Annotated in this window: 100 protein-coding genes and 2 tRNA genes (2 of these 102 running past the window's edge); 36 read left to right on the top strand and 66 right to left on the bottom strand. The window is 70.5% G+C overall.

Annotation, left to right across the window (positions count from 1 at the left end; translation table 11 throughout):
• Together rsgA and AB5J50_RS33175 are read left to right on the top strand one after the other, a co-directional pair.
• Positions 1-516, top strand: partial view of a ribosome small subunit-dependent GTPase A gene (gene rsgA / locus AB5J50_RS33180; protein WP_369261939.1) — the 3' portion only. The gene continues 495 nt to the left of window position 1, outside the view; only the last 516 of its 1,011 coding nucleotides appear in the window; its start codon lies off the left edge, out of view; the stop codon is at positions 514-516.
• A 168-nt stretch (positions 517-684) separates the two neighbouring features.
• Positions 685-1,008, top strand: coding sequence for a multidrug efflux SMR transporter (locus AB5J50_RS33175; protein ID WP_327431592.1), 324 nt, complete (start codon positions 685-687; stop codon positions 1,006-1,008).
• A 38-nt stretch (positions 1,009-1,046) separates the two neighbouring features.
• On the opposite strand, the gene AB5J50_RS33170 is transcribed toward AB5J50_RS33175, so the two are convergent.
• From AB5J50_RS33170 to AB5J50_RS33160, 3 genes are read right to left on the bottom strand one after another with little or no spacing between them, the layout of a single operon-like run.
• Positions 1,047-2,843 (bottom strand): dipeptide ABC transporter ATP-binding protein, encoded by a 1,797-nt coding sequence (locus AB5J50_RS33170; protein ID WP_369261937.1) that lies wholly within the window; start codon positions 2,841-2,843, stop codon positions 1,047-1,049.
• The gene (locus AB5J50_RS33165; RefSeq protein WP_369261935.1) at positions 2,840-3,754 is read right to left on the bottom strand and encodes an ABC transporter permease; all 915 of its coding nucleotides are present in this window, start codon (positions 3,752-3,754) and stop codon (positions 2,840-2,842) included. Before AB5J50_RS33165 ends, AB5J50_RS33170 begins: the two co-directional genes overlap by 4 nt.
• Positions 3,751-4,737 (bottom strand): ABC transporter permease, encoded by a 987-nt coding sequence (locus AB5J50_RS33160; protein ID WP_369265585.1) that lies wholly within the window; start codon positions 4,735-4,737, stop codon positions 3,751-3,753. Before AB5J50_RS33160 ends, AB5J50_RS33165 begins: the two co-directional genes overlap by 4 nt.
• Positions 4,738-4,898: 161 nt before the next feature.
• On the opposite strand from AB5J50_RS33160, the gene AB5J50_RS33155 reads away from it, so the two are divergent.
• On the top strand, positions 4,899-6,587 hold the full coding sequence (locus AB5J50_RS33155) for an ABC transporter family substrate-binding protein (protein ID WP_369261933.1): 1,689 nt from the start codon (positions 4,899-4,901) through the stop codon (positions 6,585-6,587).
• A 29-nt stretch (positions 6,588-6,616) separates the two neighbouring features.
• Here AB5J50_RS33155 and AB5J50_RS33150 read toward each other — a convergent pair whose 3' ends face one another.
• Entirely contained in the window at positions 6,617-7,228 is a 612-nt protein-coding gene (locus tag AB5J50_RS33150; protein WP_369261932.1) for a TetR/AcrR family transcriptional regulator, read from the bottom strand.
• A gap of 432 nt (positions 7,229-7,660) precedes the next feature.
• Here AB5J50_RS33150 and hisN point away from each other — a divergent pair, with 432 nt between their 5' ends.
• Together hisN and AB5J50_RS33140 are read left to right on the top strand one after the other, a co-directional pair.
• Complete coding sequence (gene hisN, locus AB5J50_RS33145) at positions 7,661-8,461, top strand: histidinol-phosphatase (RefSeq protein WP_327431588.1); 801 nt, start codon at positions 7,661-7,663, stop codon at positions 8,459-8,461.
• A gap of 173 nt (positions 8,462-8,634) precedes the next feature.
• Entirely contained in the window at positions 8,635-9,027 is a 393-nt protein-coding gene (locus AB5J50_RS33140; RefSeq protein WP_327431587.1) for a CBS domain-containing protein, read from the top strand.
• Between the two features lie 97 nt (positions 9,028-9,124).
• Here AB5J50_RS33140 and AB5J50_RS33135 read toward each other — a convergent pair whose 3' ends face one another.
• Positions 9,125-10,594: a catalase gene (locus AB5J50_RS33135; RefSeq protein WP_369261930.1), complete on the bottom strand. Its 1,470-nt coding sequence runs from the start codon at positions 10,592-10,594 to the stop codon at positions 9,125-9,127.
• Between the two features lie 126 nt (positions 10,595-10,720).
• Between AB5J50_RS33135 and AB5J50_RS33130 the strand changes: the two genes are divergently transcribed.
• The gene (locus AB5J50_RS33130) at positions 10,721-11,137 is read left to right on the top strand and encodes a Fur family transcriptional regulator (protein ID WP_327431585.1); all 417 of its coding nucleotides are present in this window, start codon (positions 10,721-10,723) and stop codon (positions 11,135-11,137) included.
• A 123-nt stretch (positions 11,138-11,260) separates the two neighbouring features.
• Here AB5J50_RS33130 and AB5J50_RS33125 read toward each other — a convergent pair.
• The 4 genes from AB5J50_RS33125 to AB5J50_RS33110 all read right to left on the bottom strand — a co-directional run bounded on the left by AB5J50_RS33125 (position 11,261) and on the right by AB5J50_RS33110 (position 16,804).
• Positions 11,261-11,334: transfer RNA gene (locus tag AB5J50_RS33125), tRNA-Met, on the bottom strand.
• A 221-nt stretch (positions 11,335-11,555) separates the two neighbouring features.
• Positions 11,556-13,415, bottom strand: coding sequence for a sel1 repeat family protein (locus AB5J50_RS33120; protein WP_369261929.1), 1,860 nt, complete (start codon positions 13,413-13,415; stop codon positions 11,556-11,558).
• Between the two features lie 295 nt (positions 13,416-13,710).
• Positions 13,711-13,784: transfer RNA gene (locus AB5J50_RS33115), tRNA-Met, on the bottom strand.
• A 44-nt stretch (positions 13,785-13,828) separates the two neighbouring features.
• Positions 13,829-16,804, bottom strand: coding sequence for a UPF0182 family protein (locus tag AB5J50_RS33110; RefSeq protein WP_369265584.1), 2,976 nt, complete (start codon positions 16,802-16,804; stop codon positions 13,829-13,831).
• 163 nt (positions 16,805-16,967) lie between these two features.
• Between AB5J50_RS33110 and AB5J50_RS33105 the strand changes: the two genes are divergently transcribed.
• The gene (locus AB5J50_RS33105; RefSeq protein WP_327431583.1) at positions 16,968-17,510 is read left to right on the top strand and encodes a PPA1309 family protein; all 543 of its coding nucleotides are present in this window, start codon (positions 16,968-16,970) and stop codon (positions 17,508-17,510) included.
• 90 nt (positions 17,511-17,600) lie between these two features.
• Here the strand turns inward: AB5J50_RS33105 and AB5J50_RS33100 are convergent, their stop codons facing one another.
• The 4 genes from AB5J50_RS33100 to AB5J50_RS33085 all read right to left on the bottom strand — a co-directional run bounded on the left by AB5J50_RS33100 (position 17,601) and on the right by AB5J50_RS33085 (position 20,981).
• Positions 17,601-18,698 carry a PDZ domain-containing protein gene (locus AB5J50_RS33100; protein WP_369261927.1) on the bottom strand — a complete coding sequence of 366 codons (1,098 nt, stop codon included), beginning with the start codon at positions 18,696-18,698 and terminating at the stop codon, positions 17,601-17,603.
• 96 nt (positions 18,699-18,794) lie between these two features.
• Positions 18,795-18,980, bottom strand: a complete 186-nt coding sequence (locus tag AB5J50_RS33095) for a hypothetical protein (protein WP_369261925.1) — start codon at positions 18,978-18,980, stop codon at positions 18,795-18,797.
• Between the two features lie 113 nt (positions 18,981-19,093).
• Positions 19,094-19,555 (bottom strand): molybdenum cofactor biosynthesis protein MoaE, encoded by a 462-nt coding sequence (locus AB5J50_RS33090; protein ID WP_327431580.1) that lies wholly within the window; start codon positions 19,553-19,555, stop codon positions 19,094-19,096.
• 313 nt (positions 19,556-19,868) lie between these two features.
• The gene (locus AB5J50_RS33085) at positions 19,869-20,981 is read right to left on the bottom strand and encodes an SDR family oxidoreductase (protein WP_327431579.1); all 1,113 of its coding nucleotides are present in this window, start codon (positions 20,979-20,981) and stop codon (positions 19,869-19,871) included.
• A 191-nt stretch (positions 20,982-21,172) separates the two neighbouring features.
• Between AB5J50_RS33085 and AB5J50_RS33080 the strand changes: the two genes are divergently transcribed.
• Together AB5J50_RS33080 and AB5J50_RS33075 are read left to right on the top strand one after the other, a co-directional pair.
• Positions 21,173-22,609 carry a zinc-dependent metalloprotease gene (locus tag AB5J50_RS33080; RefSeq protein ID WP_327431578.1) on the top strand — a complete coding sequence of 479 codons (1,437 nt, stop codon included), beginning with the start codon at positions 21,173-21,175 and terminating at the stop codon, positions 22,607-22,609.
• Positions 22,606-23,127 (top strand): NUDIX hydrolase, encoded by a 522-nt coding sequence (locus AB5J50_RS33075; RefSeq protein ID WP_369261923.1) that lies wholly within the window; start codon positions 22,606-22,608, stop codon positions 23,125-23,127. The genes AB5J50_RS33080 and AB5J50_RS33075 overlap by 4 nt, the downstream gene beginning before the upstream one ends.
• Before the next feature lie 102 nt (positions 23,128-23,229).
• Here the strand turns inward: AB5J50_RS33075 and AB5J50_RS33070 are convergent, their stop codons facing one another.
• From AB5J50_RS33070 to AB5J50_RS33055, 4 genes are all read right to left on the bottom strand, one after another.
• Positions 23,230-23,985, bottom strand: a complete 756-nt coding sequence (locus AB5J50_RS33070; RefSeq protein WP_369261922.1) for an AIM24 family protein — start codon at positions 23,983-23,985, stop codon at positions 23,230-23,232.
• A gap of 16 nt (positions 23,986-24,001) precedes the next feature.
• Positions 24,002-24,682 carry an AIM24 family protein gene (locus AB5J50_RS33065; protein WP_327431575.1) on the bottom strand — a complete coding sequence of 227 codons (681 nt, stop codon included), beginning with the start codon at positions 24,680-24,682 and terminating at the stop codon, positions 24,002-24,004.
• A gap of 11 nt (positions 24,683-24,693) precedes the next feature.
• Positions 24,694-26,442 carry a TerD family protein gene (locus tag AB5J50_RS33060; RefSeq protein WP_369261920.1) on the bottom strand — a complete coding sequence of 583 codons (1,749 nt, stop codon included), beginning with the start codon at positions 26,440-26,442 and terminating at the stop codon, positions 24,694-24,696.
• A gap of 124 nt (positions 26,443-26,566) precedes the next feature.
• Positions 26,567-27,163, bottom strand: coding sequence for a M48 family metallopeptidase (locus AB5J50_RS33055; protein WP_327431573.1), 597 nt, complete (start codon positions 27,161-27,163; stop codon positions 26,567-26,569).
• Positions 27,164-27,381: 218 nt separating this feature from the next.
• Between AB5J50_RS33055 and AB5J50_RS33050 the strand changes: the two genes are divergently transcribed.
• Together AB5J50_RS33050 and AB5J50_RS33045 are read left to right on the top strand one after the other, a co-directional pair.
• A complete protein-coding gene (locus tag AB5J50_RS33050; RefSeq protein ID WP_369261919.1) occupies positions 27,382-28,599 on the top strand; it encodes a TOMM precursor leader peptide-binding protein in 1,218 nt (405 codons plus the stop codon).
• Positions 28,592-29,956 carry an AarF/ABC1/UbiB kinase family protein gene (locus tag AB5J50_RS33045; RefSeq protein WP_327431571.1) on the top strand — a complete coding sequence of 455 codons (1,365 nt, stop codon included), beginning with the start codon at positions 28,592-28,594 and terminating at the stop codon, positions 29,954-29,956. Before AB5J50_RS33050 ends, AB5J50_RS33045 begins: the two co-directional genes overlap by 8 nt.
• A 6-nt stretch (positions 29,957-29,962) precedes the next feature.
• Here AB5J50_RS33045 and AB5J50_RS33040 read toward each other — a convergent pair whose 3' ends face one another.
• From AB5J50_RS33040 to AB5J50_RS33020, 5 genes are all read right to left on the bottom strand, one after another.
• Positions 29,963-30,187, bottom strand: a complete 225-nt coding sequence (locus AB5J50_RS33040) for a hypothetical protein (RefSeq protein ID WP_369261918.1) — start codon at positions 30,185-30,187, stop codon at positions 29,963-29,965.
• Positions 30,188-30,305: 118 nt separating this feature from the next.
• Positions 30,306-30,629: a hypothetical protein gene (locus tag AB5J50_RS33035; RefSeq protein ID WP_327431569.1), complete on the bottom strand. Its 324-nt coding sequence runs from the start codon at positions 30,627-30,629 to the stop codon at positions 30,306-30,308.
• Positions 30,626-30,994: a WhiB family transcriptional regulator gene (locus AB5J50_RS33030; RefSeq protein ID WP_054228178.1), complete on the bottom strand. Its 369-nt coding sequence runs from the start codon at positions 30,992-30,994 to the stop codon at positions 30,626-30,628. Before AB5J50_RS33030 ends, AB5J50_RS33035 begins: the two co-directional genes overlap by 4 nt.
• Before the next feature lie 175 nt (positions 30,995-31,169).
• On the bottom strand, positions 31,170-31,493 hold the full coding sequence (locus AB5J50_RS33025) for a hypothetical protein (protein ID WP_369261916.1): 324 nt from the start codon (positions 31,491-31,493) through the stop codon (positions 31,170-31,172).
• Positions 31,494-31,656: 163 nt separating this feature from the next.
• Entirely contained in the window at positions 31,657-33,852 is a 2,196-nt protein-coding gene (locus AB5J50_RS33020) for an ATP-dependent DNA helicase UvrD2 (protein WP_369261915.1), read from the bottom strand.
• Positions 33,853-34,046: 194 nt separating this feature from the next.
• Between AB5J50_RS33020 and AB5J50_RS33015 the strand changes: the two genes are divergently transcribed.
• Positions 34,047-34,289: a mycoredoxin gene (locus tag AB5J50_RS33015; protein WP_081219297.1), complete on the top strand. Its 243-nt coding sequence runs from the start codon at positions 34,047-34,049 to the stop codon at positions 34,287-34,289.
• A 5-nt stretch (positions 34,290-34,294) separates the two neighbouring features.
• Here the strand turns inward: AB5J50_RS33015 and nudC are convergent, their stop codons facing one another.
• The 5 genes from nudC to AB5J50_RS32990 all read right to left on the bottom strand — a co-directional run bounded on the left by nudC (position 34,295) and on the right by AB5J50_RS32990 (position 44,677).
• A complete protein-coding gene (nudC, locus tag AB5J50_RS33010) occupies positions 34,295-35,239 on the bottom strand; it encodes an NAD(+) diphosphatase (RefSeq protein WP_369261913.1) in 945 nt (314 codons plus the stop codon).
• Between the two features lie 107 nt (positions 35,240-35,346).
• Positions 35,347-36,759: a dipeptidase gene (locus AB5J50_RS33005; RefSeq protein WP_369261911.1), complete on the bottom strand. Its 1,413-nt coding sequence runs from the start codon at positions 36,757-36,759 to the stop codon at positions 35,347-35,349.
• Positions 36,760-36,769: 10 nt separating this feature from the next.
• Positions 36,770-40,363 carry a UvrD-helicase domain-containing protein gene (locus AB5J50_RS33000; protein ID WP_369261909.1) on the bottom strand — a complete coding sequence of 1,198 codons (3,594 nt, stop codon included), beginning with the start codon at positions 40,361-40,363 and terminating at the stop codon, positions 36,770-36,772.
• 154 nt (positions 40,364-40,517) lie between these two features.
• Positions 40,518-44,009, bottom strand: coding sequence for a UvrD-helicase domain-containing protein (locus AB5J50_RS32995; RefSeq protein ID WP_369261907.1), 3,492 nt, complete (start codon positions 44,007-44,009; stop codon positions 40,518-40,520).
• A gap of 302 nt (positions 44,010-44,311) precedes the next feature.
• Positions 44,312-44,677, bottom strand: coding sequence for an MGMT family protein (locus tag AB5J50_RS32990; RefSeq protein WP_369261905.1), 366 nt, complete (start codon positions 44,675-44,677; stop codon positions 44,312-44,314).
• Between the two features lie 186 nt (positions 44,678-44,863).
• Here AB5J50_RS32990 and AB5J50_RS32985 point away from each other — a divergent pair, with 186 nt between their 5' ends.
• The 3 genes from AB5J50_RS32985 to AB5J50_RS32975 all read left to right on the top strand — a co-directional run bounded on the left by AB5J50_RS32985 (position 44,864) and on the right by AB5J50_RS32975 (position 51,025).
• The gene (locus tag AB5J50_RS32985) at positions 44,864-47,674 is read left to right on the top strand and encodes a lysylphosphatidylglycerol synthase domain-containing protein (RefSeq protein WP_369261903.1); all 2,811 of its coding nucleotides are present in this window, start codon (positions 44,864-44,866) and stop codon (positions 47,672-47,674) included.
• Positions 47,675-47,809: 135 nt separating this feature from the next.
• On the top strand, positions 47,810-49,354 hold the full coding sequence (locus tag AB5J50_RS32980; RefSeq protein ID WP_369261902.1) for an alpha/beta hydrolase: 1,545 nt from the start codon (positions 47,810-47,812) through the stop codon (positions 49,352-49,354).
• 114 nt (positions 49,355-49,468) lie between these two features.
• Complete coding sequence (locus tag AB5J50_RS32975; protein WP_369261901.1) at positions 49,469-51,025, top strand: alpha/beta hydrolase; 1,557 nt, start codon at positions 49,469-49,471, stop codon at positions 51,023-51,025.
• A gap of 110 nt (positions 51,026-51,135) precedes the next feature.
• Here AB5J50_RS32975 and moeZ read toward each other — a convergent pair whose 3' ends face one another.
• The 12 genes from moeZ to AB5J50_RS32915 all read right to left on the bottom strand — a co-directional run bounded on the left by moeZ (position 51,136) and on the right by AB5J50_RS32915 (position 66,394).
• Positions 51,136-52,314, bottom strand: a complete 1,179-nt coding sequence (moeZ, locus tag AB5J50_RS32970; protein ID WP_327431558.1) for an adenylyltransferase/sulfurtransferase MoeZ — start codon at positions 52,312-52,314, stop codon at positions 51,136-51,138.
• A gap of 63 nt (positions 52,315-52,377) precedes the next feature.
• A complete protein-coding gene (locus AB5J50_RS32965; protein WP_369261899.1) occupies positions 52,378-53,127 on the bottom strand; it encodes a spherulation-specific family 4 protein in 750 nt (249 codons plus the stop codon).
• On the bottom strand, positions 53,115-54,074 hold the full coding sequence (locus AB5J50_RS32960) for an NAD-dependent epimerase/dehydratase family protein (RefSeq protein WP_327431556.1): 960 nt from the start codon (positions 54,072-54,074) through the stop codon (positions 53,115-53,117). Before AB5J50_RS32960 ends, AB5J50_RS32965 begins: the two co-directional genes overlap by 13 nt.
• A gap of 441 nt (positions 54,075-54,515) precedes the next feature.
• A complete protein-coding gene (locus tag AB5J50_RS32955; protein ID WP_369265583.1) occupies positions 54,516-55,673 on the bottom strand; it encodes a hypothetical protein in 1,158 nt (385 codons plus the stop codon).
• Between the two features lie 383 nt (positions 55,674-56,056).
• Positions 56,057-57,790 carry a DUF3492 domain-containing protein gene (locus AB5J50_RS32950; RefSeq protein WP_369261897.1) on the bottom strand — a complete coding sequence of 578 codons (1,734 nt, stop codon included), beginning with the start codon at positions 57,788-57,790 and terminating at the stop codon, positions 56,057-56,059.
• 214 nt (positions 57,791-58,004) lie between these two features.
• Positions 58,005-59,624, bottom strand: a complete 1,620-nt coding sequence (locus tag AB5J50_RS32945; protein ID WP_369261896.1) for a dipeptide ABC transporter ATP-binding protein — start codon at positions 59,622-59,624, stop codon at positions 58,005-58,007.
• Entirely contained in the window at positions 59,621-60,691 is a 1,071-nt protein-coding gene (locus AB5J50_RS32940; RefSeq protein ID WP_369261895.1) for an ABC transporter permease, read from the bottom strand. Before AB5J50_RS32940 ends, AB5J50_RS32945 begins: the two co-directional genes overlap by 4 nt.
• Positions 60,688-61,683, bottom strand: a complete 996-nt coding sequence (locus AB5J50_RS32935; protein WP_369261894.1) for an ABC transporter permease — start codon at positions 61,681-61,683, stop codon at positions 60,688-60,690. Before AB5J50_RS32935 ends, AB5J50_RS32940 begins: the two co-directional genes overlap by 4 nt.
• 4 nt (positions 61,684-61,687) lie before the next feature.
• Positions 61,688-63,406 (bottom strand): ABC transporter substrate-binding protein, encoded by a 1,719-nt coding sequence (locus AB5J50_RS32930; RefSeq protein ID WP_369261892.1) that lies wholly within the window; start codon positions 63,404-63,406, stop codon positions 61,688-61,690.
• Between the two features lie 212 nt (positions 63,407-63,618).
• Positions 63,619-63,711 (bottom strand): Ms4533A family Cys-rich leader peptide, encoded by a 93-nt coding sequence (locus AB5J50_RS32925; RefSeq protein ID WP_369261890.1) that lies wholly within the window; start codon positions 63,709-63,711, stop codon positions 63,619-63,621.
• 56 nt (positions 63,712-63,767) lie between these two features.
• Positions 63,768-65,396, bottom strand: a complete 1,629-nt coding sequence (locus tag AB5J50_RS32920; RefSeq protein ID WP_369261888.1) for a DUF3152 domain-containing protein — start codon at positions 65,394-65,396, stop codon at positions 63,768-63,770.
• An 8-nt stretch (positions 65,397-65,404) separates the two neighbouring features.
• Positions 65,405-66,394, bottom strand: a complete 990-nt coding sequence (locus AB5J50_RS32915) for an alpha/beta fold hydrolase (protein ID WP_369261886.1) — start codon at positions 66,392-66,394, stop codon at positions 65,405-65,407.
• Between the two features lie 158 nt (positions 66,395-66,552).
• Between AB5J50_RS32915 and AB5J50_RS32910 the strand changes: the two genes are divergently transcribed.
• From AB5J50_RS32910 to AB5J50_RS32895, 4 genes are all read left to right on the top strand, one after another.
• On the top strand, positions 66,553-66,771 hold the full coding sequence (locus AB5J50_RS32910) for a hypothetical protein (protein WP_369261884.1): 219 nt from the start codon (positions 66,553-66,555) through the stop codon (positions 66,769-66,771).
• A 233-nt stretch (positions 66,772-67,004) separates the two neighbouring features.
• A complete protein-coding gene (locus tag AB5J50_RS32905) occupies positions 67,005-67,646 on the top strand; it encodes a TetR/AcrR family transcriptional regulator (protein ID WP_369261882.1) in 642 nt (213 codons plus the stop codon).
• 234 nt (positions 67,647-67,880) lie between these two features.
• A complete protein-coding gene (locus AB5J50_RS32900; RefSeq protein WP_028801993.1) occupies positions 67,881-68,108 on the top strand; it encodes a DUF3107 domain-containing protein in 228 nt (75 codons plus the stop codon).
• A 221-nt stretch (positions 68,109-68,329) separates the two neighbouring features.
• A complete protein-coding gene (locus AB5J50_RS32895; protein ID WP_327431544.1) occupies positions 68,330-68,599 on the top strand; it encodes a hypothetical protein in 270 nt (89 codons plus the stop codon).
• A 116-nt stretch (positions 68,600-68,715) separates the two neighbouring features.
• On the opposite strand, the gene AB5J50_RS32890 is transcribed toward AB5J50_RS32895, so the two are convergent.
• Entirely contained in the window at positions 68,716-69,486 is a 771-nt protein-coding gene (locus AB5J50_RS32890; protein ID WP_327431543.1) for a ferritin-like fold-containing protein, read from the bottom strand.
• 465 nt (positions 69,487-69,951) lie between these two features.
• Here AB5J50_RS32890 and AB5J50_RS32885 point away from each other — a divergent pair, with 465 nt between their 5' ends.
• Together AB5J50_RS32885 and AB5J50_RS32880 are read left to right on the top strand one after the other, a co-directional pair.
• Complete coding sequence (locus AB5J50_RS32885) at positions 69,952-72,252, top strand: DEAD/DEAH box helicase (RefSeq protein ID WP_369261879.1); 2,301 nt, start codon at positions 69,952-69,954, stop codon at positions 72,250-72,252.
• Positions 72,253-72,665: 413 nt separating this feature from the next.
• A complete protein-coding gene (locus AB5J50_RS32880; RefSeq protein ID WP_369261878.1) occupies positions 72,666-73,535 on the top strand; it encodes an alpha/beta fold hydrolase in 870 nt (289 codons plus the stop codon).
• A gap of 29 nt (positions 73,536-73,564) precedes the next feature.
• On the opposite strand, the gene AB5J50_RS32875 is transcribed toward AB5J50_RS32880, so the two are convergent.
• On the bottom strand, positions 73,565-74,470 hold the full coding sequence (locus tag AB5J50_RS32875) for an NYN domain-containing protein (protein ID WP_369265582.1): 906 nt from the start codon (positions 74,468-74,470) through the stop codon (positions 73,565-73,567).
• Between the two features lie 216 nt (positions 74,471-74,686).
• On the opposite strand from AB5J50_RS32875, the gene AB5J50_RS32870 reads away from it, so the two are divergent.
• On the top strand, positions 74,687-74,839 hold the full coding sequence (locus tag AB5J50_RS32870) for a hypothetical protein (RefSeq protein WP_327431539.1): 153 nt from the start codon (positions 74,687-74,689) through the stop codon (positions 74,837-74,839).
• Positions 74,840-74,972: 133 nt separating this feature from the next.
• On the opposite strand, the gene AB5J50_RS32865 is transcribed toward AB5J50_RS32870, so the two are convergent.
• The 3 genes from AB5J50_RS32865 to AB5J50_RS32855 all read right to left on the bottom strand — a co-directional run bounded on the left by AB5J50_RS32865 (position 74,973) and on the right by AB5J50_RS32855 (position 77,473).
• The gene (locus AB5J50_RS32865; protein ID WP_330307146.1) at positions 74,973-75,578 is read right to left on the bottom strand and encodes a MarC family protein; all 606 of its coding nucleotides are present in this window, start codon (positions 75,576-75,578) and stop codon (positions 74,973-74,975) included.
• 197 nt (positions 75,579-75,775) lie between these two features.
• Entirely contained in the window at positions 75,776-76,642 is an 867-nt protein-coding gene (locus AB5J50_RS32860) for a PHP domain-containing protein (protein ID WP_369261876.1), read from the bottom strand.
• Positions 76,643-76,831: 189 nt separating this feature from the next.
• Positions 76,832-77,473, bottom strand: a complete 642-nt coding sequence (locus AB5J50_RS32855; protein WP_369261874.1) for a DUF6758 family protein — start codon at positions 77,471-77,473, stop codon at positions 76,832-76,834.
• A gap of 162 nt (positions 77,474-77,635) precedes the next feature.
• Between AB5J50_RS32855 and AB5J50_RS32850 the strand changes: the two genes are divergently transcribed.
• Positions 77,636-78,946 (top strand): MFS transporter, encoded by a 1,311-nt coding sequence (locus AB5J50_RS32850; RefSeq protein WP_369261872.1) that lies wholly within the window; start codon positions 77,636-77,638, stop codon positions 78,944-78,946.
• Between the two features lie 29 nt (positions 78,947-78,975).
• Here AB5J50_RS32850 and AB5J50_RS32845 read toward each other — a convergent pair whose 3' ends face one another.
• Positions 78,976-79,560: a suppressor of fused domain protein gene (locus AB5J50_RS32845; RefSeq protein ID WP_369261870.1), complete on the bottom strand. Its 585-nt coding sequence runs from the start codon at positions 79,558-79,560 to the stop codon at positions 78,976-78,978.
• A gap of 563 nt (positions 79,561-80,123) precedes the next feature.
• Here AB5J50_RS32845 and AB5J50_RS32840 point away from each other — a divergent pair.
• Both AB5J50_RS32840 and AB5J50_RS32835 read left to right on the top strand, forming a co-directional pair.
• Positions 80,124-81,239 carry a magnesium and cobalt transport protein CorA gene (locus tag AB5J50_RS32840; protein WP_327431533.1) on the top strand — a complete coding sequence of 372 codons (1,116 nt, stop codon included), beginning with the start codon at positions 80,124-80,126 and terminating at the stop codon, positions 81,237-81,239.
• A 94-nt stretch (positions 81,240-81,333) separates the two neighbouring features.
• Complete coding sequence (locus AB5J50_RS32835) at positions 81,334-81,864, top strand: hypothetical protein (protein WP_369265581.1); 531 nt, start codon at positions 81,334-81,336, stop codon at positions 81,862-81,864.
• Positions 81,865-81,879: 15 nt separating this feature from the next.
• On the opposite strand, the gene AB5J50_RS32830 is transcribed toward AB5J50_RS32835, so the two are convergent.
• Entirely contained in the window at positions 81,880-82,638 is a 759-nt protein-coding gene (locus tag AB5J50_RS32830; protein WP_369261868.1) for a hypothetical protein, read from the bottom strand.
• A 189-nt stretch (positions 82,639-82,827) separates the two neighbouring features.
• Here AB5J50_RS32830 and AB5J50_RS32825 point away from each other — a divergent pair, with 189 nt between their 5' ends.
• From AB5J50_RS32825 to AB5J50_RS32815, 3 genes are read left to right on the top strand one after another with little or no spacing between them, the layout of a single operon-like run.
• A complete protein-coding gene (locus tag AB5J50_RS32825) occupies positions 82,828-84,105 on the top strand; it encodes a CBS domain-containing protein (protein WP_369261867.1) in 1,278 nt (425 codons plus the stop codon).
• Positions 84,095-84,736, top strand: coding sequence for a DUF1003 domain-containing protein (locus AB5J50_RS32820; protein ID WP_369261865.1), 642 nt, complete (start codon positions 84,095-84,097; stop codon positions 84,734-84,736). Before AB5J50_RS32825 ends, AB5J50_RS32820 begins: the two co-directional genes overlap by 11 nt.
• A gap of 44 nt (positions 84,737-84,780) precedes the next feature.
• A complete protein-coding gene (locus AB5J50_RS32815) occupies positions 84,781-85,914 on the top strand; it encodes an Mrp/NBP35 family ATP-binding protein (RefSeq protein WP_369261863.1) in 1,134 nt (377 codons plus the stop codon).
• A 193-nt stretch (positions 85,915-86,107) separates the two neighbouring features.
• Here the strand turns inward: AB5J50_RS32815 and AB5J50_RS32810 are convergent, their stop codons facing one another.
• The 5 genes from AB5J50_RS32810 to sigE form a co-directional block, all read right to left on the bottom strand.
• Positions 86,108-86,764, bottom strand: a complete 657-nt coding sequence (locus tag AB5J50_RS32810) for a hypothetical protein (RefSeq protein ID WP_327431527.1) — start codon at positions 86,762-86,764, stop codon at positions 86,108-86,110.
• A 257-nt stretch (positions 86,765-87,021) separates the two neighbouring features.
• On the bottom strand, positions 87,022-87,480 hold the full coding sequence (locus AB5J50_RS32805; protein ID WP_369261861.1) for a sec-independent translocase: 459 nt from the start codon (positions 87,478-87,480) through the stop codon (positions 87,022-87,024).
• A 192-nt stretch (positions 87,481-87,672) separates the two neighbouring features.
• Entirely contained in the window at positions 87,673-89,430 is a 1,758-nt protein-coding gene (locus AB5J50_RS32800; RefSeq protein WP_369261859.1) for a trypsin-like peptidase domain-containing protein, read from the bottom strand.
• A 138-nt stretch (positions 89,431-89,568) separates the two neighbouring features.
• On the bottom strand, positions 89,569-90,567 hold the full coding sequence (locus AB5J50_RS32795; RefSeq protein WP_369261857.1) for an anti-sigma factor: 999 nt from the start codon (positions 90,565-90,567) through the stop codon (positions 89,569-89,571).
• Positions 90,564-91,262 (bottom strand): RNA polymerase sigma factor SigE, encoded by a 699-nt coding sequence (gene sigE, locus AB5J50_RS32790; protein ID WP_327435203.1) that lies wholly within the window; start codon positions 91,260-91,262, stop codon positions 90,564-90,566. The genes AB5J50_RS32795 and sigE overlap by 4 nt, the downstream gene beginning before the upstream one ends.
• A 238-nt stretch (positions 91,263-91,500) precedes the next feature.
• Between sigE and AB5J50_RS32785 the strand changes: the two genes are divergently transcribed.
• Complete coding sequence (locus AB5J50_RS32785) at positions 91,501-92,199, top strand: O-methyltransferase (RefSeq protein ID WP_327435202.1); 699 nt, start codon at positions 91,501-91,503, stop codon at positions 92,197-92,199.
• 132 nt (positions 92,200-92,331) lie between these two features.
• Here the strand turns inward: AB5J50_RS32785 and AB5J50_RS32780 are convergent, their stop codons facing one another.
• On the bottom strand, positions 92,332-92,499 hold the full coding sequence (locus AB5J50_RS32780) for a DUF3117 domain-containing protein (protein WP_003966491.1): 168 nt from the start codon (positions 92,497-92,499) through the stop codon (positions 92,332-92,334).
• 362 nt (positions 92,500-92,861) lie between these two features.
• Here AB5J50_RS32780 and AB5J50_RS32775 point away from each other — a divergent pair, with 362 nt between their 5' ends.
• A complete protein-coding gene (locus AB5J50_RS32775) occupies positions 92,862-93,665 on the top strand; it encodes an enoyl-CoA hydratase/isomerase family protein (RefSeq protein WP_369261855.1) in 804 nt (267 codons plus the stop codon).
• A gap of 80 nt (positions 93,666-93,745) precedes the next feature.
• Here the strand turns inward: AB5J50_RS32775 and AB5J50_RS32770 are convergent, their stop codons facing one another.
• Positions 93,746-94,324 carry a DNA-3-methyladenine glycosylase I gene (locus tag AB5J50_RS32770; RefSeq protein WP_369261853.1) on the bottom strand — a complete coding sequence of 193 codons (579 nt, stop codon included), beginning with the start codon at positions 94,322-94,324 and terminating at the stop codon, positions 93,746-93,748.
• On the bottom strand, positions 94,321-94,674 hold the full coding sequence (locus tag AB5J50_RS32765) for a DivIVA domain-containing protein (RefSeq protein ID WP_369261851.1): 354 nt from the start codon (positions 94,672-94,674) through the stop codon (positions 94,321-94,323). The genes AB5J50_RS32770 and AB5J50_RS32765 overlap by 4 nt, the downstream gene beginning before the upstream one ends.
• Before the next feature lie 192 nt (positions 94,675-94,866).
• On the opposite strand from AB5J50_RS32765, the gene folP reads away from it, so the two are divergent.
• A complete protein-coding gene (gene folP / locus AB5J50_RS32760; protein WP_369261849.1) occupies positions 94,867-95,727 on the top strand; it encodes a dihydropteroate synthase in 861 nt (286 codons plus the stop codon).
• A gap of 278 nt (positions 95,728-96,005) precedes the next feature.
• Here folP and AB5J50_RS32755 read toward each other — a convergent pair whose 3' ends face one another.
• Both AB5J50_RS32755 and dapE read right to left on the bottom strand, forming a co-directional pair.
• Positions 96,006-96,767, bottom strand: a complete 762-nt coding sequence (locus AB5J50_RS32755) for a TIGR00730 family Rossman fold protein (protein WP_369261848.1) — start codon at positions 96,765-96,767, stop codon at positions 96,006-96,008.
• A gap of 103 nt (positions 96,768-96,870) precedes the next feature.
• Positions 96,871-97,950, bottom strand: a complete 1,080-nt coding sequence (gene dapE / locus AB5J50_RS32750; RefSeq protein WP_369261847.1) for a succinyl-diaminopimelate desuccinylase — start codon at positions 97,948-97,950, stop codon at positions 96,871-96,873.
• A gap of 120 nt (positions 97,951-98,070) precedes the next feature.
• Between dapE and AB5J50_RS32745 the strand changes: the two genes are divergently transcribed.
• Together AB5J50_RS32745 and AB5J50_RS32740 are read left to right on the top strand one after the other, a co-directional pair.
• A complete protein-coding gene (locus AB5J50_RS32745; protein WP_369261845.1) occupies positions 98,071-99,060 on the top strand; it encodes a heavy metal transporter in 990 nt (329 codons plus the stop codon).
• A gap of 342 nt (positions 99,061-99,402) precedes the next feature.
• Complete coding sequence (locus AB5J50_RS32740; RefSeq protein WP_369261843.1) at positions 99,403-99,924, top strand: ATP-binding protein; 522 nt, start codon at positions 99,403-99,405, stop codon at positions 99,922-99,924.
• Positions 99,925-100,091: 167 nt separating this feature from the next.
• Here the strand turns inward: AB5J50_RS32740 and AB5J50_RS32735 are convergent, their stop codons facing one another.
• Both AB5J50_RS32735 and fdxA read right to left on the bottom strand, forming a co-directional pair.
• Positions 100,092-101,186, bottom strand: a complete 1,095-nt coding sequence (locus AB5J50_RS32735) for a bifunctional succinyldiaminopimelate transaminase/glutamate-prephenate aminotransferase (RefSeq protein ID WP_369261842.1) — start codon at positions 101,184-101,186, stop codon at positions 100,092-100,094.
• 114 nt (positions 101,187-101,300) lie between these two features.
• Entirely contained in the window at positions 101,301-101,621 is a 321-nt protein-coding gene (fdxA, locus tag AB5J50_RS32730) for a ferredoxin (protein WP_018089397.1), read from the bottom strand.
• A gap of 141 nt (positions 101,622-101,762) precedes the next feature.
• On the opposite strand from fdxA, the gene AB5J50_RS32725 reads away from it, so the two are divergent.
• Both AB5J50_RS32725 and AB5J50_RS32720 read left to right on the top strand, forming a co-directional pair.
• A complete protein-coding gene (locus tag AB5J50_RS32725; protein ID WP_369261841.1) occupies positions 101,763-102,821 on the top strand; it encodes a GNAT family N-acetyltransferase in 1,059 nt (352 codons plus the stop codon).
• Between the two features lie 17 nt (positions 102,822-102,838).
• Complete coding sequence (locus tag AB5J50_RS32720) at positions 102,839-103,690, top strand: tetratricopeptide repeat protein (RefSeq protein WP_369261840.1); 852 nt, start codon at positions 102,839-102,841, stop codon at positions 103,688-103,690.
• A gap of 284 nt (positions 103,691-103,974) precedes the next feature.
• Here AB5J50_RS32720 and AB5J50_RS32715 read toward each other — a convergent pair whose 3' ends face one another.
• The 8 genes from AB5J50_RS32715 to AB5J50_RS32680 form a co-directional block, all read right to left on the bottom strand.
• Positions 103,975-104,589 (bottom strand): response regulator transcription factor, encoded by a 615-nt coding sequence (locus AB5J50_RS32715; RefSeq protein ID WP_327431513.1) that lies wholly within the window; start codon positions 104,587-104,589, stop codon positions 103,975-103,977.
• Positions 104,586-105,794: a sensor histidine kinase gene (locus AB5J50_RS32710; protein WP_369265580.1), complete on the bottom strand. Its 1,209-nt coding sequence runs from the start codon at positions 105,792-105,794 to the stop codon at positions 104,586-104,588. The genes AB5J50_RS32715 and AB5J50_RS32710 overlap by 4 nt, the downstream gene beginning before the upstream one ends.
• 5 nt (positions 105,795-105,799) lie before the next feature.
• A complete protein-coding gene (locus AB5J50_RS32705; RefSeq protein WP_327431512.1) occupies positions 105,800-106,540 on the bottom strand; it encodes an ABC transporter permease in 741 nt (246 codons plus the stop codon).
• Entirely contained in the window at positions 106,537-107,511 is a 975-nt protein-coding gene (locus tag AB5J50_RS32700) for an ABC transporter ATP-binding protein (protein WP_369261838.1), read from the bottom strand. The genes AB5J50_RS32705 and AB5J50_RS32700 overlap by 4 nt, the downstream gene beginning before the upstream one ends.
• Before the next feature lie 408 nt (positions 107,512-107,919).
• Positions 107,920-110,202: a hypothetical protein gene (locus AB5J50_RS32695; RefSeq protein ID WP_369261836.1), complete on the bottom strand. Its 2,283-nt coding sequence runs from the start codon at positions 110,200-110,202 to the stop codon at positions 107,920-107,922.
• A gap of 160 nt (positions 110,203-110,362) precedes the next feature.
• A complete protein-coding gene (locus AB5J50_RS32690; RefSeq protein ID WP_369265579.1) occupies positions 110,363-110,755 on the bottom strand; it encodes a DUF6113 family protein in 393 nt (130 codons plus the stop codon).
• A gap of 23 nt (positions 110,756-110,778) precedes the next feature.
• Entirely contained in the window at positions 110,779-111,660 is an 882-nt protein-coding gene (mshB, locus tag AB5J50_RS32685; RefSeq protein WP_369261835.1) for an N-acetyl-1-D-myo-inositol-2-amino-2-deoxy-alpha-D-glucopyranoside deacetylase, read from the bottom strand.
• 24 nt (positions 111,661-111,684) lie between these two features.
• Positions 111,685-111,879, bottom strand: a complete 195-nt coding sequence (locus AB5J50_RS32680; protein ID WP_030038342.1) for a hypothetical protein — start codon at positions 111,877-111,879, stop codon at positions 111,685-111,687.
• A gap of 186 nt (positions 111,880-112,065) precedes the next feature.
• Between AB5J50_RS32680 and AB5J50_RS32675 the strand changes: the two genes are divergently transcribed.
• Positions 112,066-113,555, top strand: the 5' portion of a protein-coding gene (locus AB5J50_RS32675) for a prolyl oligopeptidase family serine peptidase (protein WP_369261833.1). 640 nt of this gene lie beyond the right edge of the window; only the first 1,490 of its 2,130 coding nucleotides appear in the window; the start codon lies at positions 112,066-112,068; the stop codon falls past the right edge of the window.

Raw genomic sequence — 113,555 nt, 5'->3', positions numbered from 1 at the left:
GACGAACTCCTGGAGCTGTACGGGGCGTTGGGCGTCCCCTACGTCGTGACCAGCCGCGAGGAGCTGGAGAGCGGCGAAGCGATCGAGCGCGTACGCAAGCAGCTGGACGGCAAGATCACGGCGTTCGTCGGCCACTCGGGTGTGGGCAAGACGACCCTGGTCAACGCGCTCGTGTCCCTGGAGCGGCGGCGCAGCACCGGAGTCGTCAACGCCGTCACCGGACGCGGTCGGCACACCACCACGTCGGCACGCGCGATCCCGCTGCCCGGCGAGTCCGGCTGGGTCATCGACACCCCGGGCGTCCGCTCCTTCGGGCTGCACCACGTGGACCCGTCCCGTGTCATCAAGGCCTTCCCCGACCTCGAACCCGGCACCGAGGGCTGTCCGCGCGCGTGCAGCCACGACGAGCCGGACTGCGCCCTGGACCAGTGGGTGGCGGACGGTCACGCGGACCCGCAGCGGCTGTACTCCCTGCGCAGGCTGCTGGCCACGCGCGAGCGCAAGGAAGGCGACTGATCCCCGCGGGAGGGAGGCGTCCCTTCGCCTCCTGACCTCCGCGTTGTTTGCGTACGCGGCCCGTCGGTAAGTGCTTCTCCGGTCGGTAAATGCATAATCACACCAAGCCGGATCCAAGCCAGAAAAGCCAGACGAAGCAGTCGACGTGCGGACGCGGGAGGTCAAGACATGGCGTGGCTGCTGGTCGTTGTGGCGGGGCTCCTCGAAACCGGCTTCGCCGTCTGCCTGAAGCTCTCGCACGGCTTCACCAGATTCTGGCCGACGGTCGCGTTCTGCGTCTTCGCGCTCGGCAGCTTCGGCCTGCTGACCCTCGCGCTCAGGAAGCTCGACGTCGGCCCGGCGTACGCGGTGTGGACCGGCATCGGCGCGGCGGGCACGGCCATCTACGGCATGATCTTCCTCGGCGACCTGGTCTCGACACTCAAGATCGTCTCGATCAGCTTCGTCATCATCGGAGTCATCGGCCTCCAGTTGTCGGGCTCGGCCCACTAGGGCCTGTCTTTCGGACAAGGCCCTGGCCGGCGAACTCCCTAGATCACCTCCCGTACCCGCGGGAAGTGGCAGGCCGCGCCGTCCCCTTCGAGGACGGGCACATCATGGGCGCACCGCTTGCGCTCCTCCTCGGCGAGTTCGGCGTACAGCGGGCAGCGCGCCCGGAACCGGCACCCCTCGTGCCGCTCGGTCGGGCTCGGCGGGTCCCCGGCCAGCAGGATCCGCGTGCGCTGCCGCTCCCGCTCGCGCTCCGGATCGGGCAGCGGTACGGCGGACAGCAGGGCCTGGGTGTACGGGTGCCGGGGCCGCTCGAAGACCTCCTCGACCGGCCCGGACTCCACGGTCCGCCCGAGGTAGACGACGCTGACCCGGTCCGCGATGTGCCGGACGACGGACAGGTCGTGCGAGACGAAGAGATAGGCGAGCCCCAGTTCCGCCTTCAGCCGGTCCAGCAGTTCAAGGACACCCGCCTGCACGGAGACGTCGAGCGCCGACACGGGCTCGTCGAGCACGAGCAGTTCCGGCTCGACCGACAGCGCCCGCGCGATACCGACCCGCTGGCGCTGACCGCCGGAGAACTCGTGCGGGAAGCGCTCCGCGTGCCCCGGTTCGAGCCCGACCTGGGTGAGCAGTTCGGGCACGCGCCGGGCGACGGTGGCCCGGTCGGCGCCCTGGGTGCGCAGCGGCTCGGCGATGATGTCGCCGACCGGCATGCGCGGGTCGAGGGAGGCCATCGGGTCCTGGAAGACGATCTGCACACGCCTGCGGACCGCCTTCACCTCCTCCTTGGTCAGGTCCCCGATCCGCTGCCCGAACAGCTCGACCGATCCGCCCTCGGGCGCGGCGAGTTCGAGCAGCTCGAACAGGGTCGTCGACTTCCCGGACCCCGACTCCCCGACGAGGGCCAGGGTCTCCCCGCGCCGGATGTCGAGGTCGACGCCGTCGACGGCGTACACACTCCCGACCCGCCGCTTGAACGCGCCGCCCTTGAGCAGGGGGAAGGTCTTGGTGAGCCCGCGCACCTTCAACACGGGCTCACCGGCCGGGACTTCCCCCCGGGGCCGCGCGTCGTCCAGTCGGGGCACGGCGCCGAGGAGCTTGCGCGTGTACGGCCCCTGGGGCCGCCCGAAGACATCGACCGCCGTCCCCGCCTCGACCACCCGCCCCTCGTACATGACCGCCACCCGGTCCGCCATCCCGGCGATCACACCGAGGTCGTGGCTGACCAGCAGCAGCGCGGCGCCGGTCTCCCGCTGGGCGGTGCGCAGCACGTCGAGCACCTGGGCCTGGATGGTGACGTCGAGGGCGGTGGTCGGTTCGTCGGCGAGGATGACGTCCGGCTCGTTGGCCATCGCCATGGCGATCATCGCGCGCTGGCGCATTCCGCCGGAGAACTCGTGCGGGAAGGCCCGCGCCCGGGACGCGGGGATGCCGACGAGGTCGAGCAGTTCGCCCGCGCGTTCCCGGGCACGTTCCCGGGACACGTCCTGATGGGCTCGTACGGCCTCCGCGATCTGCTCGCCGATCCGGTACACGGGCGTGAAGGCGGACAACGGATCCTGGAAGACCATCGAGATCCGCCGTCCCCGGATCCGGGTCAACTCCCGTTCACCGACGCCGATCAGCTCCTGCCCGTCGAGCCGTACGGACCCTCGTACGGCCGCGTTGTCCGGCAGCAGCCCGAGCACGGCGAGCGCGGTGGCGGACTTCCCCGACCCCGACTCGCCCACCAGGCCGAGGACTTCACCCCGCGCCAGCGAGAGGCTCACGTCGCGGACGGCGGGTCTGCCGTCGAAGTCGACGTCGAGACCGGTCACTTCGAGCACCGGGTTCACCGGGACGTCTCCTTCTTCTTCCTGGTGCGCGCCGTCGGATCCAACGCGTCCCGCAACCCGTCCCCCACCAGATTCACCGCCAGTACGAACACGACCAGCAGCCCGGCCGCGTAGAAGAACATCCAGGGGTACGTCACCGCCGCACCGGTCCCCGAGGCGATCAGCGTGCCGAGCGACACGTCGGGGGACTGGACGCCGAACCCGAAGTACGACAGTGCGGTCTCGCTCATCACGGCCCCACCGACGGCGATGGTCGCGTCGATGATGAGGAAGGAGGCGACGTTCGGCAGCACATGCCGCCAGATGATCCGGAACGGCCCGACCCCCATGAACCGTGCCGCGCGCACGAATTCGCGCTCCTTCAGGGACAGCGTCATCGACCGCACCACGCGCGCGGTGATCATCCACCCGAAGACGGCGAGCAGGGCCGCGAGGACGACCCAGCCGCCGCTGGGCATCTGCGGCGAGACGGCCGCGATGATGAGGAACGACGGAAAGACCAGCAGCAAGTCGACGAAGAACATCAGCGCCCGGTCGGTCCAGCCCCCGAAGTACCCGGCACAGGCGCCGACGAGCGAGGCGAGCCCGGTCGAGAAGACCGCCACCAACAGCCCGATCAGCAACGACTTCTGCAGCCCCCGCACGGTCTGCGCGAACACGTCCTGCCCGATCCGGTTGGTCCCCCACCAGTGGTCGGCGCTCGGCCCCGACCGCAGCGCGGTGTAGTCGATGTGGCTGTACGACCACGGGGTGACGTACGGCCCGACGAAGGCCAGCAGGAACAGCAGCACCAGGACGACGGCTCCGGCGAGGGCGCCCCGATTGCGTACGAAGCGGCGCAGGACGACGGTCCCGCGCCCGACCGGACGTACGGCGGCCTCGATCGTCTCCACGACAGGGGTGATCGTCATGACGCCTGCCGGATGCGCGGGTCGAGCGCGGCGTGCAGCACGTCCGCGAGGAAGCCGGACAGCAGCACGGTGACTGCCGCGAAGAGATTGACGGCGACAACCGAGTTGACGTCGTTCTTGCCGATCGAGGAGATGAACCACTCCCCCATGCCGTGCCAGCCGAAGATCGTCTCCGTGAAGATGGCGCCGGTGAAGAGCGCGAGGAAGCCGTACGAGAAGTACGTCGACATGGGGATCAGCGCCGTCCGCAGACCGTGCCTCAGCAGCACCGCCCGACGGCCGAGGCCCTTCGCCCGCGCGGTGCGCAGATAGTCGGAGCCGAGGACGTCGAGCATGGTGTTGCGCTGGTAGCGGCTGTAGCTCGCGATGGCGAAGAGGGCGACGGAGAGGGTGGGCAGCAGCAGGTGCACCGCCCGGTCCTTCAGGACGGCCCCGAACCCACCCGTCAGCCCCGGGCTCTTCTCTCCCGTGAACTTGATCAGATCCGTCCCCGTCGTCTGGTTGAACCAGATCGCCCCGGTCTTGAGCAGAATCGCCAGCAGGAACACGGGAGTCGAGAGCAGCGCGAAGGACGCCAGCGTCACGGCCCGGTCGCTGAAGCGGTACTGGCGCACAGCGGTCCAGGCCCCGATCAGCACACCGGCGACCGTACCGAGCACGCTCCCCGCGAGCAGCAGCCGCAGGCTGACCCCGATGCGCCGCCCGAACTCCGCGTTGACGGACGTGCCGTCGATCGTCTCGCCCAGGTCGCCGCGGACCGCATGCCCCGCCCAGCGCAGGAAGCGGGTGAGCAGCGACTCGTGGTCGTTGACGCCGATCGCGATGAGGTGGTGGTTCACCGCGCTCGGCGAGATGGGCGGCTGCCGGCCCTCGTAGTACGCGCGGGGGTCGAGCGCGAGCGAGGTCAGCAGGTAAGAGAGGCAGATGGCGGCCAGCAGCAAGACGGCGTAATAGCCGAGGCGTTTGGCCAGATAGGCAGGCACATCACGCATCCTTCCGGCCTGCTGTTGCCACAACATGAAGAGAACATGTCAGCAGTCCAGAACCACTCCCACGACTGCCGTAGCCGTTCTACGTTCGGCGCATTCACCTATGACCACCGGCTCCCGCCGGCCACCGAGGACACCCCACAAAGGACACCGACATGCGCAGAACCCCCGCCGCAGCCCTGGTCGCCGCCACCGCGGCCTCCGCGTTGCTGGTGACCGGCTGCGGTTCGTCCGACGACGACAAGCCGCAGGCGCAGAAGAGCGCGGCCCCGGCCGGCAGCCAGCAGATCAACGCCCACCCGCTCAGCGACATCCAGCAGGGCGGCACCCTCAAGCTCGCGATCTCCCAGTACATCGCGGACTTCAACCGCTACACCGCCAACGGCAACCAGGGCGACGCCGCCGAGATCAACGAACTCGTCGAGCCGAACCTCTTCTCCGCCGACGCACAGGGCCAGGTCCACCCCGACGAGAACTTCCTGCTCTCCGCCTCGGTGACCTCCACCAGCCCCCAGGTCGTGGTCTACAAGCTCAACCCCAAGGCCAAGTGGTCCGACGGCAAGTCGCTGAGCTGGCGCGACTTCAGCGCCCTGTGGAAGGCGAGCAACGGCACGAACAAGGAGTACGAGGCCGCCAACACCTCCGGCTACGACCAGATCAGCGCGGTCGGGCAGGGCGCCGACGCCCACCAGGTCAAGGTCACCTTCTCCTCTCCGTACGCCGACTGGAAGCGCCTCTTCGACCCTCTGCTCCCCGCCGCGGGCATCGACACCCCCGCCAAGTTCAACAAGGGCTGGACGGAGAAGATCCCGGTCACGGGCGCAGCCTTCAAGATCTCTTCCTACGACAAAACGGCCCAGACGATCACCGCGGTCCCGGACCCCAACTGGTGGGGCACGAAGCCCAAGCTGGACTCGATCGTCTTCCGCGCGCTGGACTACACGGCCTGGACGGACGCGTACCTCAACAAGGAGATCGACTACGCCTCCGCGATCCTCCCCGAGGACTACAAGCGCCTGGCGAAGGCCGCCGACACGGACATCCGCACCGGCGCCCGCTGGGACGAGGTGCACATCACCCTGAACGGCGCGCGCGGCCCGCTCAAGGACGTCCGGGTCCGCCAGGCGATCCAGCACGCCATCGACCGCAAGTCCATCGCCACCGCCTTCGGCAAGGACCTCCCGGTCCAGCTGAAGACGTACGGCAGCCACTTCTTCATGCCCAACCAGGCCGGCTACCAGGACAACTCCGGTACGTACGGCACATACGACGTCGAGGCGGCGGGCAAGCTCCTCGACGCGGCCGGCTGGAAGCTGAAGGGCGACACACGCGCCAAGGACGGCAAGCAGCTCACCCTCGCCTACACCCTCAGCGCGGGCAGCACCTCCGCCCAGGAGGACCAGGCGGAGCTGGTGCAGGCGCAGCTCGCGGCCGTCGGGATCAAGGTGTCGATCAAGAAGGTGCCGAGCAACGACTACTTCTCGAAGTACGTCACCATCGGCAACTTCGACCTCGCCAGCTTCCGCTGGGTCGACCAGATCTTCCGCTCCGAGGCGTACCCCATCTACCGCGAGACGTCCGGCAAGAACCTGTACGAGAACTACGGCTCGGTCGGCTCACCGGAGATCGACGCCCTGCTGAAGAAGGCGGGCGAGACCACCGACACCACCGAGCAGGCCAAGCTCTACAACGAGGCCGACAAGAAGATCTGGGCCCTCGGCCACTCCATCCCGCTCTACCAGCGGCCGCAGGTCCTCGCCGTCCGCTCGAACCTCGCCAACTACGGCGCGAACGGGCTCGCCGACGAGGACTTCACGAAGGTCGGCTGGCTGAAGAAGAAGTAACCGTCACCCGGCTCAAGAAGAAGTGCCCGCTAGCTCTGGACGCCGAGCCGGTGGGACGGGGTCAACGCGGCCTTCACCAGATCCGTGACCCCGCCCTCACCGGGCGGCGCCGACACACAGGACAAGGCGATACGCACGACAAGCTCGCAGGAGCGGACCAGCTCGGACGTGTCCGCCTTGGAGCCGGAGAGCGTGGCAACGGCCCGGTCCCGCACCAGCGCCACGAAGTCGGAGGGCGAGGGCAACGGCCCGTCGGCCCGTCGCTGCGCGGGCACCGCGGACGACGAGGGCACCGCCGACAACGTCGGCGAGGGCAGCCGCTCACTCCAGCACCCCGTCAGCATCGCCCGCACCAAGACGTTGCTCCGCGCGGCCGACGCGGTCCACTCAGCGGTGGCGACCAGCCGCTCCCGCGCATCCGCATGAGTGGCCAGTGCCCGATCGACCCCCGCGAGATAGGCATCGGCCTCCCGCCGTACAAGGGCACGCGCGAGCCCCTCCTTACTCCCGAACTCGTTGTAGAGCGTCTGACGTGACACTCCGGCCACGGCGGCCACATCGACCATCCGTACGGCAGACCAAGCACGACGCACGAGCGCCGTATATGCGGCGTCCAAGAGGGATTCCCGCGCTGCAGGCATCATCGCCTCCCTGGGGCGAGCGGCTCTGCAGCTCAGATTTGACGCGCGCAGAGGCACTGTCAAGGGTTCGCGGCGGCCCCAAGGGGCGCGAACAACTGCTCGCACGCACCCAATCCGGAACGCGAGCCCCCGACAAGGGACACCCGTGAACGACGAGAAGGGGCCGGGTCGGAGGTGTCCGCCCGCGGCGGCCGGCGCGTCAACACCGTCCCCTTGAAACGCGACCGATTCCGGGCCGGACCGAGGACGGATACCTCCGACCCGGCCCCGCCCCACAACGATCCGCAGGCGAACCCACGACGGCCCGCAGCCGGAAAGGCCGGAAACGGAGAGCAGCAGCCAAAACCCGGAACCGAAACCGGGCGGAACCGAAACCGGGATGATCCCGGGCCCCTGTGGCCCGATCCCAGAACGGGCAGATACGGTTCGCTCATGCCCGACTACCACGATGACCTGCGTCTCGCCCACGTCCTCGCGGACGCCGCCGACGCCGCGACGATGGCCCGGTTCAAGGCACTCGACCTGAAGGTCGAGACCAAGCCGGACATGACGCCGGTGAGCGAGGCGGACAAGGCCGCCGAGGAGCTCATCCGCGGCCAGCTCCAGCGGGCGAGGCCACGGGACGCGATCCTCGGCGAGGAGTACGGCATCGAGGGCACGGGCCCCCGCCGCTGGGTCATCGACCCGATCGACGGCACCAAGAACTACGTACGCGGCGTCCCCGTCTGGGCCACGCTGATCTCCCTGATGGAGGCGGGCGAGGGCGGCTACCAGCCCGTCGTCGGCGTGGTCTCGGCGCCCGCGCTGAGCCGCCGCTGGTGGGCCGCGAAGGGCCACGGCGCGTTCACCGGCCGCAGCCTCTCCTCGGCCTCGCGTCTCCAGGTCTCCAAGGTCTCCCGCATGGCCGACGCGTCCTTCGCGTACTCGTCCCTGTCCGGCTGGGAGGACCAGGGCCGCCTCGACGGCTTCCTCGACCTCACGAAGGCCGTCTGGCGCACCCGCGGATACGGCGACTTCTGGCCGTACATGATGGTCGCCGAGGGCTCGGTGGACATCTGCGCGGAGCCCGAGCTCTCGCTCTGGGACATGGCGGCGACCGCGATCGTGGTGACCGAGGCCGGCGGCTCCTTCACCGGCCTGGACGGCCGCCCGGGCCCGCACAGCGGCAACGCGGCCGCGTCGAACGGCATCCTCCACGACGAACTGCTGGGTTACCTGAACCAGCGGTATTGAGCTGGGGTTCCCGGGGCACCTCCGGGCGCCCCCGAACTCACCGCACGCGCCCCCTTGTTGACCCTCCCTTTAACTGCGACTCTGAGAGTCCCCCCACTTGTGAACTTGTGAATCCGTGCGCAAGCCCACCCCGTGGGCCAAGCCCAGCGGATTCGTAGGAGGTGGCTCCGTCCATGCTCGTCCGCGACGCCATGAGCACGGTGGTCCTCACCATCGGCCCGGCACACACCCTCCGCCAGGCGGCCCGCCTGATGTCCGCACGCCGCGTAGGCGCGGCCGTCGTCCACGACGAGGACTCCAGCGGCCTGGGAATCATCACCGAGCGCGACATCCTCAACTCGCTCGCCCTGGGCCAGAACCCGGACACCGAGACCGCAGGCACCCACACGACCACCGACGTCGTCTTCGCCGCTCCCGCCTGGACCCTGGAGGAGGCCGCGACGGCGATGTCGCACGGCGGCTTCCGCCACCTGATCGTGCTCGACGGCAACGGCCCGGTCGGCATCGTCTCGGTCCGCGACATCATCCGCTGCTGGGCCCCGGTACGGCAGCACGTACCGGCGTAAGCCCTCCGCACACCCACACCCACACCCACACGCAAGCGGGCCGGACCCCGAAAGGGACCCGGCCCGCCACCCACGACAAGCGTTCCAGTGCTGGTTGTCAGCCGCGCAGGGCCTGGACCGCGGCGTCCAGCCGCTTGCCGAAGTCGCCGTCCGCCCGGCGGAAGTTGTCGATCGCGCGCTCGGCGATGTCGTCACGGGAGACCTTGGCGATGAAGCCCGCCAGGTTCTCGATCAGACGCCCCTTCTCGTCCTCGGACATCAGCCGGTAGAGGTTGCCCGCCTGCACGAAGTCGTCGTCCTCGGAGTGGACGGGGGCGGCGATGTCACCGGTGTGTCCAGTGACCGCGACCGGCTGCCACAGCGGCCTGCCCGTCTCGAAGGGACCGCCGAAGCTGTTGGGCTCGTAGTTCTTCGCACCCTTGTGGCGCCCGTCGTACAGGAAGCCGTCACGCGAGTTGGTGCGCGCCTCGATGGCGTGCGGCCGGTTCACCGGCAGATGGTCGGCGTTGATGCCGACGCGGTAGCGGTGGGCGTCGCCATAGGCGAAGAGCCGCCCCTGGAGCATCTTGTCGGGCGAGGGCCCGATACCCGGCACGAAGTGAGCGGGCGAGAAGATGCTCTGCTCGACCTCGGCGAAGACGTTCTCCGGGTTGCGGTTGAGCTCAAGCTTCCCGATCTCGACCGGCGGGTAGTCCTCGTGCGGCCACACCTTGGTGAGGTCGAACGGGTTGAAGCGGTACGTGGCCGCCTCGGCCGCCGGCATGATCTGCACCTGCACGGTCCAGGACGGGAAGTCACCGCGTTCGATGGCCTCGCGCAGGTCACGCTGGTGGGAGTCGGGGTCCTCACCGGCGAGCTTGTTGGCCTCGCCCTGGGTGAGGTTCTTGATGCCCTGGTCGGTCTTGAAGTGGTACTTGACCCAGAAGACCTCGCCGGCCTCATTGTTCCACTGGTACGTGTGCGAGCCGTACCCGTTGAGGTGCCGATACGAGGCAGGAATCCCGCGGTCACCGAAGAGCCAGGTCACCTGATGCGTGGACTCGGGGGACAGCCCCCAGAAATCCCACACGTTGTCGGCTTCCTGCGACCCGGTGTACGGGTCGCGCTTCTGCGTGTGGATGAAGTCGGGGAACTTGATGGCGTCCTTGATGAAGAACACCGGGGTGTTGTTGCCGACGAGGTCATAGTTGCCCTCCTCGGTGTAGAACTTCAGCGCCCAGCCGCGGGGGTCGCGCACGGCGTCGGCGGAGCCGAGGTTGCCGGCGACGGTCGAGAAGCGCAGGAAGGTCTCGGTCTGCTTGCCGACCTCGGAGAGGAACGCGGCACGGGTCCAGTGCGAGACGTCACGGGTCAGCGTGAAGGTGCCGTACGCACCGGCGCCCCGTGCGTGCACGACACGCTCCGGAATGCGCTCACGGTTGAAGTGCGCGAGCTTCTCCAGCAGCAGCTGGTCCTGAACGAGGACGGGCCCGCCGACGCCCGCGGTCTCGCTGTTCTGGTTGTCGGCCACCGGCGCGCCGGCCTCCGTCGTAAGCGGTCCCTGCGTCACGTGCGCCTCCTGCGTCATCCCTGCCCAGTCCTGCCCATCACCCAATATCGAACTCGATCCTACAATGGACAATGTCTAAGTCAAGTAGGCTTCCAAATTCACACCTGTTCGGGATCTGGTCACCTTGCTGTTAGGCTGGTCTGTATGAGTGACCTGTTGGAACGACTGCGCGGACGCGGATGGCGAATGACCGCGCAGCGGCGTGTCGTGGCCGAGGTCCTGGACGGCGATCACGTCCATCTGACGGCCGACGAGGTGCATGCCCGGGCCGTCGCCAAGCTGCCCGAGATCTCCCGGGCGACCGTCTACAACACGCTGGGTGAGCTGGTCTCGCTCGGCGAGGTGCTGGAAGTGGCCACGGACAAGCGCGCCAAGCGCTACGACCCGAACGCACACCGCCCGCACCAGCACCTGGTCTGCGCCCGGTGCGGCGCGATCCGCGACGTCCACCCGAGCGGCAACCCCCTCGCCGACCTCCCGGACTCGGAGCGCTTCGGCTTCACGGTCTCGGACGTCGAGGTGACGTACCGCGGCGTCTGCCCGAACTGCGCGGCGGCATAAAAACTCCACGAAAAGCCCCGGCACCTGAGGGTGCCGGGGCTTTTCGCTACCACCAAAACCACCGAACGCCAACAAACACCGAAGGCCCGGATCCATGATCAGGATCCGGGCCTTCGGTTTCAGTAGCGGGGACAGGATTTGAACCTGCGACCTCTGGGTTATGAGCCCAGCGAGCTACCGAGCTGCTCCACCCCGCGTCGACAAACTGAACACTACGTCAACCGTGTGGACCAGCGCAAATCCCTTAACCGAGCCCCAGACAGGGGCGCGGGGAACTGCGCGACAAGCCCCCACCGACCCGCACCCGACACACAACGGAGCGGGGTCTGGGGCAGAGCCCCAGGAACGGGATGGGACGGGTAGGGGCGGCGGGGGCGAGAAAACCCCGCGCCCGCCCCCACCCACCCCAAAGCCCCCGTCACGCGGACAGCTCCTCCCGCAGAGCGTCCCGCAACCGAGCCGCCCGCTCAGAAACCTCCGCAGGCCCAAGAGAAACGGCCCGGTCAGCCCACCGCTGCCCCTCCGCCAACTCCCCCCGCCGCGCATACACAAGCGCCAGCCGAAGCGCCGCCCGCCCATGCCCCGCATCAGCGGCCCGAGCCCACCACAGCGCCGCCTCAGGCTCACTCCCCTCCCGAGCCAACAGCAGCCCAAGATTGAACGCCCCGTTCCGAGACCCGGCCTCCGCGGCCTCCCGGTACCACCGAGCCGCCTCCACCACATCGCCCCGCGCAGCGGCCAGCATCCCGACCCGCACCTGCGCCCGCCGATGCCCCTGGGACGCCGCCCGCTCGTACCACTCCTCGCACTCGCTCTTCTCCTGCGCCGGCTCCCCCAGCTCATGCGCGGGCGCCGGCGGCCTCCGGGCATCAAGCACCGCCGCAAGCCGGTACGCGGCCTCGGCACTGCCACCCCCCGCCGCACACCGCAGATGCTGCTCAGCCCCCCGCTCGTCCCCCTCCCGCAGCCGCGCGATGGCGACCTGGAGCGCGGCCTCGGTGTGCCCGTCAGCGGCGGCCCGCTCGTACCACCGCAGCGCGGCCGCGTCGTCCTCCTCGGTCCCCCGCCCGGCATGCAGAATCCCGAGATTGAAAGCGGCGTCGACGCTCCCCGCCTCCGCGGCCTTGGAGAACCACGGCTGGGCCCCGGCCGAGTCCCCGACCTGAAGCAGCAGAATGGCCAGCGCGTTCGCCGCCTCCCGGTGCCCCGCGTACGCGGCCCGCCGGTACCACTGCTCGGCCTGCACGGTCCGCCCCTGCTCGGCGCAGAGCAGCCCGAGGTTGTACGCCCCGTTCACATCGCCCGCGTCCATCGCTGCCCGGTACCACCGCTCCGCGGTCTGCGTCTCACCGCGCTCGGCGTGCAGCGCCCCCAGCGCGTTGGCGGCGTTACCGTCACCGTCCTGGGCGGCCCGCAGCCACCACACGGCCGCACTCTCGGTGTCCCCCGCGTCCCGCAGCAGGAATCCGAGCGCACAAGCGGCACGCGCCTCCCCGTCCTTGGCGGACGTGAGATACCAGCGCCCGGCCTCTCTCAGCTCGCCACGCTTCTCCAGAATCGCCCCGAGATGCAGCGCGGCCCGCCGGTGCCCGCGCGCGGCGGCCTGCCGATACCACTGCTCGGCCTCTTCGCCGGCGGCACCGATCACACCGATGACACCGTTGTCGCCGCCGATCTCACCCGCGTCCACGGCCTTGCGATCAAGCGCACGCGCCAGCCGGTAGGCGGCCTCACGGTGCCCGCGCTCGGCGGCGGCCCGCATCCACTGCTCGGCGCCCACGTCACTGCGGTGCTCCAGCAGATCGGCGAGCGCGTACGCGCCGAGGGCGTGCCCCTGCTCGGCGGACTGACGCAGCCAGTACTCGGCTGCGGGCTCGTCGCCGCGCTCGCGGTGGTAGCGCCCGAGCGCGTGCGCGGCGGCCGCGGAGCCCGCGACGGCGGCGATCCGCCACCATCCGGCGGCGTCGTCGGCGTACCCGCGCTGGTGCAGGAGGACACCCAGGTTGTTGGCGGCGGCGCGATCGCCTTCGGCGGTCGCAGCACGCAGCTGAGGCTCGGCTCCGTCGAGATCACCGCGGCGCAGCAGCATGGCGCCGAGGACGCTCATCGCCTCGACGTCGCCGGCTTCGGCGGCGAGCCGCTGGCGTGCTTCCTCGGCAGCCTCGCCGGTTTCGTCCCGGTCGGAAGGCTGCGTGAAATCCGCTGGCCGCGCAAAGTCGGCAGACTGCGCAAACCGCCCTGTATCCAACAGAGTTGCCTTGTCCCCCATAACGTCCATCGTCGCACCACCTGCAACCTGGGTACACCTGGTATACCGCAGCCAGTGAGGTCACTTCAGCGTTTTGTCGACATGCCCACAGAGAGACAAGTCAAACACAGATTTCCCAACTCCCCCCGCATGGCGCAGCACTTCACAAGAGTCGCCAGGTCACCACGGGCGCCTCGGCGAGGCGTTCGCACACCCCGAAAACCCCGGACGCACACCCCGAAGACCCGGACACACATACCGAGGACCCGGGACACACACGCCGAAGGCCCGGATCCATGATCAGGATCCGGGCCTTCGACTTTAGTAGCGGGGACAGGATTTGAACCTGCGACCTCTGGGTTATGAGCCCAGCGAGCTACCGAGCTGCTCCACCCCGCGCCGTTGTGTTGCAACCGTACCACGGCGCGGAGGGGGTCCCTGACTCAGCCGCTGCCGGAGCTCTTGTCGCTGCTCGGGCTGCTACTGGGAGTACTGCTGGGACTACTGCTCTTGTCGCTGCTCTTGCTACCGCCACTGCCACTGCTGTCACTGCTGCCGCTGGTCTTGTCGGCCTTGGCCTGCGCCTCCTCGGCCCGCTTCAGCGCGTCCTCAAGATCCTTCTGTGCGACGCCGTACGCCTTCCAGTCGCCCTTCTTCAGGGCTTCCTGGCCCTGATCGAAGGCCTTCTGGGCGTCGTTCAGCGCCTGTTGGACCGTCGGATTGCTCGACGTGGGCGGATTCGCGGTCCCGTCGCCCGGTGGCTGGGCGGTCGAACCGTCCTCTCCCAAGACCTTGTTGAGCGCCGCGTCGAGCGTGTTCTCGAAGGCGGTCTTGCCTCCGTAGGTCACCAGCACCTTGCGCAGCAGTGGGTACTTGAGCTGATTGCCGCGTACGTAGACGGGCTCCACGTAGAGCAGTCCTCCGTCGAGCGGGATCGTCATCAGATTGCCGTACTCGATGTCCGAGTCGCCGCCCTTGAGGAGTCTGATCGACTCGGCGATGTCCTGTTCGGAGTTGAACTGGCTCTGGACCTGTTTGGGTCCGTCGACGGGTTCACTTGTCGGCAGTTTCAGGATTCTGATCTTGCCGTAATCACTGGTGCCCGCCTCGGCGTTGACCGACATGAAGGCGCTCAGGTTGTCGCGGCCGTTCGGCGTGAACGTCGTCGTCAGCGAGAACGTCTGGGCCTTCTGGTCGGGCATCTTCATGCTCAGGTAGTACGGCGGCACCGCGTTGCCCGACTTGTTGGTCGGGTCGTCCGGGACCTGCCACACCTCGCTGCCGCTGAGGAACGTCTGCGCGTCCTTCACGTGGTAGCGGGTGAGCAACTCGCGCTGGACCTTGAACAGGTCCTGCGGGTACCGCAGATGGTCCATGAGCGACTGCGAGATCGCCGTCTTCGGCTGCACCGTGTGCGGGAACGCCTTCATCCAGGTCTTGAGGACCGGGTCCTTGGTGTCCCACTGGTAGAGCTTGACCTCGCCGGTGTACGCGTCGACGGTCGCCTTCACCGAGTTGCGGATGTAGTTGACCTGGTTCTGCTGGGCCACCACCGCGCGCTGGTTGTTCGTCGCGGTGAGCGAGTCGGCGGTCGTGTCGCCCAGGGTGGTGCGGGAGGCGTACGGGTAGCCGTTGGTCGTGGTGTAGGCGTCGACGATCCACTGGATCTTCCCGTCCACCACGGCCGGGTAGGCGTCGCCGTCGATGGTCAGCCAGGGGGCCACGGCCTCGACGCGGTCCTTGGGGGTGCGGTTGTAGAGGATCCGGGAACCCTCGCCGATCGCGCCCGAGTAGAGGATCTGCGGCTCACCGAACGCCACGGCGTACGCGGCCCGGTTGATCGGGCTGGAGAGGCTGATCCCGCTGTTGCCCTTGTAGCTGGTGGTCTTCTCACCGTTGTCGTCGGAGTAGTCGATCTCCTTCTGGGGACCGCCGACGATCGAGTACTGGGTGGTCTTCTCGCCGTAGTAGACCCGCTGCTCGTACGTCCCGAGGTCGCCGTTGGACGGCAGGTCGGACTCGGTGAAGACGGGCCGGCCGCCGGAGGTCGCCGTGGTGCCCTTGGCGGCGACGACGCCGTATCCGTGGGTGTAGCGGAAGTGGTCGTTGATCCAGTTGTTCTTCGGAATGCCGTTGAGGTTCAGCTCGCGCAGACCGATGACCGTGTCCTGGTCCTTGCCGTCCTTGCTGTACCGGTCGACGTCCAGATTGGTCGGGAACGCGTAGTAGTTCTTCATCTGCTGCAGCTGCTGGAACGTCGGCGAGACGATGTTCGGGTCCAGCAGTCGGATGCTCGCCGTGGTGTCGGCGTCCTCGCGCAGCTTGGTCGTGTCCTTGGTGTCGCTGGTGCCCGCGTACTCCGAGACCTGGGTGCCGTCGATCCCGTACGCCTCGCGGGTCGCCTTGAGGTTCTTCTCGACGTACGGCGCTTCCTTGGCCTGCTCGTTCGGCTGGACCTGGAACTTCTGCACGATCGCCGGGTACAGACCGCCGATGAGGATCGCCGAGAGCACCATCAGGCCGAAGCCGATGACGGGCAGCTGCCAGGTGCGCCGCCACAGGGTGGCGAAGAACAGGAGCGCGCAGATGACGGCGATGCAGAACAGGATCGTCTTGGCGGGCAGATACGCGTGGGCGTCGACGTACCTGAGGCCCGTCCAGTTGCCGGTCGCCTTGAAGTCGCTGGACTTCACCGCGAGTCCGTACCGGTCGAGCCAGTAGGCGACCGCCTTCAGCGCGACGAAGATGCCGAGGAGCACGGAGAGATGACCGGTGGCCGCAGCCGTGGCGCGCGCCCCCGGGCTGGTGATCCGCAGCCCGCCGTACAGGTAGTGCGTGAGCGCGGCGGCGATCAGCGAGAGCACGGCGGCGGCGAAGCCGAAGCCGAGCAGGAAGCGGTACCAGGGCAGGTCGAAGGCGAAGAAGGAGACGTCGAGGTGGAACTGGGGGTCCTTCTGGTGGAAGGGAACCCCGTTCACCCACATCAGCCACGTACGCCACTGGCCCGAGGCTGATGCGCCGGCGATCAGCCCGACCAGGGAGGTGATGGCGAGCAGCAGCCACTTCTTGTAGGGCGCGATGCCCATCCGGTACCGGTCGAGGCTCTGCTGCTCCGTCGACATGGCGCTCAGCGGCGGTCGCAGCCGGTGCGCCAGCCAGATGTTCACGCCGACCGAGGCCGCCATCAGCAGGCCGAAGACGAAGAAGAGTCCGATCTTGGTCCACAGAGTGGTGGTGAAGACGGACGAATAGTGAACCGACCGGTACCAGAGCCAGTCCGTCCAGAACCCGGCGAACATGACGAAGGCCATGGCCAGCACGGCCAGTACGCCCAGCGTCATGAGCAGGGTCCGGACATGCCGGGACGGTCGGCCCACTCTGATCCGTGGCCCCGTCGGGCCTCCGCCGCGGTCCGGCATCTGGAAAGCCAAGGTGCGCACCTCGAAGTCGCTGTTGATCCGTCAGGCCCCCGTGATGGTGGACCGTCCGCAAGGCTCCGTGATCGTGGAGCCTCATCTATGCAACTTACTCACGCTTTACTCGGTTCCCGGTTCCGGGTACTAACGAGGCAGGATTGTGACCATGTCCAACACTCCCATGGCAGCGAGCCCGCTCACCCGGGCCGTACTCGAGATCGACGAGTACGCCTCCGGCCTCGGCTGGGACCAGCCCGCTCGCCTTTTCGCCCTCGTAGACACCGCGCGACTGCGGGCCCAGGAACCCGGCCTCGCGGCCCAGCTCGGCCTGCAGGACGAGCCGGAGACCACCGGTCTCACCCCCATCGAGCAGGACGAGATCCCTGCCGACAAGCCGCTGGACGAGTTCCTCGGCACCATCGCCTGGCCGGACGCCGTGGTCGGCTGCGCGCTCACGGTGGAGCGGCTGATGCTGCCGCCGTCCGCGGAGGCGTCCGTCCCGGCGGGCCTGAGCGGCAAGAAGCTCACGAAGTGGGTCGCCGAGCACCCCGACCGCCAGGAGGTCCGCATGACGGTCGGCGTCCTGCGCGACGGCACCCGCGACTCGGCGCTCCGCCTGCGCGAGAAGGACGCGCCGACGGAGGTGCTCACGGGGTCGAACCTGGTGCCGGGCCTGGCGGAGGCACTGTCGGCGACCTTCGCGGACTGATCTCTCGTACGAGGCTTTCTTCTACGTCGATGGGGGCGCACCCGGTGTCGGGCGCGCCCCCATCGACGTACGGACTCGGAGCCGACGCCGTCAGCCCTTGGTGGTGCACTTCGGGAGGTCGGCCGTCTTGCCCGAGCTGATGTCCTTGAGTGCGCTCATCGCGTCGTCGATGGTGTTGACCTTGACGAGCGTGAGCCCCTCGGGGGTGTCCTTCGCGGCGGCCGCACAGTTGTCCTTGGGCGTCAGGAAGTACTGGGCGCCCTTCTCACGCGCGCCGACCGTCTTCATCTCGATGCCACCGATGGGGCCGACCTTGCCGTCGTCGTCGATGGTGCCGGTGCCGGCCACGAACTTGCCGCCGGTGAGGTTCCCCGGGGTGATCTTGTCCACGATGCCGAGCGCGAACATCAGGCCCGCGCTCGGTCCGCCGACGTCGGCGAGCTTGATGTCGATGGCGAACGGGAACGTGTGGTCGGTCCCGGCCGAGATCCCGACGATCGCCCGATCAGTACCGCTGTCGTCGGACTTGGTCGTCGTGATGGTCACGTCCTTGGTCGCGGTCGCCGTCTTGTTCTCCTTCTCGGCGGCGGCCTGCTCCTTGGCGGGCACGATCGTGAAGACGACCTTGTCGCCCGGCTTGTGCTTGGTGACCAGCTTCGCGACGTCGTCGGGCGCCTTCACCTTCGTACCGTCGACGGCCTTGATGACGTCTCCGGCGTGCAGCCTGCCTTCGGACGGGGAGTCCTTGAGCACGGTGGAGACGATCACCCAGGACTTCACCGGGATGTCCAGCTCCTTCAGAGCGGCCACCTTGGCGCTCTCCTGGGACTGGCTGAACTCCTCGGCGTTCTCCTGCGTCGACTGCTCCTCGGTCTTGCCGTCCGGGTAGAGCGTGTCGTGCGGCACGACCTTGTTGTCGTGCGCGAGCCACCCATAGACCGCCTCGACAAGATTCATGTTGTAGTCGGCGCTGGTGACCCGGACCGTGGTCATGTTCAGGTGCCCGGTGGTCGGATACGTCTTGTGCCCGGTGATCTGCAGCACCGGCTCGCCGTCGTGATCGCCCAGCGTGTTCACCGTGGGGCCCGGTGACATCTCCGAGTAGGGCACTTTGATGAACACTCCCGCGCACAGGAGCGCGATCAGGATCAGAGTGGAGGCGAGCATCGTCGCGGTGCGGCGTGGCATGGAACGACAGTACGGGACGGTGCTGTCAGCGCACCCTCGGGGCCGTCCGTACGGGGTCGGCCGGGGCCGCGCGTACGGGGCCGGGGCACAGGAGCCTCAGACGGCGTCGGAGTGGGACTTCTCTCTCGCCTCGGCCTTCTCCATGGCTTCACGGAAGCGCGTGTAGCCCGCGAGCTCGACGCCGTCTCCCGCCGCCTTGCGATTCCGGCCGGCCCAACTGCCCCACAGTCCGGCACCGATCGCAGCCATAAGCGGAATCAGCAACCAGGCAAGCGCCGCCATGTCGACCTCCCAACCCCATGAGCGACCGCAACTGACTGATCAGCAGATTAACCATCCGCATCGTTAACGCTCACGGCAGGGCCCTGGTTACGCAACCGGAGGCCGGATGGGGCTCAACAAGCGCCGACCCACTCCTCCGTACCATCGGAGAACTTCTGGTGCTTCCAGATGGGCACTTCGTGCTTCAGGTCATCGATGAGCTTGCGACAGGCTTCGAACGCCTCACCCCGATGCGGGCACGACACGGCGACGACGACCGCGAGATCCCCGACGGCCAGCTCACCCACCCGGTGAACAGCGGCCAACGCCCGCACCGGATACTCGGCGACCACCTTCTCGGCGATCCGCCGCATCTCCGCCTCGGCACTGGGATGACACGAATATCCGAGCTCATCGACGTCAGCACCCCCGTCGTGATTCCGCACACTCCCCACAAACAGCGCGGTCCCCCCGGCGGCGTCGTCCCCCACAGCCTTGAAGACCTCGTCCAGCGAGAGCGGCGTCTCACGAATACCGATCAACTTGATCGCGTCCTGCGCCGCCTGCTCACCGGGATGATCGTTCATGGGTGCCATGAACCCATCGTGCCCCACCCCACTGACAACAGGAAATAGACCTTTCCCCCGGCACGGACACATAGACCTTTGGAGCCTCCTACAAGGAGGCCGTTCAGGCTGAAGCGGGGGTCTGGAGGGCGCAGCCCCCAGGAAAGGACGCGGGGGTCTGGAGGGCGCAGCCCCCAGAAAGGGGCGCGGGGAACTGCGCGCCCAGCCCCCACCCACCCGCAGCCGACGAACTGCCCGGTCGGGGTCGAAGGGGCGGAGCCCCTGGGGGATGGGACGGGTAGGGGCGGCGGGGGCGAAACCCCCCGTCCGGCCCCACCCGCACTCAGATCCGCCGCCGAGCCTTCCGAGCCCGCCGAACCACCGCAGCCGCACCCAGCAAAGCCACCGTCGCCCCCGCAGCCCCCGCCGCAGTCGCATCCTTCCGCCCCAGCCGCCGCCCAGCCACCGTATGCCGCCCGGCAACCTCCTCCAGCAGCTCCGCGAGAACCTCCTCATTGGTCCACTGCGGCCGCCACCCGGCGTCATGCAGCCGGCTCCCACTCACCACCCAGGGATACATCGTGTACGCCAGATCCCCGGCAGGCGAAGGAGTGAGCCCAATCCGGTGAAGCCGGGCCGCGGCCCCGAGAGCGACCGCGGACGGCAGCTCCATCCGCCGAATCCCGCTCAGCTCCTCGACCTCCTCCTGCTCCAGCCACCCGTCGCACCCGACGGCCAGCTCCCCCTCCACCTTCTCGACGACGGCGTACTCCAGAGCACTGCACAGATCCTCGACGTGGCAGAACTGCCAGGCGGGCCGGGACCCCGCCACCACCAGCAGCCGAGGCGACTCGAAATACCTGGTCAGAGCGGTATCGGTACCCCCGACGAGCACAGCGGGCCGCACAACGGTGACATTAAGTCCCGGATGAGCCCGCGGCGCGCGCCGCGCCAGCCGCTCGATCTCCAGCAGGTCACCGACCCCCGTGGCCTCGGCCGTCGCCCGCAATTCGGCGTCTTCGGAGAGGGGCAGTTCGTTGTCGGGCAGCGCCCCGTAGACCATGGCCGAGGTGCACAGCACCACCCGATGGACCCCGGCCGCGGCGGCGGCGGTGAGCACGGTCTGGGTCCCCCGGACGTTGTACGCCGTCCGGGCCGCCGCGTCCGTCTCCAGGTCGAGGTCGAGCGCCAGATGCACCACGACATCGGCCCCACGCAGCTTCTCGGCGATCGCAGGGTCCCGCACATCCAGGATGTGCCACGTCGCGTCCGCGCACTCGCCACGCCGCTCGTCGATGGCGATGACCTGCTTGATCTCCTCGCTGGCGGCCAGCCGCTCGGTGAGCAGCGCGCCCACGCCCGACGCGGCGCCGGTGACCGCGACGACGGGCCCGCGCGGGAGCGAGCTGGTTGAGTGGTTTCGCGCTGCGCGAACCTGCGGATCTGGGGAACTCACCGGGCGTCTCCAGCGGTTGTCTTCAGTAACGGACGCGCGTGACGCGTACGTACCAGGTGGCATCCATCCTGCCGCAGGCCAAGAGTCGGCGAAGCATCGAGGCCCGATCGGGCTGTGGTGTCTACGCTGGGTGGTGTTGTCGGGCAGTCGCCGTCGGAACGAACCGGCGGCCTTACCAGCCGAGGAATCCCGTGAGTGACACCCCATTCGGATTCGGCCTTCCGCCGGAGGAGCCGGAGAACGGCGACGAGGGCAAGGAGAAGGACCAGCAGAGCGGTGGTGGTCAGGGACCGTTCGGTTTCGGGCTGCCCGGAGCCGGTGGTCCCGGAGCCGACAATCCGCTCGCAGCCATGTTCGGTTCCATGAACCCCAACGACCTGGGCGCCGCGTTCCAGCAGCTGGGCCAGATGCTCTCGTACGAGGGCGGTCCGGTGAACTGGGACATGGCCAAGCAGATCGCCCGCCAGACGGTCTCCCAGGGCACCCCTGACGGCACCAAGGACGCGAGCGTCGGCCCCGCCGAGCGCACCGCGGTCGAGCAGGCCGTGCGTCTGGCCGACCTGTGGCTGGACGACGCGACGTCTCTGCCGTCCGGTGCCGGCTCCGCCGTGGCGTGGAGCCGCGCGGAGTGGGTCGAGGCGACCCTTCCCGTGTGGAAGGAGCTCGTCGACCCGGTCGCCGAGCGCGTCGGCGCAGCCATGGGCGACGTCCTGCCGGAGGAGATGCAGGCCATGGCGGGCCCGCTCATCGGCATGATGCGCTCCATGGGCGGCGCCATGTTCGGTACGCAGATCGGGCAGGCCGTGGGCGTGCTCGCGGGCGAGGTCGTCGGCTCGACCGACATCGGCCTGCCGCTCGGCCCGGCCGGCAAGGCCGCGCTGCTGCCGCTGAACATCGAGTCGTTCGGCAAGGACCTGGGCGTCCCCCAGGAGGAGGTGCGGCTCTACCTCGCCCTGCGCGAGGCCGCCCACCAGCGCCTCTTCGCCCACGTGCCGTGGCTGCGCTCGCATCTGTTCGGCGCGGTCGAGGGCTACGCGCGCGGGATCAAGGTCGACACCGCGAAGCTGGAGGACGTGGTCGGCCAGTTCGACCCGCAGAACCCGGAGGAGCTGCAGCAGGCACTCCAGCAGGGCATGTTCCAGCCGGAGGACACGCCGGAGCAGAAGGCCGCTCTGGCCCGCCTGGAGACGGCTCTCGCGCTCGTCGAGGGCTGGGTGGACGCGGTGGTTCACGCGGCCGCCAAGCCGCGCCTGTCGTCCGCGGACGCGCTGCGCGAGACGCTGCGCCGCCGCCGTGCCACGGGCGGTCCCGCCGAGCAGACCTTCGCCACGCTGATCGGCCTGGAGCTGCGCCCCCGCCGGCTGCGGGACGCCTCACGCCTGTGGGCCTCGCTGACCGACGCGCGCGGTGTCGACGGCCGTGACGGCCTGTGGGCTCACCCGGACATGCTGCCGACCGCGTCCGACCTGGACGACCCGGACGGCTTCGTGCACCGCGAGCAGCTGGACTTCTCCGAGATCGACAAGATGCTCGGCGAGGCGGCGAGCGGCTCCGGTTCCGCCGAGAAGCCGAACCTCACGAAGGACGACTCCCCCAAGGACGACGACAAGGGCGACGACACCGAGTGAGCCTCCACGACGACGCGGTCCTCGTACTGAAGAACTACGAGGACCAGGAAGAGCTGCGCCAGGTCTACCTGGAACACCTCTCGGAGCACCCCGACGGCACCTGGAAGTCCTGCACGTCCGGGCATGTCACGGCGAGCGCGCTGGTGATCGACCCGGAGCGCGGCCGCGTCCTGCTGACGCTGCACCGCAAGCTCCGGATGTGGCTGCAGATGGGCGGCCACTGCGAGCCGGACGACGCGACGCTGGCCGCGGCGGCCCTGCGCGAGGCGACCGAGGAGTCCGGGATCCCGGGCCTGACACTGCTGCCGGGCGGTCCTGTACGTCTGGACCGGCACGCCATCCCGGCGCCGTGCAACTGGCATCTGGACGTCCAGTACGCCGCGCTGGCCCCGGCCGACGCCGTGGAGGCCATCAGCGACGAGTCCCTCGACCTGCGCTGGTTCGCGTACGACAAGGTGGCGGACGTGGCCGACGACTCGGTCGTACGGCTGCTGGAAGCCACTCGCGCCAGGCTCTGAGCAGGGGCCCGGCTCTGAACGCGTAAGGGGCGACTGCCATCGCGGTCGCCCCTTACACAGGTGCCGGTACTGCCGGGCCCCGTCAGGGGCGCGGGCAGCCTCTCAGCTCCAGACGTTGCCCTGGTTCTGCGCGTGCGCACCCTGCTGGCCCATGCCGTACTGCGCACGCAGCCCCTGGCCGATCACGGCGTTCTGCGGCGGCAGCAGTTCACTGGGCTGGATGAGCGCGAATCCGTTGCCCATGAAGCTCAGCTCCCAGCCCTCACCGGTGTTGCCGCGGCGCCGCCACACCCCGGAGGAGTGCGTCTGGGCCTGCATCTGCACGCGCAGGCTGGTGGACCACGCGACGATCGCGTCGGCGTCGCAGTTGACGTACCGGTCCGGCGTGACCTGCATCAGCAGCGGCATCCCGGAGGTCATCAGCGCGACCTTGCCGCGACCGGTGATGTTGAGCTGGTACTTGCCGGAGCCGGAGATGCCGTACTGACTGTCGACGGCGATGGCCTCGTAGTGCAGCCCGGAGTCCATCGCCAGGACGTAGCTGCTGTCGACGGTGAGACCGTCCTGGTCCACCTCCACGACGTGCACGTGCTGGCCGAGGTTGGCGAGGTAGACCGTCCCCTGCCCGTGACAGCGCATCAGGTCCAGGCCCTCGCCGGTGTACGCACGCGAGCGCTGCTGAGTGGTGTTCTGGTACTCGGCGTCGAACTCGACGAGCCCCTGGTACGCGACCATGGTGCCCTTGCGCGCGAGGATGTCGTCGTGACCCTCCAGGACGACGCGCAGCATCTGCGAGTTCTGCAGGCTGTAGCGCTCCTGGGTCTGCTGCTCGTTGTAGCCGAAAAGCGGGCTCTGCATGGTGTCCTGCTCCCCCTCAGCCCCGGATCCGGAGGCGGTCGGTGCTGTCCTCGCTGGGCTGGACGACGACGATGCCCTGCCCGGAGAACGCCATCTGGTACGCCTCGCCGCTGCCGCGTCCGATCAGCGACTGCGCCTTGAAGCTGCGCTTGCCCTTCACCTTGAGGTTCGGGGACCAGGCGACGAGCGCGTCCGGGTCGACGTACGTCTCGTCCTCACCACCGCCGCAGTCGACGACGATCGGCTTGCCCCGGGAGGTCAGCGCGACCCAGCCCTGGCCGGAGATCTTGGTGTTCCAGAGCCCCTGTCCGGCGAATTTGGCGAGCCCCTTCACCCGCTCGACGCCCCACGTGAGGTGCGCGTCGAAGGCGAGCAGGTTCGTCGCGTTGACGGAAATCGCGTCCCCATTGAGGTTGATGACGACGACGTTCGCCCCGTAGTCGGCGAGGTAGAGCAGGCCGTCACCGGAGCACTTCATGAGGGGCGCGCCCTCGCCGGTGACCCAGTCGCGCGCGATCTGGCGTACGGCGGGCGGGTTGGGCTCGTACTGGACGAACCCTTCGTAGGCGACCATCGACCCCACGCGCGCGAGGAGGTCGTTTCCGGTCTGCATGGCGACCTTCAGCATGTGATTGCCGTGGTTCTCCATGCGGGTGGTGACGGGTGCCGGGGCGAAGCCCGCGAGTGGCTGGTTCATGACGGGCTCCCTCAGACCTCGTACGGCTGGACGACGACAAAACTGCCGGGCGCGGCGCGGAACTGGAGGTTCACGCTCTCACCGGTGTCGCCGGGATAGGCGTTCCGGCGCATCCGCACCTGGCTGGAGACGATCACCTGTGCGGCCGCGGACCAGGCGACGACCGCGTTGCAGTCGGCGAAGGTCGTGGGCGTCACGGGCAGCACGACGGGGGCACCGTGGGTCTTCACGACGATGGTGCCGGTCCCCTGGAACTGCATCGTGAACAGGGCGCCTCCGGGAATGCCGTGTCCCTCGATACGGCGCACCTCGTACTGGAGCGACTCGTCGAAGGCGAGCACGTTCTCCGCGGAGACACAGATCGCGTCGCCCTGGAGCTCGATGGGGTGCACATGGGTGGAGTTCTCGGCGAGGAACACCTGGCCCTGGCCGGTACAGCGCATCAGCTGCATCTCCTGGCCGGTCGAGTTGCCCACGATCCGGCCGGCGAATCCGGCGCCCTTGTAGCTGAAGTCGACCTTGCCCTGGTAGAGCACCATGCTGCCCTGGCGGGCCAGCACGGGCTGACCACCGATGCCGAGGTCGACCCTGATGAGCTTCTTGTTCTGCTGGGTCCACCGCTGGCCGGTGGGCGTCTCCTTGAAGGCCCCCAGCGCGGCGGCCACACCGGCACCGCCCTGCGGGGCGCCCTGGGGAGCACCGTACGGGGAGGGCGCACCGGGCTGGCCGGGGAACTGTCCGGGCGCCTGCCCCGGGACCTGACCGTACTGCGGCTGCTGACCGTAACCGGGGGGCGCGGCCGGGGCCTGCTGGCCATAACCAGGAGGCGCGGGAGGCGCCTGCTGACCGTAACCGGGAGGCGCGGTCGGCGCCTGCTGGCCGTAACCGGGCGGCATCGGAGCCGTCTGGCCGGGAGGCTGCTGGCCGTAGCCCGGCGGCGGACCGGGCTGCCCGGGCGGCTGCGCGTACGGCGCGGGGCCCGGCGGATGCACGGTGCCGCCCGGCGGGGTGTGCAGGGGCGCGATGATGGTCGGCGCGGCGTGCACCGAGGGCGCGGGCGCCGGCGCGACGGGGGGCGTGACTCCTGGGGGCGGCGCGAAGCCCTGCGCGGCGGGCTGCGGCGCGGGGGCCGGAGCGGCCGGGCCGCCGAAAGCGGGCGGCGCGGTGGCCTGGGCCGGCGGGGCGAAGGACGGCGCGGCACCGGCCTGCGGCTGCTGCGCGGCGGGCTGCTCGTCGGCGACCTCGCCGCCGAAGTTCTTCAGCAGCGCCTCGAGGCCGCCGTCGAAGCCCTGTCCCACGGCGGCGAACCGCCAGACGTCCTTCAGGTAGAAGTCGCCCAGCATCACGGCACGTTCCGTGGAGAACTCCGCGCCGCTGAACGAGTACCGGGCCACCTCCTCGCCACCCGCGACGATACGGAGATATCCGGGAGCGATCTGCGACATCTGTCCGGCGCCGTCGATGGTCGCCGTGAACGACAGTTTGTGGATCTGCGCCGGGATGCGGTCGAGCGTGACGCGGAAGGACTCCGTGTCGCCCGACTGGGCCCCGAGGAGCTGGATCGACTCCTCCGGGGTCTTCGGCTGGTTGAAGAAGACGAAGTACTGGTCGTCCGACAGCCGTTCGTCGGCGTCAAGACCGAAGCAACTGATGTCGAAGGTCAGTCCGGGGCCGGTGATCTGCACACCTACGTACAGATCGGTGCCCGCGGTGAGGTCACTGATCTTGGCCTTGTGGCCGCGTTGGAATTCCCTGGCCATGCGTAACGACCGTCCCCCATCCCGATGCGAGTGCGTCGCGTCAGGCTAACGGCAAACCCTGGGAGTGGACGAAGCCGGTACAGACCCGGTACACAATCGCCCTCTCATCGAGGGCGGACCCCCGCTACTCGTCGCGGGCGGCGGGCAGATGGGGCAGTCGGTCGGCGGCGACCACCCCTTCGAGGTAGCCGCGAGCACGCTCGGTACGCGGATACGCCTCGAGCAGCCGCCAGAAGCGCGGCCCGTGTCCAGGCACCAACAGGTGGGCCAGTTCGTGGACGAGGACGTAGTCGACGACGTACTCGGGCATGCCCTGCAACCGGTGCGACAGACGGATGCTGCCCTCGGACGGGGTGCACGAGCCCCAGCGCGTGTTCTGGTTGGTGACCCAGCGCACGGAAGTGGGCCGGGCCCGACCGTCGAAGTACTGGCCCGACAAGCGCTCCGCCCGTTCGGCCAACTCGGCGTCGCCGAGCACCCTTTTGTTCTCCTGGGCGGCCAGTTTGTCGAGCATGACGGTCACCCAGCGCTGCTCCTCCGCCTCGGACATCCGGGCGGGGATGAGCACGACGGTGCGATCGCCCTCGCGGTACGCGGAGACCGTTCTGCGCCGTCGCGCGCTCCTGCGGACCTCGATCGCGCTCGCCCCCGAGCCGCTTGGCGGCGGGCTCGTCGTGCTGCGCTGTGGTTTTCCGGCGCGGTGCAGTGGGTCGGCGGGCACGCCCCGACGTTACCCGCTGCACATGGGGGAAGTCCCGCCCCCGGGACGGTTCGATGCCGATCCGCACTCCGTGCGCTTGATTTGTACGACGAACGGTGCCACCTGTGGACAACTTTCGGCACCGATCGGCCCGGACAGGCATGCTGGCATTCGGTCGGCGGAGCAGGACGCACACCCGCCGACACACGGGGACGTTCTACGGGCTACGGGGGTAGGTCATGCATCCGATGGTGAAGCCCGCGCTGCGGCGCGGCTGGCGGGATCTCAACACCGTGCAGTTCGGGATGGCACCCGCGCACGCCATGGTGCTGGGCCCGATGGACACGGCGACGGGCAGTTTCCTCGACCTGCTCGACGGCACACGCGGGCTGCCGCACCTACGCGAAGAGGGACGCAAGATGGGGCTGCCCGACGGTCATGTCGACGGGCTGGTGGAACGCCTGGCCCGGTCCGGCCTGCTGGACGACTCGACCGGAGGTGGCCCGGCCGCGGACGCCTTGCGCAAGAAGAAGGAGGTCCTGGACCGGCTGCTCCCCGACCTCGCCTCCCTCTCCCTCGTCGCACCCGAACCGGGCGACGCCATCAAACGCCTGGCCGCCCGCCGCTCACTGCGCGTACAGGTGAGGGGCGCGGGCCGGGTGGGAGTGATCCTGGCCTCACTGCTCGCGGGCGCGGGCGTGGGCGAGATCGATGTGCGCGACATCGGCCGCGTCGAGCCGTGGGACGTGGCACCGGGCGGGCTGCCCGCCGACTCCATCGGTGAGCGCCGGGAGGAGGCCGCCCGCCGGGCGGTGCGCCGAGCCGCACCCGAGCGTCCGCCCCGGACATCCTCGAAGGAGAAGAAGGAGAAGGAGGAAGAGAAGGGTGAAGAGACGGGGGCGGTGCGGGGACTGTCGCTGGTGATCCTCACTCCCCGGGACGGTCTCGCCGTCCACGCGCCCGATCCGGCCGCCGCCGAAGCCCTGATCGCCTCGGGGACGCCACATCTCTACGCGGGTGTCGTCGAAGGCACCGGGGTGGTCGGCCCCTTGGTCCTGCCCGGCGACACCGGCTGCGCGGGATGCCTGGACGAGGGACGCGCCGACCGGGATCCGACATGGCCTCGTCTGGTCGCGCAGTGGCGCTCAGGGCAGCAGCGCCGGGTACCGGCGTGCGACCTCACTCTGGCGGCCGGCGTCGCCGGAGTGGCCGCGGGTCACGCACTTGCCTTCCTGGACGGCGAATTGCCCTCCAGCGCGGGGGCACGCTGGGAGGCATCAGTCCCGGGCTTCGACTGGCACGCCAGACCCGTCTGGCCGCATCCAGCATGCCCGTGCGGCACGGCGGAGAAAGGTAAGGGGGAGCGGGCCTCGGAGGACGGCGGGCCGCACGCGACAATGGCGGGGCAACAGCCGTACGCGGCACGGCTGTCTGGGACTTGGAGGGCGCATGTCTGATCTTCCCCGGAAGGCGGTCACCCGTACTGCCAAACTCGCCGCGCTACCGCTCGGCTTCGCCGGACGGGCAACCTGGGGGCTCGGCAAACGGATCGGCGGGAAGTCGGCGGAGATCGTGGGCCGCGAGCTCCAGCAGCGCACGGCGGAGCAGTTGTTCAAGGTGCTGGGCGAGCTCAAGGGCGGCGCCATGAAGTTCGGGCAGGCGATGTCCGTCTTCGAGTCGGCGCTGCCCGAGGAGGTCGCGGGGCCGTATCGTGCGGCGCTGACGAAGCTCCAGGAAGCGGCGCCTCCCATGCCGACGCGCACTGTCCACTCGGTGCTGGAGGAGCGGCTCGGCGAGGACTGGTCCGAGCTGTTCGTGGAGTTCGAGGACAAGCCGTCCGCGGCGGCCTCGATCGGCCAGGTGCACCGGGCGGTGTGGCATGACGGGCGCGAGGTCGCCGTCAAGGTGCAGTACCCCGGGGCGGGCGAGGCCCTGCTGTCCGATCTGACCCAGCTCAGCCGATTCGCCAGACTTCTCGGCCCTCTGATCCCCGGTATGGACATCAAGCCGCTCATCGCGGAACTGCGCGACCGGGTGTCCGAGGAGCTCGACTACGGACTGGAGGCGCAGGCCCAGAAGGCGCATGCGGAGGAGTTCGCGGGCGACCCGGATGTCCTTGTCCCGGCGGTGGTCCACCAGTGCGACCAGGTCCTGGTGACCGAATGGATCGACGGGATACCGCTGTCGGAAGTGATCGCCGACGGAACCCAGGAGCAGCGGGACCGCGCCGGCCAGTTGCTGGCCCGCTTCCTCTTCTCGGGCCCCGCCCGCACCGGCCTGCTCCACGCCGATCCGCACCCGGGCAACTTCCGTCTTCTGCCGGACGAGAAGAACGGCTGGCGTCTGGGCGTCCTGGACTTCGGCACGGTCGACCGGCTGCCCGGCGGTCTGCCCCTGCCGATCGGCGACTCCCTCCGAATGACCCTCGACGGCGAGGCGGAGGCGGTCTACGAGCTGCTCTGCGAGGAGGGCTTCGTCAAGGAGTCGATAGACCTCGAACCGGACGCGGTCCTGGACTACCTCCTGCCGATCATCGAACCGGCCCAGGCCGACGAGTTCACCTTCACCCGCGGCTGGATGCGCAGCCAGGCCGCCCGAGTGGCCGACCCCCGCTCCCCCGCCCACCAACTGGGCAAACGGCTCAACCTGCCCCCGGCCTACCTCCTGATACACCGCGTGACCCTGAGCACCATTGGCGTCCTGTGCCAACTCGGCGCGACGGTCCGCCTGCGCGACGAACTGGAGGAGTGGTTGCCGGGGTTCGTGCCCGACGAGGAGCTGCTGGACGAGGAGGATGCGGCGGCGGAGGCGTGAGCGGGCCTACCACCACGCCGAGTCCAGGCGGCCCTCGATCGCTCTGAGGTTGGTGCGGGCGCAGTTGTCGCAGAAGTAGTTGCGGGTGCCGTTCTCGACGGAACAGGTCCAGGTCAGCTGGGGACCGTCAGCCGGGGTGCCGCAGCGGGCGCACACGATCTGCTGGCCCTCGCCCGCCTCGGGCCGCGGTGCGGTGCCGGTGCTGTCACTGTCCCCGGGAAGACTCGTCACTCGGCGACGATATCGCCGTGATCGGCGGTTCGCCCGGCACAACGCACCGCGGGGGCCGGTCCGTTCGGACCGGCCCCCGCGGGGAATCACTGCCTGCTATTGCTGCGACTGCCGTCGGCTACTGCATGACCGCCATGGCCAGCGCGCGCCGAGCTCGCATCGAGGCGCGCTCGGCCCGGCGCTGCATGCGGCGGGCGGTCGCCAGGCGCACGGCCCGACGTTCCTGCTCAGCCTGGTGCAGTCGCTCGTGCATATGCGCACGAGCCAGGGCTTCTGGGATGAGTTGCATCTCTCGGGTCCTGTTCTGACGCGAGTCGTTCGCGCCGGTGGTGGTGAAGTCTGGGATCGCGGAGCCTGCGGGCTCGCCGGCGGACGGCTTCATCGGGGCCTGCTTCTTGGGGTCGTTCGTCAGGGGGCGGTCGATCGTTCCTCGGGCGTTCATGCCGCAACCGGGTTCTTGCGCGGGCGGCCACGCGGCCGCTTGCGGGCCACGACAACTCCCTGGACGAAGAGCTCGCCACCCCAGACGCCCCAGGGCTCACGCCGCTCCTTGGCTCCGGCGAGGCAGGCCTCGATCAGCGGGCAGGTGCGGCAGAGGGACTTGGCGTACTCGACATCGGCCGGCGACTCGGCGAAGAAGACCTCCGGGTCGTAGGAGCGGCAGGGGACGGGTACGCCGAGGTTCTCGATGGCGTCGTCGAGCGCGGTGAGCGCAGTGAGCGGGATCAAGGTGGAGTCCTCCGTGAGGCCGGGCGGGGGGATCGTTTCGGAAGGCGGTACGGACGGGGCGTGCGCTTCGAGTTGCACGGTTCGTCTTCCTCGTCTGGTCGTGCCGGCCGGGTTGGCCGGTTGGCGGCTGGTACCGGGTTCTTTTCTTGTCCCGAGGCCCCTTCGCTCTGCTGTCCCCGGTCGGGGACAAACAGAAGGGCCGCGGATCCCGGGTGGGGTTCCGCGGCCCTGAAGGCGCCGGCCTGATCGAGAATCAGGCTGGATCACTCCAGGGTTCAGGCCCACGGAAGGCCCACATCGTGTGGTGCTGCTTCGTCTGCTTCAGGGATCCGGCACCGGCTGCCGCAAAGGCATAGGCATGCGCCTCTGCCCCTACTGCCGCTTCCAGTGCCTGGGTCGGTCGCTCATTGCGCTCACGGATGGGAAGACCCGCGAGAGACACGGAGGACGCCGGCCGGACGGCAGGAATGCCGGACAGACCGGTGCCCAGGTTCGAGACGCCGAGCAGGCACGTGGAGACGACCGAGCGATCGGTCATTTTGACGGTGCTGATGGAGCTGGTGTTGATGCTGATCACTGGAATCGCCTCCTCTCGGCGTCTATGGGGACTGGGGTGAACCAGTCCGACGGTTATTAAGTACAGCACGGAACCAGGGCCTTGGAGAAGGCCGCCGCTTCCGTGTTAAGAACCTATGGGGATTGCTGGGGCATGCGCAAACTATTTTTTCGACGAGTTTGTATCAGTCACTTTCGTCGTCGCCTCCAAGCTCTTGACCTGTACAGATGGCCAGAACGTCGGCTCCGAAGCGGTTGAGCTTGCGCACGCCGACCCCGGGGATCCGCGCTAGCTCGCCCTCGTCGTCGGGCACGGTCTCGGCGATCGCCATCAGTGTCTTGTCGGTGAAGACGCAGAACGCGGGCTGCCCGCTGCGCTGCGCCTGCACCGCCCGCCACTCACGCAACCGCTCGTAGAGACCCTCGTCCATGTCGGAGGGGCAGTCCTCACAGCGCATCAGTTTCATCTCGCCGGCGTCGGCGAGGATACGACCGCAGACCCGGCAGCGGGCCGGGGTCCGACTCGTACGCCGTACCGCCGTGCCACCGCTGCTGCCGACACCGCGCTCGACGCCTCCCGTACCGCCGCCGCTGCTCCGTCCCGCGGTGGCGACGGAGCCCGGGCGCAGCCCGTCGAGGAAGCGGCTGGGCCGGCGGTTGGCTCTGCCACCGGGTGAGCGGGACAGCGCCCAGGAGACGAAGAGGTGCTCTCTGGCCCGGGTGACACCGACGTACAGGAGGCGGCGCTCCTCCTCGATCTGTTCGTCGGTCTTTGCGTAGGTGATCGGCATCATGCCCTCGGCGACACCGACCAGGAAGACGACGTCCCACTCCAGCCCCTTGGCGGAGTGGAGGGAGGCGAGGGTGACGCCCTGCACAGTCGGAGCGTGCTGGGCACTGGCCCGCTCGTCGAGCTCCGCGACCAGGTCGCCGAGGGTGGCGCCCGCCTTGGCGGCGGCGAAGTCCTGCGCGAGGGACACGAGGGCGGCCAGCGACTCCCAGCGCTCTCGGACCGCGCCGGAGCCTGCGGGGGGCTGGCTGGTCCACCCTTCGCCGGACAGCACGGCACGGACCTGCGAGGGCAGGTCGACGACGTCGTCCAGCAGCGAGTCGTTGCCCCCGAAGCGGGCGGCTGCGCGCAGGGCGGCGCCCGCCTTGCGCACCTCCGGGCGGTCGAAGAACCGCTCGGCGCCGCGCAGCTGGTAGGGCACTCCGGCGTCGGCGAGGGCCTGTTCGTAGATCTCGGACTGGGAGTTCGTACGGAAGAGGATCGCGATCTCGCCCGCGGGGACGCCGGAGGCGATGAGGTCACGGATGCGTCGGGCGGCGCCCTCGGCCTCGGCGGGCTCGTCCGTGTACTCGGCGTAGACGGGCTCGGGGCCCGGGGCGCGCTGGGAGATCAGCTCCAGGCGGTGCTCGGCGGCGCGGCCGCGGGCCTGGGCGAGCAGGCCGTTGGCGAGGTGGACGACCTGGGGCGAGGAGCGGTAGTCGCGGACGAGCTTGACGACGGTGGCTCCGGGGTGACGGGTGCGGAAGTCGAGAAGGTGGTCGGGAGTTGCACCGGTGAACGAATAGATCGTCTGGCTGGCGTCACCGACGACGCAGAGGCTGTCGCGCTCGCCGAGCCACAGTTCCAGGAGGCGCTGCTGGAGCGGGCTGACGTCCTGGTACTCGTCGACCACGAAGTGCTGGTACTGGGAGCGGACCTGCTCCGCGATGTCGTGACGGTCCTGGAGGATCGCGACCGTCAGCAACAGGACGTCCTCGAAGTCGATGACCGCGCGGTCGCGCTTGAGGTCCTCATACGCCCCGTACAACTGGGCGATCTCGGCCGGGGCGCGGGGGACTTCGCGGCCGGCCTTGGCGGCGGCGGCCGCGTAGTCGGCGGGGATGGTCTGGGTGACCTTGGACCACTCGATCTCCGCCGTGACGTCCCGCAGTTCCCCCCGGTCGAGGCGGATGCGGCAGGCGGCCGCCGCGTCGGCGACGAGCTGGATCTTGCGGTCGACGAGCCGGGGCAGGCTCCCACCGACTGCTTTCGGCCAGAAGTACTGGAGCTGGCGCAGCGCGGCGGAGTGGAAGGTGCGGGCCTGGACGCCGCCGGCGCCGAGCTGGCGGAGGCGGCCTCGCATCTCGCCCGCGGCGCGGTTGGTGAAGGTGACGGCCAGCACACTGGAGGGCTGCAGGACCCCGGCGCGCACCCCGTAGGCGATGCGGTGGGTGATCGCCCGCGTCTTGCCCGTACCGGCGCCGGCCAGCACGCACACCGGACCGTGCAGGGCGGTGGCGACCTCGCGCTGCTCGGGGTCGAGCCCGTCGAGCACCGCGTCGGCCGTGTCCGGAACCTGCGGGAAGAGGGTGGAGTGCGTTGCTGCTGTCACCCCGCCATGCTGCCAGGTCGCCGGAGACGGATGAGCCGGTTGTCCACAGGGAGGCCCTCGTAGTCGTACTAATGCGGCAGGCGTCACGTCCTGCGGGACACCTCGGGATACCCCCTCCGGGAATGGGGGCCAGGTCACATACGTTCCACTGGCAGCGACCACGCACCCCGAAGCCGTGAAGGAGCGCAAACGACATGCAGGGCACTGTGACGATGTACAGCACCACGTGGTGCGGCTACTGCCGCCGGCTGAAGAGCCAGATGGACCGCGAGGGCATCACGTACAACGAGATCAACATCGAGCAGGACCCGCAGTCCGCGGCGTTCGTGGAGAAGGCGAACGGCGGAAACCAGACGGTTCCCACCGTTCTCTTCCCGGACGGTTCGACGCTCACGAACCCTTCGCTGGCTCAGGTGAAGCAGAAGATCGGCGTCTGAGGACGTCAGGCCACTGCCCGCGTCGGCAGGGGCTTGCCGTACCAGAGCTCGATGAGGCGGGCCGCGATCGAGATTCCGTAGGGAGGCAGGACCTCCCCGGACTCGAAGGCGGCCCGCAGGTCTTCTCGGGAGAACCAGCGGGCCTCGTGGATTTCCTCGCCGTCGACGTTGATCTCGGACGAGGTCGCTCGGGCCATGAAGCCCAGCATGAGGCTGGAGGGGAAGGGCCACGGCTGGCTGGCCACGTACTCGACCTCGCCAACCGTGACGCCCGCCTCCTCGAAGACCTCGCGGCGCACGGACTGCTCGATGGACTCGCCGGGCTCGACAAAGCCGGCGAGCGTGGAGAAGCGGCCTTCGGGCCAGTGCACCTGGCGGCCGAGCAGGATGCGGTCCTCGTCGTCCGTGACCGCCATGATCACGGCCGGGTCGGTGCGCGGGTAGTGCTCGGCGCCGCAGGCGGGGCAGCGGCGGATGTGCCCGGCGGCCGCAATGACCGTGCGCTCGCCGCAGCGCGAGCAGAAGCGGTGCAGTCGCTGCCAGTTCTCCAGGGCGACCGCGTGGACCATCAGGCCCGCGTCACGGGGAGACAGCAGCAGTCCTGCCTCGCGCAGACCTGCCGGGCGTGCGGACTGGTCGATGCGGCCGGGAAGCGCGTCCTTCTGAAGTGCGAAATAGCTCACACCATCGTCGTCCGTGCCCAGGAAGTAGCGGTGCGCCTCGGTGAGCGGGGCCTCGAAGGAGGGGGTCATCACGAGCTCGGTGGTGCCGTCCGCCGTCTCGTCGATGAGCACCTGACCGCCGGAGACCACGAAGACACGGGTCGTGGGGTGACTCCAGGCCGCCGCGAGCCAGGCCTCGTCGAGCCGGTGGTGGGCGGCCCGGTCGATGCCGCTCGGGGCGGTGAGCGAGATGGGACGTTCGGCGGTACGGTCGGTCCAGGTGGTCACGGGTGCTTCCAACTCCCCCGGTGGAACGGTTATTTCGGCGGGCGGTTCAGCAGGACGTACGGCAGGGCGGGTGTGCGGGGCGCTCTTCAGCACGTGAATCGGCTTCTTCAGTGTGCCTCGCGCCAGTTCTCGGCCAGATCGCCCCACAGGTAGGCGGTGGTTTCGACGCCCTTCATGAGGAGATCGAGTTCGACCTTCTCGTTGGGGGCGTGCCAGCCGTCGGAGGGGACGGAGATGCCCAGGAAGAGCACCGGGGCGCCGAGGACTTCCTGGAGGTCGGCGGCGGGTCCCGAGCCGCCCTCGCGGGTGAAGCGGATCGACTGCTCGAAGGCGCGGCTCATGGCGCGTGCGACGGACTGCAGAGCCGGGTGGTCCAGGGGTGTGAGACACGGGCGCGTGGCCGCTCCGAACGTGATCTCGTGCCGGATGCCCGCGGGCAGCTGCTCGGCGACCCAGGCGCGTACGGCCTTCTCGATGTGGTCCGGATCCTGGCCGGCGACCAGCCGGAAGGAGAGCTTCACCATGGCCGAGGACGGGATGATCGTCTTGCTGCCAGGGCCCTGGTAGCCACCGCCGATGCCGTTGACCTCGGCGGTCGGACGGGCCCAGATGCGCTCCAGGGTGGTGTGTCCGGCCTCTCCGTGGGTGGCCGTCGACTTGGCCGTGCGCAGCCACCGCTCCTCGTCGAAGGGCAGCTCGGCGAAGAGCTCGCGCTCCCGGTCGGTGAGTTCGGTGATGCCTTCGTAGAAGCCGGGTACGGCCACGCGCGCGTGCTCGTCGTGCAGCGCGGCGACCAGGCGGGCGGCGGCGGTCGCCGGGTTGGGCACGGCGCCGCCGAAGGAGCCGGAGTGGATGTCCTGCTCGGGGCCGTGCAGCTCGATCTCGCACTCGGCGAGGCCGCGCATGCCGGTGCACACCGTGGGGGTGTCCTCGGACCACATGCCGGTGTCGGAGACGATCACGGCGTCGGCGGCGAGCCGCTGCGCTCGCTCTTCGACGAGGTCACGGAAGTGCGGCGAGCCGGACTCCTCCTCGCCCTCGATCAGCAGCTTGAGGTGTACGGCCGGGGCGGTGCGCCCGGTGGCGGCGAGGTGGGCGCGGACCCCGAGTGTGTGAAAGAACACCTGGCCCTTGTCGTCGGCGGCCCCGCGCGCGTAGAGGCGGTTTTCGCGGATCACCGGCTCGAAGGGCTCGGTGTCCCAGCCGTCCTCGCGGGCGGCGGGCTGCACGTCGTGGTGCCCGTAGACGAGGACCGTCGGGGCTTCAGGGTCGTCGGAGGGCCACTCGGCGAAGACGGCCGGCGCGCCCGCGGTCGCCCAGACCTCGGTGGTCGGGAAACCGGTCTCCCGCAGCTTGGCGGCAAGCCAGTCGGCGCTGCGCGCCACGTCCGCGGCGTGGTCGGGCTGAGCCGACACCGAAGGGATGCGCAGCCACTCCGCGAGGTCGTCGAGGAAGGCCGTGCGGTGGTTCTGGATGTATGTGCGGACGGTGCTGACGGCGTTGTCAACGGGCTTGCTCATGCTTATGAGCCTATCCGCCCACAGAGGCGTGTTCGTCCGGCGGTTCCCCCGGAGCCTGTTCCTGTGGGCCCGCTGGGTCTTCGATGAGCAGCCTCTCCAGTGCGGCACGGTCCGGGAGGTGGTCCGGTCGCACGACCTCGCCGCTGCGGACGTACAGGAACGCCGCCTTGACGGACTCCAGGGGCACACCTTGCTGCTCGGCCCAGGCGAGACGGTAGAGCGCGAGCTGGAGGGGGTCGGCGGTGCGTCCGCGGTTGGTCTTCCAGTCGACGATCTCGTACGTCGTCCCGTCGCCCTCGCCTTCCCTGTAGACGGCGTCGATACGGCCGCGTACGACGCGTCCGGCGATGGCGAGCTGGAACGGCGTCTCGACGCGGTGGGGAGTGCGGTGCGCGTACGGAGTGCGCTCGAAGGCGTCCTTGAGGGTCTCCAGGTCTCGCTCGTCGGCGATCTCGGCCTCGCTGCCGGGCAGCTCCTCCGGCTCCAGCATGGGCAGCCGCAGCTCTTCGAAGCGCGACTCCACCCAGGCGTGGAAGCGGGTGCCCTGGCGCGCGGCGGGCTGCGGGGGGCGCGGCATGGGGCGTGCCAGCTCCTGCGCGAAGCCGTCCGGGTCGGCGGCCAGGCGCAGCAGCTGCGACGCGGTGAGCGACGACGGCAGGGGTACGTCCGTGACGCTCGCGCGGGCGCGCAGGAGCTCTCCGGTCAGGGCGTCCAGATCGCGGTCCCAGGAGGCGAGAGTGCGGGCTTCTTCCGGGGTGAGCTCCGCTTCGGCGGGGTGCCGACGTGCGTGCGGGATCGTCGGCCCCGGCAGGTCGCCGTCCGGCTCTCCGGCGAGCGGCACGCGCGCGTGGTGCACCGATACGGGGCGCGTCGGCCGGGCCGTGGTCCACGCGTCCCAGTCGGAAGAGTCGTCGTCGGGGAAGTCCGACGACTCGGCGTGGTCCGCGAAGCCGTCCTCGTGGTCCGGGAAACCGTCCTCGTCGTAGGGCGGTTCGTCGTCCTCCGGGGGAGGTGGCCAATCCGGGTCGTCGAAGGAGGCCGGGCCGTGGGCGGCCCCGGCTCGGCGCCCTTCCGCCCCGGGGTGGGCCTCCTCGTGCGACGCCACCCGCTCCAGGTGCGCGAGTACGGTCTCCGCGGCCGCGCGGCGGCGGGCGAGTGCCGCGTCGTCGAGCGGGAGCGGCCACGCGTGGTCGGCGGCTGCCTCGTGCAGGGCGGGGTTCTCCTCGTCCTCCGCGGGTTCGTCCGCCCAGACCTCGATCTCGCCGTGTCCCGCCGCGCAGTGCTCGTACAGGGCGTGCAGGAAGTCCGAGGGGCCGCGCGGCCGCTTCTGGGAGGGGCCCCACCAGTGGCCGGAGCCGAGCAGCAGCGAGCGGGGGCGGGTGAAGGTGACGTAGCCGAGACGGAGTTCCTCGGTGTGCTGGTGGTCCTTCATGGCCTCGTGGAAGGCCTTGATCCCCTTGGCGTCCCAGGCGTCGATGTCGGGGAGTGTGTCGGCGTCGCCGCGCAGCTCGTGTGGCAGGACCTTGCCCTGGGCGGTCCATTTCTCGCGGCCCTGGCTGCTGGGGAAGGTGCCGTTGACGAGGCCGGGGGCCGCGACGACGTCCCACTCCAGGCCCTTGGACTTGTGCGCGGTCAGGACCTTGACGGTGTTCTCGCCGCCGGGCAGGGCGTTGTCGAGGCCCTTCTCGTACTGCGCGGCGGTGCGCAGGAAGCCGAGGAAGGCCAGCAGGGTCGCCTCGCCGTCGCCCGCGGCGAAGGACGCGGCGATGTCCAGGAAGTTCGACAGGGTCTCGCGTCGGCGGGCGGCCAGGGCGTGCGGGGACGCGGACAGCTCGACCTCCAGGCCTGTGACGGCGAGCACCCGGTGCAGGACGTCCATCAGGGGGTCGGCGAGCGAGCGGCGCAGCTCGCGCAGCTCGGCGGCGAGCCGCGCGAACCGCACCCGTGCGTCCGGCGAGAAGGGCAGCCCGTCGTCGTCCCCTTCGGCCTCGATGGGCAGCTCCAGGAATGTGTCGAGGGCGTCCGCGAGCGATATCGCCTCGGCCGGGTCGACCCCCTCGACGGCTGCGGCGAGCCGGCGGTCCGGGTCGTCGTCGGCTCCCACGCGCGCGTGGGACACGAGAAGGCGGGCACGCCGCCCCAGGAGGGCGAGATCGCGCGGGCCGATCCGCCAGCGCGGGCCGGTGAGCAGCCGGACCAGGGAGGCGTTGGCGCCGGGGTCCTGGAGCACCTCGCAGACGGCGACGAGGTCGGCGACCTCGGGGAGGTGCAGCAGCCCGGAGAGGCCCACCACCTCGACGGGGATGTCGCGGGCGACGAGCGCGCCCTGGATCTCGGCGAAGTCGGTGGCCGTACGGCACAGGACCGCGATCTCGCCGGGCGCCTTTCCGGTGCGTACGAGATGGGCGATGGAGTCGGCGAGCCAGTCGATCTCCTCGGCGTGGGTGCGCAGCAGCGCGCAGCGGACCAGGCCGTCGCGCTCGGCCCCGGGGGCCGGGCGGAGGGCCTCCACGCCCGCGTGCATGGCGCGCAGAGGCTCCGCGAGGCCGTTGGCGAGGTCGAGGAGGCGGCCGCCACTGCGACGGTTCTCGCTGAGCGCCTGGCGGCTCGCGAGGCGGCCGTCGGGGTGCGCGAAGTGCTCGGGGAAGTCGTCGAGGTTGGCGACGGAAGCGCCGCGCCAGCCGTAGATGGCCTGGCAGGGGTCGCCGACCGCGGTCACGGGATGACCGGTGCCGCCGCCGAAGAGTCCGGCGAGCAGGACGCGTTGGGCGACCGAAGTGTCCTGGTACTCGTCCAGCAGGACCACGCGGAACTCGTCCCGCAGGATCTCTCCGACCTCGGGGCGGGTGCGGGCCAGGGTGGCCGAGAGGGCGATCTGGTCGCCGAAATCGAGGAGGTCGCGCTCGCGCTTGGCCGCCCGGTAGCGGCCCACCAGCTCGGCGAGCTCGCGCCGGGCCGCGGCGGCCTCGGGGACCTTGCGCAGATCGGCGTTGGTGAGTCTGGTGCCCTCCAGGGAGCGCAGCAGCTCGGCGTCGTACGCGCGCAGGTCCTCGGGGCGTACGAGGTGTTCGGCGAGCTCGGAGTCGAGCGTGAGGAGGTCGCCGACCAGGTCGGGGAAGGAGCGGGTCAGCGCCGGGTACGGTCCCGGGGCCTCGCGCAGCACGCGTGCGGCGAGCTGGTAGCGGGTGGCGTCGGCGAGCAGACGGGACGTCGGTTCGAGTCCGATACGCAGCCCGTGGTCGGTCAGCAGCCGGCCCGCGAAGGCGTGGTACGTGGAGATGACGGGCTCGCCCGGCGGGTTGTCCGGGTCGATGACATCCGGATCCGTGACGCCCGCCTTGATGAGCGCCTTGCGGACGCGCTCGGCGAGTTCGCCCGCCGCCTTGTTGGTGAACGTCAGGCCGAGGACCTGCTCGGGGGCGACCTGTCCGGTGCCGACCAGCCACACCACGCGTGCCGCCATCACCGTGGTCTTGCCCGAACCGGCTCCGGCCACGATCACCTGCGGGGCGGGCGGTGCGGTGATGCAGGCCGTCTGCTCCGGGGTGAACGGGATGCCGAGGAGCTCCTTGAGCTGCTCGGGATCGGTGATACGGGCGGGCACGTCAGAGAGGCTAGCTGCGCCCACTGACAGTGGGGGCCACATCGGCCGCCGGGGCGAGAGAACCGCTGGTCAGCACACGTGGTGCCGTACATCACTCGCCTCCGTGCCGTCCTCTGGGGACACCCGCTCGGCGACTGGCGCCCTTCGGGACCCGTCACTCGACCACGTGCCGCCCCTCAGGCCGAGCGCTGCACGACGCCCGGAACGCGCAGTGTGTGCAGTGTTGTCCCGCGGTCGGCGAGAATCGTTCGTCGAGGACCTTGCCGGCTGCGGTGGCCAGGAGGTCGCCGACCCACTCGCCCTCCAGCGGTGCCTGGGCCTGCACCTTGGGCAGGGTCTCGCCGCCGTTCTTCTTCGCGGCGCCCTGGCGCAGCTGGACGAGTTCGGCACCGCCCGGCTCGGGGCGTACGCCCTCGAAGGCGTCGTCGACCGCGCCTTCGCGGACGGCGAGCTGGTAGACGGCGAGCTGCGGGTGGTGTGTCACCTCGGCGGCGCTCGGCGCCTGTTTGCCGGTCTTGAAGTCGACCACGTAGGCGCGGCCTTCGGTGTCCGCCTCGACGCGGTCCATGGAGCCGCGGATGCGTACTTCGTAGGAACCCGCTTCGAGGGTCACGTCGAAGTCGTGCTCGCTGGCCACCGGCGTACGTCCGGCGCGGGCTCCACTGGAGTCGACGTGCCACTTCAGGAAGCGTTCGAGCGCCACGCGCGCGTGCTCCTTCTCCTGAGCCGACTTCCAGGGCGCGTCGAAGGCGAGGGCGTTCCACACGGAGTCGAGGCGCTCCATGAGGACGGCGAGGTCGGCGGGGGTGTGTCCGGACGCGACCTCGTCGGCGAGGACGTGCACCACGTTGCCGAAGCCCTGGGCGGCCGTCGCGGGCGCGTCGGCCTTCACCTCGCGGCCCAGGAACCACTGCAGGGCGCAGGTGTTGGCGAGCTGGTCGAGGGCGCTTCCGGAGAGCACGACGGGCTGGTCGCGGTTGCGCAGCGGGACCTTGCTCTCGGTCGGCTCGTACATGCCCCACCAGCGGTACGGGTGCGCGGAGGGGACCAGAGGGCGGCCGTCCTCGTCGGCGAGCGCGGCCAGCCGGGCGAGGCGGCGGGCCGCGGCCTGTCGAAGGGGGTCCGAGACGCGCGGGTCGACGGTCGTGGCGCGCAGCTCGGCGACCAGCGCGGCGACGGACAGGGGGCGGCGTGGACGGCCGGTCACGTCCTTGGGTTCGACACCGAGTTCGGTGAGGAAGCGGGAGGGCTGGTCGCCGTCGTCGGCGGGGGCCTTCACGGCGGTGACGACGAGGCGTTCACGCGCGCGCGTGGCGGCCACGTAGAACAAACGGCGCTCTTCGGAGAGGAGCGCTCCGGGCGTGAGGGGTTCGGCGAGCCCGTCGCGCCCGATGCGGTCCGCCTCCAGCAGGGAGCCGCGGCGGCGCAGATCCGGCCACAGGCCCTCCTGGACGCCCGCGACGACGACAAGGCGCCACTCCAGGCCCTTGGAACGGTGCGCGGTCATCAGGCGTACGGCGTCGGGGCGTACGGCCCTGCGGGTGAGCGTGTCGGCGGCGATGTCCTCCGCCTCGATCTCCTCCAGGAAGTTGAGGGCGCCACGGCCCCCGGTGCGCTCCTCGGCGCGCGCCGCGGTCGCGAACAGCGCGCACACGGCGTCGAGGTCCCGGTCGGCGTTTCGCCCGGCCGCACCACCGCGCCGTGCGGCCCGCTCCAGGCGCTGCGGCCAGGGTGTGCCCTCCCACAGGTCCCAGAGCGCCTCCTCGGCCGTCCCGCCGCCCGCGAGGCGCTCCCGTGCCTTGCGCAGCAGCGCGCCGAGGCGCTGGGCTCCCCGGGCGTACGCCGGGTCGTGCGCGACGAGCCGCTCCGGCTCGGCCAGCGCGCGGGCGAGCAGGTCGTCGGACGGCGGCGGTACGAGATTGCCGGCGGCGCGCTCCTCCTCACGCAGCGCGCGGCCCAGGCGCCGCAGGTCGGCGGCGTCCATGCTCGCGAGGGGCGAGGCGAGGAGGGTGAGCGCGGTTTCGGTGTCGAGCCAGGGCGCGACCTGCGAGTCAGCGTCTTCAGGTACATCGGCGTCTTCGGATACGTCTGCGTCTTCGGGTACGCCTTCGGATACGTCTGCGCCTTCGCGTACGTCTGCGTCGTCACGTACGTCGGTGTCTTCGGATGCGTCTGCGTCGTCACGTACATCGGTGTCTTCAGGGACATCGACAACTACGTCGCTGTCGCCACCGGAGGCCACGTCCGCACCCGACTCTGCCCGCGCCACCGCCCGCAACGCCGTCAGCAGTGGCGCGACCGCGGGCTCGTGGCGCAGCGGCAGATCGTCGCCGTCGATGTCGAGCGGCACCCCAGCCGCGGTGAGCGCCCGTCGGATCGTCGGGATCGTGCGGGAGCCCGCGCGCACCAGGACGGCCATGTCGCCCCAGGGGACGCCGTCCTCCAGGTGGGCGCGGCGCAGAATGTCCGCGATGTTGTCGAGCTCCGTACCGGACGTCGGGTACGTGTAGACCTCGGCGCCGCCCCCGTCCCGTACCGGGGACAGCTCGCGGTGGGCGCGCACCTTCTCCGCCGGGAGGCGGGTCAGCGGCATCCGCTGGGTGAGCAGGCGGGTGGCGGCCAGCAGGGCGGCTCCCGAGCGGCGGGACGTCCTGAGTACCTCGACCGGCGCCCGGCGGCCGTCCGCGCGCGGGAAGGCGTCGGGGAATTCCAGGATGCCGTTCACATCGGCGCCCCGGAAGGCGTAGATCGACTGGTCGGGGTCGCCGAAGGCGACAAGCGTGCGCCCGCCGCCCGCGAGGGCGCGCAGCAGCCGCACCTGTGCGGGATCGGTGTCCTGGTACTCGTCCACGTAGACGGCGTCGTACTGGGCGGCGAGGCGCTCGGCGACGTCGGGGCGCCGGGCGAGGAGCACCGCGCGGTGGACGAGTTCCGCGTAGTCGAGCACTCCTTGCATATCGAGGACGTCGAGGTACTCGGCGAGGAAGGCCGCCGCCGCACCCCAGTCGGGGCGGCCGATGCGCCGGGCGAAGGCATCCAGGGCGTCGGGGCTCAGGCCCAGTTCACGGCTGCGGGCGAGGACCGCGCGAACCTCATCGGCGAAACCGCGGGTGGTCAGGCAGGCGCGCAGTTCGTCGGGCCAGCGCACATGAGCGAGACCGAGCCGCTCCAGGTCGGGCTGGCCTGCGAGCAGCTCGCGCACCGCCACGTCCTGCTCGGGGCCGGACAGCAGCCTCAGCGGCTCGACGAACAGGTCGCTGTCCTGGTGGGCGCGGACCAGGGCGTAGCAGAAGGAGTGGAAGGTGGTGGCCTGGGGCGCGCGGGCGGCCCCTATGCGCAGCGCCATACGGTCGCGCAGTTCGACGGCCGCCCTTCTGCTGAACGTCAGCACCAGGATCCGTTCCGGGTCGCCGTCCCGTGCGATCCGGGCGGCCACGGACTCGACGAGCGTGGTCGTCTTGCCGGTGCCCGGACCTGCGAGAACGAGCAGCGGGCCGCTCCCGTGGTCAACCACCGCGCGCTGCCCTGCGTCCAGACGAGGGGGATCCACCCGGGCCGGCGGCGTACGCACCAGTCGGTACGCGCCGCGGGTCCCCTGGCGCACCTGGGGGTGCGTCAGGCGCCTGGTGGAAGAGGAGGAGCTCACGTGGTTCGCCGGTCCTGGTGGTTGTGCAATCTGTCACTGCCGGCGCGGAGCGCCGACGTGGAGGCATGGTGGTCGGGTGACGGATGGGTGGACCACCGCTTCTGGAGGGCGGTGGCCGCGAGGTGAGGGGGATGCGCGCCGACGACGCTACGCCGGTGAGCTTCGTGGATGGAGGGCTTCCCCTTCTTCCCTCACACCACGTGCGTCCCTCGCTCCACGAACGTACGGCATGTCACGGATGTGCCTCGTTTCCCTCGTACGGGCCACAGGTTCCCCTTCCGCCCGTCCGATGCCGGAAGCTGTCAGGTGTGACCTTCCGCGCGCTCGCCGCCGTCCCATCGCGCCCGTCTCATGTCGACGCGCGGCAGATGCCCCTCGGAGGCTCTGCTCGCCTCCTTCAGAGGCGTGCCCTCGTCGCGGTAGTGAGCCAGCGCCCGCAGTTCGTGGCCGGGGAGCAGCACGCCGTCCGCGCGTATGACACGCCACCACGGAACCGATCCTCCGTAGAGGGCCATCACCCGGCCCACCTGGCGCGGTCCGCCCTCCTCCAGCCATTCGGCGACGTCGCCGTACGTCATGACGTGCCCGCGCGGGATCAGCTCGGCGACCTCAAGGACCCGCTCCGCGTACTCCGGCAGGGCATCCGCCGGAAGGTTCTCCTCGCTCATCCGATCCATCCTGCCCCACCCCACCGACAATGTGACTCGGTGACGACTATGCGTATCCCTCGCCCCGCGGCGACGCTTGGGGCAGACTGTGCGCCCCCGCGTTTGCACCCTGATGCCCCCGTGTGTCGGTGGGGCATGCCACCATCGTGCGGGCGGTGACTGGTGATACGAGACCAAGAAGAGACGATGAGGCAGCAGGGCGTGCACCCCGAAGACGCGGAGAGCACCTCCGAGGCCTCGTCACGCCCGGACACCGGCGGCGTCGACGAGAGAGACGAGAAGAACACAGCCGAGAAGGCGAACGAGTCCGCCTCCAAGACGGCCGAAGAGACCGCTCCTCAGACGTACGAAGAAGAGAAGCAGCAGGTCAAGAAGGACACCGACTGCGCCGACGAAGCCCACACCGACGAGGTCGAGGGCGACGAACCGCTGCTCCCCGCGCGCGTGCACCGTCCGTCCGACCTGATGCGGCTCCTGGTCGGCTTCCTCGCGATCGTCCTGCTCCTCGCCATCGCGGCGTTCGCGCACGGCACCACCTCCGGGCTCGAACAGGACATCAACAAGGGCACGGGCCAGGCACCCGATCTGCTGATCAAGATCGCGGGGCTGGCGTCCAGCATCGCGATCCTTCTGGTGCCCGTTGCCTTCGCTATCGAGCGGCTGATCAAGCGGGACGGGCTGCGCATCGCCGACGGCGTCCTCGCCGCGGTCCTGGCGCACGGGGTGACACTGGCCACGGACCTCTGGGTCGCGAAGGCCGCCCCGGGCTCCATCCAGGAGGCCCTCACCCAGCCCTCGCCGGGTGACATCCACGCCCTCACCGACCCCGTGCACGGCTATCTCGCACCGGTCATCGCGTACATGACGGCCGTCGGCATGTCCCGCAGACCACGCTGGCGCGCGGTGCTCTGGGTGGTGCTGCTCCTCGACGCCTTCTCCATGCTGGTCACCGGCTATACGACACCGTTCTCGATCATCCTGACGGTGCTGATCGGCTGGACCGTCGCGTACGGGACGCTGTACGCGGTCGGCTCGCCGAACGTACGGCCCACCGGACGGACGCTGATGGCGGGCCTGCGGCATGTCGGCTTCCACCCGGTGAGCGCGGCCCGCGAGGAGGCACCGGAGGCCACGGAGAACGGCGACCGCGGCCGGCGCTACTTCGTCACGCTGGAGGACGGCCCGCCGCTGGACGTCACCGTGGTCGACCGCGAGCAGCAGGCACAGGGCTTCTTCTACCGCGTGTGGCGCCGGCTGACGCTGCGCGGCATCACCACGCGCCGCAGCCTCCAGTCGCTGCGCCAGGCTCTGGAGCAGGAGGCGCTCCTCGCGTACGCGGCCATCGCGGCCGGGGCCAACGCGCCCAAACTGATCGCTACCTCGGAGCTCGGCCCGGACGCCGTGATGCTCGTCTACGAGCACACCGGTGGCCACACCCTCGACTCGCTGCCCGACGAGCTCGTCACCGACGATCTGCTGCGCGACACCTGGCACCAGGTGCAGGCACTCCAGTCCCGGCGCATCGCGCACCGCAGACTCGCCGGTGACGCGATTTTGGTGGATCGTTCCGGCACGGTGATCCTCACCGATCTGCGGGGCGGCGAGATCGCGGCCGGTGATCTGCTCCTGCGCATGGACATCGCCCAGATGGTCACCACGCTCGGGCTTCGCGTCGGCGCGGAGCGGGCCGTGGAGTCGGCGGTCGGCGTGCTCGGCCCGGACGCCGTCGCCGACTGTCTGCCGCTGCTTCAGCCGATCGCGCTGACGCGCGCCACGCGCGCGACGCTGCGGAAACTGGCCAGGGAGCGCGCGCACCGCGAGCGCGAGGCGGTCCTGGAGGCCTCCCGGCAGGACAAGCTCGCCCGCGCCGAGGAAGCCAAGAAAGCCACCACTCCCGTACTCGAAAAGCCCGGCAAGAAGGCGGTACGCGCCGAACAGCGGGCCGAGAAGCGGGCGATCGACGAGGCTCTGGACGAGGCGCGCGAGGAGGATCTGCTCACCCAGATCCGCCACCAGGTGCTGCTGATCAGGCCGCAGGCGCCGGTCGAACCGGCCCGCCTGGAGCGCGTCCGGCCGCGCACGCTGATCAGTTTCATCGCCGGCGCGATCGGCGCGTACTTCCTGCTGACGCAGCTCACCCACATCGAGTTCGGGACCCTCTTCGACAACGCCGAGTGGGGCTGGGTCGCCGCGGCCGTGCTGTTCTCGGCGCTGAGCTACTTCGCGGCGGCGATGAGCCTGCTCGGCTTCGTGCCCGAACGGGTGCCGTTCCTGCGGACCGTTGCGGCTCAGGTCGCCGGCTCGTTCGTGAAGATCGTGGCACCCGCCGCGGTCGGTGGTGTCGCCCTCAACACACGCTTCCTGCAGCGCTCCGGGGTGCGGCCGGGGCTCGCGGTGGCGAGCGTCGGCGCGTCGCAGCTGTTCGGGCTCGGCTGCCACATCCTCATGCTGCTCTCGTTCGGCTATCTGACCGGCACCGAGAAGACGCCGTCCCTGTCGCCGTCCCGCACGGTCATCGCGGGTCTGCTGACGGTCGCGGTGCTGGTTCTCGTGATGACGTCGGTGCCGTTCCTGCGCAAATTCGTCGTCACGCGCGTGAGGTCGCTGTTCGCCGGTGTGGTGCCGCGCATGCTCGATGTTCTGCAGCGGCCGCAGAAGCTGGTCACCGGCATCGGCGGAATGCTGCTGTTGACCGCCTGCTTCGTGATGTGCCTGGACGCGTCGATCCGCGCGTTCGGTCACGAGGAGACCACCACGCTCAGCCTCGCCAGCGTCGCCGTCGTCTTCCTCGCCGGTAACGCGCTGGGCTCGGCGGCACCCACCCCCGGAGGCGTCGGCGCGGTCGAGGCGACCCTCACCGTCGGTCTGATCGCCGTCGGCCTCCCCAAGGAGGTCGCCGCGCCCGCGGTGCTGCTGTACCGGCTGCTGACCCTGTGGATTCCTGTGCTGCCGGGGTGGCTGTTCTTCAACCACCTGACGCGCAAGGGCGCGCTCTAGGCAGGCGTACGGGGGCCGGCTCGTACGCCCCTCGGCGCCGGCCTGCGTGGACGGTCCCGTACGCCCCACAGCGGACCCTCACCCGCACGGCTCGCGCCCCGAGCGCCTCGCCCCGCACGCCCGCAGGATGGGGTCATGCCGAACCCTCCCCAGCTGCGCGCCGCTGCCCTGACCGTCACCGCCGTCCTGCTGTCCTCCTTGATGACGGGTTGCAGCGACGGCTCCAAGGACGAGGATCTGACGGCCCAGAAGCTGAACTGGAAGGAGTGCCCGGCGCCGTCCGAGTCCGAGGGCGGAGGCAACGCCCCCTCACCCCTGCCGGGCGGTACGGAGTGGCAGTGCGCCACCTTGAAGGCGCCCCTCGACTGGGCCGAGCCCAAGGGCCACACGATCGGGCTCGCGCTGATCCGGGCGAAGTCGAGCGGCGACCCGAGCAAGCGCATCGGCTCGCTCCTCTTCAACTTCGGCGGCCCGGGCGGCTCGGGCGTCACCACACTGCCCGCCTTCGGCGAGGACTACGCCACCCTGCGCACCCGCTACGACCTGGTGAGCTTCGATCCGCGCGGGGTCGGCCGCAGCGCGGGCGTGAAGTGCGAGGACGACAGTCAGCTCGACAAGTACTTCCAGCAGGACGCCACCCCGGACAACACCGCCGAGCAGCAGAGGCTCCTGACGAACACCAAGACGTTCAACGCGGCCTGCGAGAAGCACTCCGGGAAGGCGCTCCCCCACGTACGCACCATCGACGCGGCCCGCGACATGGATCTGATGCGGCAGGTACTCGGCGACGACAAGCTGCACTACTTCGGCATCTCGTACGGCACCGAACTGGGCGGCGTCTACGCCCACTTGTTCCCCAAGAACGTGGGACGCGCGGTCTTCGACGCGGTCGTCGACCCGACGCAGAACCCCGAGCAGAGCTCACTCGGGCAGGCCAAGGGCTTCCAGCTCGCGCTCGACAACTTCGCCGAGGACTGCACCTCGAAAAAGGACCCGTGCCCGATCGGCGACACCCCGCAGGACGTCAAGGACCGCATCGCCACCCTCCTGAAGGACCTCGACAGCAAGCCGATCCCCGGCGTCTTCCCCCGCGAGCTCACCCAGACCGCCGCGACCAACGGCATCGCGCAGGCCCTGTACTCCAAGGACTTCTGGGAGTACCTGACGGAGGGCCTGCAACAGGCGTACGACGGTGACGGCAGGGTGCTGATGCTGCTCTCGGACTCGATGAACGGGCGCAGCGAGAACGGCCAGTACAGCAACATCACCGCGGCGAACGTCTCCATCAACTGCGCGGACGACAAGCCGCGTTACAGCTCCGACTACGTGGAGTCGAAGCTTCCGGAGTTCCGGGCCGCCTCGCCGACGTTCGGTGACTATCTGGCCTGGGGCATGGTCAGCTGCACCGACTGGGCCGTGGCGGGCGCCGCCGACCACCCGGACGTCGGCGCCGCGGGTGCGGCCCCGATCCTCGTCGTCGGGAACACCGGCGACCCGGCAACCCCGTACGAGGGTGCGAAGAAGATGGTGGACGCGCTGGGCAAGGGAGTCGGCGTCGAGCTGACGTACAAGGGCCAGGGGCACGGGGCGTACGACAGCAAGAACAAGTGCGTGCAAGGCGCCGTGAACGGCTATCTGCTGGAGGGGACCGTACCGTCGGCCGGAACCGTCTGCTCTTAGAAAACTGCAGGTCAAAGAGTTATCCACAGGGCTCGGTGGTCGCTGAGCGCGGACGCCTAATATGGCTTGCATGTGATCCGCGACTTCGGGCGGATCACGGGCGAGGGGGAGCTCATGACACGTTTCGCACGGTGGACGGCCGCGGCCGCCGCCGCGTTGCTGGTGGCGGGCTGCGGCAGCGGCTCGTCGGGGGACGGCAAGAACGACGGGAAGAACAGCGATACGCCGTCGGCCGCCGCGCCGTCTTCCGGCACTGCATCGGGACTGCCCGCCTCACTCACCTCACAGAGGCTCGACTGGGGCCGCTGCAAGGGCACTTCGGACTCCCCCGCGCCAGGCAGCGGCTGGCAGTGCGCGACGCTGAAGGTGCCGCTGGACTACGCGAAGCCGGAAGGCGGGACGATCGGCCTCGCGCTGATCCGCTCGAAGGCGACCGGCGGCCAGAGCAAGCGCATCGGCTCCCTTCTGTTCAACTTCGGCGGCCCCGGTGGCTCGGGCGTCTCCACGATGCCCGCGTACGAGAGTGTCGTCGGCCAGCTGCACGAGCGGTACGACCTGGTGAGCTGGGACCCGCGCGGCGTGGCCGCCAGCGAGGGCGTGCGCTGCCGCAGCGACAAGGCGATCCAGACCGCCGAGTCGGTGGACGCCACACCCGACGACGCGGCTGAGGAAGCGGCCTACTTCAAGGACGCCGCCGACTTCGGCAAGGGCTGTGAGAAGGCCGCGGGGAAGCTGCTGTCACACGTCTCGACGACAGACACGGCCCGCGACATGGACCTGATGCGCCAAGTCCTCGGCGACCGGAAGATGCACTACTTCGGCATCTCGTACGGCACCGAACTCGGCGGGGTGTACGCCCACTTGTTCCCCAAGAACGTGGGACGCCTGGTGCTGGACGCCGTCGTCGACCCGAGCGCCGACACGGTCGGCCACGCCAAGAACCAGACCCTGGGCTTCCAGCGGGCCCTGGACGACTACCTCAAGTCCACGGGCCAGGACCCGAAGCAGGGCTCCCAGAAGATCGTGGACCTGCTGAACCGGATCGACACGAAGCCGCTGCCGACGACCAGCGGGCGCAAGCTCACCCAGACGCTCGCGCTCACCGGCATCGTCCTGCCGCTGTACAGCAAGGAGGGCTGGCCGCGCCTGACCAGCGCCCTCAAGGCGGCCGAGGACGGAGACGGTTCGGAGCTGCTGGATCTCGCCGACGGCTACAACGACCGCAACTCCTCGGGACACTACGGCACGACGACGCATTCGCAACGGGTCATATCGTGCTTGGACGACAAGCAGCGGCCGACGCCCGCGGAGACGAAGAAGCTGCTGCCCGAGTTCGAGAAGATCTCGCCCGTATTCGGGGACTTCATGGGCTGGGACACGGCGGGCTGGTGTCACGACTGGCCGGTGGCCGGTCAGTACGACAACCCGGAGGTCAGCGCCCCGGGAGCCGAACCCGTCCTGGTCGTCGGCAACACCGGGGACCCTGCGACGCCGTACGAGGGCGCCCGCAAGATGGCCGACGAGCTGGGCAAGGGCGTCGGCGTGGAGCTCACCTGGAAGGGCGAGGGCCATGGGGCGTACGGGAGTGGGAGCGACTGCGTCGACTCGACCGTGAACAGCTATCTGCTGGAGGGGACGGTGCCGAAGGACGGCAAGGTCTGCGCGTCGTAGCCCCTGCGGGCCGGCGGCACCTGCCCCGGCCCGCGCGGGTCGCGCCGCGGACAGCGGAAAGGGGCCCGGCACACCGAGTGCCGAGCCCCCTCACCGAAGAAGGCGTACGCCTAGTACACCGGCTTGTCCGGCTCGATCTGGTGGACCCAGCCGATCACGCCGCCGCCGACGTGCACGGCGTCCGAGAAGCCCGCGGACTTCAGGACGGCGAGGACCTCCGCACTGCGGACACCCGTCTTGCAGTGCAGGACGATCTTCTTGTCCTGCGGAAGGGTCTCCAGGGCGGTGCCCATGAGGAACTCGTTCTTCGGGATCAGCTTGGCGCCGGGGATCGAGACGATCTCGTACTCGTTGATCTCGCGGACGTCGATGATCTCGATGTTCTCGCCGTCGTCGATCCACTCCTTGAGCTGCTTGGGAGTGATCGTCGAACCGGCGGCCGCCTCCTGGGCCTCCTCGGACACGACGCCGCAGAAGGCCTCGTAGTCGATGAGCTCGGTGACGGTGGGGTTCTCGCCGCAGACCGCGCAGTTCGGGTCCTTGCGGACCTTGACCTGGCGGTACTGCATCTCCAGGGCGTCGTAGATCATCAGGCGGCCGACGAGCGGCTCACCGATGCCCGCGAGGAGCTTGATCGCCTCGTTGACCTGGATGGAGCCGATGGACGCGCAGAGCACACCCAGGACGCCGCCCTCGGCGCAGGAGGGGACCATGCCCGGCGGCGGGGGCTCCGGGTAGAGGCAGCGGTAGCAGGGGCCGTGCTCGGACCAGAAGACGGAGGCCTGGCCATCGAAGCGGTAGATCGAGCCCCAGACGTACGGCTTGTTCAGCAGCACGGCCGCGTCGTTGACCAGGTATCGGGTCGCGAAGTTGTCCGTGCCGTCGACGATCAGGTCGTACTGGCTGAAGATGTCCATCACGTTCTCGGCCTCGAGCCGCTCTTCGTGAAGGACAACGTTCACGTACGGGTTGATGCCCAGCACGGAGTCGCGCGCCGACGCGGCCTTGGAGCGGCCGATGTCCGCCTGGCTGTGGATGATCTGGCGCTGCAGGTTCGACTCGTCGACCTCGTCGAACTCCACGATGCCGAGCGTGCCCACGCCCGCGGCGGCGAGGTACATCAGCGCCGGCGATCCGAGGCCGCCGGCGCCCACACACAGCACCTTGGCGTTCTTCAGCCGCTTCTGCCCGTCCATGCCCACGTCGGGGATGATCAGGTGGCGGGAGTACCTACGGACCTCGTCTACGGTGAGCTCAGAAGCTGGCTCGACCAGGGGTGGCAGCGACACGGGGACTCCGTTGGTCGGTCAATCACTACAGTTGTTCTCCCCGTAACACTGCCACGCCCTTCTTCATTCCGAGACACCCGTTCCGATCCGCGAGACGATTTCGTCCCAGTACCCGGGCATCGTCGCCCAGGGGTCGGCCCGGCCGCCCTGGTCCGTGCGGTCGGTGAAGTAGATCGTCGAGGCGCCTTGCCAGCGGGCGATGCGCAGCGCCTCCTCCAGATGACCGCGCGGCACACTGTGCACGAAGTGGCAGAAGCGCTCGGGCGGATAGTCGGCGGTCCACTCGGCGACCTGCGACCAGCGGTAGTCGCTCCAGGAGCCGGAGAACGTCACCAACTGGTCGGCGCTCTCGGCATACCCGGGGTAGGGGTGGCCGCCGTGGCCCAGCACGATGTGCGCGTCGTCGAGGAGCGCGCGGAGCGTGGTGGCCGTGCGGCGGACGTCGGGGAGCGCGGCGCGCTCGGTGGGGCAGCGGTCGAGGAGGAATCCGTCGACCCGGTACCAGTCGAGATAGCGGTGGGCGTCGGAGATCAGTTCACCGAAGGCGCGCGCGCCATAGGTGGTGTCCAGGTGCCCAAGGATCCGGACCCCCGCGTTGCGCAGCCGTCCCGCGGCCTCCAGGCAGTGCGGGTCGGGGCGCGTGCCGGGGCCCTTGGCCACGTTCAGGACGACCCAGTGCAAGGGGGTGCCGGGGCGGGTCAGCTCGCCCCACTCCACAGGGGCGACAAGGGGGTGCGCATAACCGGGGATGCCGAACCCGAGGCCTAAGTCGGTGCTCGCGGTGCCCGCTGCGGTGCTGGTCAGATACGGCATGCCGCCTCCATCCAGATGTCGGCGAGGGATTCCTCGAGGTTGATCCGGGGCCGCCAGCCGAGCCGGTCGCGCGCGGTGCGCACATCGGCCTGCTGCCAGCTGCCGCAGCCGTCCGGGTAGGGGTAGGCGACCGGGGCCGCGTGGTCCGGTTCGCCGCGAGGGTGGCCGATGGATGACCTCATGGGTCCGGGCGGGCCGTCGAGTTCGTGCAGGGCACCGCCGTAACCGGCCACGCGGGCGAGGACGGCGGCGGCGTCGCGAAGGCGCACGGCGCGGCCCGAGCCGATGTTGATCACACCTTGTGCGGCGGAGAGCGAGGCGGCGTGGACGGCGCGGGCGACATCGCGGACGTCGATGAAGTCGCGTTGAACGCCGAGTCCGCCGAGTTTGAGTTCGCCGTCGCCGGACTGCATGGCGCGGCGCAGGGCCTCGGCGAGGCGGCCGAGCGGGGATCCGGCGGGGGTGCCGGGACCGGCGGGCGAGAAGACGCGGAGCACGACGGCGTCCAGGCCGGAGCCGAGGACCAGTTCGGTGGCGGCGAGCTTGCTCACGCCGTACGGGCCGCCCGGGCGCGGCACGGCGTCCTCGGCTGTGGAGGAGCCGGGCTGGCTGGGCCCGTACTCGGCGCCGCAGCCGATCTGGACGAGCCGTGCCCCACAGCCGCTGCGGCGCAGGGCCTCGCAGACGGTGGCGACGGCGACGGTGTTGTGCCGGGTCAGTTCGCGGGCGCCGCCGCGGGTGGCGCCCGCGCAGTTGATGACGACTCCGGGGTGTACCGCGTCCAGGAAGCGGGTGAGCGCGCCGGGGCTGCCCGAGGCGAGGTCGAACCGTACGTCGGCGTCGTCGCCCCGGCCGAGCGCGGTGAGCTGCACGGCCGGGTCGGCGAGCAGGCGGTCGGCCACGAAACGGCCGAGGTATCCGTTGGCTCCGATCAGCAGGACCCTCATCGGGCGGCTCCCGGGGCGGACTCTCCGGTTCGGGAGGTGATCATCTGGCGTTCTCCTTCGAGGTGATGCCGTAGGTCGGGAGAGGGCCCGCGGTGTCGGCCCCGCGGGAGTAAGGGGCCCGTGCCCGGGGTGCTGCCCCGGGCACGGGGCGCGGCTCACGGTGGTGGGGGACGCCGTGGGTCGGGTTTCGGGTCGCCGCCCACGGCATCTGAGGCCATGGGTCCGGGACGTCGGGCTGCTCGCCCTGGAGTCGCAGCGGCTTGCCCGGGACCTGAGGCCGTGCGGCCTCAGCTCGATGGCGTGCGGCCCAGGCTTGACGCTGTGCGACCTGGACCGGCCGAGCATGTGGACCACAGCTCGGGCCGTTGGGCGCGCCAAGGCCCGGACCGGTCGGGGAGCCGGCGCTCCGATCGGTCCGTGGGCCGGGGCTCGGTGCGCGGCTCATGTCGCCCCGCAGGGCAGGGCGTGGGCCGAGGCCCGGGTCAGGGTGCGTGTCGAGTGGACGAGGAGGACGAGGGTGGCCGCGCCGCACACCAGGGCCGGTACGGCGCCCGGTCCCCAGGCGTCGACGACGGTCTCGACGGGGGTGGCCAGGAACGAGCAGCCGGGGAGGCGGCCCGCGAAGACCGTGGTGAGGGCGGTCGCCTCGACAGCGCCCGCGACGGCGAGCACGACGGCCGGGGCGTGGGTGAAGCCGCGCGCTGTCAGCAGCCGGGCGAGCAGGAGCAGCGCACCGAGAGCACCGGCTCCTGCGTACGCGGTGGGCTCGCCCAGCGCCGCTCCGCACAGCGCGAGCAGCGCGCCGAGGGCGCACAGGAACAGGCCGAACGCCCCGAGGAGCAGGGGCTGTACGGAAGAGGCGAACTCCTCCAGGCCACGGCTCGCGGTCAGCCGGCGGCTCGCGCGTACCGCGAAGAGGTGGGCGCACCAGGAGGCCGGGGCGCAGGCCAGGGCGAGGGCCAGCAGGGGTGCGGTGGCCAGCGGCCAGGGGCCGTCGGGACCGCCGTCGAGGCCGGCGCTCAGCAGTCCGTCGCCGAGGAGGGCGTACGCGATGAGCCAGCACGTCCACGCGCGCGTGGCGCTCGTGGTGCGGTGGCCGGTGCTCAGCGGGCCACGACGGAGAGCGACACGCAGGCCGAGCGCCACGGCGAGGGCACCGACCGCGGCGACCGCGAGGCGCGGCTGTCCGTCGGTGAGCCGCAGCCCGGCCACGGCCGCCCCGCAGAGGGCGCCCGGCAGCAGAGCGAGCGCCGCCCAGTCGGCGCGCGCGCCGGGGCGCGCCGAGGTCACCGCGCGGGGCGCGGGCTCCCCGTCGCGGGGCACGCGCGCGTACATCTCCTCGGCGAGCGAGAACACGTCCCGGTGCCGGAACCGCGCGGCGGTCCGGTCGGTCACCCCGTGTGCCTCCAGGCCCGCCGCGATCTCCAGCGGGTCCACGGCCCGTTCGCAGAGCTCGCGGTGCCGGTGCATCAGGGCTTTCACGGGGTCCACGGCACCGCGCCGCCCGGTGGCCGTGGCCTTGCGCGCGCCGTCAGCACCTCCCGTGCCACCACCCGCGCCCGCGCCACTTCCGGCGCCCAGGCGGTCCCCGGCACCCAAGCTGCGCGCGCCGCTCCCCGTACCCGGTCCGCCCGCGCCGCTCGTACCACCCACGCCGTCCCCCGCACCCAGGCCACCGTCGCCACTCGTGCCGGCGCGCGCCGCGCTCTCGCGCGCCCCACGGGGTGCGAAGAGCCCCGCACGAGGACCGGCAGAACCTCCGGCTGTCTCGCCAGAGCCGCCGGAGCCGCCCGCGGTCCCGTCGGCGCCGGCTGCCCCTTCCCGCGCGCTCCCCGCCCGTACGTCCGTCTCCCCCGCCCCCGAGACAAGCCACTCCTGCGACTGCTGGTCCCAGGCCCCGGGGCTCGCCGGTGTTCCGGGCCGGTCCAGTTCGCCCAGGTCGTCCAGCCCGTTCAGGCCGCCCGGTGCGCCCGGTTCGCTCATCACGCGCCCTCCCCCGCGGGTACGGGAACCGTCGCCCGTACCGGCGCACCGGCCGCCCAGCGCGGTCGGCCCGAGGCCATGAGGCGGGTCTCGGCCCAGCGGCCGGGCACGTGGGCCTCGGCAGGGACTCCGAAGGGCAACGGCTCGCCCTCGTCGTCCACGACCACCCGCCGTACGGGAGAGTGCGAGACGATCTCCAGGTAAATGCCGTGAAATGCCGCGACGTTCTGCTCGACGGTGAAGAGTTCGAGGGCGCGTGCGCGGCCGGCCGCGCCCAGGCGCTCACGGCGCTCGGGGTCGCGCAGCAGCGACACGCACGCCTCGGCGAGCGCCCGCGGATTGCGTGGCGGCACGACGAGGCCCGTACCGCCGATGACTTCGACGACCGCGCCCACATCCGTGGAGACCGTGGCGCGGCCGCAGAACATGGCCTCGACGAGACTGATGGGGAAGCCCTCGATGACGCTGGACAGGACGATCACCGCTCCGGAGGCGTATGCCTCCGCGAGGCTCGGGACCTCCGGGCCGCCGATCTCCTCGAAGGACACCGGGTTGTCGCCGACCGCGTGCACGCCCTCCGCCTCGTCGGGGAAGAGCTGTGCGGCCAACGCCCTGCAGTGGGAGAGGTAGGTCGCGCCCTCCGGCCCGTCGGCGGGCGCCCCGACGATCCGCAACCGGGCCTTCGGTTCCTCCTTGCGGATCTCCGCGAAGGAGTGCAGCAGCGAGATCAGGTCCTTGGCCGGTTCGATGCGGCCGACCCACACGAGCGTGTCCGGGTCCGCGCACCTGCTGCCCTCCGCGCTCTCCCCCACCTCGGCGAAGCGGGACGCCTCCATGCCGGGGTAGACGGTGCGCAGTTTGGCGCGGTCGGCGCCACAGCGCTCCTGCCAGCGACGGGCGTGTGTGTTGCCGGGCGTGATGAGGGTGGCCGCGCGGTAGACCTCGGCGGCGAGCCTGCCGTGGAACGCGGCGAGCAGCGCCCGTACGGCGGGGGGCTCCCCGACGGAAGCGGAGGCCAGGTAGTGCGCCCGCAGCTGGACCCCGTACTCCGTGACCAGCAGCGGCACCCCGGAGAAGTGCCGGGCGAGGAGGCCGGGCAGCGCCGCCGCGCCGCCGGCCGCGGCGTGGCACAGGTCGACCGAGTCGAGCCCGTCGTCCTCGTACCAGTCGAGTGAGAGGGGGCGCAGGGCTCGTTCGATGTGGGCGGCGACGGCGAGCAGGTCGGGCACGCGCGCCGTGCGCGCGGTGCGGAGTGCGCCGGGCGCGCGACAGGCGCGCTCCAGGGCGCGCACGGCGCCCTCGGACCGCAGTGCGCCGACCAGGCCGCCCTCGTCCCGGGCGAGTTCGGCGAGCCCGTACAGCGCGTTGCCGAAACGGTCCGCCTCAACACCGTCGGAGGCCGCCGAGCCGCCGGCCGTTCCCGAGCCCCCGGTCGCCGCCGGCCCCCCGCACACCGCCGCGGCCAGCTCCCCGTACGCGTCCGCGAACCGTCGGCGCGCCCGCCGCCCGTAGACCACCCCGTCGTCCTCGGCCGTCCACAACGGTGCAGTCCGCACCCGGCTGACCTGCGGCGGCAGCTGGATCCAGCCCTCGTCCTCCTGCCGCTCGCTGCGGCTGAGCGCGTAGATGTCGAACTCATGCTGCCCGAGCCCGCGCACGAGCCGGTCGCACCAGAGCCTGGCGTCACCGCTCACATACGGATAGCCACCCTCCGTCAGCAGTCCGATGCGCACGAGTCCACCCCCGATCTCCCGTCTGGGGAGCCGCCGTTGACCCGGCGGCTCGCAGCGGGACGAACGTATGCGGACATGACGGTGCCGCGACGGACGGTTGTCCATCGCGCCACCAAAAGGGGTGAACGGTCGTAACTTTCCCGTACGGACCGCGTTCCGTCGCGCTAGGGGATCAAGCAGTTACGTTTCGTTAGGCCGAGGCCGACCCTCCCCCTCACGCCGGAGCCAGCTCCCTGCGGGCGGTGCGGCGCCGTGCCGCGACCTCCGGATCGAGTGCCGGTACGGCGGCCAGCAGCTGCTTCGTGTACGGGTCACGCGGGGACTCGTACACCTCGTCGGCGGGCCCGTACTCGACGATCCGCCCGCGCCGCATCACGGCCACCCGGTCGCTGACCTGGCGTACGACCGCGAGATCGTGCGCCACGAACACCAGCGCGAGCCCGAGTTCCCGCTGCAACTCGCCGAGCAGGGCGACCACCTGGGCCTGAGTCGTGACGTCGAGTGCGGAGACCGGCTCGTCGCACACGATGACGCGCGGTTCGGCGGCCAGTGCCCGCGCGATGCCGACGCGCTGGCGCTGCCCTCCGCTGAACTCGTGCGGGTAGCGGTCGTAGTGCGCAGCGTCGAGCCCCACGCGCTCCAGCAACTCCCGCACGCGCCCCCTGATCCGCCCCCCGTCCAGCTCTCCGCGCGCCCGCAACGGGTCGGCGATGGACTCGCCGATGGTGCGACGGGGGTTGAGGGAAGAGACCGGGTCCTGGAAGACCATCTGCACGGAGGGGCTCACACCGGACTGCGCGCGCCCCTCGTACCGGACCGCGCCGGTCGTGGGCTCCAGGAGCCCCACGAGCATCCGGCCCAGCGTCGTCTTCCCGCTGCCGCTCTCCCCCACGATGCCGAGGGTCTCGCCCCGGTGAATGGCCAGCGACACGTCGTCCACGGCCGCGAACCGCCGCTTGCCGCGCCCGAATTCACGCCGCAGATCCACCGCTTCGAGAACGACCTCGTCCGACACGGGTGCGTCACCTTCCGAGCCGCGCGGCGCGTCCACGCGCGGGACCGCACCCAGCAGCTCCTGCGTGTACGTCTCCCGCGGCGCGCCGAGGACGGCCGCGACCGGCCCGTGTTCGACCGCGCGCCCGTGGCGCATGACGAGGATCTCGTCCACGCTCTCGGCGGCGACCCCGACGTCATGTGTGACCAGCAGCAGGCCCATCCCGGTCTCCTCACGCAGGGTGTGCAGGAGGTCGAGGATCTGGGCCTGGACGGTCACGTCGAGGGCGGTGGTCGGCTCGTCGGCGATCAGCAGCTCCGGCTCACAGGCCAGGGCCATGGCGATGAGGGCGCGTTGGCGCATACCGCCGCTGAACTCGTGCGGGCGGGAGCGCGCCCTGCGCGCGGCGTCCGGGATGCCGACACGGTCGAGCACCTCGACGGCACGCGCGCGTGCGGCTCGCCGGGACGCCTTCACATGCACCCGGTACACCTCGGCGATCTGGTCGCCGACCGCGTAGTACGGGTCGAGGGACGACAGCGGATCCTGGAAGACCATGGCGGCCTTCCCGCCGCGCAGCGCCCGCAGTGCGTCGTCGGAGGCCGCCCGCACGTCCACGCCGGCCACACGCACCGCACCACCCACGCGCGCCCCCGTACCCCGGTGCAGCGCCAGCAGGGCGGACGCCACGGTCGACTTGCCCGAGCCGGATTCGCCGACCAGACCGAGTGCGGCGCCCTTCTCCAGGGTGAAGGAGAGCCCGTCGACGGCACGCAGGTCGCCGAACTCGACCAAGAGGTCCCTCACTTCGACCAACGGCGCCGAAGAGGAGTCGCTCATGTCAGTACCACCCTTCGGTCGGCCACCGCGTACAGCACGTCCGCGACGGCGTTGGCAAGGACCACGAAGAAGCCGGTGACCAGGACCATGCCGACGACCACCGGCAGGTCGACGACATTCACCGCGTGCACGAGTTCGCGCCCGATACCGGGCAGTCCGAACATCGTCTCCGTGAGGACGGCGCCGCCGATCGCCGACCCGAAGTCGTTGGCGTTCAGCGCGATGACCGGCGCGACGGCGCCCCGCAGGGCGTGCCGCCCGATGATCGAGCGCTCCCCCACGCCGTACGCGCGGAAGGTGCGCACATGGTCCTCGGCGAGCGTCTCCAGCATGGAGGCCCTCGTCAGGCGGGCGTACTTGGCGGCCTCGATCAACGCGAGGGACAGCCAGGGCAGCAGCAGGTTCCACGCCCACTGCTCGGGGTCCTCGGCGAAGGGCACGTACTGCGGGAACGGCAGCCATTGCAGCTGCCCGCACACAATGATCATCAGCACCAGGCCGATGACGAAGACGGGCGTGGCCGTGCCGGCGAGCGTGATGCCGGTCAGCACCCGCTCGCTGATCCGGCCGCGCCGCCACGCGGACAGCACACCGGTGCCGACGCCGATGACGAGCCACAGCACCATCGCGCCGAACACCAGCGACAGGGTGACCGGCAGCTTCGCCCAGATCAGCTGGGTGACCTGCTGGTCGCTCTGGTACGAGAGGCCGAGGCAGGGTGCGCCGCAGTGCTGCACCGACGTACCCGTCGAGTAGTCCTGGCCGGCGAAGATGCCCTGCAGGAAGTGCCAGTAGCGCAGGTACAGCGGGTCGTCGAGCTTCAGCTGCTCGGTGACCTGGTGCACCTGGGCGGGCGAGCAGCGCGGGCCGCAGGTGATCTGCGCGACGTTGCCGGGGGCGACGTAGAAGACGAGGTAGATGATCACGGAGATCGCGAGCAGGGTGACGACGGCACCGACCAGGCGCCGTACGGCGAAGCCCAGGAACCCGCTGCCACCCAGGGAACCGCTCAACCCCTTCAAGCCGCTCCATGCCTGGGAGCTGCTCAACCCCTTGAAGCCGCTCATGCCTTGGCCTCCCGCTTGCGTCCCGTGCCGACGCGCAGCCGTGAGGCCGCGCGCGGGTCGAGGGCCGTGCGCACTCCGTCCCCGAGGACGGTCAGCGCCAGCACGGTGAGGAACAGCGCACCCGCCGGCAGCAGCAGGTACTGCGGCGCCGCCTGGTACCAGACGTCGGCCGCGGTGAGCATCTGTCCCCAGGACGGGGTGGGCGGCTTCACGCCGACGCCGAGGAAGCTGAGCGCCGCCTCGACGCTGATGTTCGTGGGGACGAGCAGGGCCGCGTACGTGATGACGGGTGCGCCCAGCGCGGGCAGCAGTTCGCGGCGGGCGACCCGCCAGGAGCCCCAGCCACTGAGCCGGGCGGCGGCCACGTAGTCGAGCTCCTTGAGCGTCAACGTGTGGGCGCGCACGATCTTCGCGATCGAGCCCCAGGCCACCAGGCCGATGATGAGCGCGACGAGGACAGGCCGCGGAAAGCTGCTGGGGACGATCGCGAGCAGCGCGAGGGACATGATCATCAACGGCATGGCGATGATGATGTCCGTGACACGGCTCAACAGTTGATCAACCCATCGATTGCCCAGGCCGGCCGCGACACCGACCACGATCCCGATGAAGACCTGCACCAGCGTGGCCGCGAACGCGACTCCGAGGGAGACCCGGGCGCCGTACACGAGCCGGGCGAAGAGGTCGCGGCCCGTCTGCGGTTCGACGCCGAGCCAGTGGTCCCCGCTGATGCCGCCGAGCGAGCCGACCGGCACGCCGCCGCGCGCGGAGTCGACGAGCCCCGGATGGTAGGTGGTCGGATCCTGGCCCTCGATCGCCGTGAACAGCGGTGCGGCGAGCGCGACCAGGACGAGCAGCGCGACGACGCCCGCCGCGACGAGGGCGGCACGCTGCGCACGCAGCCGCCGCCAGAACTGACGAGCCCCCGAGGCCCCCGGCACGGACGCGGTGTCCGAGCCGGGGGCCTGAGAGGCGACGATTGCCTCGCTCACGGTGCTACTTCACCGCGACCTGGGAGATGTCCAGCACGCCGGTCCAGTCGCTGATCACGATGTTCTTGACGGCACTGCCGTACAGGCGCTTGTAGACCGGGTGGAACAGGGGAACGGTCAGGGCCTGCTCGCCGATCTTCTTGTCCAGTGCACCCCAGCGCTTGGCGGCCTCGTCAAGATTGGTCAACTTGTTGATCGCGTCAATCTCGGCATTGACCGACTTGTCATTGAGGAAGCCGGTGTTGAAGTTGGCGCCGTCCTTGACGATCTGCCGTCCGTCGAAGATCGGGGCCAGGAAGGGACCGCCCGAGGGCCAGTCGGCACCCCAGTGGGCGAGGAAGAAGCCCGGCTCGGTCTTGACGCTGTGGATCTTGTCCTTGTAGTCGTTGATCTCCAGGCCCTGGAGCTTGACGGTGATCCCGGCCTTCTTGAGCGCGTCCTGGATCGAGGTCGCGATCTCCGGGCTGGTCTCGAAGTCCTTGTCGTTGGAATGCGTGAGCGTGATGGTGAGCCCGTTCTGGTAACCGGCCTCCTTCAGCAGCTCCTTGGCCTTCTCCGGGTTGCCGGACTTGCCCGCCGGGAAGAGGTCGTACGGCGTGTAGCCGAAGGACTTCTGGTTCGGCAGATAGGTGGTCGCGGCCTCGGCCAGCGAGGACCCGCCGGCCGCGTTGATCACCGACGTACGGTCGATGGCGTACGAGATCGCCTGCCGCACCTTCGGATTGTTGAACGGCTTCACCTTCGGGTTGAAGGCGATGTAGTTGGTGTAGCCGAAGTGTCCGGTGCCGACGCGTGAGGCGAGTTCCTTGTCACCGGAGACCTTGGCGAGTTCGGCAGGCCCCAGGTTGGTGTCCGTCGTCACGGCCGTGGCGTCCGCTCCCTGAGACGCGGACAGCCGCTGGTTGATCACGGACGAGTCCAGACCCGACCGCACGTCGATCTTGTCCGGGTAGGCCTTCCGCTCGGCGTCGGTCGACGAGGACCAGTACGTGTTGCGCTCCAGGGTGAGCCGCTCACCGTCGTTCTCGTTCTTGACGACCTTGTACGGACCCGAGGAGACCGGGTGCTCCTCGTACTTCGTGCCGTTGTCCTTGGCCTTCGGGACGGGCGCGAACTGCGTCTGCGTAGCCAGGTAGGGGAACTCGCCCTCGGGCTTGTTGAGATGGAAGACGATGGTCAGGTCGTCCGGCGTCTCGATCGAGTCGAGGCCCTTCTTGTCCTTGTACGGGCCCTGGTAGTCGGCGCCGCCGATCAGCCAGTCCCTCAAGTAGGGGGCGCCGCCGGAGAGTTCGGCGGCGAAGGAGCGCTCGATGCCGTACTTGATGTCGGCGGAGGTGATCGCGCTGCCGTCCTCGTACTTGAGGCCCTTCTTCAGGGTGTACGTCCACACGGTCGCGTTCTTGCTCGGGCGGCCGGTGTCCGTGGCGAGGTCGGGGACGACCTCGGCGCCGGCGGCCCCGCTCTCGCGGTTGCGCGTGGTGAGCGTACGGAAGACGAGGGAGGGGACGTTGCCGCCGCCGGAGGTGTAGAGGCGCGCCGGGTCGAAGTCCTCCTGCGGGTTGGCGTTGAGGACCGTCAGCGTGCCTCCCTTCCGCGGCTTGGAGTCGCCACCGGCGCCCTTGGCATCGTTGTCCTTCGGCCCGCAGGCGGCGGCACCCGCTGCCACGACCAGGCTGACGGATGCCGCGGCCACGCGGCGCGCTATGAGGGACGGTTGACGCATCGGAAGACGACCTCTCGAATGGTGAGACGGATTGACGCAGAGTGAGACGGAAGAGAGCAGAGCTCGCCCAAGGCGTCAGGCGTCGACATCCGACCGGAGAGAGACCGATGTGATCGGCGGCAGAGACCGGCAGAATCCAGGAGAGATCCGCACGCCGGAACACGGCGAACGGACAACACGGGAGAAAGCGACGCACTCGCCAGGGGCGGGCGTCAGCAACAGTGAATATCGGCCACGCAGAGCGCGGTCACGCCGAACAGCGCCAGCTCAAGAGCGGCGCGGGCGGAGACGTGACGAGGCGACATGCGGAGAAATATGAACGAACTTTCGGCGCATGTCAACGTGACCTGTGGGGCGCCTGTCAACTCCCGGGATACGGCCAGGGGTTGGCCAGGCAGTGGATCCCGTCGTGGTCGAGGAACTTGGTCTGCTGCTGCATGACGGGGGCGAGTTCGCCGTCCTTGTCGCAGGTGACGTGCCCGTATCCGAGACGGTGGCCGACCTCGTGGTTGATCAGCATCTGCCGGTACGCGTGAATCTTGTCACCGTAGGTCTTGGAGCCCTGGGCCCAGCGGTACGCGTTGATCATGACGCGCTCGGTCGACGCCGAGTCGCACGACACGTTGTCCTCCGTCGTGTCGAGCCCCGACTTGGCGCACCAGGTGGCGGTGGTGCCCGGGCTCGCGAGCGTGATCACGAAGTCGGGCTTGCCGGAAGAGATCCGCTCGAAGGTGCGGCCGCCGTTGTGGGCCCAACTCCGGTCGTCGTTCAGGGTCTTCTGCACGGCCTGCGCGAAGAGGGCGCCGTCGAGGCCGAGGCCCTGCTCCACGTCGACGCGATAGGTGTACTTGCGACCCTTGCCCGGCGCCTTGTCGAAGCCGGGGACCGCGCCGAACTTCCCCGACCCCTTGAGCTTCGCGCCGAGCGCGTACTTCTTGCCCATCTTCTGGTCGTACGTCAGTGTCGTCGCGGCCGTCGCACTCGGCGTCCCCGACTGGGTCGGCCGGTTGTCCCCGCGCGAGGCGGAGTCGCCGGTCTCCCGGTCGCTGCCGCCTGCGGACTGCGCACGCACACCGGCGTCCTCCCGCCCAGTGGCGACCTGTCCGGCCACGACGACGGCCAGCACGGTGGTGACGGCGGCCGCCGCGATCCCGGTGAACGCCCGCCCCTTGCCGCCCTTGCCCTTCGCCGGCTCCTCGACCTCCGGCAGCGGCTTCTCGTCGGCCTCCGTGTCCCAGTCGGTGACGGAACCGTAGGGGTCGGCGCGATGCGGTGCGGTGTCGGGGAACGCCGTGTCACGGAGTGCCGTGTCGCGGCGCGCGAAGACGTCGTCGTCCTCATCGAGCTCGAAGGCGTCGACGTAGGACTGCCGGGGCCCCGGCACGGTCTCCTGGCGCTGACGAGGGATCCGGGGCCCGGGAGGCGCACCCGGGGGCGCCCCCTGAGGCACACCACCGGCCCTGAACTCGCCCCAGCCACCGCCCGGTTCACGCTGCTCGGGATGACCACCACGCACACGAGGGACGCCATGGGCGGGAGTCCCGTCGGGGAGACGGGGCACACCATGGGCCGGAGTCCCATCGGCAAAACGGGGCACCCCGTGGGCCGGAGTCCCGTCCGGGAAACGCGGCACCCCGCGCGCGGGAGTGCCATCGGCCATACGCGGGATGCCGTGCGCCGGTGTCCCGTCGGCGAAACGGGGCACCCCGTGCGCGGGAGTCCCGTCCGGGGAACGCGGCACACCATGCGCCGGTGTCCCGTCAGGAAAACGCGGCACCCCCCGAGACGGAGCCCCGCCCACCGGCGGATACGGCCCCAAGGCACCCTGCGGGCCTTGGGATCCCTGGGTGCCCTGGGCGCCCGCGGGCGGAGGCGCCGCGCGACGCGAGCGAGTGGGTTCCGGCGCCGGAGCCGCGCCCGGTGCGGGAACCCTGGGTATCTCCGAGGTGTCGGTCTTGCCGGCCCGCCCCCGACGACTGTGACGTCCCACGCGCCGCCTCAGCTCCCCGCACCGACGGCGGCCGACGAGGTCAACTCGTCGGTGTCCGCGAGGAGTTCACGGAACGCCGTGGCCACCACGTCCGGGTACTCCATCATCGCGACGTGCCCCGCCTCCGGCAGCGACAGCAGCCGGGAGTCACGGAAGGAGCGGGCCGCGCGCTGCGCCATGCGGTAGCCGACGAGCTGGTCGCGGCCGCCGTAGACGAGGAGCGTCGGCGCGAGCACCCGCTCGGCCTGGCGCCACAGTCCGTGCTGGCCGCCCAGCGTGTACGCGTCCACGAGGCCGCGCGACGAGCGCGTCATGGCGTCCCAGAAGTAGGGGAGGGCGAGCCGCCGCTCCAGCTCCTCGACCGCATCGCGGAACGCCTCGGGCGTCACCCTGTTGGGATCGCCGTAACAGAGCGCCATGACCCCGCGGACGCGCTGCTCGGCGCTCCAGTCCTTGGTGAGCCTGGTGAACAGCCGCGCCACGCCGGGCACCGAGAGCAGCGCGGTCGGCCACGCGGTGCGCTGCGCCCGGATCTCCGGCAGCGCGGGCGAGACCAGCGTGAGCGTACGGACCAGATCGGGGCGTACGGCCGCGACGCGTGTCGCGACGGCACCGCCCAGCGAGTTCCCGAAGAGGTGCACGGGTCCGCGCGAGGCCGCGTCGAGATAACGGATGACCGCGCGCGCGTGCCCCGTGACCGAGTAGTTCCCGTCGTCCGGCGGCGGCGAGTCGCCGAAGCCGGGCAGGTCGAGGGCCTCGCTGTCCACGAGCCCGTCGAGCTGCGTCATCAGGGAGGACCAGTTCTGCGAGGAACCGCCCAGGCCGTGCACGTACAACGCGGGCGGCAGTCCGGCACGCGCCGGCGGTCTCGACCGCACCGAAAGTGTGATCCCCGGCAGGCCCACCGATCTCAGCCGCTCCCCCGCCGCGACCCTGACGGCACTGGCCTTCGGCGTGACGGTGGTGGCCAGCGCGGGCGGCAGCTCGGTCGAAGACATGCGGCAATGTTACGAGACGATCACGCAGTGGTTCATGTGTTCGCCGTCACAAGTGGTGACCGGATCGCATAGCGCCTGGAACGCGCGTCTCCTAGGCTTCAGACGAGGGCACTCGTCGTACATCAGGAGCGCACTCGCACCGCTCGGGAAGAGGAGCCATGACACTCGATCCGACAGACCCCGAGACCTTCAACGACCAGTTCCGGGACATCCTCGCCACGGAGGCCCCCGAAGCCGCGGCCGCCGAGCAGGTCACCGAGCCGGACCCCGCCGACGAGGACGATCCGCAGCCCGTCGGCGATCCCTTCAACGCCAACGAGGCGGACCTCGCCGAACAGGCCAGGATCGTACGCATCAACGAGGACGACTACCGGTGATCGACGGGAACGCACACCAGTGACAAACGAGGGCGACTGCCGGTGCCGGGACGCCGCTGACCAGGGCAGTCGGGGCGGTGCCGCGCCCACCTCGCCCCGTTCACAATGGTTTGTACCCCTATCGCCCGCGTCCGGTCCGTGAAATTCTGCGCTCGCACCGCGCACACCAGGGTTACCGAAAAGTACGATGGCCGCGCGGCGCACACCGCATGTGGACAATTTTGGGAGGCGGCGTGACAGCCATCGAGCAGACAGAGGCAGCACGCCCGCGGGGCACTCGCCTGCCGCGCCGTGCCCGACGCAACCAGCTCCTCGGCGCCGCCCAGGAAGTATTCGTTGCGCAGGGGTATCACTCGGCCGCCATGGACGACATCGCCGAGCGCGCGGGCGTCAGCAAGCCGGTTCTCTACCAGCACTTCCCGGGCAAGCTCGACCTGTACCTCGCCCTGCTCGACCAGCACTGCGCGTCCCTGCTCCAGGCGGTGCGCACGGCGCTCGCCTCGACCTCCGACAACAAGCTGCGCGTCCGCGCGACGATGGACGCCTACTTCGCGTACGTCGAGGACGACGGCGGCGCCTTCCGGCTGGTCTTCGAGTCGGACCTGACCAACGAGCCCGCGGTCCGCGAGCGCGTCGACAAGGTGACGCACGAGTGCGCCGAGGCGATCTGCGACGTCATCGCGGAGGACACCGGCCTCTCGCGCGCCGAGTCGATGCTCCTCGCCTCCGGCCTCGGCGGCCTGGCCCAGGTGGTGGCCCGCTCCTGGCTGCACAGCGACCGCAGCGTCCCGCGCGACCAGGCGGTCCAGCTGCTGACCTCGCTGGCCTGGCGGGGCATCGCGGGCTTCCCGCTGCACGGCACGGACAACCACTGACGACGGTACGGATCACCACCACCGACGGCGCGGATCTCCACTGAGGACGGCGCAGATCACCGCGGACGTACGAGGGGCAGGTCACCGGCACATCGCTGACCGCCACTTTGTTCCCACCCACTGTTCGCTCCTGGCGTTCTCGGGCGGAGCGTGTACGTCCCCTCACCGGGCTAATGTGTGCTGCGTACGGCGCGTACGAACGCGCACATGACTGACCGTCGGAGGGACAAAGCCGTGGAGGTCAAGATCGGCGTGCAGCACGCGCCCCGCGAGATCGTTCTGGAGAGCGGTCAGACCCCGGAAGAGGTCGAGCGCGCGGTGTCCGAGGCACTGGCAGGCAAGTCGCAGCTGCTGAGCCTCGTGGACGACCACGGCCGCAAGGTCCTGGTTCCGGCCGACCGCCTGGCGTACGTGGAGCTCGGCGAGCCCACTCAGCGCAAGGTGGGATTCAGCGCGCTGTAGTTCGGCGAGCGGAAGCTCGAAGGGGCCCGGTGACCATGTCACCGGGCCCCTTCGCATGCCTGCCGCCCGGCCTGCCGGACGCCTGCCGCATGCCTGGCCGGATGCCGCGCTCGTACACAGATGGAGTACAGATCGAGCACAGAGGAGGATTGCATTCCGCACGTCACGGGTAAGACCGGCTACGACCGATTTGCACCGGCCGTGCGGGAGGGACCCCCACCATGTTCTTGGAAGCTCTCGGCTCCGCGATGCTCGGTCTCGCGCTCGCGTGGGCGGCGGCGTACCGCCTCCCCCACCGGCTTCCGGCCCGCAATCTGGTCCTGTCGACCGGTGTGGCCGGGGGCCTGTTCGGCGCCTTTCTGACCCACACCGCGCTGGGATCCGGCCACTTCCTGGTGATCATGCTCGGCGCGGCGGCGGTCGCCGCGGCGCTGCTGTCTCTGCTGCTCCGCCCGGCGGAGCGATTTCGCCGCCGCTCGGCGACGGCGTAGCCCGTTCCGCAAGCCCCGTGACTGAGGCGCCCCGTGACTGAGGCGCCCCATAAGGGGCGCGGGGAACGGCGCGATCAGCCCACCACAACCCGCACGTACGAACTCCCCGCGGGAGCTCAGGCCGCCAAGCCCAGCGCAGCCATCCGCTTGGTGTGCGCCTCGGTGATCCGCGAGAACATCCGGCCGACCTCCGCGAGGTCGAAGCCGTCCGCGACGCCGCCCACGAGCATCGTCGACAGGGCATCGCGGTCGGCGACCACGCGCTGCGACTGGGACAGGGCCTCGCCCATCAGACGGCGCGCCCACAGCGCGAGCCGACCGCCCACACGCGGGTCCGCGTCGATCGCGGCGCGCACCTTCTCGATGGCGAAGCCGGCGTGCCCGGTGTCGTCGAGGACCGCGAGGACGAGCCCACGGGTGTCCGAGTCGAGCCGCGCGGCGACCTCGCGGTAGAAGTCACTGGCGATGGAGTCGCCGACATACGCCTTGACGAGCCCCTCCAGCCAGTCCGAGGGGGCCGTCTGCTTGTGGAAGCCGTCGAGCGCGGCGACGAACGGCTCCATCGCCTGCGTCGGCTCCGCGCCGACCGCCGCGAGCCGGTCCCGCAGCCGCTCGAAGTGGTGGAACTCGGCCGACGCCATCTTCGCCAGCTCCGCCTTGTCGCTGAGCGTGGGCGCCAGCTTGGCGTCCTCCGCGAGCCGCTCGAACGCCGCGAGCTCGCCGTACGCGAGCGCTCCGAGCAGGTCCACGACCGCGGCGCGGTACTGGGGGTCCGCGGAAGCCGTGTCCCAGTCCTGGGCGGCGACTCCGGTGGCCGCGGGAGCGGTGTCGTCGGGGGCCTCGGCGGGGGTGTCAGCGGCGTTGTCAGGCGTCGTCATGAAGCGCACAATAGCCCGCTCACCGCAACAGGGAAGTCCCTGGTCAATCAGTGTGACGACCACTACGTGACCAAATCGGCCATCGCATATGCGCGATTCCGGGGTATGGTGGTAATGCGCCCGGCGAGTATTCGACGGGCCGCACGAATGAGGATGCCCGGTCGGTGGCCCGATCGGCTCCGACCCGACAGCCCTCCTCGTCCGTACGGCACATTGCGTACGGACGATACGGAGGGACCCTCAGCGGTACGAGCGCTCGAGCGTCGGCAGTGGTCCCATGCCACCCGGCCCGCTGGTCAAGAGCGGCCGACGTCCCCCCGGCACGGTCCCGACACGACCCCCGCGCTCGCCTCGCACCGCGCACACAGAAGAGGCAGCACCCTGACTACGACTTTCCGCGATCTCGGCATCCTTCCCGAGACGGCCGAGGCCCTTGAGGCCGTCGGCATCATCAGTCCCTTCCCCATCCAGGAGATGACGCTCCCCGTTGCCCTGTCGGGCACCGACGTCATCGGCCAGGCCAAGACCGGCACCGGCAAGACGCTGGGCTTCGGCCTTCCGCTCCTTGAGCGCGTCACCGTTCCCGCGGACGTCGAGGCGGGCCGGGCCAAGCCCGAGCAGCTCACCGACGCCCCGCAGGCCCTCGTCGTCGTCCCGACGCGCGAGCTGTGCACCCAGGTGACGAACGACCTGCTGACCGCGGGCAAGGTCCGCAACGTACGCGTTCTCGCCATTTACGGCGGCCGGGCGTACGAGCCGCAGGTCGAGGCTCTCAAGAAGGGCGTCGACGTCATCGTCGGCACCCCGGGCCGTCTGCTGGACCTCGCGGGCCAGAAGAAGCTCAACCTCAAGCACATCAAGGCACTTGTCCTCGACGAGGCCGACGAGATGCTCGACCTGGGCTTCCTGCCCGACGTCGAGAAGATCATGAACATGCTGCCGGCCCGCCGTCAGACGATGCTGTTCTCGGCGACCATGCCGGGCGCGGTCATCGGTCTCGCGCGCCGCTACATGTCGCAGCCCACGCACATCCGCGCCACCGCGCCGGACGACGAGGGCGTGACGGTCGCCAACACCGCGCAGTTCGTCTACCGCGCGCACAACATGGACAAGCCCGAGATGGTCGCCCGCATACTGCAGGCCGACGGTCGCGGACTGGCCATGGTCTTCTGCCGCACCAAGCGCACGGCGGCCGACCTCGCCGACCAGCTCCAGCAGCGCGGCTTCGCCTCCGGCGCGGTCCACGGCGACCTCGGCCAGGGCGCCCGCGAGCAGGCGCTGCGCGCCTTCCGCAACGGCAAGGTCGACGTCCTCGTCTGCACCGACGTCGCGGCCCGCGGTATCGACGTCGAGGGTGTCACCCACGTCATCAACTACCAGTCCCCCGAGGACGAGAAGACGTACCTGCACCGCATCGGCCGTACGGGCCGCGCGGGCGCCAAGGGCATCGCGATCACCCTCGTCGACTGGGACGACATCCCGCGCTGGCAGCTCATCAACAAGGCGCTGGAACTCAACTTCAACGACCCGCCGGAGACGTACTCCACGTCCCCGCACCTCTTCGAAGAGCTGAGCATTCCCGCCGGCACCAAGGGCGTCCTCCCGCGTTCCGAGCGCACCCGCGCCGGGCTCGCGGCCGAGGAGGTCGAGGACCTCGGCGAGACCGGTGGCCGTGGCGCTCCGCGCGGTCGCGGTGGCCGTTCGTCGGCTCCGTCCGCACCGTCCGCCGAGCGTGAGCGCGAGCGTGAGCGCCCGGCGCGTACGCCGCGTCGCCGCCGCCGTACGCGCAACGGGGCGCCGTTGGACGAGACGTCCGGGTCTCCGGCTCCGGAGGCGACGACCGAGTCCGCCTCCGCCGAGGGCAACGAGACCGTAGAGGCCCGTACGCCGCGGCGTCGTCGCCGTACGCGCACCGGGGCGGCGGACGCTGTCGCGAGCGCGGCGGTCGTCGAGCCGACGGTGACTCCGGTGGCCGAGGCCACGGAAGCCTCCGTGGCGACGGCCGAGGGTGTCACCGACGAGCCGGCCAAGCCGCGTCGTCGCCGGACGCGCAAGGCTGCCGAGGCCGTCGTCGAGACGGTCGAGACGGTGGCTGCCGCCCCCGTGGAGACCGCTGAGGCCGTGGTTGAGGCTCCGGCCAAGCCGCGTCGCCGTACCCGTAAGGCAGCGGAGGCCGTCGTCGAGACGGTTGAGGCTGTCGAGGCCGCTGAGGCTCCGGCCAAGCCGCGTCGTACGCGGGCCAAGGCCACGACCGCCGCCGTTGCCGCTGTGGACACCGCCGAGGCCGTCGAGGCTGAGGCCGCGGAAACCAAGCCTGTACGGCGCCGGACCCGCAAGGCCGTCGCCGCCGCCGAGCCCGCGATTCCCGCTCAGGCCGTCGCCGAGGAGGCCGAGGCCAAGCCGGTGCGTCGTCGCACCCGCAAGGCCGCCGAGGCTGTCGTCGACACGGCTGAGGGTGTCGCTGAGGCTCCGGTCAAGGCGCGGCGTACTCGTAAGGCTGCGGTGGCTGTTGCCGACGTGGCCGAGGAGGCCGCTGAGGCTCCGGTGAAGCCGCGACGTACGCGGGCCAAGGCCGCCGTCGTTGTGGACACCGCCGAGGCCGTCGAGGCTGAGGCCGCGGAAGCCAAGCCTGTACGGCGCCGGACCCGCAAGGCCGTCGCCGCCGCCGAGCCCGCGATTCCCGCTCAGGCCGTCGCCGAGGAGGCCGAGGCCAAGCCGGTGCGTCGTCGCACCCGCAAGGCTGTGGTGGCTGCCGCGGAGCCTGCGGAGAGCTGATCTCCCTGCCTGACCCTGATGGCCCGGTCCCACTTTCCGTGGGGCCGGGCCATTGGTTTTCGCCCCCGCCGCCCCTACCCGTCCCATCCCCAGGGGCTCCGCCCCTTCGACCCCGTTCGGTTGTGTTTCGGCTGCGGGTGGGTGGGGGGCTGGTCGCGCAGTTCCCCGCGCCCCTAAAGACAAAAGACCGGGGGCGGGCAGGGGGCGACGGGGCGCAGCCCCGAGCCGTTAGGGGCGCGGGGCTGCGCGACCAGCCCCCACCCACCCGCACCCGACGAACCACCCCCGTCGTTCAGGGGCGCGGGGAACGGCGCAATCTTTTGGGGGGTCTGGGGGCGAAGCCCCCAGGAACGGGATGGGACGGGTAGGGGCGGCGGGGGCGAGGAAACGCTCCGCCCTATAGCCTCTGGGACATGAGTAGGCCCCCTACCTTCGTCCCGCCCGCCGGAGTCCGTGCCCGTCGGCTGTCGACCGCCCGTGGCGAGTTCGCCGTGCTGGACGCGGAGCCGGAGGGACCGCTGAAGGGCACCGCGTTGTTGCTGCCGGGCTTCACCGGGAGCAAGGAGGACTTCATCGCGCTGCACGAACCGTTGGCGGCGGCGGGGTATCGGACGGTGGCCGTGGACGGACGCGGCCAGTTCGAGACCGAGGGGCCGAAGGACGACGAAGCGGCGTACGCGCAGGAGGAGTTGGCGCGGGACGTGCTGGCACAGGCCGCCGCGGTCGGGGCGCCCGTGCACCTCGTGGGGCACTCCCTCGGCGGCCTGATCTCCCGGGCCGCCGTGCTGATCGACCCGTCGCCCTTCCTCTCACTCACTCTGATGGCCTCGGGCCCCGCCCAGATCTCCAGCACCCAGCAGCAGCGCGTCAAGCTGCTGCGGGACGCGCTCGCCGTGATGAGCATGGCCGAGGTGTGGGACGCGATCCAGGCGATGGAGACGCCGGAGGAGACCGAGACCGGCGGACTCGACTCGGGGCTCGACGACCGCGCCGACCTGCGGCGCCGCTGGCTGGGCAACAGCCCCGCCCAGCTCATCGCCACGGGCCGCCAGCTGTGCACCGAACCCGACCGCGTCGCCGAACTGGCCGCCGTCCCGCTGCCGAAGCACGTGCTCTCCGGCGAGCACGACGACACCTGGCCGGTGGCCCTGCTGGACGAGATGGCCGTACGGCTGGAGGCCCGGCGCACGCTCGTAGCGCAAGCCGAGCACTCTCCCAACACGGATCAGCCGCTGGAGACGGCCCGCGCCTTCGCCGACTTCTGGGACGGCGTGGCCGGCTAAGCGGCTAGGCGACCAGGCAGCTCAGGCGACTAGTACTGCGCCTGCAAGTGATCCCAGAAGCCGTCCCGGAGCGCGCGGCGCAGATCCGCCTGTCCCCGCAGGGAGTACTGGAGCAGCCCCTCGGCCTCGACCAGCAGATCCTGGTCGACCGAGCCGGGGAGGTAGGGGTGCCCGGGCAGCAGTTCCACGAGCGATTCGCGGCCCCGCGCGGCCAGCCACTTCGCGGCGACCTGCGCGCCCACGAAGCGCACGTCCTCCCGTGTGGGCCGGGCCGCGGCCGTCGCGTCGTAGGAGAGGCCGGTCCGCCGTGACACGTACGGCTTGAAGAAGTCGAGGTCGAAGGTCCGCTGGCTGTCGACTTCCCAGAGCAGCGGCTCGGCCTGATTGCGGCCCTCGGGCGCCTCGATGCCCCACAGGTGGACCCGCGCCCCGTACCCCTGCGCCGCCTCGACCGCCGACACCAGGTCCTCGTCGCCGCCGAGCAGCGCGGCGTCGCTGATGGCGCGGTGCCGGGCGAGGGACTCCAGGTCGGAGCGGATGAGTGAATCGACGCCTTTTTGCTGGTTGTTGGCGTTCAGGTTGCCCAACCGGACCTTCACGTCGGGGAGTTCGGCGATCGCCTGCTGTTCCGCGGTGTGGATGCGGCGCCGTGCGCCGTCGTACCAGTAGACGCGCAGCAGCCGGCTGTCCGCGAAGATCGTGCGGGCCCGGTCGATGAGCGCCTCGATGAGGCCTTCGGTGTCCAGGTCGAAGGAGCGGCGGTCCTCCGTCCCGGCGACCAGCCGCCCCGCCGCCGCGTACAGATATCCGGCATCGACGAAGATCGCATGGGTCGAGGGCGTCTTCGCCACCTCGGCGAGCATGCGCTGCAGCAGCTCGTTCGTGCGGTCGATGCGGGCGCCGAGCGCCGCGAGGTCGTCGTTCATCACTTCCATTGTCCCGGCGGTCACGCTGCGAACACAACTGGCCCCGTTCAGTCTCCGCCACATCACTTACCAGTGGGTAATTAGGTTCTCGAAAAATTTCCTTAGCGTAGGGAATGTTTGTAACACGCACCCCGTTGAATACGACGGAAGCGGGGGCACCGACGCCTCACGCAGCCACCACCAGTAGTTCTCCTCAGGAGGATGACCAGACGAAGGGAGAAGCCCATGCGCTTCGAAATCATGCGACTCGACGATGTCGACGGTACGCCCGTGGACAGCACCGTTGTAGACGCCGCCTCCGTCAACGGGATCGTTCAGCAGGCCGCCGCCATCGGGCAGCGACTGTGGATCCGCCCGGCCGACTCGTCCGCCTCATAACACCGCGGACACATCTTCAGACTTCGGACCGACTCTGGCTTTGACTTCCAGAGTCGCACTCCGGATTCATACTTCAGAGCCCCGCACGGCTACGGATGCCGTGCGGGGCTCTGCGTGTGTACATGGGGGCCGGTCAGCTGCTCTGGATCACCTGCGTGACCCCGTTGATGATCTGCTGCACGGCGATCGCGGAGAGCATCATGCCCGCGAGGCGGGTCACCAGCACGACACCGCCGTCCTTGATGACGCGGATGATCAGCAGCGAGTAGCGCATGACCACCCACAGCACGACATGGATGGCGAGGATCGCGGTCCACACCGACACCTGGGTGGCGACCGTGTCGGCCTTCTGCACCGCCAGGATCACGGACACGATCGCGCCCGGGCCCGCGAGCAGCGGCATGCCCAGCGGTACGAGAGCGACGTTGACGTCCTTGGTCTGCTTCGGCTCGTCCGTCTTGCCGGTCAGCAGGTCGAGGGCGATCAGCAGGAGCAGCAGCCCGCCCGCGATCATCAGCGCGGGCACGGAGACATGCAGGTAGTTCAGGATCTGGTGCCCGAGCAGCCCGAAGACGACGATCACGCCACCCGCCACGCAGACGGCCTGGAAGGCCATCCGCTTCTGCACCTTGGCGGGGCGTCCGGCGGTGAGGGCGAGGAAGATCGGGGTGATCCCGGGGGGATCCATGATGACGAAAAGGGTGAGGAACAGGGAGCCGAAGACGGCGACGTCGAACACGGTGAATGGCCTTGCGGAGGGTGGTGAAAGCGGGGGTTACCGCTGTGGGCAGGCGGTCGGCGCGCGCGGCGGGACTGGACGCGGCAGAACGCGGGAGAAGCCGCGGACCATGGTGGAACATGGCGGAACGCGGCGAAACGAACGGCACGCCCCGGATCCGGGACGTGCGCGGCAGAAGTAAGTACGCGGCGGCGGTACTAGGCGCGCGGGGCTCCGCCGGCGCCCGGCACCGGGAACGCCCCGGTGGCCCGCCGGGTGATCTCCCCGTACACCTCGGGGTCCGTCGTGTACTCCCCGAGCACGCATGTCTTGCGGCTGCCGTGGTAGTCGGAGGATCCCGTGGCGAGCAGCCCCAGGTCGGCCGCGAGTCCGCGCAGCCGCGCCCGGGTGGCCGGCTCGTGGTCCATGTGGTCGACCTCGATGCCGTCGAGCCCGGCGGCGGACAGCTCCGCTATCACGGACTCCGGCACGGTCCGGCCCCGCTTGGCGGCGGCCGGGTGCGCGAAGACGGCGACGCCGCCCGCGCCCTTGATCAGCCGGATGGCCTCGAACGGGTCGGTCTCGTGCTTGGGAACGTAGGCGCGGCCGCCGTCGGCCAGCCACTCCTCGGTGAACGCGTCGGAGACGCTGTCCACGACGCCCAGCTCGACCAGCGCGGACGCGACATGCGGCCGCCCCACCGATCCGTCGCCCGCGATGCGCGCCACCTGCTCCCAGGTGATCGGCACGCCGAGTTCCTGGAGCTTGGCGATCATGCCCCGGGCGCGCGGCACGCGGTCGTCCCGCACCAGCTCGCGCTCGGCGAGCAGCGTGGGCTCCTCGGGGTCGAACAGGTAGGCCAGCATGTGCATGCTGATGCCGTCGATACGGCAGGAGAGCTCGGCGCCGGTGACGAGGGTGAGCCCCTCGGGCAGCGCGTCGATCGCCTCGGCGTATCCCCGGGTGGTGTCGTGGTCGGTCAGCGCGACGACGTCCAGACCGGCGGCGGCAGCGTTCCGCACCAGCTCGGCCGGGGTGTCCGTACCGTCGGAAGCGGTGGAGTGGGCGTGCAGATCGATGCGCACTACGCGGACTCCAGGCGGTGACGGTACGGAAGGGGACACCCAAGGATAACGGGAATTCCACGCTCCCCTGTCACACCTGAAATGACCGAGCGCCCCCTACGAACCCCCTACGAGCTCACTGTGAGCGCCCCGCACACACCCAGCACCTCCAGACACCCCACCGCCCACACCGCCCGGCCCAGCGGAGCGCTACGGCTCAAGAATCCGCGGCGACAACGCCCCGCACGGCAGCAGATCCATCTCCGCCCCCGCGTCCCGCAGATCCGTCAGCACCAGCTCGTCGTACATCAGCAGCCCGGACTGCTCGGGCCACACGACCGCCCACAGCCACAGCCCGAGCGCCTCGCCCGCGAAGACGGCGCGGTCGTCGGGGGTGTCGGCGACATGCCAGAGCGGGGTCGGACGGCCGGCCGCGAGGACCTTCGCCTGGGGCGGTTTCTCGACACTCATGTGCGGGCCGGGGTCGGGCCCGTCGAGGCCCGCGTACCGCGCGCCGAGGCCGACGCCGAGCTCTTCGGCGACGAGGATCAGCTCCCCCACGCCACCGAGCGGGCCGGGACCCGAGCAGGCGACGGCGGTCGCGCGCCCGCCGCTGCGGTCGTCACCGGCGAACGTCGCACCGGTGAACAGCCAGCCGACCGGCAGCGGCCACGGCATCCACACCGGTACCCGGGCGTGATGCACGACCACACCGAGGGCCTCGACGCTGGGCGGGATCACGGGCTGCAGTGGATGCACGGTCCCGTGCACATCGCACTGCCAGGAGTCGGCAAAGATGCCGGGAGCCCTGACCCGGCCACCACACTTCGGGCAACTGGGTTCGCCCCTCATAGGGCTCAACGGTCCTCCCCGTCCTTCGCCGCGTCAAGGACGATCACCCGTCCGGCGTGTGCCTGTCACACCTGAGAACTAGATGGCACTTGCATTAATTAGGTCGGCTAACTTATTATGTGCATACAGCAACGATCTCGTCGAGGACTGCGAGGACCACGTATGCGCACCACCCCAGGAGTCAGTACAGGAGGGCCGACCGAAGCCGACCCGTTCGAGGACGGAGCCGCCGGAGCCGGCGGCATCCTGCGTCAGCCGAAGGCCGTCTGGGCAACCGCGGGGGCGTCCGTCGTCGCCTTCATGGGCATCGGGCTCGTCGACCCGATCCTGCCGTCCATCGCCAAGGGCCTGGACGCCACACCGAGCCAGGTCTCGCTGCTCTTCACCTCGTACTTCCTGATCACCGCCGTCGCGATGCTGGTGACCGGCTTCGTCTCCAGCCGCATCGGCGGCAAGAAGACCCTGCTGCTCGGCCTGGCGCTCGTCGTGGTCTTCGCGGGGCTCGCGGGCACCTCCGGCTCGGTCGGCGAACTCGTCGGCTTCCGGGCCGGCTGGGGCCTCGGCAACGCCCTCTTCGTCTCGACCGCCCTCGCGGTCATCGTCGGCGCGGCGGCCGGCGGCAGCGCCGCGGCGATCCTGCTGTACGAGTCGGCGCTCGGCCTCGGCATGGCGTGCGGGCCGCTGCTGGGCGCGCTGCTCGGTGACGCCAGCTGGCGCTACCCGTTCTTCGGCACCGCGTTCCTGATGGCGGTCGGCTTCCTGTGCATCACGGCGTTCCTGAAGGAGCAGCCGAGGCCCGCGAAGAAGACGTCCCTGCTCGACCCGGTCAAGGCGCTCGGCCACGGCGGACTCGCCTCGGCGGCCGTCTCGTCGTTCTTCTACAACTACACGTTCTTCACCGTGCTGGCCTTCACCCCGTTCGTGCTGAACATGACCCCGTACAAGTCGGGTGCCGTGTTCTTCGCGTGGGGTGTGCTGCTGGCGGTCTTCTCGGTGCTCGTGGCCCCGCGTCTGCAAGCGCGGTTCGGCTCGCTCAAGGTGCTCGGCGGTTCGCTGGTGCTGCTCGCCGCCGATGTCCTCGTGCTCGGGTACGGCAGCCACACCACCGCCGTCGTCTGCACGATCCTGTCCGGTGCGTTCATCGGCGTGAACAACACGGTCTACACCGAGCTGGCGCTGGGCGTGTCGGACGCACCGCGCCCGGTGGCGAGCGCCGGCTACAACTTCGTGCGCTGGTTCGCCGCGGCGGCGGCCCCGTACTTCGCGCCGAAGATCGAGGAGTGGAGCAACATCCACATCCCGTTCGTGGTCGCGGCCGTCACTGCGGTGCTCGGCGCCGTGGTGGTCTTCGTACGGCGGAACGCGCTCACCCTCCCCCACTCTCGGCTGCGCTCGAGCGGGGGGACCCCCATCGCCGAGGAGCTTCAGCCCCGGCACGCCACCGAGGACAGTGTCGCCGTGTTCGCCAACTGACCCGTTCAGGCCAGGGTTCTGAGCCCGGCTCAGTCCAGGGGAACGGACTTGCGCAGTGGATCGCGCAGGTCCGTTCCGCCGTTCAGCCAGCGCTCCTGGAGGGCACCCGCGCCGTGCACGCGCTTCCACGCGGCCTCGTTGGGCGTCATCGGGAGCAGCGGCAGGAAACGTACGGGATCGGCGGGGGCGTCCAGCTCCAGGTCCTCCACCAGGCCGCCGGACTCCGCGACCAGGACGGAGGTGAACGGCGCGCCGGGCCACAGGGGTTCGCCCACGTCGAGCGAGGCACCCGAAGACACCACCAGGCCCTCGACCTGCGGGGACGCGCCGAGCACGGCGAGCGGCCTGAGCACCTTGTCGGTGTCGACGACGCCCGCGCGCACCGAGAGGATGAGCTCGGCGCGCGGACCCTTCACCGGGTCGGCGAGGACCACCGTGGGGTCCGCCATCGGCTGGGCGGACATGCCGAGCGTCGCGTAGCGGACGATGTCGCCGTCCGTGAAGCGCAACACTTCGATGCGGTCGGTGCCGAGAAAGGTGACCGCGGCCCGCGCGTCGGGTTCGCCCAGCGCGGAGCGCAAACGGGCCTCGACCAGTGGAAGAACATCAGCCATGCGCCGAGCATAGGCTGCGTCAATTCCCAAGGAGCGCACCGCACCCCGCGGTCAACAACGGGCAAAGCGGCGGCTTGACGCTTCAGTGCGCTGATAGTCTTGGCCGCTGGTCGGGGCAGCACGCAGAAGCGTCGCTCTCAAGCTCCGACGCACTGAGACTGATCTGGCTCCCCTTTGGAGGGAGACAGACTCCCCTTCGGGGGATGGCTCGTCCCTCACGGGGGACCGACCGGAGGAGGTGGGGCTGCAATGGACCGAAGTCGACCGTGCAGTACCACCCGCTCTTCCGGTCGCTGAGTTCTGTAGCTGGTTCCGCTTCTTGGGTCTTGCTGGCTACTGCCTCCCGCAAACGTGTGCATACGTGTCAGCGTTGTCCCGGTGCACCACGGAAGAGCGCTTCGTTTCCGCCTGATCTGTCTGATCTGAATCAGTAGCGAAGCTGCCACCGCGACGGTGCGGTGCTCCCCGCTTTGTGGACGTACCAAACATCCGCAGTCAGGACGTCCCCATTCCGGGTAGTTTCAACCGTCGCCGGCCGCCTCCGTTGCGAGAAGGAGCCTGCCATGTCGATGATCCGTGACCTGCGTGCCGCGGTCCGCCCCCGCCCCTCGCTGCGCAGCAAGGACAGCGGCTCGTACGACACCACCCGTGACCCCGGGACCCCGTCGGCCGTGGTCGACTGCGCCGTCTACCGGGACGGCGCCCGTGTCGAGACCCGCGAGCCGCTGACGCCGCACGAGGCGATGCGTCAGGTGCACCGCGACGGCGGCTTCGTGTGGATCGGTCTGCACGAGCCGACCGAGGCCGAATTCGCCGGTATCGCCCGGGAGTTCGGGCTGCACCCGCTGGCCGTCGAGGACGCCGTCCAGGCCCACCAGCGGCCCAAGCTGGAGCGCTACGACGACTCCCTGTTCACCGTCTTCAAGACCATCCACTACGTGGAGCACGACCAACTGACCGCCACCAGCGAGGTCGTGGAGACCGGCGAGGTCATGTGCTTCACCGGACGGGACTTCTTCATCACCGTCCGGCACGGCGGGCAGGGCTCGCTGCGGGCGCTGCGCCACCGGCTCCAGGACGACCCGGAGCTGCTCGCCAAGGGCCCCTCCGCCGTGCTGCACGCGATCGCCGACCACGTCGTCGACGGGTACATCGCGGTCGCGGACGCCGTGCAGGACGACATCGACGAGGTCGAGACCGAGGTGTTCTCGCCGGGCCGCAAGGGCACGCCGCGCGGCACCGACGCCGGTCAGATCTACCAACTCAAGCGCGAGGTACTGGAGTTCAAGCGGGCGGTGTCGCCGCTGCTGCGCCCCATGCAGCTGCTGAGCGAGCGGCCGATGCGGCTGATCGACCCCGACATCCAGAAGTACTTCCGGGACGTCGCCGACCACCTCGCCCGGGTGCAGGAGCAGGTCCTCGGCTTCGACGAGCTGCTCAACTCCATCCTCCAGGCCAACCTCGCCCAGGCCTCCGTCGCGCAGAACGAGGACATGCGCAAGATCACGTCCTGGGCCGCGATCATCGCCGTACCGACGATGGTCTGCGGCGTCTACGGCATGAACTTCAAGTACATGCCGGAGCTGCACGCGCGCTACGGATACCCGGTCGTCATGGGCATCACGGTCGGCCTCTGCCTCTCGATCCACCGCATCCTGAAGCGCAACGGCTGGCTGTGAACACGGGCTGGATAGTCTTGGCCGTATGACGGAACAGGCCAGCCCCTCGCCCGACCACCACCCCTCAACGAGCCGCTTCGCGGCGCCCCTTTTGATGGACCAGGCCCTCGTCGAGGAGGCCACGAAGAAGTCCGGGCTGATCTGGGTACGGGGCGCCGGGGAACCGACGGCCGGTACCCAGGGGCAGGAGCTGCCCTCGCGCGCCCTGTGGCACGTGTGGCACGACGGCGCGGCCTGTCTGATCGGGGACGGGCCCGGCGAGCAGCCGCTGCCAGGTCTGGTCGACGGGGGCGGCGCGGTCGTCACCGTACGCAGCAAGGACAAGGGCGGACGTCTCGTCTCCTGGTCCGCGAAGGTCGTGGAGCTGACCCCCGCCTCCCCGGAGTGGGAGGCCGCCGTCGCCGAGCTCAAGGGCAAGCGCCTGAACGCGCCCGACGGCGAGGCCATGCCCGAGCGCTGGGCCCGTGAGTGCCGGGTGCTGCGCCTGGAGCCGTCGGGCGCCATCGCCGAACTGCCCGACGGCTCGCTCGCCGAGCCGCCGCTGCCGACCCCGGCGACCACCCGGCAGCCGATCCCGGCGGCCCTGCCCCGCCTCCTCCTCAAGAAGAAGCGCAAGCGCCACTGAGACGGCCACGGCCGTCTAGGACGTGGGCAGCTGCTGGCCGTAGTCCACCGTCTCCTTCTTGCCGGGCTCCTCCAGGGCGAAGTCCTTGCCCCAGTCGGTGAGCCGGAGGGTTCCGGCGTTGCCCGCCCGGACCAGCAGGAGGGGGTACGGGGTTCCGTTCAGGGAGACGTCGAGGGAGCCGCCGGAGCCCTTGCCGGCGGTGATGCGGATGGTGCGGACGCCGGACTGCACGTGATGGCCGTCCGTGGCGAGGCTGCCATGCAGGGTCAGCAGACCGTCCAGGAGGACGTCCTTGTCGGTGAAGCCGCTGAAGCGCTTGTAGGCGGGGTCGCCCGTCGGGACCTTCACATACATGCCCTCCAGCTTCTTGGCGGCCGCGGTGTCCGCCGAGCTGTTGTCGCTCTTGCCGTCCTGGTGGGTCCAGAACTCGGCGTTGGCCTTCAGGAAAAGGTGCTTGCCGACCCGCAGCAGCCGGAAGGTCGCCCCCTTCGAGGTGACCGAGCCGGAGCCGCCGTCGGCTTTGAGGCGCATGTCGAGGGTGTACGTGGTCCCGTTGGTCACGACGGTTCCGGAGAGCCGTACCGTGTCCGCGGCCTCGGCCGCCTTCTTCGTCTTCGCCTGGATGGTGGCGGCGGGCAGCTTCCCCACCCCGTTCGTGCCCGCGTCCGGATCCTCGCTACTGCACCCCGTCAGCCCCGCCCCCGTCACGACCAGTGCGCACATCGCGCTCACCAGTGCGGCCCTGCGGGTTCGGCCCAGGGGAATTGCAGTCACAGGTGGGGCTGCCTTTCGTGCGGGGGTCCTTGGCGGCGTACGGCAGCGTACCGGTGCCGCCCGCGCCCGGCGGAGGCAGTCCGTCCGGACCGCTCACCAGGGCGTATCCGACCGGGACGGGCTAGCCTGAAGCCCACCCGAGCGGACAGGCCAGGACACGGCAGGACAGAACGGAACGGAGGCGCGGGCATGGCCGCAAGCGCCCCCCGGATCTTCGTCTCGCACCTCGCCGGTGTCGCCGTCTTCGACCCGAACGGCGACCAGGTGGGCCGGGTGCGGGACCTCGTCGCCATGCTGCGCGTCCGGCGGCAGCCGCCCCGGCTGCTCGGCCTCGTCGTCGAGCTGTCCACGCGCCGCCGGATCTTCCTGCCCATGACCCGGGTGACCGGCATCGAGTCCGGCCAGGTCATCACCACCGGCGTACTGAACGTGCGCCGGTTCGAGCAGCGGCCCACCGAGCGGCTCGTCTTCGGCGAACTGCTCGACCGGCGCGTACACCTCGTCGAGACGGACGAGGAGGTGACCGTGCTCGACGTGTCGATCCAGCAGCTGCCGGCCCGCAGGGACTGGGAGATCGGCAAGGTCTTCGTGCGCAAGGGGCGCGCCGGGGCCTTCCGGCGCGCCAAGGGCGAGACCCTGACCGTCAGCTGGTCCGCCGTCACCGGGTTCTCGCTGGAGGAGCACGGACAGGGCGCCGAAAGCCTGCTCGCCACCTTCGAGCAGCTGCGCCCGGCCGACCTCGCGAACGTACTGCACCACCTCTCCCCGAAACGGCGCGGAGAGGTCGCCGCCGCGCTCGACGACGACCGCCTCGCCGATGTCCTCGAAGAACTCCCCGAGGACGATCAGATCGAGATCCTCGGCAAGCTCAAGGAGGAACGCGCGGCCGACGTCCTGGAGGCGATGGACCCGGACGACGCGGCCGACCTGCTCGCCGAACTGCCCGCCGCGGACGTGGAGCGGCTGCTGACGCTGATGCAGCCCGACGAGGCGGCCGACGTACGGCGGCTGATGGCGTACGAGGAGAAGACCGCCGGCGGTCTCATGACCACGGAGCCGATCGTGCTGCGGCCCGACGCGACGGTCGCCGACGCGCTCGCCCGGGTCCGCAACCCCGACCTCTCCCCCGCGCTCGCCGCCCAGGTGTACGTGTGCCGCCCGCCGGACGAGACACCGACCGGCAAGTACCTGGGCACCGTCCACTTCCAGCGGCTTCTGCGCGACCCGCCGTTCACGCTGGTCGGCGCGCTCGTCGACGACGACCTCCAGCCGCTGGACCCGGAGGCCGCACTGCCCGTCGTCGTCGGGTTCTTCGCGACGTACGACATGGTCGCGGCGCCGGTCGTCGACGAGAGCGGCTCGCTGCTCGGCGCGGTGACCGTGGACGACGTACTGGACCACATGCTGCCCGAGGACTGGCGCGAGACGGAGTTCCACCTCGAAGAGGAGGCTCCCCATGGCGCCTGAGCGCGACGGGCGTGAGGGACGGGACGGCCGCGAGCGGGTGGGCGGACGCGCCGACGCCCGCGAACGGGCCGCCACCGGGGCCACCGCGACCACCAGACCGCGCACCCGGCTCGACCAGCCGATGCCGCCCCGGCGCAGACTGGTGCCCGAGTGGGACCCGGAGGCCTTCGGGCGGCTGTCGGAGCGGATCGCCCGCTTCCTGGGCACCGGACGGTTCATCGTCTGGATGACGGTCGTCATCATCCTGTGGGTGGTGTGGAACATCTTCGCGCCGGGCGGCCTGCGCTTCGACAACTATCCGTTCATCTTCCTGACGCTGATGCTGTCGCTCCAGGCCTCGTACGCCGCCCCGCTGATCCTGCTCGCGCAGAACCGCCAGGACGACCGTGACCGGGTCAATCTCGAACAGGACCGCAAGCAGAACGAGCGGTCCATCGCGGACACCGAGTACCTCACCCGCGAGATCGCCTCGCTGCGTGTCGGCCTGGGCGAGGTCGCCACCCGGGACTGGATCCGCTCCGAGTTGCAGGACCTGATCAAGGAGATGGAGGAGCACCGGCGCGACGGTCAGGTGGTATTCCCGACAGTTCCGGCGGATCGCCCGCGCGGACGTGACGTAGAAGACCGCTGACGGGGCTTTCCGGGCCCCCCGCCGGGCGCCGTACCATCGTCCTTATGGCTACGGAAGACGCGGTGCGCGAAGCACTGGCGACGGTGAACGACCCCGAGATCCAGCGACCCATCACCGAGCTGGGGATGGTCAAATCGGTGGAGATCGGTGCGGATGGTGCGGTCGCGGTCACCGTATATCTGACCGTCACCGGCTGCCCGATGCGCGAGACCATCACGAAGAACGTGACGGAGGCGGTCTCGAAGGTCGAGGGCGTCACGCGCGTCGACGTGACCCTGGACGTGATGAGCGACGAGCAGCGCAAGGAGCTGACGACCGCGCTGCGCGGCGGCCAGGCCGAGCGCGAGGTGCCCTTCGCCAGGCCGGGCTCCCTCACCCGCGTGTACGCGGTCGCCTCCGGCAAGGGCGGCGTCGGCAAGTCCTCGGTGACCGTGAACCTGGCGGCGGCGATGGCGGCCGACGGCCTCAAGGTCGGTGTCGTCGACGCCGACATCTACGGTCACTCGGTGCCCCGCATGCTCGGCGCGGACGGCCGTCCGACCCAGGTCGAGAACATGATCATGCCGCCGTCGGCGCACGGCGTGAAGGTCATCTCCATCGGCATGTTCACCCCGGGCAACGCCCCGGTGGTCTGGCGCGGCCCGATGCTCCACCGCGCCCTCCAGCAGTTCCTGGCGGACGTGTTCTGGGGCGACCTGGACGTGCTCCTGCTCGACCTTCCGCCGGGCACGGGCGACATCGCGATCTCGGTGGCCCAGCTGGTCCCGAACGCGGAGATCCTGGTGGTGACGACCCCCCAGCAGGCCGCTGCGGAGGTCGCCGAGCGCGCGGGCTCCATCGCCGTCCAGACCCACCAGAAGATCGTCGGCGTGGTCGAGAACATGTCCGGCCTGCCCTGCCCGCACTGCGACGAGATGGTCGACGTCTTCGGCACGGGCGGCGGCCAGACCGTCGCCGACGGCCTCACCCGCACCACCGGCGCCACCGTCCCGGTCCTCGGCTCCATCCCCATCGACGTCCGCCTCCGCGAGGGCGGCGACGAGGGCAAGCCGGTCGTCCTGACAGACCCGGACTCCCCGGCCGGCTCCGCCCTCCGCGCCATCGCGGGCAAGCTGGGCGGCCGCGCCCGGGGCCTGTCGGGCATGTCGCTGGGCATCACCCCGAGGAACAAGTTCTAGACGGTTCTAGACGCCGGGTAAGTGGCGCCCTATAAGGGGCGCGGGGAACGGCGCATCTTTTAGGGGCGCGGGGAACTGCGCGAGCAGCCCCCACCGGCCCGCGGCCAACGAACCACCCGCAGTTCAACGGCCTCGCACAACGAAGGGGGCGCCATCCACCAGGACGGCGCCCCCTTCCCGCGTTGCCCGCCGCCTAGGCGTACGCGCCGATGTCCTTGATCATGGCGAACCCCAGCCCATAAGCACTCATCCCCCGCCCATACGCGCCCACATGGACGCCCTCCTGCGTGGAACCCGCGAGAACCCACCCGAACTCGGACTCGCGGTAGTGGAAGGGCGTGGGGACACCGTCCACGGGAAGGGACAGCGAGGACCAGTCCGCGCCGTCCAGATCGTCGGCCAGAACCCACGCGGTCTCGGTCTGCTGGTCCAGCCAGTCGTCCCGCAGGGTGTGGTCCATCTGGCCGGGCCAGGTGAAGGCCAGCAGCCCCACACCGGCCAGCCAGGCCGCGGAGGACACCGAGGTGGCCTCCAGCAGACCCGTACCGTCCGCGCTGCGGCGTACGGGGCTGGCCGCGACGGTGACGACCACCGCGAAGCGTTCCTTGTCCTCGGTCGACTCACCGCGCACCGAGGGCTCGTCGCCGTGCCCGATCGAACCGTGCTCGACGGCACCGTCCGCCGAGGTACCGACCTGCATCAGCCAGCGCGGCCCCGTGAAGGCCTCGTCGAGGCCGTACCAAGGGAAGGGCGCCAGCAGGTAGCCGTCGACCGTGCGCCGGGCGGAGGGGACCTGTTGTCCGCCCTCCGCGGCCGGCGCCTGCGCGCCTACCCGACTTGTCGTCTCCATCTGCCCGGACGCCTCCTCGCTCTCGTCGGACCGGGCGGCCCGCCCCCCTCGGGCGTCCTTATCAGTCCGCACAACAACTGGGCAGCATAGCCACACCGCTCCGAGCAGCAGCGAAACCGCCCGGCGCGTGGGACGCGAACGCGCCGGATTTCAGGCCGCGCGGGGCAGTGAGACGGCTCGTATGACGGCGTACGGCTTCAGAGGCACCGTACGACGGGGAGACGGTGCCATACGACGGCGAGACGGCGTCGTACGGCTCAGGTGGCGTCGGCGTCGTAGGGCGGGCGCTCGTCCGGGTCGAGCTTCTCGCGCTTCTTCGTCATGTCGACGGAGCCGCCGGCCGAACCCGTGGTGGAGGAGGACGAAGAAGAAGACGACGACGAGGTGTCGGACTCGCGGCCGTGGACCGCGTCCGTGACCTCGGCCATCTCCTTCTTCAGGTCGAAGCCGTTGCGGATCTCCTTGAGCCCCAGCTCGTCGTTGTCCAGCTGCTTGCGGATGAACGTCTTGGGGTTGAGGTCCTCGAACTCGAAGTCCTTGAAACCCGGGCCGAGTTCGTCGCGGATGTCCGCCTTGGCGCTCTCCGAGAACTCACGGATCTTGCGGATGGTGCGCGTGACGTCCTGGATCATCTTCGGGAGCTTCTCGGGGCCGAAGACGAGCACGGCGAGGACAACGAGCGTCACCAGCTCGAGTGGTCCTATGTCATTGAACACCTGGTAGCTCCTTGCGATGTCCTCGGTCCGCGGCCCTCGGGAGTCTTCCGTGGTCCGGGCCGGGTCCAACGGTACCCGTCGATCCTGTCCGTCCGGAACTGTCCAGGGGCTTCCGGGTTCCTGTACGTGGGTGGTTTTCCGCGATGTTTGCCGTCCGGAGCTGGGAGATTGCGCCCAGCTGTGAAGTTCATGTCAGTCGCCGTCGGCGGAGCCGAGGACCAGGGTGACCTTCTTTTCCGTGCCGCCCCGCTGGAGGGTCAGCTGGAGCCGGTCGCCGGGGCGGTGGGCGCGGGTCTTCACGATGAGTTCCTCACCCGAGTGGACGCGCTCGCCGTCGACCTGGGTGATGATGTCGCCCGCCTTGATGCCGGCCTCGGCGCCGGGACCGCCGGCGGTGACCGGCGGGCCGCCGCCGTTGCCCTTGGCGCCGACCCGGGCGCCGTCGCCCGTGTAGTCCATGTCGAGTGTGACCCCGATCACGGGGTGGGTGGCCTTGCCGGTGTTGATGAGCTCCTCGGCGACGCGCTTGCCCTGGTTGATGGGGATGGCGAAGCCGAGCCCGATGGAGCCGGCCTGACCGCTCTCCAGATCCGAGCCGCTGTCGGCGGAGCGGATGGCGCTGTTGATGCCGATGACACGGGCCTTGGAGTCCAGGAGGGGCCCGCCGGAGTTGCCGGGGTTGATGGGCGCGTCGGTCTGCAGGGCGTCGACGTACGAGACGTCGCTCCCGTCGCCCTTCTCCCCGCCCGCCGTGATGGGCCGCTCCTTGGCGCTGATGATGCCGGAGGTGACCGTGTTGGCCAGGTCGAAGGGGGCGCCGATGGCGACGACGGGGTCGCCGACCTGGACGTTGTCGGAGTTGCCGAGCGGCATGGGTTCGAGTCCGCTGACGCCCGACACCTTCACGACGGCGAGGTCGTACCCGCTGTCGTGCCCGACGACCGAGGCCTTGGCGGTCTCGCCGCCGCTGAACGTCACGGATATCTCGCCGCCGCTTCCGGCCGGTTCGATCACGTGGTTGTTGGTGAGGATGTGCCCCTGGCTGTCGAGCACGAAGCCGGTGCCGGTGCCTTCCTCCTGGGACCCGCGCACATGCAGGGTGACGACGCTGGGCAGCGCGTGCGCGGCGATCCCCGCCACGCTGTCCGGAGCCCGCCCCGGCGCCTCCTTGGCGGCCTGCGGCAGCTCGACGTCGCCCATCCCCCCGTTCCGCTCCAGATACGCCCCTACGGCGCCTCCCACGCCCCCGGACACCAGCGCCAGCACCACGGCCCCGAGCACCAGCCCCTTCCTCGCCCGCGTACGCCGCTGCGCCACGCTCGCGACGACCGCGCCGTTCTGCTGGAGGGGGCCAGGGGTGGCCCAGGGGTCGTAGTTCTGCCAGGGGTTACGGGGCTGGGGGCTGTGTACGGGGGTTTCGTGCGGGGTGGCTGCGTACGGGGCCGGGGACGGGGCCTGGGCCGGAGGCACATGGGTGCCGTGTCCGGCGGTCTGCTGCGTGGCACCGGCCTGGGCCGGGGCATCGAAGGGCGGGGCCTGGGCCGGTGTGCCTGCCGGGACGTGCGTCCCGTGCGCGGGCGTGGCCGCCGGGTGCTGGACCGGCGGGGCTGGCGCCCAGGGGCCGGGCTGACCGTACGGCGGGGTGCCGTAGGGGTCGGGGTCGTGCAGAGGCTTGGGTCGATCGGAGCGGCCGGAGCTGTCGGCGGGGGCGTCGGCGTACGCGCTCGCGTCTTCCGCGACCTGCGTGGGGGCCGGGAGCGCACTCCCCAGCTGAACCGTCGCCGGGCGCGCCAGCTCGAAGTCGCCCGCGGACGCACCCTCGGGTGCGCCCATGCCCGGGGTGCCCGAAGGGCCCGGTTCCCTGAGGTGATCCGTGGTGGTGTCGGGCCCCGTGCTCTGCGCACGGGGCCGGCTCCACCACTTCGCCTTCGTGGGCTTCCCCTCGTTCATGCTCTCCCCACACCTGGCCCGCGGCACAACTCGCCGACGGTTGTTGCAGATTGTCGACTCCGCGTCCGGGATTCCTCCTGCGGACGCGGCCCACCCTGGATTCAACCAGGTTCACAGGCCGCCGCGCAGAGGGCGGGGTCAGCGGACGGTACGGGAGGAGGGGGAGGTGGGGGACGGGGAGGAAGAGGGGGACGGGGTGGCGGCGGGGGCGGCCAGCAGGCCCGGAGTCGTGACATCCGGGGCCTGGGACCACGAGGTCAGTGCGAGCGGCTGGGCATCGGTGAGCGGACGTATGAGCGGGGACATCGCGGCGGCACCGGCGACCACCGGTGTCGTCAGCGTGTGCATGGCGTCCTGGCCGGCGTTCGCCGGAGCGGGGACTCCGGGCAGCAGCGGCGCGGACACCTCGGTCGGCGCCACGGGACCGTCACCGAGCGCCCGCTCGCCCTGGGCGAGCAGCGGGCCGACGGACCGGCGACGCTGCGACTCGGGGGATGTGGAGGCCCCCGTGCCCTGCGAACGCATCGGCGTCACATTGCTTCCGGCGCCGGAACCGCCGCGCGCGTCCGCGGTGTCGCCCGGCACTCCGGTCGACACCCCGCCGAGCGCGACCGCGGCCAGCGACACCGCACCGGCGGCGGCGAAGGCGAACCGCAGCCCGCGCGAGGCCGATCGCTCGGCCTCGTGACGGCTGACGTCATGGATGCGGAAGCCGCTCCCCTGGGAGGGGGGCAGTACGTTGGCGTGCGGTCCGGTGGGGACGTACCCGAAGGGTTCGCCTCTCACTCCGAAGATTCCGGTGACGCCGGGGCCGGCTGAGCCGCCGGGGAGTGTGCCGCCGAATCCTCCCCCGCCCAGCCGCGAACCACCGCTGTCGGAGTCACCTCCCCCGGGAAGCCCCTGGAGGCGGGCCAGGAAGCTCTCCGAGGGCGGCGGAGGGGCCATTTCCGCGAACACGTTCTTCAGTCGGCGCTGGGCGTTCGCCTCGGCCTTGCACTTCGCACAGGTGGCGAGGTGGGCCAGGACGCGCTCGCGCGACTCATGACCGAGCTCGCCGTCCACGAGGGCGGAGAGTAGGTCGCCGAGGTGCTGCTCAGTGATGGGCCGCTCGGCAGAGTTGGGCCGGGATCCACTCACGCGGTCGCGCCCCCTCCCCCCAGCACGGGTACACGGACCGCGAACGAGCGGCGCTCGGCGCGGGCCTCGGGAGACCGGTGGGCCAGGGCCTTGCGCAGCTGGGAGCGGCCGCGGTGGATCCGGCTGCGGACCGTGCCGAGCTTGACGCCCAGGGTCGCGGCGATCTCCTCGTACGACAGTCCTTCGATGTCGCACAGGACGACGGCGGCGCGGAACTCGGGCGCGAGGGTGTCCAGCGCCTGCTGGACGTCCGCGTCGAAGTGCGCGTCGTTGAAGACCTGCTGCGGGGACGGCTCGCGGCTGGGCAGGCGCTCGGCCGCGTCGTCACCGAGGGCGTCGAAGCGGATGCGCTGCTTGCGGCGCACCATGTCCAGGAAGAGGTTCGTGGTGATGCGGTGCAGCCAGCCCTCGAAGGTGCCGGGCGTGTACGTGGACAGCGAGCGGAAGACGCGGACGAAGACTTCCTGGGTGAGGTCCTCGGCGTCGTGCTGGTTGCCCGTCAGGCGGTAGGCGAGACGGTAGACCCGGCCGCTGTGCGTGCTGACGATCTCCTCCCAGGTGGGCGGAGTCCACGCCTGCGACTCCGCGTCGGTGGTGAACGTCGCGGTCTGCGCTGGGGCAGCAGCATGGAACTTGTCAGCGATCTCGGTCACGGATTTCGGCTCACCCGCCGATCTGAGCAGGCGCCGCAGCACCCCTCCTCGATCCACAGGCGCAGCCGCACCTCCCCTGTCGGCTCTGGTGGTGTCCAGTGGAGCCCCTACCATAGCCACCTCGCCCGTTAGCTCCGGATAAGCGGTTTTACGAGAAATTGATACGCGCTCATATGGTCGCGTCAGCACTTGCTCACCGCCCCGCACCGCGCCCTGCCCCACGTACTGATCCATCCTCTTCCCCCGCTCTGTTTCCCCACCCCTCTAAACGCCTGGTCCCATCTGCGGGTTCCCGGCACCAACGGATACAGTCACGCCCAGGCAACCACGGGGACAGGAGAGGGTCATTACCGGCAACCGGCAGACGAGCTGGGCGTTCGCCGACGCCTTTGTCGCCGAGGACGAAGCACTGCGCTGGGCCCGGGACCGGGCCCGGGAGGCAGGGCTGCGCTCGGTGTCGCCCGGCACGGGCGCCGCGCTGCGGTTGCTCGCCGCCACCGTGGACGCGAAATCGGTCGCGGAGATCGGGACCGGGACCGGCGTCTCCGGGATTCATCTGCTGCACGGCATGCGGCCGGACGGGGTACTGACCACCGTGGATCCGGAGCCGGAGCGCCAGCAGTTCGCCCGCCAGGCCTTCCGCGCGGCCGGTTTCGCCAGCAACCGCGCCCGTTTCATCCCCGGTCGCGCGCTGGACGTCCTGCCCCGGCTCGCGGACGCCGGCTACGACCTCGTCTTCTGCGACGGCGACCGTCTGGAGTGCCTGGACTATCTCGCTGAATCGTTGCGCCTGCTGCGACCGGGCGGGCTCGTGGTCTTCGAGGGCGTCTTCGCGGACGGCCGCACGGTGGACTCGGGCCCGCAGCCCGCGGAGGTCGGCCGGCTGCGCGAACTGCTGCGCGCGGTGCGCGAGAGCCAGGAGCTGGTGCCCTCGCTGCTGCCGGTGGGCGACGGCCTGCTGTGCGCGGTCAAGCGCTGACCCAGGCCGCCTTACACGGGGTCTGACCTGTACCGATGATGCGGGGTACGTCGATGACGTACCCCTGACACACCACTGCCCCGGCACCGAATACGATGCCGGGGCAGCTGAAAGGTATGGTCGCGTTCCGCGTCAGCCGACGACCTTCTTGAGGGCGTCGCCGAGCGCGTCAGCCTCGTCCGGGGTCAGCTCGACGACGAGCCGACCGCCGCCTTCGAGCGGAACGCGCATGACGATGCCCCGCCCCTCCTTGGTCACCTCGAGCGGGCCATCGCCCGTCCGCGGCTTCATGGCCGCCATGCTCGTTCCCCTTCCTGAAACCAGCTCATCGTCGCCGACGGCCCCTTGAAGGGCACGCACGTCCCCTCATAGGACACACGTCACCGGCATCGAACACATTGCTTCCAGGCCATTATCCCGCATCTCAGGACCCGATGACCAACATCAGTCGGCATCGCTTGCGCAACGCGCTTGAGCAAAACCACTCAATTCGGCGATGTGACTGCGATACTGCGCCGCCGCATCGACTTCGCCGGCACGGATTTCTTTGACGCAGGTCACATGTGGGGCCCGCGCCCACCGCCGGTGATCTCCGCCATGCTGTCATCGGACACAGACGTACCGGCCGGTACGACGGAGCCGCACACCGGAGGGGACCCACCATGGCCGACACCGTGCTCTACGAGGTGAGCGACGGACTCGCGACGATCACGCTGAACCGCCCCGAGGCGATGAACGCGATGAACATCGCGACCAAGGTCGCCTTCCGGGACGCGGCAGAGGCTGCCGCCGCGGACGGGGACGTACGGGCGATCCTGCTGACCGCCGCCGGTGACCGGGCGTTCTGTGTCGGACAGGACCTCAAGGAGCACATCGGGCTGCTGGCCGCCGACAAGCAGTCGGGGTCGGGCCACACGATGAGCACCGTGCGCGAGCACTACAACCCCATCGTGCGGGCCCTGACCGGGGCCGCGAAGCCCGTGGTCGCCGCGGTGAACGGCGTCGCGGCCGGTGCGGGCTTCGGCTTCGCACTCGCCGCCGATTACCGGATCGTGGCGGATACGGCTGCCTTCAACACGTCGTTCGCCGGGGTGGCGCTGACCGCCGACTCGGGGATCTCCTGGACGCTGCCGCGGGTCATCGGCCCGAGCCGGGCAGCCGATCTGCTGCTGTTTCCGCGCAGCATCACCGCGCAGGAGGCCTACGACCTCGGCATCGCGAACCGGCTTGTTCCCTCGGCCGAGCTGCGCGGGGAGGCGGAGAAGGTGGCGCGGGCATTGGCCTCGGGGCCGACGGTCGCGTATGCCGCGCTGAAGGAGTCCTTGGCGTACGGGATCACTCATTCTCTGGACGAGACGCTGGAGAAGGAGGACGAGTTGCAGGCGCGGGCCGGGGCGTCCGAGGACCACACGATCGCTGTGCAGGCGTTCGTCAACAAGGAGAAGCCGAAGTATCTGGGGAGGTGACGGCTGGTGGGGAACTGCGGGTCGTACGCGGCTGGTCGCGCCCACGCGGCGGAGCCGCATGGTGTCACGGCCCCGCGCCCCTAAAAACTGCGCGCAGCGCAGTCTTCCAAGTGGTCGTTCACCAAGCCGCAGGCCTGCATCAGGGCGTAGGCCGTTGTCGGGCCCACGAAGCGGATGCCGCGTTTCTTCAGCGTCTTGGAGAGGGCGGTCGACTCGTCGGTGACGGCCGGGACTTCGGAGAGGTGCTTCGGGGCCGGGCGGCTGGCGGGGTCCGGGGCGAAGGACCAGATCAGTTCGTCGAGCTCGCCCGGGGCCCAGTCGGCCAGCACGCGTGCGTTGGCGACGGTCGCCTCGATCTTGGCGCGGTTGCGGATGATGCCTGCGTCGGTGAGCAGGCGCTCCTTGTCGGCGTCCGTGAAGGTCGCGACCTTGGCGATCTCGAAGCCGGCGAAGGCGGTGCGGAAACCCTGGCGGCGGCGCAGGATGGTGATCCAGGACAGGCCCGACTGGAAGGCCTCCAGGCAGAGCCGCTCGTACAGTGCGTCGTCGCCGTGGACCGGGCGGCCCCACTCCTCGTCGTGGTACGCCACGTAGTCCTCGGTCGACAGCGCCCAGGGGCAGCGCAGCGCGCCGTCCGGGCCGGCGAGCGCGTCGCTCACTGGTGGTCCTCCTCGGCGGGCTTCCGCAGCGAGGTGGTGGCCGTGGCCGCCCTGGCGCCGGCGAGCGCGGTCTCCAGGTCGACGATCCGGGCGTCGCGCTCGGCGATCTCGGCGCCGAGACGGCCGAGCGCGTCGTCGACGTCCGCCATGCGGTAGCCCCGCAGGGCGAGGGGGAAGCGCAGCGCCTCCACGTCGCCCCGGTTCACCGGCCGGTCGTAGGGCAGGGGGTCCGCCAGCCGCTCGGGCACGGCCTCGGGAAGGGGGGCGCTCTCGCCGCCGCCCACCACGGACAGTGTCACCGCGGCGACCACGACGGCGAGCGCGACGACCAGGAACAAGAACATGAACATCGCTGAGGTCCCCACGCTCTGGTGCCGGCGCGTTTCACGCCGGCGCGAAAGTACTGAAGCTACTGAAGCTGTCTGACGGGTACTGAAGCTGTCTGGCTCTGAAACCGCCAGGGTCCGATCGTGCCATGCGAGTCTGACAGTTAAGGTCGCAGGCGGCTTATCAGCGGGATTTACTGGGAGAGGTCACAGGGGATGCTCAGGCTGGGCAGGCACGAATTCGACCCGCGCGAGCCGGTCATCATGGCGATCGTGAACCGGACCCCGGACTCCTTCTACGACCAGGGGGCCACCTTCCGCGACGAGCCCGCCCTCGCCCGCGTGGAGCAGGCGGTGTCAGAGGGTGCCGCCATCATCGACATCGGTGGGGTCAAGGCCGGGCCGGGGGAAGAGGTGTCCGCCGAGGAGGAGGCGCGGCGGACGGTCGGTTTCGTCGCCGAGGTGCGGCGGCGCTTCCCCGACGTGATCATCAGCGTCGACACCTGGCGGCACGAGGTCGGTGAGGCGGTCTGCGAGGCCGGAGCGGATCTGCTCAACGACGCGTGGGGCGGGGTCGATCCGCGGCTCGCGGAGGTGGCCGCACGGTATGGGGTGGGGCTGGTGTGCACCCACGCCGGTGAGTCCGAGCCGCGGACGCGTCCGCATCGGGTCGCGTACGACGATGTCATGGACGACATCTTGCGGGTGACGCTCGGGCTGGCCGAGCGGGCGGTGTCGTTGGGCGTGCCCCGGGAGTCCGTGTTGATCGACCCCGGGCACGACTTCGGGAAGAACACCCGGCACAGTCTGGAGGCGACGCGGCGGCTGGGGGAGATGGTGGCTACGGGGTGGCCCGTGCTGGTCTCCCTCTCCAACAAGGACTTCGTCGGCGAGACGCTCGACAAGCCGGTGAAGGAGCGGGTGGTGGGGACGCTGGCGACGACCGCCGTGTCCGCGTGGCTCGGGGCTCAGGTCTACCGCGTCCACGAGGTCGCGGAGACCCGTCAGGTCCTCGACATGGTGACGTCCATCGCGGGCCACCGCCCACCGGCGGTAGCCCGCCGGGGCCTGGCGTAGAGAGTCCTTCGCCCCCGCCGCCCCTACCCGTCCCATCCCTGGGGGCTGCGCCCCCAGACCCCCCTAAAAGATTGCGCAGTTCCCCGCGCCCCTGAAAAACGGGGGGGGCGGGCGCGGGATCGCGGGGCGCAGCCCCGCGCCTTCAGGGGCGCGGGGCTGTGACATTTGCGGCTCCGCCGCGGGGCGCGACCAGCCCCCACCCACCCGCACCCGACACACAACCCCACGGGCTCTGGGGCGGAGCCAGACGCGGCGGGGGCGAGCAACGCCCCGTTCAGCTAGCGGCGGCCCGCCTCCTTCGAGACCAGGGCCACCGCCTCCTCCACCTCATCGGTGAGGTGGAACAGGAGGAGGTCCTTCTCGGAGGCCTTGCCCTGGGCGATGAGGGTGTTCTTGAGCCAGTCGACGAGGCCGCCCCAGTACGCCGTGCCGAAGAGGACGATCGGGAAGCGGGTGACCTTCTGGGTCTGGACGAGGGTGAGGGCCTCGAAGAGTTCGTCGAGGGTTCCGAGGCCGCCGGGCAGAACCACGAAACCCTGCGCGTACTTGACGAACATCATCTTCCGGACGAAGAAGTAGCGGAAGTTGAGGCCGATGTCGACGTACGGGTTGAGGCCTTGCTCGAAGGGCAGCTCGATGCCGAGGCCGACGGAGATGCCCTTCGCCTCGCAGGCACCCTTGTTGGCGGCCTCCATGGCGCCGGGGCCACCGCCGGTGATGACGGCGAAGCCGGCTTCGACCAGGCCTCGGCCGAGGGCGACTCCGGCCTCGTACTCGGGCGAGTCCACCGGCGTACGCGCCGAGCCGAACACACTGATCGCGGGCGGGAGTTCGGCCAGCGTGCCGAAGCCCTCGATGAACTCCGACTGGATGCGCAGGACCCGCCAGGGGTCGGTGTGCACCCAGTCGGAAGGCCCGCCCGCGTCCAGCAACCGCTGATCCGTGGTGCTCGACTGCACCTGATCCCGCCTGCGCAGCACGGGCCCCAGTCGCTGCTCCTCCGGTGGCCGCTTCTTGCCCTCGGGGTTGCCAGTAGCCATGTGCGCTCCCTCCGCTTGCGGTCGTTCCACCCCAGCGTAGATCTACGCGGGTTACGGAGGGGGGACGCGAGGATGTCCGCCATGAACCGCCCGGAGATACGCCTCAGGCGGTCAGCCAGCCGCGCAGCCGCTCCTCGGCCTCCGGGATCAGCGACGCCTTGACCCGCTCGTCCACCTTGTGGGCCAGAATCGGGTTGCCCGGGCTGTAGTTCACCGCCGGCACTCCGAGCGCGCTGAAGCGGGCGACGTCCGTCCAGCCGAACTTGGGGCGGGCCTCGCCGCCGACGGCGGCCAGGAAGGCCGCCGCGGCGGGGTGGTTCAGGCCGGGACGGGCCCCGCCGGAGTGGTCGTCGACGATGAACTCGTCCACACCGCAGTCCGCGAAGTAGTCGCGGACGAAGGCTTCCGCCTCCTCCTCGCTACGGTCCGGCGCGTAACGGAAGTTGACGACGACCGTGCAGGCGTCGGGGATGACGTTGGTGGCCACGCCGCCCTCGATGCGGACGGCGTTGAGGCCCTCGTGGAACTGGAGGCCGTCGACGACCGGCGTGCGCGGCTCGTAGGCGGCGAGCCTGGCCAGGATCGGGGCGGCCGCGTGGATCGCGTTGGAGCCCATCCACGCGCGCGCGGAGTGCGCGCGCTCCCCCTTGGTCTTCAGGAACACCCGGAGCGTGCCCTGGCAGCCGCCCTCGACCTGCCCGTCCGTCGGCTCCAGGAGGATCGCGAAGTCGCCCTCCAGCCAGTCGGGGTGGGCCTCGGCCACATGCTTCAGGCCGTTGAGATGGGCCGCCACCTCTTCGTTGTCGTAGAAGACGAAGGTGAGGTCGCGGTTGGGTTCGGGGACCGTGGCCGCGATGCGCAGCTGCACGGCGACGCCGGACTTCATGTCGCAGGTGCCGCAGCCCCACAGCACGCCGTCCTCGTCGAGGCGGGAGGGGACGTTGTCGGCGATCGGGACCGTGTCGATGTGGCCGGCGAGGATGACGCGCTCGGCGCGGCCCAGGTTCGTACGCGCCACGACGTTGTTGCCGTACCGGTCGACCGTCAGGTGCGGCAGGGCGCGCAGGGCGGTCTCGATGGCGTCCGCGAGCGGCTTCTCGTTGCCGCTCACGGAGGGGAAGTCGACGAGCCGCGCGGTCAGCTCGGCAGCGTCGAGGGCGAGGTCAAGCGGGGTGTCGGCCATGCCGTCGACCCTAGCGCCCTGGGCCATCCCGTCTCATCCGTGGCCGGGCACCCCGGGCCGCCCTCCCGTTGTCCACAGCCCCACAGAGCGCCGACAGAGGCCTCCAGTACCTTGTACGACGTGTCAGAGCCGTCCCCCACTCCCGTCCGGCGTGGCCGCCTCCTGCGTTTCGGAGCGGCCGTCGTAGTCCTGCTCGCGGTCGCGGGCTATCTCACCGTGCAGTACCTCACGGGAGGCACGGGCGCACCGAGATGCGAGGTCGTCTCCGGCAAGGGCGACGGTGCGTCGTACGAGTTCACGCCGGAGCAGGCGGTGAACGCGGCGACGATCTCGGCGGTCGGCACCTCCCGCGGCCTGCCCGAGCGCGCCGTCACCATCGCCCTCGCGACCGCGCTCCAGGAGTCGGGGCTGCGCAACATCCAGCACGGCGACCGCGACTCGCTCGGCCTCTTCCAGCAGCGGCCGTCGCAGGGCTGGGGCACGAGGAAGCAGATCATGGACCCGACGTACGCGGCGGGCATCTTCTACGAGCACTTGGCCAAGGTGTCCGGCTATACGAAGCTGCCGCTGACCGTCGCCGCGCAGCGCGTGCAGCGCAGCGGCTATCCGGAGGCGTACGCGAAGCACGAGCCGGACGCCACGCTGCTCGCCGCCGCCCTGACCGGCCGCGCGGCGGCCACGCTGACGTGTGAGGGGCGCCCGGACGCGACCCCGGCCGGCGGAGCGGACTCGGTGCGCGCGGCGCTCGTACGGGACTTCGGGCGTGACGTGCTCCAGGACGCCGGAGCCGCCGTGAGCGCCGAGGGCACCTCCGCCTCGCCGTCCGCCGCCTCCTCGACCCCCTCCGCCTCCTCCACCGGCGGGAGCGGCACAGTGACCGTCCCCGTGCGCAAGGAGGCCACCGCCAAGCGCGGTGTGCGGCAGCGCGGCTGGGAGCTGGCGCACTGGGCCGTGGCCAACTCGTCCGCGCTGCACATCGAACGGGTGTCGTACGCAGGGCGGGAGTGGACCGCCGGGAGCGCCGACAGCGAGTGGCGCACGTCCGACGCGAAGGGGGGCTCGGCCGCGGGGAACTCCGCCGCCGAGGTCCGAATCGTCACCGGGCAGTAGTACGGGCCCTCACCCTTCAGGGGGAGCCGCGTCACGCGGAGTCGACGATGTGCGCAGGTTTTCGCGCACTCACTCCCGCATCCGCCGATTCCCTTGAAAACAAAGGGCCATAAGGATTCGGCAGACTTTCCGACCGGGTACCTTTTGCCCGTTTTTATCCGCAGATGATAATGCGACGCATTGCCAACTCTTTACGTTGGGCCACCGCAACCTTCGTGGGCTTCGAGCGGTAGTCACTGCGTCCGAGCCCGGAACGATCAACCGTCGGACGGTCGGCAGCCAGCCGGTCAACTCTCGGGCGCGGTCGGACACTTCACCGTTCTCTCCCGTCTAAGGAGCATCATGTCCCTCCCCCTGACCCGCCGGATCGCCCGTGCCGCGCTGCTCGTCGCAGCGGGAGCGGCAGCCGGGGTCGGTGCGGCCGGCTCCGCCAGCGCGGCGGCCGAACTGCCGGCCACACCCAACCTCGGCGGGCTGACCGCCCTGGACGGGGCGCAGGTCGGCAACACGGTCGACGGTGCGACGCAGAACGTCACCGGGCTCGCGGGCACCGCCGGTGGCAACGCGGTCAAGAAGGCGGTGCCGGCCGCGGGCAAGACCGGTGGCAAGGTCGCCAAGACGGCGACGCCGGCCGCGCAGAAGGTGGCCGGGGACACGGCGGGGCAGGCCGGGGGTCTGCTCGGTGACACCGCGAAGACCGCCACGGGTGGTGGTCTTCCGACGGACGCGGTGACCAAGGGTGGTCTGCCCACCGACCAGGTGACCAAGGGTGGTCTGCCCACCGACCAGGTGACCAAGGGTGGTCTTCCGACCGACGCGGTCACCAAGGGCGGGCTGCCGCTGAAGGGGCTGCCGCTCGGCTAGCCGCCGGGGCTGTTACGACAGCCGCTTTATGCGCGAGGGGTCCAGGGGCTTCCCTGGACCCCTCGCGCATGTCGGTTTGTCGGCTGCGGGTCGTCTTGGGCTGGGCGCGCCCACGCGGCGGAGCCGCATAGTGTCACAGCCCCGCGCCCCTTACGGGGCGCTGTTGCTTACGCCAGGCGGTCCACTGCCGCCGCCACGCGCTCGTCCGTTGCCGTCAGGGCCACGCGGACGAAGTTCTCGCCCGCCTCGCCGTAGAAGTCGCCCGGGGCGACGAGGATGCCGAGGTCCGCGAGGTGGGACACCGTGGCCCAGCAGGACTCGTCGCGGGTGGCCCACAGGTAGAGGCTGGCCTCGCTGTGCTCGATGCGGAAGCCGTGCTTCAGGAGGGCGTCGCGGAGGGCGGTGCGGCGGGCGGCGTAGCGCTCGCGCTGTTCGCGGACGTGGGTGTCGTCCGAGAGGGCGGCGACCGCGGCGGCCTGGGTCGGCGCGGACGTCATCATGCCGCCGTGCTTGCGGATCTGGAGGAGGTCGCCGAGTACGGCGGGGTCGCCCGCGAGGAACGCGGCGCGGTAGCCGGCCAGGTTCGAGCGCTTGGAGAGCGAGTGGACCGAGACGATGCCGTCGTAGGAGCCGCCGTTCACGTCCGGGTGCATGACCGAGACCGGGTCGGCCTCCCAGCCCAGCTCGATGTAGCACTCGTCGGAGAAGAGCAGGATGCCGTGCTCGCGGGCCCACGCCACGGTCCGGGTGAGCTCGTCCTTCGAGAGGACCCGGCCCGTCGGGTTGGACGGGGAGTTCAGCCACAGGAGCTTCACGTCCGTCGGGTCCAGCTCCGTCGGGTCGTCGTAGACGACGTAGTCCGCGCGGGCCAGGCGTGCGCCGACCTCGTACGTCGGGTACGCGAGCCTCGGGTAGGCGACCTTGTCGCCCGGGCCCAGGCCCAGCTGGGTGGGCAGCCAGGCGACCAGTTCCTTGGAGCCGACGATCGGGAGTACGTGGCGGTGGGTGATGTCCCGCGCGCCGAGCCGTCGCTCCACCCAGCCCGTGATCGCGTCCCGCAGCTCGGGTGTGCCCCACACCGTGGGATAGCCCGGCGAGTCCGCGGCCGCGACCAGAGCTTTCTGGATCAGCTCGGGCACCGGGTCGACCGGGGTGCCGACGGACAGGTCGACGATGCCACCCGGGTGAGCGGCGGCCGTCGCCTTGTAGGGCTCCAGCTTGTCCCAGGGGAAGGTGGGAAGCCGGTCGGAGACTGCGGACACGGGATCTGGCTCACTTTCTCTGTACTCGCCGGTACGGCAAACGCCTCGGTCCCGTAAGCCGATCGAAGCGATCAGGCCGTACGGGACCGAGGCGGCGCGTGTATGCGGGCCGCTTTACTGGTTCTGCGGCGGCAGCGCTGCGATGAAGGGGTGGTCGCGCTCGATCAGGCCGAGCTTGCTGGCGCCGCCGGGCGAGCCGAGCTCGTCGAAGAACTCGACGTTCGCCTTGTAGTAGTCCTTCCACTCTTCCGGAGTGTCGTCTTCGTAGAAGATCGCCTCGACCGGGCACACCGGCTCACAGGCTCCACAGTCGACGCATTCGTCCGGGTGGATGTACAAGGACCGGGAGCCCTCGTAGATGCAGTCGACCGGGCACTCCTCGATGCACGCCTTGTCCTTGACGTCGACACAAGGCTGCGCGATGACGTAGGTCACGCTGTCGTTCCTCCTCGATAGGGCGCTGGCGGGCCTTCGTAGGCTCCCGCCGCCTGGCGCGCGGGAGCGCGGCGTCGTCGATGCCCGCCCCTAGTATCTCCGTTCTTGGGCATGATCCGAACAGGAGGGGTGAACTGACCTGTGGAAATCTCTGCGTCCGGCCACCTTGAGGTCCGTATCACCGCTGCTGACGTGGGCAAACGTGTCTCTGTTCGGCGGATGGTCAAAGATGCCGCCGAGGGTGAGAAGTTCACCGACACGGTCGGTGTTCTCACATCATGGGACAATGGTGTGCTGCAGATCACACGGCGAACCGGTGAGTGTGTCCAGATCGCGGAATCCTCGCTGGTCGCGGGCAAGGTCGTACCGTCCGCTCCGGCGCGTCGGCGGGGCCCGGCGGCCTCGTACGAGGAGCTGGTGCGGGTCTCGGCGCGGGCCTGGCGGCCGGTGGAGAGCGAGCGGCTCGGCGAGTGGGAGCTGCGGGCGGCCTCCGGGTTCACCCGGCGCGCCAACTCCGTTCTGCCGCTCGGTGACCCCGGTGTGCCGCTGGACGAGGCACTGACCCGCGTACGGGACTGGTACGCGGCCCGTGACCTGCCCGCGTACATCCAGACCGCGACCGGGGCGGAGGGCACGCAGGAGCTGCTGTGCGCGGAGCTGGAGGCGCGCGGCTGGGTACGTGAGGTGACGGCCGAGCTGTGGATCGGCTCGCTCGCGCCGGTCGGGGACCGGGAGGCGCCGGGGGTCGTGCTCTCCCGCGAGGCGGACGACACGTGGCTGGACCGGTACCAGAGGAAGGGGCTGAGCGCCGTGGCCCTGAAGGTGCTGGGCAGCGGGCCCTCGGTGTGGTTCGCGACGGTGCCCGGTGCGGAGGGGGAGCCTCCGGCCGCGATCGGACGCTGCGTGGTGGACGGCCGCTGGGCCGGTTTCGCCGCCGTCGAGGTCGACCCCGCCCACCGCCGCCAGGGCCTCGCCACCACCGTCATGGCCGCCCTGGCCCGCCGGGCCCTGGACGAGGGCGCCTCGGCCGCCTGGCTCCAGGTGGAGGAGGACAACACGGGGGCGCGGGCGATGTACGCGGGGATGGGCTTCGGGGCTCATCACGCGTACCACCACTACCGGTGGGTCCCGGACGCCGGCGCCGCCTCCGGGGCGGCCGATGGCGGTTTCGGCTTCGGCGACCCGTATCGATCGGCGTGAAGGGGCACGAGCCAGCTATGCGTGTCCCTCAGCCACCGGAACCGGAGCGCGCCGCCGAGGTGCGGCAGCGGTTCGCCGACGAGGCGCGGGCCGAGCGGCCCGATCTGGCGGTGCTGTGTCTGCTGGTCGGAGCCGCGGCGGACGGCACGCTGGACGAGGCCGGGATGGACGCGGCGCAGATCGAGCTGGACCGGCTGGCCGGGCAGTTGCCGTTCCGTCCGGGCGGGCCGCGGTCCTGGGCGGTCGCGCTCGCCGAACTGCTCGGCGGGCGCTGCGGTTTCCGGGGGACGCCGAGCGACTACCAGCGGCTGGAGTCCTCTCTCCTGCACGAGGTGCTGAGGCGGCGGCGCGGGCTGCCCATCCTGCTCTCCGTGGTGTGGATGGAGGTCGCTCGGCGGGCCGGTGCGCCGGTGTACGGGGTCGCTCTGCCCGGGCACTTCGTCGTCGGCTTCGGGCCCACCGAGCAGCAGGTGCTCGCCGATCCCTTCGACGGGGGGCGGGTGCTGACCGGCTCCGACGCGGAGCTGCTCGTCGCGGGGGCGACGGGCGCGCCGCTCGACCCGTCGATGCTGTCCCCCGCCGATCCGCTCGATGTCGTCCTGCGCATCCTGAACAACATCCGTGCCTGGGCCGCCACCCGTCCCGAGCGGTCGGATGTGGCGCTGTGGGCCGTCGAGTTGTCCCTGCTGCTGCCGTCGCACCCGGCGCGGCTGCGCTACGAACGCGCTCAACTCCTTGTTCAGCGCGGTGATTTCCTCTCCGGTGCCGCCGAACTCGACGCGTACGCCGACGTAGTGGCCGCCGTCGACGAACCGGCCGCCACCCGAGTACGCCAACAGGCCCACGCCGCCCGCGCCATGCTCAACTGACAACCTTTCCTCGCCCCCGCCGCCCCTACCCCGTCCCATCCCTGGGGGTTGCGCCCCCAGACCCCCCTAAAAGATTGCGCAGTTCCCCGCGCCCCTGACGGCTCGGGGCGACGGGGCGCAGCCCCGAGCCGTCAGGGGCGCGGGGCTGTGACATTTGCGGCTCCGCCGCGGGGCGCGACCAGCCCCCACCCACCCGCAGCCGAAGAACTACCCCGGGGTCGAAGGGGCGGAGCCCCTGGGGGATGGGACGGGTAGGGGCGGCGGGGGCGAGGAACGTTGGGCGGCTACAGCCAGCCTTTCTCCCGCGCCGTGCGGACCGCTTCCGCTCGGTTGCGGACGGCGAGTTTCTGGATGGCGGTGGAGAGGTAGTTGCGGACGGTGCCCTGGGAGAGGTGGAGGGCGGTGGCCAGTTCGGCGTTGGTGGAGCCGTCGGCCGCCGCGCGGAGGACCTCGCGTTCGCGGTCGGTGAGGGGGTTGGCTCCCTCGGCCAGGGCGGCGGCCGCCAACGTGGGGTCGATGACACGCTCGCCGGCCAGTACCTTCCGTACGGCTTCGGCGAGTTGGGCGGCCGGCGCGTCCTTGACGAGGAAGGCGGCGGCGCCGGCCTCCATCGCGCTGCGCAGATAGCCGGGACGGCCGAAGGTCGTGAGGATGACCAGCTTGAGGCCGGGGAACTCCTTGTGGAGTTCGGCCGCCGCCTCGATACCCGTCTGCCCCGGCATCTCGATGTCGAGGAGCGCGACGTCGACGTCGTGCTCGCGCGCCGCGGCCAGCACCTCGTCCCCGCGCGCCACCTGGGCGACCACCTCGATGTCCGGTTCGAGGCCCAGCAGCGCGGCCAGCGCCTCGCGGACCATCGACTGGTCCTCGGCGAGCAGGACCTTGATCGTGCGGCTCATGCCCCGGATCCTACGGGGTGGCCGGACGGCTCGGCCGGGGCTCCCGTCGGTACTCGGGCGGTCAAGCGGAATCCGTGCCGCACCTTTCCCGCCTCCAGCGATCCCCCCACCTTCTCCAGCCGTTCCATCAGCCCGGTCAGGCCGTTCCCCGGGGTGCCGGAGCCGCCCGAACCGTCGTCCTCCACGGACAGTTCGAGCACGGGCCCGTCGAGCGTCTGGCGTCGGACGAGCTCCACCGCGCAGCGCCGGGCCCCGCTGTGCCGTACGACATTGGTGATCGCCTCGCGCAGTGCCCAGGCCAGAGCGGACTCGCTCTCCTCGGGGACGCCGTCGAGGTCCGGTTCGGCCGGCAGGTCGGCGGTGACGCCCGCCGCGGTCAACGCGACCTGGGCGCCCGCGAGTTCGCCGGCCAGCCGGGGCCTTCGGTAGCCGGTGACCGCCTCGCGGACGTCGACGAGGGCCTGGCGGCTGACCTGTTCGATGTCGGCGACCTGCTGGGCCGCCTTGTCGGGGTGGTCGGGGAGCATCCGGCCGGCCAGTTCGCTCTTCAGCGTGATCAGCGAGAGGGAGTGGCCGAGGAGGTCGTGCAGGTCCCTGGCCAGGCGCAAGCGCTCCTCGTTCGCGGCGAGTTGGGCGACGGTCGCCCGCGCCTTGCGCAACTCCACCGTCGTACGCACCAGTTGCCGTACGCCTGTCATCGCGTAACCGATGAGGACGACGAGGAGGACGAGGTTGCGCGCGTCTCCCTCGCCGCCGTGCAGGCCGACGAGCAGCATCACGGCGGCGGTCAGCGGGATCGTCCAGTACGCCACGCGGAGCGAGAACGTCGTCCCGCAGGCGACGGAGACGTACACGAACAGGCCCAGCCAGGACGGGCCGAGGGTGAGACTCAGCACGGCGGCGAGGGCGCCGAGGCCGATGACCAGGCCGGCGACGACCGCGGTGGCGGCGAACGCCCTGCCCATGTTCCGGAAGACCAGCGTCAGATAGATCCCGACGAAGACCGTCAGGCCCAGCCAGCCGGCCACCGTGGCGGCGGTCGTGTGGTGACCGGAGACCAGGTCGTGGACCGGCGAGCTGAGGAACACCAGCCAGATGACGATCCAGATCGCCTTGCGCAGTGCCTCGCGGATGTTGCGGGGGGACTCCCCCATCCGCATCAGCGGCACCGGCCGGGTCTCGTCGGGCAGCGGGGCTTCCGTCATGGCGTTCACGCCTTCAGCGTGTCCTTCCGGTACAGCCAGGCCGCGCCGCCCGCGAAGAGAGCGAAGTAGACGGCGAGGATGGCGAGGTCCTTCGCGTGCGGGGCGTCGCCCAGTTCGATGGCCTGCCCGAGGGCAGCGTACGCGTGCGTGGGCAGCCACTTCGCGATGTTCTGCAACCAGTCGGGGAAGGTCGTGCTGGGCATCCACAGGCCGCCGAGCATCGACAGACCGAAGTACGTGATCATCGTGATCGGACGGACCGCGTCACCGCTGGCGAGGTAACCGATGGCCACGCCGAGCGCGGCGAAAATGAGGGATCCCGCCCAGATCGCGCCGGTGAGCGCGAGCCACTGCCAGGCGTCCAGGTGGACGTCCTTCACGGTTGCGGCGACCACGAAGACGATGACGATGGACGGCAGGCTGACGACGGCGGCGCTCGCGGTCTTGGCGAGGACGTAGCCGCGCCCGGGCAGGGTGGTCAGCCTGAGCTGCCGTACCCAGCCGCTCTCGCGCTCCTTGGCGATGCGCTCGCTGTTGCCCATCAGGACGGCGGTCAGGGCGCCGAAGGAGGCCATCGAGACCATCATGTACGTCGGGACGGTGAGGCCGGTGCCGTCGACCTTGGTGGTGCTGTCGGCGTTGCCCGCGATCAGCAGGAACAGGGCCGAGGGGTAGATCACCGAGAAGAACAGGAACTTGCGGTTGCGCAGGGCGCGGGTGAGTTCCAGCTTGATCAGACTGTTCATGACTGCTTGGCCTCCTCGGCCTCCGTGATGGCGACGAAGGCCTGCTCCAGGCCGAGTCCGGCCACTTCGAGATTGCGCGGGTAGACGCCGAGCCCGTACACCGCGTGGACGGTCGCGTCGGCGTCGGAGGACTGGATGCGGACGGTCTGGCCGGACCCCGCGGCGGAGCCGTTGTTGGACACCGTGACGGACGTCAGGAAGGGCAGTGCGCGCAGCGCGGCCTCGTCGATCGGGCCCTCCAGGTCGAAGGCGATGCGGCGGGCGCCGGCCTTCGCCTTGATCTCGGCGGCGGTGCCGTCGGCCAGCAGGCGTCCCCGGTGCAGGACCAGCACGCGGTCGGCGATCGCGTCGGCCTCCTCCAGGTAGTGCGTGGCGAACAGGACCGTACGGCCCTGGTCGGCCTGCTCGCGCATGGTGGCCCAGAAGGCCTGGCGGGCGGAGACGTCCATGCCCGTGGTGGGCTCGTCGAGGACGATCAGATCGCTGTCGCCGGCCGTGGCGAGGGCGAAGCGGACGCGCTGTTCCTGGCCGCCGGAGAGCTTGTTGACCTTGCGGTCGGCGATCTGGGTGATGCCGGCGCGGGCCAGCACGTCGGTGGCGCGGTACGGCTTGGGGTGCAGATCGCAGCCGAGCTTCACCAGCTCGGCGACCGTGACCTCGTCCATCAGGCCGCCGCTCTGCAGCATGGCGCCCACCCGGCCGCGGACGATCGCCTCGCGCGGGCTGGTGCCGAAGACGCTCACCGTGCCGCTGTCGGCGTGCTTGAGGCCGAGGAGCAGGTCCAGCGTGGTCGACTTGCCCGCGCCGTTGGGACCCAGCAGGGCGACCGTCTCGCCCGGGTGCAGGTCGAGCGTCAGCCCGTCCACGGCCCGGACGCTCCCGTAGCTCTTGGTCACCGAGGCGAACCCGACCACCGAGGTGGTGGCCCCCGTGGTCCCCGTGGTCCGTGTAGTCGTTGTCATGTGCTCCATCGTGGCGGCGGAGGGGGTGCGCCCGGCAGTGCAGCGTGTCCTGACTCCCGGATGACAGATGTCATACGCCGACGCCCTCCACGCGCGGCTACCCCTGGTTCCGGGTTCCACGGCTCCACCACCGCCGCGGCGGTGAGCGCGCGCCGGCCCGGCAGGGCCTCCAACTCCCGCCCGGTCACGGCATTCCCGCGGTTGTCGGCCAGGACGAGATCGGGCGCGAACCGGGCGGCCGCCTCCCACACCGCCCGGCCGTCCGCACGGTGACTCCGCGATCGTCCGTGAACTCCCACCCCATGCGGCCCACTCGCCCCGGCTCGCTCGATGCCACGTTCCATCGGATCTTGGCGTACGACAAGAGGGCGCCCGGCCATGGAATCCATGGCCGGGCGCCCTCCCGAAGCGCGTTCGCTAGCTGGGGTTGGTGGAGATGGTCACGATGCGGTCGGCGGCCGTCTTGCCGAGCAGTGCCTGGCCGAGGGCCGAGGCCACGTCCTGCGGGCTCACGGCCTTCTTGCTGCCGTCGCCCTTGGTGATCGTGACGCCGTCGAAGGCGCCGCCGTACAGCTTCTTGAGGGTGGCGAGGTCGTAGTGCTGGACGAGCTTGCCGTCGACCGCGCGCACGCTCAGGAACTGCCAGATGGAGTTCTGCGGGCTGAAGGAGATCGTGTGCACGGCGTCCGTGCGGACCGTGACGTTCGCGGACATCGCCGGCTTGGCGAAGGCCTTCATCATCCGGTCGACCTCGGTCTTCGAGATCGTCGGCTGCCGGGTCGTGGTGGCGACCTTCACCGGCGTGGTCGTACCGGACTCCACCTGGGCGCGGTACGCGTCCTCGACGGCCTGCGTCGTCGAGGCGCTGACGTCGATGCCCTTGCCCGCCTTGCCGTACACGGCGACGGCCTTGCCCGCCACGAACTTGATCGTGCCGTCGCTCGCCGAACCGGAGCCGCCCGCGACGCCCTCGAGGGCCGCCTGGAGCTTCTCCTCGTCGACCGGCATCTCGGGCTCGACGACGCGTTCCTGGCCGAACAGCGAGCCGATCACCGACACGGGGTTGTAGTCGCTGCCCGCGGCAGTGCGGACGGTGGCCTGGGTATCGAACTGGAGCCCGGCCTGGTCCGGCTTGAGCGAGACGGTGTCGCCGTCGACCGACAGCTTGAGCGCCTTGTTCGTACTGCTGCCGAAGGCGTCGTCGAGCTTCTTGACGGCCTCGTCGCGGGTGCCGCCGCCGATGTCGACGCCGAGCACGGTGGTGCCCTTGGGCACGTCCGAGTGGTTCATCAGGAGCCCGGCGCCGTAGGCACCGCCACCGATGACGACCACGCCGACGACCAGCAGCGTCAGCTTGCTGCGGCCCTTCTTCTTGGCCGGCTTCGACGAGGCCGCGGGCTTCTGGACCGGCTCGGGCAGCTTCGGCGGGGTGTGCGGCAGCGGGCCGTCGGTGTGCGCGCCCGGCCCGAACGGGGAGTTCTGGGCGGGCGGTACGACGGGGATACCGCTGGTCAGGGTGTGGCCGGAGACATTGTCCCCGGGGCCGCCGTAGCCGCCTGCGCCCGGCTCGGGCGCGGGCTTCTGCGGCGTGAGGATCGCGGTGTCGTCACTGAGACCGCCGCTGAGACCGCCGCGCGGGGTGACATGGGCGCCCGGACCGCCAGGACCGCTCATGCCGCCCGGACCACCGGGACCGCCGCCGGGATACCCGGCGCCCGGGCCCGTACCCGGACCCGCGGCCAGGCTGCCGGGTGCCACTCCCGGACCGGCCGGCGGCACCAGCGGGCCGTCCCCGGTGACCGGACCACCCGTCGGGCCCGCGGGCCCGCCCTCGGAGAAGTACGGCAGGTCGTCACGGCGCCGTTCGCCGCCGTTGCCGGAGCCGGCGGGCGACCCGGCGGACGATCCCACGGCGGGGAAGGAGCCCGTGCTGCTCAGCGCCGCGGAGACGTCGAAGGAGCCGGTGCCGCCGCCATGGCCCGGGGCCACGGGTCCGGCGCCGGTGGCACCGGGCAGCCCGGCACCGTTCGTACCGCCGCCGCCGGGGCGGGGCCCGTTCGCGCCACCGGGCCGGGCACCACCGGGGGCGCCCAGCGGACCGGCACCGTTCGCGGAGCTCGGGCGCGCACCGCCCGGGGCACCAGGACGTCCGCCCTGTGTCCCCGGGGAGCCGGCCCCGCCCGCGGGGCCCGAACCGCCCGGCAGGCCCGCACCGTTGGTGGAGCCGCCTCCCGGCCCGCCCTTGGGCGCACCGGACTTGCGCGGCGCGAACCAGTCGCTCGTCTTCTCCTCGGCCGTGGCGGGTGCCCCGGCGGGGCCGTCCGCGGACGGGGCCGTGGAGGGTGAGGTGGCCGTCGCGGTGGCCGCGCCTATGGGCGAACTCACGCCCGGCGACGCCTCCGCGCGGGTGCCCACGCCGTCGGCACCCTCGGCGGACACAGCGGACCCGTCCGCGTCTGCGACCGGCGTGCGGACGACGACGGGCGGGATGGGCCGCGACCCGGGGATGTTGATCCGGATCCGGGTCGTCAGCGTGGTCTCGGTCTTGCGCTCCTCCGGCGGGTTGCCGGTGGCCGAACGGCCCGCGTCGGCGCCGCTTTCGGAAGCCATGGGGGTCCCGTACGGCGGCGTCCCCGACGGGTACGCGGCTCCACCGCGCCCGTTGGGCCCGGAGGACGAACTGTCAGTTTCACGACTCAAGGCAGGTTCTCCCGGTTGGCTCCGCCGCCCGTTTACTCGACCTCATCTCGGGCAGCTCGGCGGCGCGCACCACCATACTGGCCATGTCCGGCGCGCAAACCTCGCCCGGGAAGGAAACCCCCACGGGACCCGCACCTGTTGGATACGGCGAAGTGGTACGTCACTTGCCAAGTCGGACGTCGGAACGGTCCGGTTGCCGCCCCTGCCCAAGGGTGGCGCACATCACAGCAACTGCCATCCCGCCGAGCAGGAAGAGGTAGGAGACGAGTCCCGCGCCGAAGAGGAAGTCTCCCTCCGGGCGGCTGGCGGTGAGCAGCACGACGGCGACCATCCAGCCGGCCGCGGGCGCGACGGCCCCGGCCCGGGTGCCGGTCGCCCGCGAACCGCCCAGGAAGAGCCCGGCCGCACCCGCGAGCGCGAGCAGCAACCCGCCCGGGAACCAGCCGGATTGCACCAGCGCCCCGGCGGCCCCGACCACCACGCCGAGTACGAAGAGTCCCAGGTAGGCGGCGATCCGCCCGCCCGAGGGCCGGGTCAGGGGCTGGGCGAGCATGCTCCCGCCGCCGTTGTTGCTCGTCACAGGGACACCCCTTCGAACAGGTCCGTCTCGGGCGCCGCCCCGCCGCGCTCGCCGCTCTGGCCTCGGTCCCCGCGTACCAACTCGTAGTACTCGGTGGTGAAGATCGGCTGCGCGAGCTCGTTCGAGAGCGCGAAGTACGGCTCGGCCACCTCGATCTGCGTGGCGTGCGCGCGCATCGCGGCCGCCTTGGCGGCGGCGTACGCGGTGCCGTCGATCTCGGTGGTGATGACCGACTCGTCGACCACGCCGGGTACGTCGTCGATGGCGGCGGCTTCGCCGAAGGGCAGGTCGGGAAGGGCCTCGCACAGGCGCGCGAACGCTTCCTCGGCGACCGTGCGCGGCACCCGGTTCCAGTAGATCTTGGCGATCGGCTGCCCCGCTTCGGCGGCCAGCTCGGCGGCGCGCATGGCGACGCGGTGGGCCTGGATGTGGTCGGGGTGGCCGTAGCCGCCGTCGGGGTCGTAGGTGACGAGGACCTGGGGGCGCACCTCGCGGATCACCGCCACGAGGTCCGCGGCGGCCGCGTCGACGTCGGCGGCCCAGAAGGCGCCCGCGCGGTGGTTCTGCTCCAGGCCCATCATCCCGGAGTCGCGGTAGCGCCCGGGCCCGCCGAGGAACCGGTGGTCGGTGACGCCCAGCTCCTTCATGGCGGCGCTCAGCTCACCGGTCCGGTACGGGCCGAGCCCGCCCTCGCGGTGGGGCTCCAGATGCGCGAGCTCGGGCGGGATGACCTCGCCCTCCTCGCCGAGGGTGCAGGTCACCAGCGTCACATGGGCGCCCTCGGCCGCGTACTTGGCCATGGTCGCGCCGTTGTTGATCGACTCGTCGTCCGGGTGCGCGTGCACCAGGAGCAGACGCCGGTCGGGCAGTTCCGTCATGGAACCACCCTACGAGGCCGCCGCTCAGAACTTGATGCTGCCGATCATCCCCGCGATGTTGGTGGTCAGCTCGCTGATGGTGGGAGCGACCGTCGAGGAGGCGAGATAGAAGCCCAACAGGACACACACGACCGCGTGCCCGCCCTTCAGTCCTGACTTCTTGATCAGGAGAAAGACGATGATCGCCAGCAGCACCACCGCCGAAATCGAGAGTGCCACGGCGGCTCACCTCCAAAGGTCCCAGGGACTTGGGGTCCGGTATGGGGGGTTGGACACGGGTCGGTAAATCCATACAACAGCCAGCAGGTTGATACCCACGCAGCGCTAGTGATCATAACTATCCGTACGCGCGCATCGATCGGCGCACGGCCGCACAAGGGGGCGCATGGCCAATATGGTCGGGGCATGACGACCGAGCCCCTCTCCTTCCCGCGCCGGTACGCCCGCACGCAGCGGTTCACCTCCGGCGCGCCGCGTGCGTTCACCGTGTCTCCCGACGGTTCCCGAGTCGTGTTCCTGCGGTCCGGCTCCGGTACGGACCGCGCCCATCAGCTGTGGGTTCTCGATGTGGCTCAGGGCGCGGAGCGCGTCGCGGCCGACCCGGCGGCGCTGCTCGGCGGCGCCACCGAGCATCTGCCACCGGAGGAGCGGGCGCGCCGCGAGCGCAGCCGCGAGGGCGGTGCCGGGATCGTCGGCTACGCCACCGACACGGCGGTCGAGTTGGCCTCTTTTGCCTTGTCAGGGCGGCTTTTCACGGCGGAGCTGCGGGCCGGCACGGCACGTGAACTCCGCGTCCCCGGACCGGTGATCGACCCGCGCCCCTCGCCCGACGGACGGCTCGTCGCGTACGTCGCCGGGGGCGCCCTGCGGGTCGTCGGCGCCGAGGGCGGGGACGACCGGGCGCTCGCGGAGCCGGAGCCCGCGGCGGATCCGGCGTCGGTTTCCTATGGATTGGCTGAGTTCATCGCGGCCGAGGAGATGGGGCGTTCGCGCGGCTTCTGGTGGTCGCCGGAGAGCGACCGGCTGCTCGTCGCGCGGGTCGACGACACGCCCGTACAGCGTTGGTGGATCTCCGATCCGGCGCGTCCGGAGAGCGATCCGCAGCGGGTCGCGTACCCGGTGGCGGGCAGCGCCAACGCGGACGTACGGCTCTTCGTCATCGCCCTCGACGGGGTGCGCACGGAGGTCGTGTGGGACCGCGCGCGCTACCCGTATCTGGCGCATGTGCACTGGTCAGCGGCGGGTGCTCCGCTGATTCTGGTGCAGGCGCGGGACCAGCGCAGCCAGCTGTTCCTGGCGGTGAACCCGGACACCGGGACGACCCGGATGGTGCACGCGGACGAAGATCCACAATGGCTGGATCTTTTCGCCGGCGTGCCGTGCTGGAGCCCCGGCGGGCAGCTCGTGCGGATCGCCGACGAGGGCGGCGCCCGGGTGCTCGCCTTCGGTGAACGCCCGCTGACGGGGCCGCAGTTGCATGTGCGCGCGGTGCTCGACGTCTCGGACGACGATGTGCTGATCGCGGCGTCGGCCGGCGAGGCCGCGGCGACCCCGGAGACCGGCGAGGTGCATGTGTACCGCGTCAACGAGCTCGGCATGGAGCGCGTCTCGCACGAGCCCGGCGTGCACTCGGCGGTGCGCGCCGGAGGCGTGACCGTGCTCGTCTCGTCGGTGCTCGACCAGCCGGGCGCCCAGGTGCAGGTGCTGCGCGAGGGGAAGCGGGCGGCGACTGTACTGTCGTACGCCGAACATCCCGGTTTGTCCCCGCGCGTGACGCTCACGCAGGGGGGCGCACGGAAAATCCCATGCGCCGTGCTTATGCCTACTGACTACGACGGCGACAATCCCCTACCGGTCCTCATGGACCCCTACGGCGGTCCGCACGGCCCCCGGGT

It is taken from the genome of Streptomyces sp. R35, from assembly GCF_041053035.1.
Lineage (GTDB): Bacteria > Actinomycetota > Actinomycetes > Streptomycetales > Streptomycetaceae > Streptomyces > Streptomyces lutosisoli.
Note: the sequence above shows the minus strand (reverse complement) of the source record. Positions and strands in the feature narration are given on the sequence as shown.

What these genes read in the sequence shown, in the direction of transcription:
- AB5J50_RS33175 (WP_327431592.1), top strand. Translation starts at nt 685, where the DNA reads ATGGCGTGGCTGCTGGTCGTTGTGGCGGGGCTCCTCGAAACCGGCTTC.
- AB5J50_RS33165 (WP_369261935.1), bottom strand. Translation starts at nt 3,754, where the DNA reads ATGACGATCACCCCTGTCGTGGAGACGATCGAGGCCGCCGTACGTCCG.
- AB5J50_RS33155 (WP_369261933.1), top strand. Translation starts at nt 4,899, where the DNA reads ATGCGCAGAACCCCCGCCGCAGCCCTGGTCGCCGCCACCGCGGCCTCC.
- AB5J50_RS33150 (WP_369261932.1), bottom strand. Translation starts at nt 7,228, where the DNA reads ATGCCTGCAGCGCGGGAATCCCTCTTGGACGCCGCATATACGGCGCTC.
- hisN (WP_327431588.1), top strand. Translation starts at nt 7,661, where the DNA reads ATGCCCGACTACCACGATGACCTGCGTCTCGCCCACGTCCTCGCGGAC.
- AB5J50_RS33140 (WP_327431587.1), top strand. Translation starts at nt 8,635, where the DNA reads ATGCTCGTCCGCGACGCCATGAGCACGGTGGTCCTCACCATCGGCCCG.
- AB5J50_RS33135 (WP_369261930.1), bottom strand. Translation starts at nt 10,594, where the DNA reads ATGACGCAGGAGGCGCACGTGACGCAGGGACCGCTTACGACGGAGGCC.
- AB5J50_RS33130 (WP_327431585.1), top strand. Translation starts at nt 10,721, where the DNA reads ATGAGTGACCTGTTGGAACGACTGCGCGGACGCGGATGGCGAATGACC.
- AB5J50_RS33120 (WP_369261929.1), bottom strand. Translation starts at nt 13,415, where the DNA reads ATGGACGTTATGGGGGACAAGGCAACTCTGTTGGATACAGGGCGGTTT.
- AB5J50_RS33110 (WP_369265584.1), bottom strand. Translation starts at nt 16,804, where the DNA reads ATGCCGGACCGCGGCGGAGGCCCGACGGGGCCACGGATCAGAGTGGGC.
- AB5J50_RS33105 (WP_327431583.1), top strand. Translation starts at nt 16,968, where the DNA reads ATGTCCAACACTCCCATGGCAGCGAGCCCGCTCACCCGGGCCGTACTC.
- AB5J50_RS33100 (WP_369261927.1), bottom strand. Translation starts at nt 18,698, where the DNA reads ATGCCACGCCGCACCGCGACGATGCTCGCCTCCACTCTGATCCTGATC.
- AB5J50_RS33095 (WP_369261925.1), bottom strand. Translation starts at nt 18,980, where the DNA reads ATGGCGGCGCTTGCCTGGTTGCTGATTCCGCTTATGGCTGCGATCGGT.
- AB5J50_RS33090 (WP_327431580.1), bottom strand. Translation starts at nt 19,555, where the DNA reads ATGGCACCCATGAACGATCATCCCGGTGAGCAGGCGGCGCAGGACGCG.
- AB5J50_RS33070 (WP_369261922.1), bottom strand. Translation starts at nt 23,985, where the DNA reads ATGCAGAGCCCGCTTTTCGGCTACAACGAGCAGCAGACCCAGGAGCGC.
- AB5J50_RS33065 (WP_327431575.1), bottom strand. Translation starts at nt 24,682, where the DNA reads ATGAACCAGCCACTCGCGGGCTTCGCCCCGGCACCCGTCACCACCCGC.
- AB5J50_RS33060 (WP_369261920.1), bottom strand. Translation starts at nt 26,442, where the DNA reads ATGGCCAGGGAATTCCAACGCGGCCACAAGGCCAAGATCAGTGACCTC.
- AB5J50_RS33050 (WP_369261919.1), top strand. Translation starts at nt 27,382, where the DNA reads ATGCATCCGATGGTGAAGCCCGCGCTGCGGCGCGGCTGGCGGGATCTC.
- AB5J50_RS33045 (WP_327431571.1), top strand. Translation starts at nt 28,592, where the DNA reads ATGTCTGATCTTCCCCGGAAGGCGGTCACCCGTACTGCCAAACTCGCC.
- AB5J50_RS33035 (WP_327431569.1), bottom strand. Translation starts at nt 30,629, where the DNA reads ATGAACGCCCGAGGAACGATCGACCGCCCCCTGACGAACGACCCCAAG.
- AB5J50_RS33015 (WP_081219297.1), top strand. Translation starts at nt 34,047, where the DNA reads ATGCAGGGCACTGTGACGATGTACAGCACCACGTGGTGCGGCTACTGC.
- AB5J50_RS33005 (WP_369261911.1), bottom strand. Translation starts at nt 36,759, where the DNA reads ATGAGCAAGCCCGTTGACAACGCCGTCAGCACCGTCCGCACATACATC.
- AB5J50_RS32990 (WP_369261905.1), bottom strand. Translation starts at nt 44,677, where the DNA reads ATGAGCGAGGAGAACCTTCCGGCGGATGCCCTGCCGGAGTACGCGGAG.
- AB5J50_RS32985 (WP_369261903.1), top strand. Translation starts at nt 44,864, where the DNA reads ATGAGGCAGCAGGGCGTGCACCCCGAAGACGCGGAGAGCACCTCCGAG.
- AB5J50_RS32980 (WP_369261902.1), top strand. Translation starts at nt 47,810, where the DNA reads ATGCCGAACCCTCCCCAGCTGCGCGCCGCTGCCCTGACCGTCACCGCC.
- AB5J50_RS32975 (WP_369261901.1), top strand. Translation starts at nt 49,469, where the DNA reads ATGACACGTTTCGCACGGTGGACGGCCGCGGCCGCCGCCGCGTTGCTG.
- AB5J50_RS32965 (WP_369261899.1), bottom strand. Translation starts at nt 53,127, where the DNA reads ATGCCGTATCTGACCAGCACCGCAGCGGGCACCGCGAGCACCGACTTA.
- AB5J50_RS32960 (WP_327431556.1), bottom strand. Translation starts at nt 54,074, where the DNA reads ATGAGGGTCCTGCTGATCGGAGCCAACGGATACCTCGGCCGTTTCGTG.
- AB5J50_RS32945 (WP_369261896.1), bottom strand. Translation starts at nt 59,624, where the DNA reads ATGAGCGACTCCTCTTCGGCGCCGTTGGTCGAAGTGAGGGACCTCTTG.
- AB5J50_RS32940 (WP_369261895.1), bottom strand. Translation starts at nt 60,691, where the DNA reads ATGAGCGGCTTCAAGGGGTTGAGCAGCTCCCAGGCATGGAGCGGCTTG.
- AB5J50_RS32930 (WP_369261892.1), bottom strand. Translation starts at nt 63,406, where the DNA reads ATGCGTCAACCGTCCCTCATAGCGCGCCGCGTGGCCGCGGCATCCGTC.
- AB5J50_RS32925 (WP_369261890.1), bottom strand. Translation starts at nt 63,711, where the DNA reads ATGTCGCCTCGTCACGTCTCCGCCCGCGCCGCTCTTGAGCTGGCGCTG.
- AB5J50_RS32915 (WP_369261886.1), bottom strand. Translation starts at nt 66,394, where the DNA reads ATGTCTTCGACCGAGCTGCCGCCCGCGCTGGCCACCACCGTCACGCCG.
- AB5J50_RS32910 (WP_369261884.1), top strand. Translation starts at nt 66,553, where the DNA reads ATGACACTCGATCCGACAGACCCCGAGACCTTCAACGACCAGTTCCGG.
- AB5J50_RS32895 (WP_327431544.1), top strand. Translation starts at nt 68,330, where the DNA reads ATGTTCTTGGAAGCTCTCGGCTCCGCGATGCTCGGTCTCGCGCTCGCG.
- AB5J50_RS32885 (WP_369261879.1), top strand. Translation starts at nt 69,952, where the DNA reads ATGACGCTCCCCGTTGCCCTGTCGGGCACCGACGTCATCGGCCAGGCC.
- AB5J50_RS32880 (WP_369261878.1), top strand. Translation starts at nt 72,666, where the DNA reads ATGAGTAGGCCCCCTACCTTCGTCCCGCCCGCCGGAGTCCGTGCCCGT.
- AB5J50_RS32875 (WP_369265582.1), bottom strand. Translation starts at nt 74,470, where the DNA reads ATGGAAGTGATGAACGACGACCTCGCGGCGCTCGGCGCCCGCATCGAC.
- AB5J50_RS32870 (WP_327431539.1), top strand. Translation starts at nt 74,687, where the DNA reads ATGCGCTTCGAAATCATGCGACTCGACGATGTCGACGGTACGCCCGTG.
- AB5J50_RS32855 (WP_369261874.1), bottom strand. Translation starts at nt 77,473, where the DNA reads ATGAGGGGCGAACCCAGTTGCCCGAAGTGTGGTGGCCGGGTCAGGGCT.
- AB5J50_RS32850 (WP_369261872.1), top strand. Translation starts at nt 77,636, where the DNA reads ATGCGCACCACCCCAGGAGTCAGTACAGGAGGGCCGACCGAAGCCGAC.
- AB5J50_RS32845 (WP_369261870.1), bottom strand. Translation starts at nt 79,560, where the DNA reads ATGGCTGATGTTCTTCCACTGGTCGAGGCCCGTTTGCGCTCCGCGCTG.
- AB5J50_RS32840 (WP_327431533.1), top strand. Translation starts at nt 80,124, where the DNA reads ATGTCGATGATCCGTGACCTGCGTGCCGCGGTCCGCCCCCGCCCCTCG.
- AB5J50_RS32835 (WP_369265581.1), top strand. Translation starts at nt 81,334, where the DNA reads ATGGACCAGGCCCTCGTCGAGGAGGCCACGAAGAAGTCCGGGCTGATC.
- AB5J50_RS32825 (WP_369261867.1), top strand. Translation starts at nt 82,828, where the DNA reads ATGGCCGCAAGCGCCCCCCGGATCTTCGTCTCGCACCTCGCCGGTGTC.
- AB5J50_RS32820 (WP_369261865.1), top strand. Translation starts at nt 84,095, where the DNA reads ATGGCGCCTGAGCGCGACGGGCGTGAGGGACGGGACGGCCGCGAGCGG.
- AB5J50_RS32815 (WP_369261863.1), top strand. Translation starts at nt 84,781, where the DNA reads ATGGCTACGGAAGACGCGGTGCGCGAAGCACTGGCGACGGTGAACGAC.
- AB5J50_RS32810 (WP_327431527.1), bottom strand. Translation starts at nt 86,764, where the DNA reads ATGGAGACGACAAGTCGGGTAGGCGCGCAGGCGCCGGCCGCGGAGGGC.
- AB5J50_RS32800 (WP_369261859.1), bottom strand. Translation starts at nt 89,430, where the DNA reads ATGAACGAGGGGAAGCCCACGAAGGCGAAGTGGTGGAGCCGGCCCCGT.
- AB5J50_RS32780 (WP_003966491.1), bottom strand. Translation starts at nt 92,499, where the DNA reads ATGGCGGCCATGAAGCCGCGGACGGGCGATGGCCCGCTCGAGGTGACC.
- AB5J50_RS32775 (WP_369261855.1), top strand. Translation starts at nt 92,862, where the DNA reads ATGGCCGACACCGTGCTCTACGAGGTGAGCGACGGACTCGCGACGATC.
- AB5J50_RS32765 (WP_369261851.1), bottom strand. Translation starts at nt 94,674, where the DNA reads ATGTTCATGTTCTTGTTCCTGGTCGTCGCGCTCGCCGTCGTGGTCGCC.
- folP (WP_369261849.1), top strand. Translation starts at nt 94,867, where the DNA reads ATGCTCAGGCTGGGCAGGCACGAATTCGACCCGCGCGAGCCGGTCATC.
- AB5J50_RS32755 (WP_369261848.1), bottom strand. Translation starts at nt 96,767, where the DNA reads ATGGCTACTGGCAACCCCGAGGGCAAGAAGCGGCCACCGGAGGAGCAG.
- dapE (WP_369261847.1), bottom strand. Translation starts at nt 97,950, where the DNA reads ATGGCCGACACCCCGCTTGACCTCGCCCTCGACGCTGCCGAGCTGACC.
- AB5J50_RS32740 (WP_369261843.1), top strand. Translation starts at nt 99,403, where the DNA reads ATGTCCCTCCCCCTGACCCGCCGGATCGCCCGTGCCGCGCTGCTCGTC.
- AB5J50_RS32720 (WP_369261840.1), top strand. Translation starts at nt 102,839, where the DNA reads ATGCGTGTCCCTCAGCCACCGGAACCGGAGCGCGCCGCCGAGGTGCGG.
- AB5J50_RS32715 (WP_327431513.1), bottom strand. Translation starts at nt 104,589, where the DNA reads ATGAGCCGCACGATCAAGGTCCTGCTCGCCGAGGACCAGTCGATGGTC.
- AB5J50_RS32710 (WP_369265580.1), bottom strand. Translation starts at nt 105,794, where the DNA reads ATGACGGAAGCCCCGCTGCCCGACGAGACCCGGCCGGTGCCGCTGATG.
- AB5J50_RS32705 (WP_327431512.1), bottom strand. Translation starts at nt 106,540, where the DNA reads ATGAACAGTCTGATCAAGCTGGAACTCACCCGCGCCCTGCGCAACCGC.
- AB5J50_RS32700 (WP_369261838.1), bottom strand. Translation starts at nt 107,511, where the DNA reads ATGGAGCACATGACAACGACTACACGGACCACGGGGACCACGGGGGCC.
- AB5J50_RS32690 (WP_369265579.1), bottom strand. Translation starts at nt 110,755, where the DNA reads ATGCTCGCCCAGCCCCTGACCCGGCCCTCGGGCGGGCGGATCGCCGCC.
- mshB (WP_369261835.1), bottom strand. Translation starts at nt 111,660, where the DNA reads ATGACGGAACTGCCCGACCGGCGTCTGCTCCTGGTGCACGCGCACCCG.